83 protein-coding genes, 1 other RNA gene and 1 pseudogene (1 of these 85 only partly in view) are annotated in these 84,000 nt (G+C 35.2%); 58 read left to right on the plus strand and 27 right to left on the minus strand.

The annotated features are described in order from the left end of the window. Positions 1-346 carry the end of an aminotransferase class V-fold PLP-dependent enzyme gene (locus ACFO5T_RS13485; protein ID WP_380035349.1) on the plus strand. The gene continues 1,160 nt to the left of window position 1, outside the view, so the window shows 346 of its 1,506 coding nt (coding positions 1,161-1,506); its start codon lies off the left edge, out of view; it ends in the stop codon at positions 344-346. Positions 347-348: 2 nt separating this feature from the next. Here the strand turns inward: ACFO5T_RS13485 and ACFO5T_RS13490 are convergent, their stop codons facing one another. Then, complete coding sequence (locus tag ACFO5T_RS13490; protein ID WP_380035352.1) at positions 349-1,260, minus strand: lysophospholipid acyltransferase family protein; 912 nt, start codon at positions 1,258-1,260, stop codon at positions 349-351. A gap of 64 nt (positions 1,261-1,324) precedes the next feature. Between ACFO5T_RS13490 and ACFO5T_RS13495 the strand changes: the two genes are divergently transcribed. From ACFO5T_RS13495 to ACFO5T_RS13505, 3 genes are all read left to right on the plus strand, one after another. Beyond that, on the plus strand, positions 1,325-1,957 hold the full coding sequence (locus ACFO5T_RS13495; RefSeq protein ID WP_380035355.1) for a rhomboid family intramembrane serine protease: 633 nt from the start codon (positions 1,325-1,327) through the stop codon (positions 1,955-1,957). A 53-nt stretch (positions 1,958-2,010) separates the two neighbouring features. Beyond that, positions 2,011-2,697 carry an SIMPL domain-containing protein gene (locus ACFO5T_RS13500; RefSeq protein WP_380035358.1) on the plus strand — a complete coding sequence of 229 codons (687 nt, stop codon included), beginning with the start codon at positions 2,011-2,013 and terminating at the stop codon, positions 2,695-2,697. Between the two features lie 62 nt (positions 2,698-2,759). Then, the gene (locus ACFO5T_RS13505) at positions 2,760-2,936 is read left to right on the plus strand and encodes a hypothetical protein (RefSeq protein WP_380035361.1); all 177 of its coding nucleotides are present in this window, start codon (positions 2,760-2,762) and stop codon (positions 2,934-2,936) included. 79 nt (positions 2,937-3,015) lie between these two features. On the opposite strand, the gene rluF is transcribed toward ACFO5T_RS13505, so the two are convergent. Together rluF and ACFO5T_RS13515 are read right to left on the minus strand one after the other, a co-directional pair. After that, on the minus strand, positions 3,016-3,798 hold the full coding sequence (gene rluF, locus ACFO5T_RS13510; protein ID WP_380035364.1) for a 23S rRNA pseudouridine(2604) synthase RluF: 783 nt from the start codon (positions 3,796-3,798) through the stop codon (positions 3,016-3,018). Between the two features lie 93 nt (positions 3,799-3,891). Then, positions 3,892-4,086 carry a cold-shock protein gene (locus ACFO5T_RS13515; RefSeq protein WP_021779202.1) on the minus strand — a complete coding sequence of 65 codons (195 nt, stop codon included), beginning with the start codon at positions 4,084-4,086 and terminating at the stop codon, positions 3,892-3,894. 248 nt (positions 4,087-4,334) lie between these two features. Between ACFO5T_RS13515 and ACFO5T_RS13520 the strand changes: the two genes are divergently transcribed. Next, the gene (locus ACFO5T_RS13520) at positions 4,335-4,574 is read left to right on the plus strand and encodes a DUF1456 family protein (RefSeq protein WP_021779201.1); all 240 of its coding nucleotides are present in this window, start codon (positions 4,335-4,337) and stop codon (positions 4,572-4,574) included. A gap of 2 nt (positions 4,575-4,576) precedes the next feature. On the opposite strand, the gene ACFO5T_RS13525 is transcribed toward ACFO5T_RS13520, so the two are convergent. From ACFO5T_RS13525 to ACFO5T_RS13540, 4 genes are read right to left on the minus strand one after another with little or no spacing between them, the layout of a single operon-like run. Continuing rightward, a complete protein-coding gene (locus ACFO5T_RS13525) occupies positions 4,577-5,758 on the minus strand; it encodes a THUMP-like domain-containing protein (RefSeq protein ID WP_380035369.1) in 1,182 nt (393 codons plus the stop codon). After that, positions 5,758-6,855 (minus strand): AI-2E family transporter, encoded by a 1,098-nt coding sequence (locus ACFO5T_RS13530; protein WP_380035372.1) that lies wholly within the window; start codon positions 6,853-6,855, stop codon positions 5,758-5,760. The genes ACFO5T_RS13525 and ACFO5T_RS13530 overlap by 1 nt, the downstream gene beginning before the upstream one ends. A gap of 25 nt (positions 6,856-6,880) precedes the next feature. After that, positions 6,881-7,375 carry a TrmH family RNA methyltransferase gene (locus ACFO5T_RS13535; RefSeq protein ID WP_380035375.1) on the minus strand — a complete coding sequence of 165 codons (495 nt, stop codon included), beginning with the start codon at positions 7,373-7,375 and terminating at the stop codon, positions 6,881-6,883. A gap of 12 nt (positions 7,376-7,387) precedes the next feature. Further along, a complete protein-coding gene (locus tag ACFO5T_RS13540; RefSeq protein ID WP_380035378.1) occupies positions 7,388-8,035 on the minus strand; it encodes a DUF4159 domain-containing protein in 648 nt (215 codons plus the stop codon). A 227-nt stretch (positions 8,036-8,262) separates the two neighbouring features. On the opposite strand from ACFO5T_RS13540, the gene ACFO5T_RS13545 reads away from it, so the two are divergent. From ACFO5T_RS13545 to rnpB, 4 genes are all read left to right on the plus strand, one after another. Then, complete coding sequence (locus ACFO5T_RS13545; protein ID WP_380035381.1) at positions 8,263-9,582, plus strand: M16 family metallopeptidase; 1,320 nt, start codon at positions 8,263-8,265, stop codon at positions 9,580-9,582. Beyond that, a complete protein-coding gene (locus tag ACFO5T_RS13550; RefSeq protein ID WP_380035384.1) occupies positions 9,582-11,651 on the plus strand; it encodes a M16 family metallopeptidase in 2,070 nt (689 codons plus the stop codon). The genes ACFO5T_RS13545 and ACFO5T_RS13550 overlap by 1 nt, the downstream gene beginning before the upstream one ends. Positions 11,652-11,979: 328 nt before the next feature. Beyond that, on the plus strand, positions 11,980-14,559 hold the full coding sequence (locus ACFO5T_RS13555) for a phosphoenolpyruvate carboxylase (protein ID WP_021779194.1): 2,580 nt from the start codon (positions 11,980-11,982) through the stop codon (positions 14,557-14,559). A gap of 58 nt (positions 14,560-14,617) precedes the next feature. Next, positions 14,618-14,938: RNase P RNA component class A (gene rnpB / locus ACFO5T_RS13560), an RNA gene on the plus strand. Between the two features lie 93 nt (positions 14,939-15,031). Here rnpB and ACFO5T_RS13565 read toward each other — a convergent pair. Genes ACFO5T_RS13565 through ACFO5T_RS13575 form a run of 3 tightly spaced genes read right to left on the minus strand, consistent with a single transcriptional unit; the run spans position 15,032 to position 17,023 of the window. Further along, complete coding sequence (locus ACFO5T_RS13565; RefSeq protein WP_375252447.1) at positions 15,032-15,592, minus strand: RsmD family RNA methyltransferase; 561 nt, start codon at positions 15,590-15,592, stop codon at positions 15,032-15,034. Then, on the minus strand, positions 15,589-16,380 hold the full coding sequence (locus ACFO5T_RS13570) for a DUF3822 family protein (protein WP_375252448.1): 792 nt from the start codon (positions 16,378-16,380) through the stop codon (positions 15,589-15,591). Before ACFO5T_RS13570 ends, ACFO5T_RS13565 begins: the two co-directional genes overlap by 4 nt. Continuing rightward, on the minus strand, positions 16,373-17,023 hold the full coding sequence (locus ACFO5T_RS13575) for a hypothetical protein (protein ID WP_375252449.1): 651 nt from the start codon (positions 17,021-17,023) through the stop codon (positions 16,373-16,375). The genes ACFO5T_RS13570 and ACFO5T_RS13575 overlap by 8 nt, the downstream gene beginning before the upstream one ends. Positions 17,024-17,137: 114 nt before the next feature. Between ACFO5T_RS13575 and ACFO5T_RS13580 the strand changes: the two genes are divergently transcribed. From ACFO5T_RS13580 to ACFO5T_RS13595, 4 genes are all read left to right on the plus strand, one after another. Further along, positions 17,138-18,574, plus strand: a complete 1,437-nt coding sequence (locus tag ACFO5T_RS13580; RefSeq protein WP_380035389.1) for an ATP-dependent DNA helicase — start codon at positions 17,138-17,140, stop codon at positions 18,572-18,574. A 175-nt stretch (positions 18,575-18,749) separates the two neighbouring features. Next, entirely contained in the window at positions 18,750-19,310 is a 561-nt protein-coding gene (locus ACFO5T_RS13585; RefSeq protein WP_380035392.1) for a DUF4126 domain-containing protein, read from the plus strand. A gap of 130 nt (positions 19,311-19,440) precedes the next feature. Next, complete coding sequence (gene kdsB, locus ACFO5T_RS13590) at positions 19,441-20,160, plus strand: 3-deoxy-manno-octulosonate cytidylyltransferase (protein ID WP_380035573.1); 720 nt, start codon at positions 19,441-19,443, stop codon at positions 20,158-20,160. Positions 20,161-20,165: 5 nt separating this feature from the next. Beyond that, positions 20,166-20,720: a 1-acyl-sn-glycerol-3-phosphate acyltransferase gene (locus ACFO5T_RS13595; protein WP_380035395.1), complete on the plus strand. Its 555-nt coding sequence runs from the start codon at positions 20,166-20,168 to the stop codon at positions 20,718-20,720. An 82-nt stretch (positions 20,721-20,802) separates the two neighbouring features. Here ACFO5T_RS13595 and ACFO5T_RS13600 read toward each other — a convergent pair whose 3' ends face one another. After that, positions 20,803-21,294: a Dps family protein gene (locus ACFO5T_RS13600; protein ID WP_021779185.1), complete on the minus strand. Its 492-nt coding sequence runs from the start codon at positions 21,292-21,294 to the stop codon at positions 20,803-20,805. Between the two features lie 158 nt (positions 21,295-21,452). On the opposite strand from ACFO5T_RS13600, the gene ACFO5T_RS13605 reads away from it, so the two are divergent. The 27 genes from ACFO5T_RS13605 to ACFO5T_RS13735 all read left to right on the plus strand — a co-directional run bounded on the left by ACFO5T_RS13605 (position 21,453) and on the right by ACFO5T_RS13735 (position 50,924). Further along, positions 21,453-22,451, plus strand: a complete 999-nt coding sequence (locus ACFO5T_RS13605) for an SDR family oxidoreductase (RefSeq protein ID WP_380035400.1) — start codon at positions 21,453-21,455, stop codon at positions 22,449-22,451. A 38-nt stretch (positions 22,452-22,489) separates the two neighbouring features. Further along, entirely contained in the window at positions 22,490-23,770 is a 1,281-nt protein-coding gene (locus ACFO5T_RS13610) for a nucleotide sugar dehydrogenase (RefSeq protein ID WP_380035403.1), read from the plus strand. Next, positions 23,770-24,813 (plus strand): dTDP-glucose 4,6-dehydratase, encoded by a 1,044-nt coding sequence (gene rfbB, locus ACFO5T_RS13615; protein WP_380035406.1) that lies wholly within the window; start codon positions 23,770-23,772, stop codon positions 24,811-24,813. Before ACFO5T_RS13610 ends, rfbB begins: the two co-directional genes overlap by 1 nt. Beyond that, the gene (gene rfbA, locus ACFO5T_RS13620) at positions 24,813-25,667 is read left to right on the plus strand and encodes a glucose-1-phosphate thymidylyltransferase RfbA (protein WP_021779181.1); all 855 of its coding nucleotides are present in this window, start codon (positions 24,813-24,815) and stop codon (positions 25,665-25,667) included. The genes rfbB and rfbA overlap by 1 nt, the downstream gene beginning before the upstream one ends. Further along, positions 25,667-26,221 carry a dTDP-4-dehydrorhamnose 3,5-epimerase gene (gene rfbC / locus ACFO5T_RS13625; protein WP_380035410.1) on the plus strand — a complete coding sequence of 185 codons (555 nt, stop codon included), beginning with the start codon at positions 25,667-25,669 and terminating at the stop codon, positions 26,219-26,221. Before rfbA ends, rfbC begins: the two co-directional genes overlap by 1 nt. Continuing rightward, positions 26,222-27,097: a dTDP-4-dehydrorhamnose reductase gene (gene rfbD, locus ACFO5T_RS13630; RefSeq protein WP_380035413.1), complete on the plus strand. Its 876-nt coding sequence runs from the start codon at positions 26,222-26,224 to the stop codon at positions 27,095-27,097. It begins immediately after the preceding gene. After that, on the plus strand, positions 27,094-27,894 hold the full coding sequence (gene cysQ / locus ACFO5T_RS13635; protein ID WP_380035416.1) for a 3'(2'),5'-bisphosphate nucleotidase CysQ: 801 nt from the start codon (positions 27,094-27,096) through the stop codon (positions 27,892-27,894). The genes rfbD and cysQ overlap by 4 nt, the downstream gene beginning before the upstream one ends. An 8-nt stretch (positions 27,895-27,902) precedes the next feature. Further along, on the plus strand, positions 27,903-28,910 hold the full coding sequence (locus ACFO5T_RS13640) for an NAD-dependent epimerase/dehydratase family protein (RefSeq protein ID WP_380035419.1): 1,008 nt from the start codon (positions 27,903-27,905) through the stop codon (positions 28,908-28,910). Positions 28,911-28,992: 82 nt separating this feature from the next. Then, positions 28,993-30,387, plus strand: a complete 1,395-nt coding sequence (locus ACFO5T_RS13645; protein ID WP_380035422.1) for a UDP-glucose 6-dehydrogenase — start codon at positions 28,993-28,995, stop codon at positions 30,385-30,387. Between the two features lie 129 nt (positions 30,388-30,516). Next, the gene (locus tag ACFO5T_RS13650; RefSeq protein WP_380035425.1) at positions 30,517-31,098 is read left to right on the plus strand and encodes an acyltransferase; all 582 of its coding nucleotides are present in this window, start codon (positions 30,517-30,519) and stop codon (positions 31,096-31,098) included. A 5-nt stretch (positions 31,099-31,103) separates the two neighbouring features. Then, positions 31,104-32,075: a Gfo/Idh/MocA family oxidoreductase gene (locus ACFO5T_RS13655; protein ID WP_380035428.1), complete on the plus strand. Its 972-nt coding sequence runs from the start codon at positions 31,104-31,106 to the stop codon at positions 32,073-32,075. 3 nt (positions 32,076-32,078) lie between these two features. Then, positions 32,079-33,164: a non-hydrolyzing UDP-N-acetylglucosamine 2-epimerase gene (gene wecB / locus ACFO5T_RS13660; protein WP_380035431.1), complete on the plus strand. Its 1,086-nt coding sequence runs from the start codon at positions 32,079-32,081 to the stop codon at positions 33,162-33,164. Positions 33,165-33,327: 163 nt separating this feature from the next. Then, positions 33,328-35,628 (plus strand): SLBB domain-containing protein, encoded by a 2,301-nt coding sequence (locus ACFO5T_RS13665; protein WP_380035434.1) that lies wholly within the window; start codon positions 33,328-33,330, stop codon positions 35,626-35,628. 1 nt (position 35,629) lies between these two features. Then, the gene (locus ACFO5T_RS13670) at positions 35,630-36,727 is read left to right on the plus strand and encodes a hypothetical protein (RefSeq protein ID WP_380035437.1); all 1,098 of its coding nucleotides are present in this window, start codon (positions 35,630-35,632) and stop codon (positions 36,725-36,727) included. A gap of 65 nt (positions 36,728-36,792) precedes the next feature. Continuing rightward, entirely contained in the window at positions 36,793-38,115 is a 1,323-nt protein-coding gene (locus ACFO5T_RS13675) for an MATE family efflux transporter (protein ID WP_380035440.1), read from the plus strand. Next, on the plus strand, positions 38,112-38,696 hold the full coding sequence (locus tag ACFO5T_RS13680; protein WP_380035443.1) for an acyltransferase: 585 nt from the start codon (positions 38,112-38,114) through the stop codon (positions 38,694-38,696). Before ACFO5T_RS13675 ends, ACFO5T_RS13680 begins: the two co-directional genes overlap by 4 nt. Positions 38,697-38,810: 114 nt before the next feature. Beyond that, the gene (locus ACFO5T_RS13685; protein WP_380035446.1) at positions 38,811-39,980 is read left to right on the plus strand and encodes an EpsG family protein; all 1,170 of its coding nucleotides are present in this window, start codon (positions 38,811-38,813) and stop codon (positions 39,978-39,980) included. 59 nt (positions 39,981-40,039) lie between these two features. Further along, positions 40,040-41,347, plus strand: a complete 1,308-nt coding sequence (locus ACFO5T_RS13690; protein ID WP_380035449.1) for a glycosyltransferase — start codon at positions 40,040-40,042, stop codon at positions 41,345-41,347. A gap of 36 nt (positions 41,348-41,383) precedes the next feature. After that, positions 41,384-42,787, plus strand: coding sequence for a phenylacetate--CoA ligase family protein (locus tag ACFO5T_RS13695; RefSeq protein ID WP_380035452.1), 1,404 nt, complete (start codon positions 41,384-41,386; stop codon positions 42,785-42,787). Beyond that, the gene (locus ACFO5T_RS13700; protein ID WP_380035455.1) at positions 42,784-43,362 is read left to right on the plus strand and encodes an acyltransferase; all 579 of its coding nucleotides are present in this window, start codon (positions 42,784-42,786) and stop codon (positions 43,360-43,362) included. Before ACFO5T_RS13695 ends, ACFO5T_RS13700 begins: the two co-directional genes overlap by 4 nt. A 45-nt stretch (positions 43,363-43,407) precedes the next feature. Beyond that, complete coding sequence (locus ACFO5T_RS13705; protein WP_380035457.1) at positions 43,408-44,580, plus strand: glycosyltransferase family 4 protein; 1,173 nt, start codon at positions 43,408-43,410, stop codon at positions 44,578-44,580. Positions 44,581-44,583: 3 nt separating this feature from the next. Continuing rightward, positions 44,584-45,186, plus strand: a complete 603-nt coding sequence (locus ACFO5T_RS13710; protein ID WP_380035458.1) for a sugar transferase — start codon at positions 44,584-44,586, stop codon at positions 45,184-45,186. After that, the gene (locus ACFO5T_RS13715) at positions 45,186-45,779 is read left to right on the plus strand and encodes an acetyltransferase (protein WP_380035461.1); all 594 of its coding nucleotides are present in this window, start codon (positions 45,186-45,188) and stop codon (positions 45,777-45,779) included. Before ACFO5T_RS13710 ends, ACFO5T_RS13715 begins: the two co-directional genes overlap by 1 nt. Further along, positions 45,772-46,323 (plus strand): sugar transferase, encoded by a 552-nt coding sequence (locus ACFO5T_RS13720; RefSeq protein ID WP_380035464.1) that lies wholly within the window; start codon positions 45,772-45,774, stop codon positions 46,321-46,323. Before ACFO5T_RS13715 ends, ACFO5T_RS13720 begins: the two co-directional genes overlap by 8 nt. Before the next feature lie 3 nt (positions 46,324-46,326). Continuing rightward, positions 46,327-47,475 carry a DegT/DnrJ/EryC1/StrS family aminotransferase gene (locus tag ACFO5T_RS13725; protein WP_380035467.1) on the plus strand — a complete coding sequence of 383 codons (1,149 nt, stop codon included), beginning with the start codon at positions 46,327-46,329 and terminating at the stop codon, positions 47,473-47,475. Between the two features lie 3 nt (positions 47,476-47,478). Next, complete coding sequence (locus tag ACFO5T_RS13730; RefSeq protein WP_380035470.1) at positions 47,479-49,494, plus strand: polysaccharide biosynthesis protein; 2,016 nt, start codon at positions 47,479-47,481, stop codon at positions 49,492-49,494. Positions 49,495-49,589: 95 nt separating this feature from the next. Then, positions 49,590-50,924 carry a capsule assembly Wzi family protein gene (locus tag ACFO5T_RS13735; RefSeq protein WP_380035473.1) on the plus strand — a complete coding sequence of 445 codons (1,335 nt, stop codon included), beginning with the start codon at positions 49,590-49,592 and terminating at the stop codon, positions 50,922-50,924. Positions 50,925-50,966: 42 nt separating this feature from the next. Here the strand turns inward: ACFO5T_RS13735 and ACFO5T_RS13740 are convergent, their stop codons facing one another. The 8 genes from ACFO5T_RS13740 to ACFO5T_RS13775 all read right to left on the minus strand — a co-directional run bounded on the left by ACFO5T_RS13740 (position 50,967) and on the right by ACFO5T_RS13775 (position 58,530). Then, a complete protein-coding gene (locus ACFO5T_RS13740) occupies positions 50,967-52,493 on the minus strand; it encodes a carbon-nitrogen hydrolase family protein (protein ID WP_380035476.1) in 1,527 nt (508 codons plus the stop codon). Further along, complete coding sequence (locus tag ACFO5T_RS13745) at positions 52,493-52,813, minus strand: hypothetical protein (protein ID WP_021779157.1); 321 nt, start codon at positions 52,811-52,813, stop codon at positions 52,493-52,495. Before ACFO5T_RS13745 ends, ACFO5T_RS13740 begins: the two co-directional genes overlap by 1 nt. 2 nt (positions 52,814-52,815) lie before the next feature. Further along, entirely contained in the window at positions 52,816-53,790 is a 975-nt protein-coding gene (locus tag ACFO5T_RS13750) for a deoxyhypusine synthase family protein (protein WP_298350695.1), read from the minus strand. After that, positions 53,780-54,718 carry an agmatinase gene (gene speB / locus ACFO5T_RS13755; RefSeq protein WP_380035480.1) on the minus strand — a complete coding sequence of 313 codons (939 nt, stop codon included), beginning with the start codon at positions 54,716-54,718 and terminating at the stop codon, positions 53,780-53,782. The genes ACFO5T_RS13750 and speB overlap by 11 nt, the downstream gene beginning before the upstream one ends. 29 nt (positions 54,719-54,747) lie before the next feature. Next, on the minus strand, positions 54,748-56,211 hold the full coding sequence (locus ACFO5T_RS13760) for an arginine decarboxylase (RefSeq protein WP_380035483.1): 1,464 nt from the start codon (positions 56,209-56,211) through the stop codon (positions 54,748-54,750). Positions 56,212-56,745: 534 nt separating this feature from the next. Continuing rightward, entirely contained in the window at positions 56,746-57,117 is a 372-nt protein-coding gene (locus ACFO5T_RS13765; protein WP_380035486.1) for a DUF2200 domain-containing protein, read from the minus strand. 129 nt (positions 57,118-57,246) lie between these two features. Beyond that, a complete protein-coding gene (locus ACFO5T_RS13770) occupies positions 57,247-57,639 on the minus strand; it encodes a hypothetical protein (protein ID WP_380035489.1) in 393 nt (130 codons plus the stop codon). Positions 57,640-58,092: 453 nt separating this feature from the next. Then, entirely contained in the window at positions 58,093-58,530 is a 438-nt protein-coding gene (locus tag ACFO5T_RS13775) for a hypothetical protein (RefSeq protein ID WP_380035492.1), read from the minus strand. Between the two features lie 840 nt (positions 58,531-59,370). On the opposite strand from ACFO5T_RS13775, the gene ACFO5T_RS13780 reads away from it, so the two are divergent. The 10 genes from ACFO5T_RS13780 to ACFO5T_RS13825 all read left to right on the plus strand — a co-directional run bounded on the left by ACFO5T_RS13780 (position 59,371) and on the right by ACFO5T_RS13825 (position 69,908). Beyond that, the gene (locus tag ACFO5T_RS13780; protein ID WP_380035495.1) at positions 59,371-60,588 is read left to right on the plus strand and encodes a tyrosine-type recombinase/integrase; all 1,218 of its coding nucleotides are present in this window, start codon (positions 59,371-59,373) and stop codon (positions 60,586-60,588) included. 3 nt (positions 60,589-60,591) lie between these two features. Next, entirely contained in the window at positions 60,592-61,863 is a 1,272-nt protein-coding gene (locus ACFO5T_RS13785; protein WP_380035498.1) for a hypothetical protein, read from the plus strand. Positions 61,864-61,995: 132 nt separating this feature from the next. Beyond that, positions 61,996-62,280, plus strand: coding sequence for a helix-turn-helix domain-containing protein (locus tag ACFO5T_RS13790; protein WP_179346431.1), 285 nt, complete (start codon positions 61,996-61,998; stop codon positions 62,278-62,280). A 58-nt stretch (positions 62,281-62,338) separates the two neighbouring features. Next, complete coding sequence (locus tag ACFO5T_RS13795; protein ID WP_380035502.1) at positions 62,339-63,235, plus strand: hypothetical protein; 897 nt, start codon at positions 62,339-62,341, stop codon at positions 63,233-63,235. A 225-nt stretch (positions 63,236-63,460) separates the two neighbouring features. Beyond that, positions 63,461-63,652, plus strand: coding sequence for a helix-turn-helix domain-containing protein (locus ACFO5T_RS13800; RefSeq protein ID WP_380035505.1), 192 nt, complete (start codon positions 63,461-63,463; stop codon positions 63,650-63,652). A 10-nt stretch (positions 63,653-63,662) separates the two neighbouring features. Beyond that, the gene (locus tag ACFO5T_RS13805; protein WP_380035508.1) at positions 63,663-65,393 is read left to right on the plus strand and encodes a site-specific DNA-methyltransferase; all 1,731 of its coding nucleotides are present in this window, start codon (positions 63,663-63,665) and stop codon (positions 65,391-65,393) included. A gap of 2 nt (positions 65,394-65,395) precedes the next feature. Continuing rightward, a complete protein-coding gene (locus ACFO5T_RS13810; protein WP_380035511.1) occupies positions 65,396-68,041 on the plus strand; it encodes a DEAD/DEAH box helicase in 2,646 nt (881 codons plus the stop codon). 28 nt (positions 68,042-68,069) lie between these two features. Beyond that, positions 68,070-68,912, plus strand: coding sequence for a hypothetical protein (locus tag ACFO5T_RS13815; protein WP_380035514.1), 843 nt, complete (start codon positions 68,070-68,072; stop codon positions 68,910-68,912). Between the two features lie 48 nt (positions 68,913-68,960). Beyond that, positions 68,961-69,284 (plus strand): STAS-like domain-containing protein, encoded by a 324-nt coding sequence (locus ACFO5T_RS13820; RefSeq protein ID WP_380035517.1) that lies wholly within the window; start codon positions 68,961-68,963, stop codon positions 69,282-69,284. Between the two features lie 6 nt (positions 69,285-69,290). Beyond that, positions 69,291-69,908 carry a hypothetical protein gene (locus ACFO5T_RS13825; RefSeq protein WP_380035520.1) on the plus strand — a complete coding sequence of 206 codons (618 nt, stop codon included), beginning with the start codon at positions 69,291-69,293 and terminating at the stop codon, positions 69,906-69,908. Positions 69,909-70,598: 690 nt separating this feature from the next. Here ACFO5T_RS13825 and ACFO5T_RS13830 read toward each other — a convergent pair. Further along, positions 70,599-70,934 carry a helix-turn-helix domain-containing protein gene (locus tag ACFO5T_RS13830; protein WP_380035523.1) on the minus strand — a complete coding sequence of 112 codons (336 nt, stop codon included), beginning with the start codon at positions 70,932-70,934 and terminating at the stop codon, positions 70,599-70,601. Positions 70,935-71,351: 417 nt separating this feature from the next. On the opposite strand from ACFO5T_RS13830, the gene ACFO5T_RS13835 reads away from it, so the two are divergent. Beyond that, positions 71,352-71,993, plus strand: a complete 642-nt coding sequence (locus ACFO5T_RS13835; RefSeq protein ID WP_380035526.1) for a DUF6266 family protein — start codon at positions 71,352-71,354, stop codon at positions 71,991-71,993. A 491-nt stretch (positions 71,994-72,484) separates the two neighbouring features. Here ACFO5T_RS13835 and ACFO5T_RS13840 read toward each other — a convergent pair whose 3' ends face one another. The 3 genes from ACFO5T_RS13840 to ACFO5T_RS13850 all read right to left on the minus strand — a co-directional run bounded on the left by ACFO5T_RS13840 (position 72,485) and on the right by ACFO5T_RS13850 (position 74,868). After that, positions 72,485-72,973, minus strand: a complete 489-nt coding sequence (locus tag ACFO5T_RS13840) for a hypothetical protein (protein WP_380035529.1) — start codon at positions 72,971-72,973, stop codon at positions 72,485-72,487. 513 nt (positions 72,974-73,486) lie between these two features. After that, a complete protein-coding gene (locus ACFO5T_RS13845) occupies positions 73,487-74,242 on the minus strand; it encodes an acyl-CoA desaturase (protein ID WP_375253565.1) in 756 nt (251 codons plus the stop codon). Positions 74,243-74,295: 53 nt separating this feature from the next. Next, positions 74,296-74,868: a Crp/Fnr family transcriptional regulator gene (locus ACFO5T_RS13850; RefSeq protein ID WP_038600752.1), complete on the minus strand. Its 573-nt coding sequence runs from the start codon at positions 74,866-74,868 to the stop codon at positions 74,296-74,298. 133 nt (positions 74,869-75,001) lie between these two features. On the opposite strand from ACFO5T_RS13850, the gene ACFO5T_RS13855 reads away from it, so the two are divergent. Next, the gene (locus tag ACFO5T_RS13855) at positions 75,002-75,931 is read left to right on the plus strand and encodes an EamA family transporter (protein ID WP_380035533.1); all 930 of its coding nucleotides are present in this window, start codon (positions 75,002-75,004) and stop codon (positions 75,929-75,931) included. 72 nt (positions 75,932-76,003) lie between these two features. Here ACFO5T_RS13855 and ACFO5T_RS13860 read toward each other — a convergent pair whose 3' ends face one another. Then, positions 76,004-76,333 carry a hypothetical protein gene (locus tag ACFO5T_RS13860; RefSeq protein WP_375253564.1) on the minus strand — a complete coding sequence of 110 codons (330 nt, stop codon included), beginning with the start codon at positions 76,331-76,333 and terminating at the stop codon, positions 76,004-76,006. A 177-nt stretch (positions 76,334-76,510) separates the two neighbouring features. After that, a complete protein-coding gene (locus tag ACFO5T_RS13865) occupies positions 76,511-76,837 on the minus strand; it encodes a hypothetical protein (RefSeq protein WP_380035536.1) in 327 nt (108 codons plus the stop codon). Between the two features lie 259 nt (positions 76,838-77,096). Here ACFO5T_RS13865 and ACFO5T_RS13870 point away from each other — a divergent pair, with 259 nt between their 5' ends. Both ACFO5T_RS13870 and ACFO5T_RS13875 read left to right on the plus strand, forming a co-directional pair. Continuing rightward, positions 77,097-77,546 (plus strand): KTSC domain-containing protein, encoded by a 450-nt coding sequence (locus ACFO5T_RS13870; RefSeq protein WP_035324769.1) that lies wholly within the window; start codon positions 77,097-77,099, stop codon positions 77,544-77,546. Between the two features lie 43 nt (positions 77,547-77,589). Further along, a complete protein-coding gene (locus ACFO5T_RS13875; RefSeq protein ID WP_380035539.1) occupies positions 77,590-78,876 on the plus strand; it encodes a DEAD/DEAH box helicase in 1,287 nt (428 codons plus the stop codon). On the opposite strand, the gene ACFO5T_RS13880 is transcribed toward ACFO5T_RS13875, so the two are convergent. After that, on the minus strand, positions 78,873-79,439 hold the full coding sequence (locus ACFO5T_RS13880) for a YceI family protein (protein WP_380035542.1): 567 nt from the start codon (positions 79,437-79,439) through the stop codon (positions 78,873-78,875). The genes ACFO5T_RS13875 and ACFO5T_RS13880 overlap by 4 nt on opposite strands. Before the next feature lie 156 nt (positions 79,440-79,595). On the opposite strand from ACFO5T_RS13880, the gene ACFO5T_RS13885 reads away from it, so the two are divergent. The 4 genes from ACFO5T_RS13885 (at position 79,596) to ACFO5T_RS13900 (ending at position 83,494) form a co-directional block, all read left to right on the plus strand. Further along, positions 79,596-80,423 (plus strand): winged helix-turn-helix domain-containing protein, encoded by an 828-nt coding sequence (locus ACFO5T_RS13885; protein WP_380035545.1) that lies wholly within the window; start codon positions 79,596-79,598, stop codon positions 80,421-80,423. 79 nt (positions 80,424-80,502) lie between these two features. Further along, positions 80,503-81,072 (plus strand): hypothetical protein, encoded by a 570-nt coding sequence (locus tag ACFO5T_RS13890; protein ID WP_380035548.1) that lies wholly within the window; start codon positions 80,503-80,505, stop codon positions 81,070-81,072. A 33-nt stretch (positions 81,073-81,105) separates the two neighbouring features. Beyond that, positions 81,106-83,121, plus strand: a complete 2,016-nt coding sequence (locus ACFO5T_RS13895) for a M13 family metallopeptidase (protein WP_380035551.1) — start codon at positions 81,106-81,108, stop codon at positions 83,119-83,121. Positions 83,122-83,245: 124 nt separating this feature from the next. Continuing rightward, positions 83,246-83,494, plus strand: coding sequence for a cold-shock protein (locus tag ACFO5T_RS13900; RefSeq protein WP_021779133.1), 249 nt, complete (start codon positions 83,246-83,248; stop codon positions 83,492-83,494). Positions 83,495-83,656: 162 nt separating this feature from the next. On the opposite strand, the pseudogene ACFO5T_RS13905 reads toward ACFO5T_RS13900, so the two are convergent. Next, positions 83,657-83,884, minus strand: a pseudogene (locus tag ACFO5T_RS13905) (hypothetical protein); the annotation flags it as partial. Positions 83,885-84,000: the final 116 nt, after the last annotated feature.

Consider the following 84,000-nt stretch of genomic DNA (forward strand, 5'->3'; position numbering starts at 1 on the left):
CAATGACCGTTTTGGGATACAAACTAGGGGCGGTTGTAGCTGCGCAGGTACTTATGGGCATTATTTACTCAATGTAGATCAAAAAACATCAAACTCGCTCGCTTGTGAGATAGATGCGGGTAACTTAATACAAAAGCCAGGATGGATACGTATGTCTATTCACCCTACCATCACAAATGAGGAAATAGCTTATGTATGCGCGTGTATAAAAGAACTAGCTTTACACCATAAAGACTGGTCTCAAGATTATATATACCAACCTTACTCAAATGAGTACTTACATAAAGACGATAAGGCTACCTCTTTGAGTCGTAGTACGGCTATAGACTCTTGGTTTGAATTTTAATGCTATTTCTTAGATTTATTTATTTCAGAAAGGACTTCCTCCTTTTTGCCCAAGAGCTTAAAACGTTTATGAGTCCAGAGGTAATACTCTGGATTTTTACGTATTTGAGCTTCTAGAGCGGCGGCATAATTTGTCATAATCTCGCCATCTTCTGTTTGAGAACCATCTGGTGTAATGAGTTGGAAAGATCCTTTGTAGTAGCCACGTTTTATCTTTTCTGTACCGTAATAGAGTACAGGCAGCTTAAACTCTTTTGCAATACGTTCTACTCCAGTAAAGAAAGGTAACTCGTGACCTAAAAATTGTGTCCAATAGCGAGCGCGGTGAAATCTAGGCGATTGGTCTGCTACAAAGCCGTAACAGCCTGTTTTATTCTCACTCTCATTTTTTCTTATAAAGCGCATAGTATCCTTAGAATCTATAAGGTAGGTGTTCCATCTACTACGTATCTTGCGTATGAGATTATCAAACTGTTTGTGTTTTATCTTCTTATAAACTCCGTAACCCGGATTTTCCATAGATAGTTGTAGTGCAAATATCCACTCATAACTTGCGTAGTGTCCCATCATAAGGAGTGAGCTTTGTCCTTCCTTATCATATTTTGTGATGAGTTCCTTGTTAGAAAATTGGTAACGTTCAAGGAGGTCCTCCTTTTTTATATTCATAGATTTTATCATCTCTAGAAACATATCACAGAGATGGCTATAAAATTTACGTTCTATGGTATGGAGTTCTTCTTTAGATTTTTCTGGGAAGGTAGTCTTTAGGTTATATCTAACTACTTTCTTACGATAGCCTATAACTTTATAAATAACAAAATAACAGAAATCTGAAAGCAGGTAAAGCCCTTTAAAAGGGAGTATGGAGATGAGCCATAATAGCGGGTAAAACAACCAGAAAACAATAGCTTTCATTCAGATATAGTTAAGATATTAATCTCACAAATATAGCTATCTTTACAAGTAAAACTTAGTATTTATGGCGGATTTACATCCAGTTACAATTGCAATTATCTTAGCAAATGTCTTATTCTCTATGAGTGGTTTTAAAAACTACTCAATGTTTGAAAAATATAAATTTAACGTAGGAGCTATACGTAGAGGAGAGCAAGTACGTATGGTATCTTCTGCCTTTTTACACGCAAACACGCAGCACTTACTATTTAATATGCTCACGCTATATTTCTTTGCAAATGCTGTTATCTACACTATAGGCGTACCTAGATTTTTACTGGTGTATGTTTCTAGTTTACTATTAGGAAATTTACTTTCTTATTTTCTACATAAAGATGAGTATCACTACTCTGCAGTAGGAGCTAGTGGTGCAGTAATGGGTGTAGTGTATGCTGGGATACTTCTCAATCCAAGGTTAGAAATTTACTTTATGCCAGGTTGGGTATTTGGAGTAGGGTATATGATTTACTCTATTTATGGTATGGTGAAGCGTAACGATAATATAGGGCACGATGCCCATTTTGGAGGAGCTATTGCGGGGTATATAATTGCCATTGTGTCTGCTCCAATTCTTTTAGAAGAGCGTCCTTTAATAGTTATTGCCCTAGCTTTACCTATTATTGCTTTCTTTATTCTTTTTAAATTAGGAAAGATTTAAGGAAACCTCTTCTATTCTTTTTTATATTGAGGGAAACAAAAAAAACAGTAATTATGAAATATATAACCGCATTAATTCTATTAATCACAATGTCTATATCTGCTCAAAACAACACAATGCAACCCCTAGTAAATGTTACCGGAGAAGGTATTGTTAAGGTAGTGCCAGACGGTGTAAACATACGTGTGCGCGTAGAAAATCAAGGCAAGGAAGCAAAGCAAGTAAAAGCAGAAAATGATCAAGCTATAGATAATGTTATAAAGTTCTTACGTAGTCAAGGTATAGATAGTAAGTATGTACAGACAGAGTACATAAATCTTAATAAAAACTATGACTATAACAGCAAGACCTACAACTATAATGCAAACCAAACCCTTACCATAAAACTCAAGGATTTAAAGATGTATGAAGGTGTAATGGCAGGACTTCTCAATTCTGGTATAAATCGTATAGATAATGTACAGTTTACTTCTTCACAGATGGATGCTCTTAAGGCAGACGCGCGTGTGAAAGCCATTAAAGATGCCAAAGATAAGGCCACAGCATATGCTGGTGCATTAGGTCAAACTATAGGTAAAGCAGTACAAATAAGTGAGCAGGGTAGTGCTTCACCACAACCACCTATGTATAAGGCCAGAATGATGTCTATGGAGATGGATAACGCTGCAGGAGGAGAGACCATCGCTCCAGGAGAGCTTACGATTACTACAAAAATCTCTGTAAGTTTTGAATTAAAATAAGCTTAACTAAGATTAACGACTTGTTAACCATTCTTAAAGCTTTCTCAAAGTATCTTTAAGATATGAAAAGGAAAGAAGAAGAAAACAACAAGTCTGAGCGAGAAAAAGAGATAGATGCACGTATCATACGAGATGACCCACAACCTATATCTATAGGTAACGGTGTTCATAGAGAACGGTCAAAGCTCGCAAAGAAAGAATCAAAAGATAAAGCGCAGCAAAGAGCGAAAAAAAACTAGTTACTATTTGTGTGTAAAGAAAAAGGTCAAGGATATTTATCCTTGACCTTTTTACTTTTATGATGTCGCTTACCGCTTACTATCTATTCCTGTTTCTGCGTAGGTTGGGATGTTTAGGTTCTTTAGGAGTATCTGTATGGGTCTTTGCAGAGTCTTCTACAAGTCTATTAATCTCCTCCATCTCTGTATCACTAATGTAACGCCATTTACCTACCGGTACATCGAGTTCAATATTCATAATCCTATTTCGCTTTAAGCGAGTAACCTCATAATCTAGCGCCTCACACATTCTACGTATTTGCCTGTTGAGGCCCTGTGTGAGTATGATTTTAAAAGAAAACCTACTCAGTTGCTCTACGTGGCATTTACGTGTCACGGTATCTAGTATAGGTACACCATTACTCATTTGCTGTATAAACGAGGGTGTGATAGGCTTATCTACCCACACTTCATATTCCTTCTCGTGGTTATTACGAGCTCGTAATATCTTGTTTACAATATCACCATCATTAGTAAGGAAGATTAGACCTTCAGAAGGTTTATCAAGTCTACCTATTGGGAAGATACGAGAAGGATAGTTTATAAAATCTATGATATTATCCTTTTCAACCCGAGTATCTGTCGTACAGACGATACCTACAGGCTTATTAAGAGCGATATACACAGGCTTTTCTGTAGAGCTTGTTATAAGTTCACCATTTACACGCACTTCATCACCTTCTGTAATTTTTGTACCCATTTCTGGCACCTTACCGTTTATGGTAACGCGACCTTGGTCTATAAGCTTATCTGCAGCACGGCGTGAGCAATAGCCAGCCTCGCTGAGGTATTTATTGATGCGGGTTTGTTTTTTCTCTTCCATTAGGAGCAAAAGTACTATTTATAGAACAAAAAAATGCCAGTCGCGAGACTGGCATTACAAGTTCATAAAAGTGAACTAAAAAGTTATATGTGCTTAGTCAATTACTTTGACGTTTACTGCATTTAATCCTTTTTTACCTTCTTTTAATTCAAACTCAACAGCATCACCTTCTCTTACCTCATCGATAAGTCCTGTTACGTGTACGAAGTGCTCTTGGTTTGCTTCTTCTTCATTGATAAATCCAAAACCTTTAGTTTCATTGAAGAATTTTACTGTTCCTTTGTGCATTATAATAATTTAAATATGTTAAGCTGCAAACTTACTGCTATTTAATCCAGAAAATCACAATTGTGTGTTATTGTTTTAAAATACTTTTTTACGCTTTCGCGAAAGCGTAATCACCTCTCATCCCATTGTTTATAGTGCGTAACAATTTTAAAGCTTAGTCTTATGGGTATGTGTTGTGGTGTTTTTGCAAATAATAAGTAGGGATATTTTGTTTGTTAACCCGTAACTTGCGCCTAAAACCGAAATAAATGGCACTTACAAACAACGATATATTTAAGAAACTACGAGTAGCACTTCAACTACGTGATGACGAAATTATAGAAATTTGTAAGCTCGTAGATTTCCAAGTTTCTAAGAGTGAGCTAGGCGCAATTTTTCGTAAGCCAGATCATCCTAAATTTATGGAGTGTGGTGACCAGTTTTTACGTAATTTTTTAAATGGTCTAGTAATACACAAGCGAGGACCTATGCCTCCTAAAAAGAAGTAGGGCTATTGTGCCACTTTTTTAGTCGAGATAACTACTTTCTTACCATCTTCTAGCGTGGTAAAAAATAGGTATACGTCTCCACCATCTTTTATCTTTAACTTTTTACGTATCGCATCTACTTGCATAGGGAAGTTGCGAGTGGTGATATTTGCCTTTGTGATCCCTAATTCCTTTGCAATTCTTTTTGAGTAAGGAACAATCTGCTCTATCACAAAACGACGGCCTGCAAATGAGATGAGCTCTTCTGAGGTATATAAGTGTGAGTGCTCGTGTAGTTTTGAAACATTAAAATACGTACTCACCCAGTTAAAGGCGCCACTCTTCATAAGCGCACTGTTAGGCTCATAAAGATACTTTTGAGGTGTGTCTATTATGGCTTTCGCATTAAGAGCATCACTATGAGAGAAACTCACTACAGGATCTGATGATTGTAAGTTTACAACAGTAAACTTTATATTTTTACAACGCTGTGAAGTAAGTTTCCATAACAACTCTTTCACCTCATTTTTTACAGCTACAATGTGTATTTCGGTCACGCTGCGCAATTCTTCTATACCTGCTGCTATGTCTAGTATGGGAGATGTTTTTATCCAGAGGGTGTTACACTTTGACAATAACAGGTTTTTGTAAAGCGGTACATTAGGTAGACAATCTTTAAGCATAAAAACTTTGCCCTTACTATCTGTACGTCTCCCTGGGTCTAAGAAAATGGTATCAAAACGAGTATCGCAGGTTTCAAAATAATGCATTGAATCATCTACTATAAACTCAATGTTGTCTTGCTTGAGAACTTCTGCATTAGACTGTGCAAGTCTTGATAAACTGGCGTCCATCTCTATGTGCGTTACCTGCTTGTTAGTCTGTGCAAAGTGATAAGCATCTATACCAAAGCCACCTGTACCATCTGCTAGGGTAGTACCTTGCATAATACTGGCTTTGTAACTTGCCGTTGCCTCAGAAGAGGTTTGCTCCATATTGAGTTTAGGCGGGAATAAGATACCAGCGCCGTTATGCCAGCGTGGTAATTTTCCTTTGGCTTTACGTTTACCTTCAAGTTGTTGAGCAAGCTCCTGCACTGTAATATCTTTAAAAGGGCTTCCTTTTAAAATAAAAGAGTGCAGTGGTGTATGCTCGTGCTCTTGTAAATAAGCACGCACTTCGGGCTGTAAAAGCGCGGTGTTCATTATAAGTCTTGTGTAAGTTTTTGTACAATCTTATACTCGCTCAAAAATTCTTTTGAGATCACTTTAAGTGCGGTATAAACAGGAACGGCAAGTATCATCCCAAATACCCCAAATAACAATCCAGCAATAATGATAGCTAAGAATATCTCCAGCGGATGTGACTTCACACTGTTACCAAAAACAAAAGGTTGTATCACAAAATTATCAACCATTTGTGCTGCGCCATAGCATAAGGAGATCCAGAGTAACTTAGGTAAAATAATGGTTCTAAAATCCATCTCAATATTACTCGAGGTAACCAGTAATAGCATAACAGCGCCACCTACAAGAGGGCCTAAATATGGAACCAGGTTAAGTACTGCACAAAAGAGCGCTATGGCAAGCGCGTTTTCTATACCAAATGATAGGAGTATTATAGCGTATAAGACAAACATTGTAAATACTTGTATTATGAGCCCTATAAAGTAGCGAGAGAGAAGGTATTTTATTTTTTCAAACACGCGTAAGAATTTGCCCTCGTTGCCTTTTTTCGCGAAAGCGAGTAAACTATTTACAAGCAATCTATTATCCTTTAAAAAGAAGAAAGTAATAAATATAATAGCAAATGTACCAATGCCTGCGGCACCTAGATTACCTATAATTCCGTTTAAAAATGCAGGGATGATACTAAAATCAAAATTCTTTACGAGCTCTGCCTCTTGAACTCCTTGTATTATAGTCATCTTATCGAGGCCAAAATAAGTTGCAATCTCGCCAAAGAGCCTATTTATATTAATTTTTACCTCTTCAAAATCTATCTGACCCAGATGCTGGCTTTGGTCTATAACCACCGGTATAAAAAGCATAAAAACACCTAGTATTACCAGTAATAATATAAATATTGTGACTATCGCTGCCCAGGTAGGGCTAAACTTAAGCGTGTACCTTAAAAACTTTACAACAGGCCTACCCACTAGTGATAGTACAGCTGCAACGGCTAGATAAACAAGCACACTTTGTATGGTATAAAGAAGCCAGAGTAAGATTAAGATACCCACAACGACACCTACGGCGCGTAAGATTCCATAACTTATTTCTTTTGCTTTTAGTGGCTTCATATTAAGGTCAAAGATACTGGTTTTATTATCGTGTGAGCTCGTAAAGTGCGATGCCTGCGGCTTGTGCTACATTCATACTACTATTAATGCCGTGCATAGGTATATGTGCGATTACGGCACATTGTTCTAAAGCTTCTGGAGTGACGCCAGTACTTTCGGCTCCTATGACAAGTGAAATTTTTGACATATTAGCAATATGAACTTCGGCAATGGGAATACTTGTAGAATCTATCTCTAGTGCGATAGTGCTAAACCCTTGCTCTCTTAGATTAATAAGTGTAGTCGCTATATTCTCGCTTTCGCGAAAGCGGACCGTACGTTCTGTATTGCGAGCCGTCTTACGTAGTCTACTACTTGTAACATCTGGAGCGTTGCCGCAAAAAATGATCTCTTGTACTCCAAAAGCATCTGCCAGCCTAAAAATGCTACCCGCATTTGCCGGACCAGAAACGTGATCGCATACAATGATAATCTCTTTGTTATGAGAAGCTGGGGTGTGATGTGTATGAGTTAATTGCAAGGGGTTAGTGTTTTAATTTTCAAAAGCATACTTAACAATGTTTGCACCCATTTGGAGTGCTTTTTGTCTCACACTCTCTGGGTCGCCGTGTACTTCTGGATCTTCCCAGCCATCTCCTATGTCTGACTCTGTTGTAAATAATACGACGAGTCTGTCTTCATAAAAGAGCCCTAGTGCTTGTGGTCTCTTTCCATCGTGCTCGTGTATTTTGGGTAGTCCCTGCGGAAATTTATAAGCACTAGAAAAAATGGGGTGGCTAGCAGCGAGCTCCGTAAGCTCTTGGTCTGGAAAAATCTTTTTGAGTTCCTTAGGTAAATACTCCGCCATTCCATAATTATCATCTATGTGTAAAAAGCCTCCGCTAGTGAGGTAATACCTAAGGTTTTCTACATCATCGTCTGTAAAAAGTACATTACCGTGACCGGTCATATGCAGCAGTGGGTATTGAAACACGTCGATACTACCAGCATCTACAGATTCTGGTTTATCATTCATCTTTGTGTTTATATTCTTATTACAAAAACGTATAAGATTAGGCAGGGCTGTGGGATTACTGTACCAGTCTCCACCTCCTTTATATTTTAGTACTGCAAGATCTTGAGCAGTTATAAACCCGCTGGTTAACAATAGTATAATGACTGCTAGTAAGGTGCGATGCATAAATGAATTTATAAAAATTAAAAATACTGATAACTTAAATTATGAGTGTACTAAATTATATTAAAGTTAAACAGAAATCATAAAGTTCTAAAATCCAGCTCCCAGTGAGATGATAACTACTGCCTAGGCTTGCTGTTAGTACAATGAGTTCTTAAATTTACTCTAGTAAGTTGTAACAATTTACAACGATTGCGACTTACGTACTAACACTAATTTTAATTTTTAATATGAAAAAGAAAATGTATGCTTTGGCAGCTTTTATGTTGAGTGGCGTAGTCCTTACAGCACAAGAAGTTAGCTTTGAAGAGTATGATCTTGATAACGGTATGCACGTTATTTTACATCAAGATAACAGCGCACCTGTAGTAACAACATCTGTTATGTATCACGTAGGAGCAAAAGATGAAGATCCAAGTAAAACAGGATTTGCTCACTTTTTTGAACACCTTCTTTTTGAAGGGACAGAAAACATTGAGCGTGGTGAGTGGTTTAAAATAGTTACTTCTAACGGAGGTAAAAACAATGCAAATACAACACAAGATCGTACTTATTATTATGAAGTCTTTCCTTCTAATAACCTAGAGCTTGGTCTGTGGATGGAGTCTGAGCGTTTACTTCACCCTATTATTAATCAAATAGGTGTTGATACTCAAAAAGAAGTAGTTCAAGAAGAAAAGCGTCTTAGAGTAGATAACCAGCCTTACGGCCGTTTTCAAGAAGTAATAGGTAAGATGCTTTTTAAGAAGCACCCATACCGTTGGACTACCATAGGATCTCTTGATCATCTCGCTAGTGCAACACTAGAAGACTTTCAAAAATTTAGTGATACATATTATGTGCCTAATAATGCCGTGCTCGTTGTGGCTGGAGATATTGATGTTGCAGAGACAAAAAAGATGATTGACACGTATTTTGCACCTATACCTAGAGGTAAAGACATTGTACGTAATACATTTAAAGAAGATCCAGTCGTACCTGTAAGAGAGACATTTTATGATCCTAATATACAGATACCAGCAATTTTTCTAGCATATAGAACACCTGCTCAAACAGAGAAGGATGCTTATGTGCTCGATATGGTATCATCTGTTTTGAGTGATGGTAAGAGTTCTAGACTTTACAAAAAGTTAGTAGACACTAAGAAAAAGGCGCTACAAGTATTTGCTTTTAGTGGTGCTCAAGAAGATTATGGATCATATTTAATAGGTGCTTTACCATTAGGTGATAACTCTCTAGATGATTTAATTACAGAAATGGATGAGGAGATTGTAAAGCTTCAAACAACTTTAATTTCAGAAAGAGATTACCAGAAGCTTCAGAATAAATTTGAAAATCGCTTTGTAAACTCTAATAGCAGTGTAGAGGGTATTGCAAACTCACTGGCGCGCAATTATATGTTATATGATGATACTAATCTTATTAATACTGAGATTGATATTTATAGGTCAATAACTAGAGAAGATATTAAGGCAGCTGCTATTAAATATCTTAAAGCAAATGAGCGTGTCATATTAGAGTACTTACCAGAATCTCAAAAAGAAAAATAATGAAGAAGAATATAATAATAGGTGCAATGTTATTGCTAGCAACAGCTAGTTATGCACAAGTGGACAGAAGTAAACAACCTGAGCCGGGTCCAGCTCCTGAGATTAATCTTAAAGACCCAGCATCTTTTGAGCTTAAAAATGGTCTTAAAGTACTAGTTGTAGAAAATAAAAAGCTACCTAGAGTATCTATACAACTTACTATAGATAACCCTCTTATTGTAGAGGGAGAAAAGGCTGGAGTTGCTGCCCTTACATCATCTATGTTAGGTAAAGGGTCTAAGAGTATTGCAAAAGATGTGTTTGAAGAAGAGGTAGATTATCTTGGAGCAAACATAAGCTTTGGCTCTCAGAGCGCATTTGCAAGCGGTCTATCTAAGTATTTTGAACGTCTAGTTGAACTTACTGCAGATGCTGGTATAAATCCAAATTTTACACAAGTAGAGTTTGATAAAGAAAAGGAACGTCTCATAGAAGGATTAAAATCTAATGAGAAGAGTGTGACAGCTATCGCTGGACGTGTGCAAAGTGTACTAGCTTATGGTGCAGACCACCCTTATGGAGAGTTCACTACAGAAGAGACTGTAAATAATGTAACACTTGCAGATGTTGAGAAGTTTCATTCAGATTACTTTAGACCTAATAATGGATACTTAATCATTATAGGTGATGTAAATTTTGACACTGTAAAGAAGGTAGTAAAAGACAACTTCAAGAAGTGGAAAAAAGGAACTATACCAGAAACACCATTTTCTGAAAAGCAAAATGTTTCTACTACAGAAATCAACTTTGTTAATATGGACAATGCCGTTCAGTCAGAAATTGCAGTTCAAAATACTGTTGAGCTTAAAATGACAGACCAAGATTATTTTCCAGCTCTTATTGCAAATAACATCTTAGGAGGTGGAGGAGAAGCACGTCTTTTTAATAACCTACGTGAAGATAAAGGATATACTTATGGATCATACTCAAGAATAGGTTCTAATGAAAAGACAGTAACTCGTTTTAGCGCTACAGCAAGCGTGCGTAATGCAGTTACAGATAGCTCTGTGGTAGAGATCGTAAAAGAGATTAACCGTATAGGGTCTGAGCCAGTATCGCCAGAAGAGTTAGCAAATGCAAAAGCAAAGTACACTGGAAGTTTTGTACTCGCCCTAGAGCGACCACAAACTATTGCAAACTATGCATATAACATTGAGAGTAAAGGGCTCCCTAAAGATTTTTACAAGAACTACTTGTCTAATATAGATAAGGTATCTCAACAAGATGTACAAAATGCAGCTAGTAAACTATTTAAAGGTGATAACGCGAGAATCGTTGTAACTGGAAAGGGTAGTGAGGTAATAGATAATCTAAGTAAGGTGGTTATAGACGGTAAGACTATCCCTGTAAAGTACTTTGACGTATATGGTGAAGGAATAGAAAAACCAGAATTCAAAAAGGAACTACCTGCAGATCTTACGGTAAATAAGGTGCTAGAATCTTACATTGCTGCTATAGGTGGTAAAGATAAGCTTGCTGCGGTAAACTCGGTTTATATTAAAGCACAAGGAGCTATGCAAGGTATGACGCTTGATTTAGAACTTAAAAAAACTACAAAAGAGCAGTTTGTACAAAACATTATGATGGGAGGAAACTCAGTTTCAAAACAAGTACTTGATGGAGATAAGGGATATGTAGTTGTACAAGGGCAACGCAAAGATCTAGAAGGAGAAGATGTAGAGAAGGTAAAAGCTGAGTCATCTCCATTTCCAGAAGTAAACTGGTTAAACGGTGGAGCGAGCCTAGAAGGTATAGAAAAAGTAAATGGAGAAGATGCTTATGTGGTTAAAGTAGCAGATGGTAAAATGAACTACTACAGTACAAAAACGGGGCTTAAACTTCAGGAGGTAACTATACAAGAAATGCAAGGTCAGACTGTAAAAACGTCTATCACTTTGAGCAAATATCAAGATGTGGGAGGAATCAAATTTCCATTTGTGTTAAGTCAGTCATTTGGCCCACAATCTATAGATTTTAATGTGACAGAAATTAAGGTAAATGAAGGCATCACAAATGCAGATTTTGAGTAATTTCATTCTATAACCTACTATTAAAGGTCAGCTTTTGCTGGCCTTTTTTATGTCTCAATATTACACTGCTAGCTGCATTTTTAAAATGCAATACACTACAATGTAATAAAACCAAGCTGCTATGAAGGGGGAGTTTTACGCTTTCGCGAAAGCGTACTCATATCTAGTAAAAATTATAGTTAGATATAATGAAATAAAAATGCCCGAAAACGATTGCAAATAATATATTTTAAACCAAAGACAGTCTTTTTTTATGAGATCGCCAAAACTAGTATTGTAGAGCCTGCAATACTTGAGGTTTACGTATTTTTAGTAAAAATATTAACAGATGTCAAGAGAACCGAAAATAGAGAGATTTAACGCAAATGTAAAGTCAAAATACGAAGTCTATAATGGGATATTTATGACGCTTCCCTTTGATGGTATCTCAAACACGGGGGTCCTTTTACCGCTGTTTCATTCTATATGTAAGGAAGGGTATAAAGACAATAAAAACCCGACAGAAATTATTGAGTACTTCTTTGAGCGTTATATGCGTGATGCTACAGAAAAAGAACGCGAAGACATATTGTTTAAATTTATACAGTATATCGAGCGACAAGTAGTGCTATTTGACGCGATTGAAGACGCTTCATATCGTATCGTAAATAATATGGATGGTCGAGGCACCCTGCGTAATATAAAAGAAGAAGCAGAGGCAACGGGTAAAAAGGAAGAGCTCATCTCTTACTTAAACAGGTTTACTATACGTCCCGTACTTACAGCACACCCTACTCAATTTTATCCAGGCGTAGTACTAGGTATCATAAATGATCTAAGTGCTGCAATAAGAGATAATCGACTTGAAGATATAAAGACGCTGCTAGCACAGTTAGGTAAAACTCCATTCTTTAAAAAAGAAAAACCTACACCATATGATGAAGCTGTGAGTCTTATCTGGTATCTTGAGAATGTGTTTTATCACAGTGCAGGGGCTATATATGACTACCTGCATAGGCACTTAATACAAGATGAAAGCTTTAGTAATACGCTTGTAGATCTTGGTTTTTGGCCAGGTGGTGACCGTGATGGTAATCCATTTGTTACCACAGCTATAACACTTAAGGTTGCCAGAAAGTTGCGTAGTTCTGTACTGAGAAATTATTATAGAGAGATAAAGCAATTACGTAGGAGAATCACCTTTAGAGGTACTGAGGCACCACTTTCAGAACTAGAAGATCAAGTATATACAGCTATTTTTTCTGAAGAGAAACCAGCCATTTCACAAGCCTCTATTCTCAAAACACTTAAAGATATCCGTGATATTGTAAGAGATAAGCACCAGAGTTTATATTTAGATAAAATAGATAGTCTTATTCATAAGGTAGAACTTTTTGGACTTCACTTTGCATCGTTAGATATACGACAGGATAGTAGTATTCATAAAATAGTTTTTGAGCAAATTGTTGAAAATGCAACTATAAATGGATCAAAGATTTTTCCGGAGGGTTATCTCGCTTTAAGCGAAAACGAGCAAATAGACTTCTTAAACAACGTGCACGGAGCGCTAGATCCAGAAAGTTTTGAAGAGGAAGTAGTGACTAAGACTCTTGGCTCTATCTATGCGATGAAAACCATTCAAGATGAAAATGGTGAGCGTGGCTCAAACAGATACATAATAAGTAACTCACAAAGCGCACTGCACGTGATGCAAGCCTTTACATTTTTAAGACTATGTGACTGGGAATCTCCTACGGCAGATGTAGCACCACTATTTGAAACTGTACCAGATCTTATCGCTGCACCCGCTGTGATGGAAGCACTGTATACAAATCCTACATATAGTAAACACTTAAAGAGTCGCGGTATGCGACAGACTATAATGCTAGGCTTTTCTGACGGAACAAAAGACGGTGGTTATTTAATGGCAAACTGGAGTATCTTTAAGGCTAAGGAGGCAATGACAGCTATGTCTAGAAAGTATGGGGTAACCGTAATTTTCTTTGACGGTAGAGGAGGACCACCAGCACGTGGAGGTGGTAAAACACACCAATTTTATGCATCATTAGGACCTAATATAGAAGCACAAGAAATTCAAATCACGGTACAAGGACAAACTATAAGTTCTAATTTTGGAACGGTAGATTCTTGCCAGTACAATCTAGAGCAACTGCTTAGTAGCGGTGTTAATAACGAGGTCTTCAAGGGAGCACATAATGATATATCACCATCAGATAGAGAAACGCTAGAAGCCCTCGCACAAAAGAGCTATGAGGCTTATACCGCTTTTAAAGGACACGATAAGTTCTTGCCATATCTGGAGCGTATGTCTACACTTAAGTATTATGCAAAAACTAATATAGGTAGCCGCCCTAGCAAGCGATCTCAAAAAAGCACTTTAGATTTTGGAGATCTTAGAGCGATTCCATTTGTAGGTAGTTGGAGCCAGCTTAAACAAAATGTACCTGGTTTTTATGGAGTAGGAACAGCACTTGCCTCTTTTGAAGATGCTGGTAAGCTAGAGGATGTCAAGCAGCTATATAAAAATAGTTCATTCTTCCGAACGTTACTTGAGAATAGTATGATGAGTCTTACAAAATCATTTTTTGGACTTACAGCATATATGCAAGAAGATCAAGAATTTGGCGAGTTCTGGAAGTTACTCTTTGAAGAGTATAAGCGTAGCAAGCGATTAATGCTAGAAGTGGCGGGACTTACGGAGTTAATGGAAAATGAGAAGGCAGGTAAAGCGTCCATTCAAGAAAGAGAGAATATTGTACTACCACTATTGACTATACAGCAGTATGCGCTTAGAGCCATACAAGATATGCAACGTTCTGGAGAGCAAACAGATAAGGCAAAGGTATACGAGCGTATGGTTACAAGATCACTCTTTGGAAACATAAATGCGAGTAGAAATTCGGCATAAACTAGTAATGATAAGGGAGTAAGTATTGCTCCCTTGTTATACTTAGACTACCTTTGCGACAGCAGGCCGCCTTATTGATCCATCAATGGATAGGAAAGTCCGGACACCACAGGATAGCATAGCGGCTAACGGCCGTCATCCCAAACTCGTTTTGGGAGAGGACAAGTGCAACAGAAAGAATGTACAGGTAATGCTGTAGCGAACCCAGGTAAACTCTATGCGGTGCAATGTCAAGTATACTCACAGTTAAGTGCGATCCGCGCGTTGTGGGAGGGTAGACAGATAGAGATTATTAGTAATGATAATCCCAGATAAATAATAAGGAATTTCTAGAAGCATCTAGATTGAACAGAATCCGGCTTATAGGCCTGCTTATTTTATGATTACAAATAAATCTAAATAACAATAAATCCCGCAACTAGCGGGATTTATTAATTTTAGTGTATGTTGTTACGCTTTCGCGAAAGCGTTCTTATTCTTCTTCATCACTTTCTGGGAGTTCAAAAAAGCTAAAGGCATTACCACCATAATGACGGGTCTGCACGTAGTTTATAAAACCATCAAGTTTTGAATACTTACCGTGCTCGATGATGAGTACACCATCTTGCTCTAAGAGGTTATTCTTAAATACCAGTGTTGCAATCTTTTCAAAGTCCTTAATGTCTATATCGTATGGGGGGTCTGCAAATATGATGTCGTAACTTCCTGTAGCCCGTTCTAAATATTTAAAGACATCGCTTTTTATAGCGTGTATGGAAAAATCAAATTCTTGTGACGTTTTGTTTATAAACTGTACACAGCCATAATGACCATCTACTGCAGTGATTTGATCTGTACCCCTAGAGGCAAACTCATAGCTTATATTTCCAGTACCCGCAAAGAGGTCTAACACGCTAAGCTGGCTTATGTGATAGTTGCTTCTTATAATATTAAAAAGGGCTTCCTTTGCCATATCTGTAGTAGGGCGAACGGGTAGCTTTTTTGGTGCCGCGATTCTTCGGCCTTTGTATTTTCCAGATATGATACGTGTCATAATAAACTGCCAAGTATAGCTTGGTCTTGTGGTATTAGTTTATGTACTGCTTCTAGAACGCTAAGGTGTCGTACATAAGTGTGTGCTAGCTCATAATAAGGATCATCCTTTGTAATAGTACCTGTAAGCACTACTTCTATAGTTTCTGGACTCAATTCTAATTGCTCCATTGTAAAGAGCATATAATAGATGAAGTCTTCCTTAGTTCTAATTTCAAAACGGTTTACAAAGAGCAGTTTCTTATTTGCTACAACACCCATTTCGAAGTATGAGTCTTGAAAATTTATCAAGATTTTTGGTTCTGTGCTATTTACAAACTTGTTTAATAGAAATTTTGTAAAAACCGTTGTACTATGGTAATAATCAAAAGAGCCAAAGGTTTCAAAAAGAAAATTATTTACACTGGTGTATGGCACATATACGTTTACAAGGTCATAAAAGTCTATCACATCGTGCGAGATGTGATCTGTACTAAGAATTTTTGTATTGAACTTTAAATAATCTGCACCTTTTTCGACATCAAAGAGTGCCTTTGGAACCATTGTAAATAGCTCGTTAGAATAGACTACAATTACCTTTGCAAAATTTTGGGAGAGTATCTCATTTTTTTTAAAAGCCTTTTCTACCTCATTACTTAATGAAGTAGGATTTACATTATTTGTAAATTTTATAGTCTGTGTGGCTATTACTTCTTTGCTATGGCTGTTTTGGGTAAAAAAAGAAAGTCCATCCAAGTGTATTTGGATGGACAGACTATATAATGAGTTTGTGTTGTCTTGACTAGTCATTAGCCCCATAACTCTTAGGCCAGTTACCGTTTGTGTTGATGGTTTCCATAGATCCCACAGTAAGTGCGTCCCCATTTACCCCATCTACTGAGACTACTTGCTTTTCTTTTGCAACATAATCTTTAGGTTGATCTGCAAGTAAGACATCTTTATCAATAGAGATAAGAAACACAGGGTACATTGTGTTACTCTTTTCTATTTGACCAGCATCCATAGTATACTTTGCATCTATTCCCTCTATTGGGACATTGATCATAGTCTTATAACGCTCAGACCCTTTGAATAGTGAATCTTTAACTGGGCGAGTACCTAGTGTGTCAACTACTACTATTTCTTTAAATGTATCTACACGGAAACGTTTTGTTTTTTCTTCGTCTAGTATAGTTGTATCTCTACGTTGAGTAATTGTAAACTCTGCAGTATCAATAAAACGTACTAACTTATCAAAATCTTTCTGGTAAGTACCTGTAACTGTTTTATGAGCTAGTTGCGCCTGTCTTAGATCACGCATATTTTTTATGGCAGCACTGTAACGCGCTTCCTTAACTTCATTAAATTTTACCTCTCCCCAAATTGCGTTAAAAAGAAGGTAACCTAATGCGGCAATTACTACCCAAAGTACAAGCTGTAATACTAGTTTCATGTAATGATGTTTAAATTAGTTATGGTGAGCAACAAATCTACAATTTTTTTTTACACACAAAAATTTATTATCTCATTTTTCGTTTGCTTAATTTCGTTGCATTCTAAGCCTTCTATGATTAAAGACGCCCGAGCATTTTATAAGCTATTAGTAAAAGATTTTGAACATCAACCTACCATAAAACAAGATAGGCTACTAGAGCAGTTATCTCACTTTTTGTTTAGTAGTTCTAAGGATAAAGTATTCGTTCTTAAAGGGTTTGCAGGTACAGGTAAGACTACAGTGATAGGAACGGTTGTAAAAAATCTTTGGCACGTAAAGATGTCATCAGTTCTTATGGCACCTACGGGTCGAGCTGCAAAGGTTGCCAGTAATTATAGTAAAAAACAGGCGTATACTATACATCGCAAAATTTATTTCCCAAAAAAAGAACGTGGAGGAGGCGTTTCTTTTACGCTCCAGCCTAATAAACATAGAAACTGTCTCTTTATAGTAGATGAGGCATCTATGATATCTGATAAAGCAACTAACTCCAAGTTTTTTGACAATGGATCTCTGCTAGATGATATGATGCAATACGTGTATAGTGGTTACAAATGTAAACTCATATTAGTAGGAGACGAGGCGCAGTTACCCCCTGTAAAGCTTGAGATGTCCCCAGCTTTAGATATTGATATGTTGTCATTGCAGTTTAATAAAACCGTAGAGACTATACAGCTAGACGAAGTAATGCGTCAAGGAGAAGATAGTGGCATACTTATGAATGCAACCGCTCTAAGAGAACAGCTTTCTGAAGGGTTTTATGAAGATTTTAAATTTGAATTAGACAGGTATAACGATATTGTTAGACTAGTAGACGGTCACGAGATTATGGATGCCATAAATGATTGCTACAGCTCTGTAGGTACAGAAGAAACTGCAATCATTGTACGATCTAACAAGAGAGCAAACCTATATAACCAGCAAATAAGAAATCGAATTCTATTTCAAGAAGAAGAAATCTCTGCAGGAGATCACTTGATGGTGGTAAAAAATAATTACTTCTGGCTAGATGCAAAAAGCGATGCTGGATTTATTGCAAACGGTGATATTGTAAAAGTATTAGAAATACTAGCCATCAAGGAACTCTACGGCTTTCGCTTTGCAGAGGTAAAAGTGCAAATGGTAGATTACCCACAAATGCAACCATTTGAGACTGTAGTAATGCTGGATGTACTCACACTTGAGACACCAGCACTACCTTATGAAGATGGAGATCGTCTCTATAAAGAAGTCCAAAAAGACTATGTAGACGAGAAGTCTAATTACAAGCGATTCCAAAAAATCAAAAACAACAAATACTTTAATGCCTTACAGGTTAAATTCTCTTATGCTATTACCTGTCATAAATCACAAGGTGGGCAGTGGGAAAATGTATTTATAGAGCAACCCTACCTTCCAGACGGGATGAATAAAGATTATTTAAGATGGTTGTATACAGCGATAACTAGATCAAAAAGTAAGTTGTACTTAATAGGTTTTAAAGACGAAATGTTTGTAGAAGCAGAGTAGCGTTGTTATATAAAATTGCTTTAGGAGCTATTTCCCGCTTTACGCTACAATTCCTCATCGCGGCTACGCCAGCTCTTGCGGGATTTTCACTACAATCGGGGCTATGGATTAGATAGTTATATATTTATGGCTAGTTTTTTGATTATAACGTCTGTATATAAATAAGTAAACAATTATGAGTTTTGAATTAATAGTAAGTATCATATTAGGATTTTCACTTGCCGCCGCTGCTGGTTTTAGAGTATTTGTTCCTTTGTTAGTTTTAAGTTTATCTGCCCACTTTGGTTGGTTTCCAGTAAACGATACTTGGCAGTGGGTAGGTAGCGTTCCGGCGCTAGTTTTACTTGGTGTTGCTACATTATTTGAAGTAGGAGCCTATTTTATTCCTTGGATTGACAACCTGCTGGATACGATATCTGTACCACTAGCTGCAATCGCGGGTACATTACTTATGGTAGCGACTATGGGAGATATGGATCCTACTATTACTTGGGCACTGGCCATCATCGCTGGTGGCGGAGCAGCAGCAGCTGTTTCTGGTACTACGAGCGCCACTAGATTAGGGAGTACAGCAACTACAGGCGGTATTGCAAACCCACTCGTTGCAGGTACAGAAACCATTGCAGCGACTACAGTTTCAGTAGCGAGTATCTTTTCGCCTATACTTGCACTAGTGATTGTATTGTTACTTATAGGTCTTGGCTGGAAGATTATTTCAAGGCTAAGAAGGGCATAAGTTTTACATTTCTTTTTAAGTAACTTTGCAACTTGTTTTATGATGTTTTATGCTTTCGCGAAAGCGTAATTATAACCAGAAAAGACATCAAAACGTCAATATATTGAAAGAAAATCTGAAGATTATAGCAATGATACCCGCACGTTATGCGGCGTCTAGGTTTCCAGGTAAGATGATGAAAGATCTTGCAGGTAAGCCTGTTATTGTGCGCACCTATGAGAGTGTTGTAGCCACAAAGTTGTTTGACGAAGTTTATGTAGTTACAGATAGTGATGTTATTTATAACACCATAGAAGCCGAAGGTGGTAAGGCTATTATGAGTGTTAAAGAGCACGAGTGCGGTAGCGATAGAATTGCAGAGGCAGTGGCTTCTCTAGATGTAGATGTGGTTGTAAACGTACAAGGAGATGAACCTTTTACGAGTAGGGAGGACTTAGCACCCGTGCTAGACGTGTTTTATGGAGATGATGCTGCACAAATAGATCTTGCTAGTGTGATGATGCCTATGAAGGAGGAGCAAGAGATTGTAAACCCTAATAATGTAAAGGTTATTGTGGATAATTTTGACTTTGCATTATACTTCTCTAGGTCACCACTTCCATATGTGCGCGATAATGAAGCTGGTATAATTACTTATAAGCATAAAGGTATTTATGCCTTTAGAAAGCAGGCGATACTTGACTTTGCATCTATGCATATGACACCCCTTGAAAAGGCCGAAAAAATAGAGTGCATACGATTCTTAGAGTATGGTAAGAAAATTAAAATGGTACGTTCATCAAGACTTGCAATAGGTATTGATACTCCAGAAGATCTAGAAAAAGCAATTAAAATTTATTTGAATAATTAGCGCATATGGGACTTGCAAAGTTTATATATAAAAATATTTTAGGCTGGAAGGTAAAAGGTGACTTTTCTCAAGACACAGTAAAGAAGGCAGTAGTAATCGCTGTGCCCCATACCAGCTGGCACGATTTTTATATGGGTATTTTACTTCGTACAATGCTTGATGTTAAGATAGGCTTCATCGGTAAGAAAGAGCTTTTTAAATGGCCTATGGGACCTATTTTTAAAGCAATGGGAGGTGCGCCTATAGATCGTACACCAGGTCAAGATAAAGTACAATCTATCGCAAATGTCTTTAAGGATAAAGAGGAGTTTAGACTCACAATAGCCCCGGAGGGAACACGTAAAAAAGTTGATAAGCTCAAAACGGGGTTTTATTATATTGCTCTTGCAGCAGAGGTGCCTATTATAATGGTTGCTTTTGATTTTGGTAGAAAGGAGCAACGTATATCTAAGCCTTTATATCCGTCTGGTAATATAGATGAAGACCTTGCACTTATACACGAGTTCTTTAAGGGAGCTGTAGGTAAGGTGCCTGAGTATAGTTTTACTCCAGATGAGTAGAAATTTTATAAGTACTTATATAAAATGCCTCATTACTATTTAAAGTATTGAGGCATTTTTTATTTGTAAAAGTGATTAGGATTTATGCTTCTTTGTAAGTGCCTGCAGTTTTCTTTCTCCAGGCGTCTAGCATCCAGCTAGTTTTTTCTAATTCACGTATGTAAGCTCCTATAAGGTCTATTGTACCTTCGTCACCAGCGTCGTCTGCTTTCTTCACAACAGCGCTTAGTTGTTTGAGAATTTTTCCGTGATCTCCAAGTATAGTGTCTACCATATCTCTGTCAGACAGATCAGATTTTGATTCTTTAATGCTTGATGCTTCAAGATAATCTGAGAGATTACTTACTGGTGCAAAACGCAATGTTAGAATACGTTCTGCAATCTCATCGATTTTAATTTTTGCATCATCATAAAGTTGTTCAAACTGCTCGTGTAAGTCAAAAAAGTTCTCACCTGAAACATTCCAGTGAAAATTGCGAAGTTTTTGGTAGTATACGTGATAGTCAGATAAAAGTATGTTGAGCTCTGTAACTGTCTCTTTGGTTTTTTTTGTGTCTAAGTTTAAATAATTCATAGTTCTTTGGTTTTTATATAAAATTACAAAGGCTTAAAGGTCTGAGGATTATTTGCGGGTTAGTTTGGGATAAGTTTAACCCGATATGCTAAGATTGTTATAAAAAACAATGTTCTGACGGCATAGAAAATACTTTATATTTGCCAAAAATTAGACGAATGTTAGAGAGTATACAGTCTCAAGTAAAGGATAAGAAAATTTTAGTAACAGGAGGTGCTGGTTTTATAGGTTCTAATATATGTGAAGTTCTTATAAAGAATGGTGCAATTGTAACCTGTTTAGATAACCTTGCTACAGGGCATAAACATAATTTAGATGCTATCATAGATCATTCAAATTTCACTTTTATAGAAGGTGATATAAGAGATATTGAAACTTGTAAAAAAGCAGTGTCTCAGAGTGACTATGTATTGCATCAGGCTGCATTAGGATCTGTACCAAGATCAATAAAAGATCCTGCAACGAGTAATGAAGTCAATGTAGGTGGATTTTTGAATATGCTCATCGCATCTAAAGATAAAGGTGTAAAACGTTTTGTGTATGCGGCAAGTTCTTCGACTTACGGAGACTCTCAAGGATTACCAAAGCAAGAAGATATCATAGGGAAACCATTGTCTCCTTATGCAATAACAAAATATGTAAATGAGTTGTATGCAGATGTGTTTCATAAAACATATGGGATAGATTGTATAGGGCTTAGATATTTTAATGTTTTCGGTAGAAAACAAGACCCAAATGGCGCTTATGCGGCTGTTATCCCTAAGTTTACAAAACTATTAATGGATCACGATTCTCCTGTTATGAACGGAGATGGAAGCTATTCTAGAGATTTCACGTATATTGATAATGTTATCGAAATGAATATACGCGCAATGCTTACTGACAACAAAGACGCACTTAATACTGTTTATAATGTTGCATTCGGAGAGCGCACAGACCTCAATGAACTTGTAAATATTTTAAAAGAGGAATTAAGTCAATTTGATGAGAAAATTGCACAAGTAGAGGTGAAGTATGGACCGAAAAGAGCTGGCGATGTACCTCACAGTTTAGCAAGTATCGATAGAGCTAGAGAACGAGTAGGTTATAATCCAGAATTTAGTATTAAAGATGGTCTCAAAGAGGCAATGGCTTGGTACTGGAAGAATTTAAAATAATTTTTTTTGCTTTCGCGAAAGCGTAAATACAACAATATATGACAAAAATTAAAGTAGGAGTTATAGGGTTAGGCTATGTAGGTCTTCCATTAGCAAGGTTATTTGGAACAAAATACAATACGGTAGGTTTTGATATTAATCAAGAACGTATAGATGAGTTAAGGTCTGGTACTGATAGTACATTAGAAGTATCTGATGAAGTTCTTCAAAGCGTTTTGAAAACTGAAGTAAATGATGCCAATGGACTTTTTTGTAGCGCAGATAGTAAGGATATAGAAGATTGTAACTATTATGTAGTTACAGTACCTACGCCGGTAGATAAAAACAATAGACCAGTTCTCACGCCTCTTTATAAAAGTAGCGAGACTGTAGGTAAGGTGCTTAAAAAAGGTGACATTGTTATATATGAAAGCACAGTATATCCTGGAGTAACAGAGGATGAGTGTGTTCCTGTTTTAGAGCGCGTGAGCGGACTCAAATTTAATGAAGACTTTTATGTAGGCTACTCTCCAGAAAGAATCAATCCAGGAGATAAAGAGCATACTGTAGAAAAAATTCTTAAAGTTACTTCTGGAAGCACACCAGAAATAGGTAAGAAAGTAGATGATTTATATGCTTCTGTGATAACTGCAGGAACACATTTAGCACCTACGATAAAAGTGGCTGAGGCTGCAAAAGTTATTGAAAACTCACAACGTGATATAAACATTGCGTTTGTAAATGAGCTAGCTAAGATTTTTAATCTTATGGAAATCAATACACACGATGTACTTGAAGCTGCTGGAACAAAATGGAATTTCCTTCCATTTAAGCCAGGTTTAGTAGGGGGGCACTGTATAGGTGTAGATCCTTACTATCTCGCTCAGAAAGCGCAAGAGCTAGGATATCATCCAGAAATTATTCTTGCTGGTAGAAGGCTTAATGATAGTATGGGAGCTTATGTAGCTGCAGAGGTTGTGAAGCTTATGCTTAAAAATGATATAAAAGTAAAAGGTGCTTCTTTATTATTATTAGGTATAACTTTTAAAGAAAACTGCCCGGATGTTAGAAATACGAAGGTTGTTGATGTTGTAAAACATTTAGAAGATTTTGGTGTTAACGTTACTATTTATGACCCTTGGGTAAATGCAGATGAAGTTGAGCACGAGTATGGTCTTAAAGCACTAACAGAATTACCTAACCAAAAGTTTGATGCAATTGTACAGGCAGTTTCTCACAAAGAATTTGGTGAATTAAATTTAGGAGCTCTTAAAAATAATAAATCTGTAGTATATGATGTTAAAGGAGTTTTAGGGTCTAAAGCAGATGGTAAGCTGTAATGAACATTCTTATTACAGGAGGAGCAGGTTTTATAGGTTCTCACGTGGTGAGACTTTTTCTAGAAATTTTTCCAGAGAGTCATATTTACAATCTTGATGCGCTTACCTATGCAGGTAACTTAGAGAACCTAGCAGATGTAGAAGCGTCTAGTAATTATACATTTATAAAAGGGGACATCAATGATGCCCCTTTTTTGATGACCTTATTTTCCAAATATCAATTTGACAAGGTAATACACCTAGCGGCAGAGTCTCACGTAGATAGAAGTATTAAAAACCCTCTAGCTTTTGTGCAGACTAACATTATTGGTACATTAAACTTGCTCAATGCAGCTAAAGAAATATGGAAAAGGAATTTTGACAATAAGCTTTTCTACCATATAAGTACAGACGAGGTGTATGGTACACTTGGTGAGACGGGCTTGTTTACAGAGACTACCTCATACGCCCCAAACTCACCCTATGCTTCGTCTAAGGCAAGCTCAGATCATTTTGTTAGAGCTTATGGTGAGACCTATGGTTTGCCATATATTATTAGTAATTGCTCTAACAATTATGGACCTAATCAATTTCCAGAAAAACTCATTCCTCTATTTATAAATAATATTATTTTAAACAAGGCGCTTCCTGTTTACGGTGATGGAAATTATACAAGAGATTGGCTATTTGTAAAAGATCACGCAAGAGCTATAGCACGTATATTTAAAGAAGGAAAACTTGGCGAGACCTACAATATAGGCGGGGTCAATGAATGGAAAAATATTGATCTCGTAAAGTTATTATGCGACAAGATGGATGAGAAGCTTTCGCGAAAGCGTAATACCTCTCAATCTCTTATTACCTTTATAAAAGACAGACCAGGTCACGACAAGCGATATGCTATAGATGCCTCAAAAATTGAAAAAGAACTGGGGTGGAAACCATCTGTTACTTTTGAGGAAGGGCTAGAACTCACAATAGATTGGTATCTTGCCAATAGTTCTTGGCTAGAGAATGTCACTTCTGGAGCATATCAAGAATATTACAATAAAATGTATACTTAATGAAAGGTATTGTACTTGCTGGAGGATCTGGAACTAGACTGTCACCACTTACCATTGCTGTAAGTAAGCAGTTATTGCCGGTGTATGATAAGCCTATGATATATTACCCTATATCAGTGCTTATGCTTGCTGGTATACGTGAGATTCTTATTATCACAACGCCAGAAGACAGTCATTTATTTAAAAGGCTATTAGGTGATGGATCAGTACTTGGATGCTCTTTTTCTTATGAGGTGCAAGAACAACCAAATGGACTTGCAGAAGCATTTATTATAGGAGAATCCTTTATTGGGAAAGATAAAGTAGCTCTTGTACTAGGTGATAATATCTTTTATGGTAATGGTCTAAGTAAATTATTACAAAGCAAAGTAACAGTAGATGGAGGTGCCATATTTGCATATCCCGTGCGTGACCCTGAGCGTTTTGGAGTTGTCGCTTTTGATAAGGATATGAATGTCACGAGTATCGAAGAAAAACCAGAGAGTCCACAATCTAATTACGCTGTACCAGGTATTTATTTTTATGATAATGATGTAGTTGCTATTGCAAAAGAAATTAAGCCTTCTCATAGAGGAGAGCTTGAGATTACAGCAATAAATCAAGAATATTTACTTCGTAAAAAGCTTACTGTAGGAGTTATGAGTAGAGGGATGTCTTGGTTTGATACAGGCACGGTAGATGCGCTAGATGATGCGACAGAATTTATAAGAGTATTACAACGTAATCAAAGCACAATGATAGCTTGTCTTGAGGAGATTGCTTACAAGATGAATTGGATATCATACGAAGCTCTTAAGGCAAGTGCATCAAGATATGGTAAAGGTGCATATGCACAGTACATAAATACACTCTAGTGGAATTTCAAAAAACAGCATTCAAAGATTTAATTATATGCACTCCAAAGGTGTTTGAAGATGATCGAGGTTATTTTTATGAATCCTTTAATGCAAAATCATTTCAAAGCTTTGCAGGATTTGAGCCAGAGTTTGTTCAAGATAATCAGTCGCAGTCTACATATGGTGTCTTGCGTGGGCTTCATTTTCAAATAGGGGAGTTTGCACAATCTAAGCTCGTACGGGTTGTAGAAGGTGAGGTACTTGATGTAGTTGTTGATTTAAGAAAAAACGAACCTACCTATAAGAAAGCTTACAGCATACGTCTCAGTGCAGAAAATAAAAAACAACTTTTCGTTCCAAAAGGGATGGCGCACGGTTTTATAACACTAAGCGATACCGCAACGTTTATTTATAAATGCGATAACTACTATAACAAAGAGAGCGAGCGTGGTCTGGCATATAACGATCCATCATTGCAAATCGATTGGTTATTAGATAAGCAGGATATCATCCTTTCAGAAAAAGATAAGGAAAATACGATGCTTGCAGATTTACCTTCTAACCTATTTTAAATGAGTACGCTTTCGCGAAATATACGATTACTTATTACAGGTGGTGGTGGTCAGCTTGCTCAAGCCATAAAGGAGGAAGAAGCTACTTTTGAGAATGTTACGAGTTTACATTTGTCAAAATCTGAGTTAGACATCACATCAACATCTTCTATTAAAAAAGCGCTTGATTTACATCAACCAGATGTTATAATAAACACAGCCGCATACACCGCTGTAGATGCTGCCGAAGATAATAAAGAGAAAGCTTTCCTAGTAAATGAAATAGGAGTAAAGAATCTAGCTCAAGCTTGTAAGGATAATGGAATAAAACTCATTCACATCTCTACAGATTACGTCTTTGACGGAGTAAAACCAGAAGAATATGCAGAGGAAGATATTCCAAATCCTACAACGGTTTACGGCAAGTCTAAACTTGCTGGCGAGCAGGCCATAATTGCTTCAGGGCTTCTTGACTATGCTATTATAAGAACCTCCTGGGTGTACAGTGTTTACGGGCGTAATTTTGTGAAGACAATGTTACGATTAGGTAATGAGAAAGATGAGATTTCGGTTGTAAACGATCAATATGGGTCTCCTACCTTGGCAAATAATCTAGCTTCTATTATTTTACAGTTGTCAAACGTGCTTACTACACATAATGCAGGCGTATATCATTATACAAATGAGGGTGTCACTACGTGGTACGCTTTCGCGAAAGCGGTATTCAGCTATAAGAAAATGAGTGTAAACGTTTTGCCTGTGTCCAGTGACCGCTTTGTAACAAAGGCCACGCGCCCAAAAAATAGTAAATTAGAAAGTTCTAAAATCATCAACCTTTTAGGGATTGAAAATGTGCCTTGGGAAGAAAGTCTTGAGAAAATGCTCGTTAGATTATGATAAGTGATGAATTTAAAGGTATCGCTGTCAAAGCTGCGCTTCAAGCTGGTGACGTAATAAGAGAGGTGTATGCGACCGCATTTGATAGCGTTCTTAAAAGTGATGATTCACCCCTTACAGTTGCAGACACTCGTTCCCACGAGGTAATCTGTAAGGAGCTGAGCGCTACAAACATTCCTATTTTAAGTGAAGAAGCCGCCGAAATCCCTTATGAAGAAAGAAGTACTTGGGATATCTTTTGGCTCGTAGATCCACTAGACGGCACCAAAGAGTTTATAAATCGCAATGGAGAATTTACTGTAAACATTGCATTGATAGTAGGAGCTAGGCCAGTTTTTGGTATTATCTATATCCCTGTGTCTGATACACTATATCTAGGTGGAAGCTCACTAGGCAAAAGCTATAAAATTTCAAATCCTATAATAGAGATGGGGTGGAATCAAGTAGTGGATGATAAGCATATAATTTTTACAAATAAGCTAAAATCACAAAAAGAGATACGAGTCGTGACAAGTCGCTCTCACCTCAATGAGCAAACAGTAGCGTATATAGAGGATTTAAAAAAAAATACCACTTCGGTAAGCTTACTTCCTGCTGGTAGTGCGCTTAAATTCTGTCTACTTGCAGAAGGAAATGCAGATAGATACCCTAGATTTGCTCCTTGTATGGAGTGGGATACGGCTGCTGGTGATGCTATATGTGAGACCGCTGGAATTACTGTTTTTATTGCAGGAACAACGGAGAAATTAACATATAATAAGAAGTCCTTATTTAGCCCTAACTTTGAAGCTTATTAATACTGTTTATGAAAATTCTTGTTACAGGTGGCGCTGGTTTTATTGGGTATCATCTTTGTGAGCAATTGCTCAAGGAAGGACATACTGTAGTGGCTCTTGATAATATTAACGATTATTACGACCCTAATCTCAAGTATGATAGATTATCGCAATTAGGTATATCAAAAGCAGAAGCATCAGTCTGGAATTTGACAGTGGCAAGCCACAAGCATAAATCACTGCAATTTGTGCGTATGAATCTTGAGGATAGGGAAGCGTTGCCTGAGCTTTTTAAAAAAGAGTCTTTCGACCTCGTATGTAATCTTGCGGCTCAAGCGGGTGTGAGATATTCTATTGAAAATCCAGAGGTATATATAGATACAAATGTTGTAGGCTTTTTAAATATCTTAGAATGCTGTCGTAATAACGATATAAAAAAACTTGTTTATGCGAGTAGCTCTAGTGTATACGGCAATAGTCTAGATGTTCCATTTACAGAAAAACAGTATGTAGACGAGCCCATAAGTATCTATGCCGCTACAAAAAAATCTAATGAGTTGATGGCGCATACCTATGCACATCTATTCGGTATAAATGCTGTTGGTTTACGTTTTTTTACAGTGTACGGTCCTTGGGGAAGACCAGATATGGCAATGTTTTTATTTACAGATGCGATAATAAATAATAAACCTATTAAGGTTTTTAACGAGGGTGATCTCTCACGTGATTTTACATATATATCAGATATTATTGCCGGTGTTACGGCTGTAATTCAGAATGAAGTACAACCCGGAAACACAATTTTAAACATAGGTAATAGCAAGCCTGTAAAGCTATTAGACTTTATAGAAGCCTTAGAGCTGGAGCTTGGCAAAAAAGCAAAAAAAGAAATGCTTCCTATGCAAGATGGTGATGTAAACCAGACTTGGGCAAGTGTAGAGGCTATGCGTAAACATTATAACTATCAGCCATCTGTAAGTGTAGAAGATGGGATAGCGGCCTTTGTAAAATGGTATAAAAGCTATTATAAGGATTAGTACGCTTTCGCGAAAGCGTAAGATTCCCCTGTCATTAGTATGCAAACTGCTATATTTGCGATTTGCCAATAATTTGAAAAATATGAGCATAAAAAACATTTGTTGCATTGGAGCAGGCTATGTAGGAGGACCTACAATGTCTGTAATTGCGTTAAAATGTCCAGATATAAAAGTTTCCGTAGTTGACCTCAATGAGAAGCGCATCGCCGCTTGGAATGATGATGATGTAAGTAACCTACCCATTTATGAACCAGGCCTAGCTGAAGTTGTAAAAGAAGCTAGAGGGAGAAATCTATTTTTTTCTACAGAAGTAGATAAGGCGATAGATGAAGCAGAGCTTATTTTTATATCTGTAAACACGCCTACAAAAACGTATGGAGTAGGTAAAGGGATGGCAGCAGATCTAAAGTACATAGAATTATGTGCTCGCCAGATTGCACGAGTAGCGACTACAGATAAAATTGTAGTAGAAAAATCTACGTTACCTGTACGTACTGCCGAGGCGTTGCAGAATATACTTCACAATACGGGTAAAGGTGTACGCTTTGATATTTTATCAAACCCAGAGTTTCTAGCCGAGGGTACTGCTGTTCAAGATTTACTTAATGCAGATCGTGTACTTATAGGGGGAGAAAATACTCCTGATGGTCAAAAGGCCACCGAAGCTCTTGCAAACATTTATTCAAATTGGATTCCAGAAGAGCGCATCTTAAGAACGAGTGTTTGGTCTTCAGAGCTGTCTAAACTCACAGCAAACGCCTTTCTTGCGCAACGCGTTTCTTCTATTAACGCGATGTCTGAGCTTTGTGAAGTTACTGGAGCAGATGTTCAAGAAGTTGCCAGAGCAATTGGTACAGACTCAAGGATAGGCCCAAAGTTTTTAAAGGCTTCCGTTGGTTTTGGCGGATCTTGTTTTCAAAAAGATATCTTAAACCTTGTTTATATTGCAAAGTCATATGGACTTAATGAGGTGGCAGATTATTGGGAGCAGGTTATTATTATGAATGACCACCAAAAAAGACGATTTGCAGAAAAGATAGTAAAGACGCTTTTTAACACCGTTTCGGGTAAGAAGATTACATTATTAGGTTGGGCATTTAAAAAGGATACTAATGACACTCGCGAGTCTGCAGCGATATATGTGGCAGATTATTTACTCAATGAACAAGCAGAGGTAGTGATATATGACCCAAAGGTTTCTGAGGAACAGATTCTAGCAGATCTCGATTATTTAAACACGCGTTCTGAAGCTGAAAATAGAGCTTTGGTTACAGTAGTTAACGACCCTATGGAAGCCTGTTATAATGCGCACGCCATTGCTATTATGACAGAATGGGATGAGTTTGTTAATTATGACTGGAAAACTATCTATGATAATATGTATAAACCCGCTTTTATTTTTGATGGAAGGGGACTGCTCGACACTCAAAAAATTGTGAATATAGGTTTTGAATGTTACACAATAGGCAAAGGTTAGTTTTAAACTTTGAATGAAGTGTATAACAGTTAAATGCTTAGAATTTTAGCCAATCTTTTAATTAGTAGATGCGATACAGAAAAACTATATTTGCAACTTAAACAAAGCTTAGAAAAATAATTTTTATCGATGTCAAAAACAACTTATTTTGCCCACGAAACGGCAGTTATAGATGATAATTGTTCCATTGGTGATGGAAGTAAAATTTGGCATTTTTCACATATTATGACAAATTCTACACTAGGAGAGAATTGTAACGTAGGACAAAACGTTGTTATTTCGCCAGATGTAATATTAGGTAGTAACGTGAAAGTTCAAAATAATGTCTCAATATATACAGGGGTCATTTGTGAGGATAATGTTTTTTTAGGGCCATCGATGGTTTTTACAAATGTCATAAATCCTAGAAGTGCAGTAAACCGTAAATCTGAGTATGCACGAACCATTGTTAGGGAAGGAGCATCAATTGGGGCAAATGCAACAATTGTTTGTGGTAATGATATCGGTAAGTTTGCATTTATAGGAGCTGGAGCGGTAGTTACAAAAGAGATTCCTGACTATGCATTGGTAGTAGGTAATCCCGCAAAACAACTTGGCTGGGTAAGTGAATATGGTCATAGACTGACATTTGATAACAATAATATAGCTATCTGTCCTGAGACTAGTCAGCAGTATAGTCTAAATGATAATAAAGTTAAACGCATAGCATAAATTTTATGAAGAATTTCGCATTAATAGGGGCTGCAGGATACATTGCACCAAGGCATATGAAGGCCATTAAGGAAACTGGTAATGATTTAATTGCAGGCTTAGATAATTTTGATAGTGTAGGGGTTATAGATAGTTATTTTCCAAATGCCGATTTTTTTGTTGAGTTTGAGCGTTTTGATCGTCATATCTCTAAGCTTAAGTACGATAAAAATATAAACTTAGATTATGTAAGTATTTGTACACCGAATTATTTACACGATGCTCATATTCGTTTTGCGTTAAGACAGGGAGCAGATGCCATATGTGAGAAGCCTCTTGTTTTAAATCCTTGGAGTGTAGAATCATTAAAAAATATACAAAAAGAGACAGGTAAAAAAATATATAATATTCTTCAGCTTCGTGTACATCATAGTATAATAGATCTTAAGAAAAAAATAGATGACGGGCCCAAAGATAAAATTTATGATGTAGACCTTACTTATTTAACTTCAAGAGGTAACTGGTACTATACATCTTGGAAAGGTGATGAGTCAAAATCTGGCGGTATAGCAACAAATATCGGTGTACATTTCTTTGATATGTTATCTTGGATTTTTGGGGGTGTAAAACAAAATATCACGCATATCTATGAGCACGATAGAGCTTCTGGTTATCTAGAACTTGAGCGTGCAAGAGTAAGGTGGTTTTTGTCTATAAATGATGAAGTCTTACCAAAGGAGGTTGTAGAGAAAGGACAGAGAACATATAGATCTATTACCATCGAGGGGGAAGAATTAGAGTTTAGTGGAGGCTTTACAGATTTGCATACTACCAGTTACAAAGAGATATTAAATGGTAACGGTTATGGTATAGAAGATGCTGCGCAAGCCATAGATATTGTTTACGACATTCGTAATTCTGATGCAATAGGTCTCAAAGGAGAATATCACCCTTTTGCAAAAAAAGCACTGGCTATACACCCATTTAGAAAAAAATAAATAATGAAAGTCGTTACAATTATAGGAGCTAGACCTCAATTTATTAAATCTGGAGCGGTTAGTAGATCTTTTATAGAGTACAATCAAACCAATCCAAAAGAATCTATAAGTGAGGTTATAGTACATACCGGACAGCATTACGACAGCAATATGAGTGATGTCTTTTTTGAGCAAATGAATATTCCAAAGCCTGCATATCAGCTCGATATAAATGGACTTGGACACGGAGCTATGACGGGACAAATGCTAGAGGAAATAGAAAAAGTATTACTTATAGAAAAACCAGATTGGGTGATGGTGTATGGTGATACTAACTCAACACTTGCTGGAGCTCTAGCTGCATCAAAACTGCATATTAAATTAGCTCATATAGAAGCAGGGTTACGTTCTTTTAATATGCGTATGCCAGAAGAGGTTAATCGTATTCTGACAGATAGAGTAAGTAGTGTGCTTTTTTGCCCCACAGATTCGGCAATAAGTAATCTAGAAAAAGAAGGGTATAATGATCTTGATATCGCTATTGTAAAGAACGGTGATGTGATGATGGATGCAAGTCTTATGTTTTCCGCTTTCGCGAAAGCACCACAAGAAGAAATTCCATCTAACTTTATACTTACAACTGTTCATAGGGCAGAAAACACTGATGACCCTGAAAGATTAAAGAATATTTTTAAAGCACTAAACACCATATCTCAAGAGACTCCTGTAGTCTTACCATTGCACCCTAGAACTAAAAGTTTTATAGAAAAATATGATATACAATTAGGAAGTAATCTACACTGTATAGACCCTGTGGGTTATGTTGAAATGTTGTATTTACTAAAAAACTGCTCTCTTGTACTAACAGATAGTGGAGGTTTACAAAAAGAAGCATATTTTTTTAAGAAATACTGCCTAACCTTACGTGATGAAACCGAGTGGGTTGAATTGATAGATAATGGTTTTAACAAGCTTGTAGGAGCCGATTTTGAAACTATTATGGCTGCCTTTAAAAATGCTCATTCTCAATCACCAGATTTTTCGTTAGATCTATATGGTAATGGAGAGGCTAGTAAAAAAATTATAGAAGGTTTACTTAAGCATAAATGAATAATTAAATCAAAATGTAATTGATTTAGATTTATAAATTTTGACGAATAACATATTACGATATATGACAATAATTAAGAATTTACGTTCTCTTTGTGTTTTTTGTTTTATTATATTACTAACAACAAATTCTTACAGCCAGACCGTAGAAGATATAAACGCTATGCCGTCACAAGATGTGCAAAGCTTAGTTTCCAAAGCCAAGGCTAGCGGATATACTCCAGAGCAGCTTAGGGCGCTTGCAGCCTCAAAAGGGTTGTCACCAGAACAGGTAAACGCACTTGCAGGTAAAATGCAAGGTGCGCAAGATGTAAGTCAGAACGTTCAAGACAATCTAACTATCGATAATAGTTCATCTGTAGTAACAAATGAGACAAATTTAAGAGTACCGAAAAAGTCTACCTTATTTGGATACGATTTTTTTAATAACCCAAACATTAGCTTTCAACCTAATTTAAATCTTGCAACTCCTGTAAATTATCAGTTAGGGCCTGGTGATGGACTTGTAGTGAGTTTATGGGGTGCTGCCGAAAATACTTTTGATCTAGAGGTTAATAGAAATGGAAGTGTAAAAATTCCAAATATAGGTCAAGTATTAGTAAGTGGCCTAACTATGGATGAGGCAAGCTCTAAAATTAAAAGTAAGTTACTTAACGTATATAGAGGTATCTCTGCACCAGCTAGTAGTCCTTATAAAATTTTTACAGATATTTCTTTATCTAGTGTGAGAACAGTCCAGGTTAATATAATAGGAGAGGTGGCAGTACCTGGTACATATTCTTTAAGCGCATTGTCTACAGTTCTCAATGCATTATATGCAGCTGGAGGCCCTACAGATCAAGGTACTTTTAGAGAAATAAAGCTTGTGCGTAATGGTGTTGAACTTCCGTACTTTGATATTTATAATTATTTAGTAAATGGAAGTCAAACTGGAAATGCTACATTGAGGGATCAAGATGTTATTATTGTCAAACCATATATATCTAAAGTAAATGTTAGTGGGATGGTAAAACGTCCAGGAGTCTATGAGATGAAGACAAATGAAACTTTTGGAGACCTTCTTAAGTACGTAAGTGGTTTTACATCAAATGCTTTTAAGGATGTAATAAAATTAGAACGTATAGAAGGTGATAGAAGAGTTTTAAAAGAATTGAATATCGGAGATTTTAGAAATGCTAGCTTGCGTGATGGTGATGCAATTGTAGTCAATGAAATTATTGATAAGGTAGAAAATAGAGTCTCGATAAATGGAGCTGTTTATAGGCCTGGTGATTATGAGTTTACGCCTAATATGTCATTAAAGCAACTTATAGATAAAGCGAGTGGAGTTTTGGAAACGGCATATTTAGATAGGGTTGTGATAACAAGTAATCCAGAAGGAAAAAATAGTACTTCATCATCATACTCACTTGAAGACGTAATTGACGGTAGTGTAGATATAACATTAATGGTTAATGATGTCGTAAGTGTTTTTGATAAGTATAATTTAAAAGAGCAAGGCACACTCACTATAGGTGGAGCAGTAAAGAATCCACAAACTATGTCTTACATAGATGGAGTAGGACTAGAAGAACTAGTTCTTCTAGCTGGTGGTTATGAAAAAGATGCAGACCCTAGAGTAATAGATGTTACAAGAGAGATTATTGATGATGATTATAAAACAATTAATCAAACTTTTAAAATATCTGGCAATACGAATCTAGATATGAATACAAATACGCCTTTTGTATTTATGCCTAATGATAAGATTACTGTAAGATACCTTAAAGGTTCTGGAGATCAAATAAGTATTTCAGTAGTGGGTGAGGTGATGTTTCCTGGAGCGTATGATGTAACTTATAGAAACGAACGTATCCTTGATCTGATAGAGAAGGCAGGAGGTTTATCTCCTTATGCTTTTAAGCAAGGAGTAAGCCTTGTGAGAAGAAATCCATATTACAAGGAAGTTATACAACAATTAACATCAGATAGAATTAATGACAGTACGTCAACAAAAAACGTAAATATTGATTTAAATAATCTTGAGGAGTACCGTGTTGCTATAGATTTTAATAAATTACTTAAAGAAGGAGCAGAATCTCGACAAAATATGGTCTTAAAGGATGGTGATAGAATTATTATCCCTACCATAAAGGAGACTATTAAGATAGAAGGGGAGGTGTTGCTTCCATCACTAGTGAGATATGATAAAAGACTAAGATTTAAAGATTACATAAGCAAATCTGGAGGTTTTAATAATAAAGCTAAGAAAAGAAAATCTTATGTGATTTATCCTAATGGTGATATAGCAGCGACCAAGAGTTTTCTGTTTTTTAAGACATATCCAACGATTCAACCAGGTTCATTAGTGGTAGTACCATCAAAAGCTGAGCGTACAGGAGGTATTAGTACCGAAGAGGTGTTAGGTGTAACTACAGGATTTGCAACAGTAGCACTTTTAATAGAAAGATTATTTTCAAACTAATATGGAAGAAAGAATTGATCACTCAAATGAGAATGATTACAAAATCATCCTTGGCTTAGTTAAAGGTTTTCTGCAAACTAAGAAATTTATCTTTGTATCTATTTTAATATTTGTTCTATTAGGTATTGTGGTGGTATTGTTTACCCCAAAAACTTATAGCTCGAGGGTGTTATTTATTACCCAAGACTCTAGTAGTGCGCAATCTAGTGGCCTTGGGGGTATAGCTTCCCTAATTAGTGGAGGATCTATTAAGTCTTCAAGTTCTAGTGATATACCAACATTTTTGTATCCACAAATAATAAATAGTTGGGAATTTAGAAAACAACTTTTTGATATTCCAATTAAACTTAAAAATGAAGATTCTTTAATAACTTTCGAAGAATATGTTATAAATAAAGAGGGTTTATCCTTAAGTGAGTATATTGTAAAATATACGATAGGGTTACCTAAACTAATCTTTAGTGATGACTCTTCTCCAAAAAGAGTTGTTAATAAATTAGATTCACTAGAGTATATATCTAGTAATGATAAAAGAGTACTTAAATCACTAAAGAATAAGCTTTCTTTTAGTATAAGTGAAGAGGATGGTACGCTAGAAATAAAAACTATTTTTGAGGAAGAACCGGTTGCAGCTGCACAGCTTGCCCAACAAGTTCAAGTTCGTTTACAGAAAGAAATTATACGATATAGAATAGCCAAAGCTAGAGAGAAATATAATTTTATAGAAGTCCAATATGAAGATACTAAGCAAAAATATAAAGATGCTCAGATAAGACTAGCGAGCTACACAGACCGCAATAGATTTAATGCTACAGAGTCATCTCTTATAAGGAAAAGACAGCTCGAAAATGAGGCTACTTTACTCTACACTTTATATTCAGATCTTGAACAACAAAGAATTTCTCAAAGCCTAAAAATAAAAGAGGACACTCCCAATTTCACATTAATTAATCCGGCCGTAGTTCCTCTACAACCGGAAAATGGTAATATGTTAACTAAAATTATTCTATTTGCTATTATAGGATTTATGTTTGCAGTATTTAGGTATGTGTTTATTGTATCAAAAAAATATATAAGGAGTCTGTGGACTGAAGTTTAATTTTAATACCTTTTATAGAATAACCTTAATTTATTTTGAATTTGTACAAGAAAGTTATTTCAATATTGGAGAAATATAAGGGTGGAACAACAGTTAAATCATTTCACATTGCGATATCACAGAGTTTTGTAGCCTTCCTTTTTATTGCAATTGATTTTATTTTTTCGAAAAAACTCGAAGTGAGTGATTTTGGATTATGGAAAGAAGTTTTTTTTCTACTCAATTTAGGTATTCCATTAGTATCATTTGGTTTTGCAGAAAGTTATAAATTTTTCATTGCTAAAGACATAGTTAATGTCCAGTATTATCTAAATAATGTAGTACTTATTTTCTTCCGAATAGGTATTATTCTATTTGGGACACTGTGTGTTTTCAATCTCTTTCATTTTTTTAAATTAGTAAATCTTGGGAGTTATTATCTCTACTCTATTTTTTTTCCATTACCACTTCTAGCATATCTTTTTAATAAAATTCTTCGATATACTTATATAAATATTAATCAAGAGGAAAAGTTAACAATGTTATCTATTTTCGGAGCATTGAGTAGTTTGTGTATTATATTTTTGGGCTGGTATATCTTAGATTTAAAACCCGAATATTATATTGGAGTTGCTATACTCACTTATTTTTCTGTGTTTTTTTTTCCTAGTTTATTTTACTTCTATAATTCTGGTTTAACATTTAAGGTTTTATCAATTGATAAAGGTATTTTAAAAAAGTTATGGGTTTATGGTTTTCCACTGTACTTGGCTACATTTACAGGCCTCTTTAGTGCATATCTAGATAAGGGCATAGTTAATATTTTTGAAGATGATAGCACATTTGCAATTTTTGCTGTGGGTGCTTTTGAGATACCAATATTTGCAATGCTTAGTGCGGCATTTTCGCAGCAGATATTTCCAAAAATGGTTAGATTAATTGAGTCCAATAAAGAATCTGAGGCAAAACTCTTGTGGCTACTAACTACAAAAAAGGTTTCTTTTCTAACCTATCCTTTTATATTAATAGTAATGTTTTTTGCTGATGATATTATTTTCTTTGTTTATAGTAAAGACTACACTGCATCAGTAACATTATTTAAAACATATTTATTGGTTTTACTTTTTAGAAATAATAACTATGGTATTTTATTAACTGCAAAAGGTCAAACTAAATTGATTACAAAAATTAGTTTATTGGTCTTATTTTTAAATTTAATAGTTTCTATCGGCTTATATTACTTCTTAGGTATTAGGGGAGTTGTTTTTGGTACTCTATTTTCTACCACCATAATGTGGATCATCTATTTAGTTAAAGAAGATATGTTAATGCGATATTTGCAGATAGTCACTTTTAACAAAATTATATTTGTATTACAAATATTAATTATAATAGCTTATTTGAGATGATGAAACTTGTTAAGATGTTTGCGTTTATTCCATTCGTAAATAGACTAATTGAAAGAAAGTATTATGCAACAGGTATAGGAACTTATCTTCTAAATTCATTTGTTAAGGTTATTCTGCGTATTAATGCGCCTAGTCCATTTCTATTACATTTTACTTCTAGGGTCAATAATGCATCTAATATTGAATTAACGGGTAATAATCTTAAGAGTGTCTATTTAAGTCTCGCAACTTCAGGCGGGTGTTACTATCAGGCAATAAACGGTATTGAATTTGGCGAGGGAACCATATGGGCATATAATTGTAGTTTTATTAGCGCAAATCATTCAAGTGATGATTTAACTAAACATAGTTTAAGTAAGCCAATTATTATAGGTAAAAATGTGTGGTTCGGTAGTAATTGTGTAGTGCTTCCAGAAGTTAATATAGGAGATAATTCCATAATTGGTGCTGGTGCTATTGTTACTAAAAATATACCTAGTAATTCAATCGCAGTAGGAAACCCAGCTAAAGTTATAGCATATATTTGTTCTAAATGCGAAAAAAAGTATAAGGTAAATAGTAATTGTAGTTGTAGCTCTTAATTAATTTGAAATAATCTTGTTTGTTATTGTTAAATGAAAAATAAAAACTCATTATTAAACATCCCTATATTTTTCATTTATCCTTTTGTGTCTTTTTTGATTGCAATACGAAATTTGAAATCTAGAACAAATGGGGTAGTATTTATTGCATTCTGTACCTTATTTGGGTTTTCCTTTGCATTTTCAAATGACTCAGCAGATTCTTATCGAGTAGCACTAGTTTTTAATGAGTTTAATTATCAGTCTATTTATGATATATATCAGTTGTATTTATTAGGTGGAGCCCCAGATCTTTATAGATTTCTAACTTATGCATTTTTAAAGTCTTTTACTGACAATCCTAAGATACTTTTTGCGAGTTTTGGTTTAGTTTTTGGTTTTTTTTGGTATTTTTCTATTCGTGTTTTTAAAAAAGAACAAGCTAATTATTCTGGGTTCTACGCATCTTTATTATTCTTTTTATTTATAATAATCAATCCAATAACTAATATTAATGGTGCTCGTTTTAATACTGCTATTTGGGTATTCTTTTATGGAGTTATTAATGTCGTGCTTTATAATAAGAATAGATATTTATTATTAGTTCTGTGCGCACCTTTGGTCCATTTTTCTTTCTTATTTGGTGTTATAGTTATTCTATTATACGTAGTGATTAAAAAATTCACCTACAGTAATACTGGTGTAAATAACATATTATATTATTCTTTTATTGTCAGTTTCATCGCTTCTTGGGTATTGGAATCTAATATTATAAGTTTAGACTTTATAGGGTCTTTTGTGCCTTCAGATAGTATATCAAATAAAATAGGCACATATAATAGCTCCGAAGTAGCTGATATTTATAAAGAGAGAGCTTCAAGTTCTCCGTTTTTAATGGTTTCTAATTTCTTTCAGAATCTTATAAAAATAGCCTTTTTTACCATACTTGTTTATTTGAAGCGTCAATTACAAAAGAATAGTGTTAAAGACTTAGTGATAAATAAGATGTTGGCTTTTGTATTCTTTTATTTCATTTTTTCATTCATTATTGCAACTATGCCCTCTGGTGGAAGATTTCTTATGGTAGGTTATTTATTTGCTTTGATTGTAATTTTAATGATTCTGAGAGAATATGAAAATTATTTAAATAGTAGATTTGTATTGTTATTAATCCCTGCCTATTCATTCACGTTCTTTTTTAATGTTATTTTTCTAAGCATTTCGATAACAAGTCATACTATATGGTATGGTAACTTCTTTTGGTTACTCTATGAAGGCTGGGACTATAAGTTTATATATTTATAAGTTTTTGATTTAATATAATTACTGAAACTGCTTTTAGGCTCTAATTACACTTTTTAATAATGAAAAACATACTCATCATAAGTTACATATACCCACCATATAATGCCCCAGCAGCTAGAAGACCTTATAGCTGGGCAAAATATCTGGATAAGAGTAAGTATAAGGTAACTGTATTAACGTGTAGTAACCCAGATAGTTCACTTGGTATGGATAGGTCTATGAATGTAGATCTTCCTAATGTAACATTGGTGAAAGTTAAAAGTTCTCTAAAAAGTAATATAAGCAAGGATTTACGTGATTCTAATACAATACATAATAGTAGTGGATTAAAGACAAAGGTTAAGGGTTACGTAGTAAAAGTAGGATCGTATTTCTTGATACCAGATAAGGCAATATTTTGGTATTCTAATGTTAAGAAATATTTAAGTGCAAATGCTGGATTATTAGAAAATATGGATGTGGTAATAACTACATCTCCTGCTATGACTAATCATCTTATAGGTATGTTTGTAAAAGAAAATTTTCCTAAAATAAAATTAATTGGTGATTTACGTGATTACCATTATATCGGTGGACATCAATTACACTCACCTTGGCCACTTTCTTTATTGCATAAAAGATTTGAAAATAAAATTCTTAATAAAGCCGATAAGGTTACTTTTATTTCAAATGCAATGCGTGATATTTATGCAAAACATTATCAAAAGAATGCCGAAAAATTTTCTGTGATTTACAATGGGTTTGATGCTGATGACTTTAACGTTGAGACAAATGCAGTAACGAGTAACTCAGAGAAAATAAGGATATTTTATGCGGGTAGCTTTTATGGTGGTATTAGGTCACCGAAGGGGCTTTTACAATTATTAGATTGGGCAATAGAGGAGGGACTGATGTCTCTAGATGATGTTGAAGTTGTGATTGCTGGTAATTTTGAAAAATCATTACAAGATGAAATGGCAAGTTTTAAATCGTATGCAGTAGTAGATTATATAGGTAAAATACCGCGCAATGAAGTCTTAAAACAATACCAACAGTCTACCATACTGTGGTTAATAGTAGGGGAGAAGCTCTCACATTATACTGGGGTTCCTTTAAAGTTTTATGAGTACCTAGCAGCAAATAAATACATTATTAATTTTGCGCCAAATGCTTCAGAGCCATCAGCACTTATTAATCAATTTAACTTAGGAGCTAATTTTGATATAAATAATGACTCTAAAAAAGCTCAAATGAAAAAATGGGAGGCAATTTTAACTGAATGGAAGAAGAATCAATTAGAGATTTCTTCACAAGAAGATGTTTTAACTATATTTAATAGAAAGAATCAAACTAAAAAGTTAGAATCAATATTAGAGTCTTTAGATTAATTGTGATACAATTTTTACTAATTATAAATCATTATAATGATTGACAAAATATATAAGCTTAGTCCTTATTTTATAAAGGTTATTTTACTCAATTTAAAAGCCTTTTTAAATACGCGTACAAGATATACCAATGACTATTACAGTTATTTAGATGAGTATAATAAGCTATGGAATTCTGATGTTGATGTAGTAAAAAGATACCAGAAGGAAAGATTAACGCAGCTTTTATTAGAAGTTATTGAATATGTACCATTATACAGAGATAGATTTCAAAAAATCAACATTACTACAGAAGATATTTTAAAAGACCCATACACTGTATTAAAACGTCTACCACTACTTTCAAAAAAAGATAGAAAGATTAAAGTTGAGGAACTTATAAATAGTAATCCAAAACGAAAATTAATTGAAGTGGGCTATACGAGTGGTACGTCAGGGTCGCCTACAGTAAATTATTTAGATAGTGAATCTGTTGAAAGAGCTTTTGCTTTATGGACAAGATTTCAAAATAGTATAGGTATAAAAAAAGAAGATAAAAGTATTAGATTTTCAGGAAGGATTATTGTTAAACCATCCAGTATTAAACCACCATTTTGGGTTACTAATTATGTTCAAAATCAGTTGTTTATGTCTACTTATCATTTGACTGAAGATAACATAGTTCACTATGTTAAAAAAATGAATAAGTTTAAGCCTGCCTATATGGATGGTTATCCATCAGCTTTTTATATCATAGCTAAATTTATTGATGATAATGATCTAAATGTAAATTTTGAGTTAAAGGGAATTACAACAACAGCAGAAACGCTTCACGACTATCAAAGAATTTTGATTGAAAAAGTTTTTAAATGTAAAGTATTTAATCAATATGCCTCTAGCGAAGGCAGTCCGTTTATTACTGAATGTATAAATGGAAATCTACACGTAAATCAAGATTCAGGTGTATTTGAATTTTTAAATAAGAATAATGAACCTGCTGGTCCCAACGAGATAGGTAGAATGGTAGTAACTAGTTTTAGAAACTACAAAACTCCATTAATTCGTTATGACATTCTAGATACAGTCTTAATGCCGTCAGAAAATTATTTTTGTGATTGTGGATGCAGTATGCCGGTTATAGAGAAAATAATAGGTAGAGAAGATGACTTACTATGGACAAGTGAGAAGGGTTACATTGGTAGAATGGACACCGCTTATAAAGGACTAGTAGGAATTAATAAAAGCCAAATTATACAAGTGGATCATAATGAATTTCTTGTAAAAAATGTTGTTAATGATGATTATACAGATGCCGTTGAGAGAAAATTTATTCTAAATCTAGAAGAACGCCTTGGAAAAAAAGCCAATGTTAAAATGGAATATTTAGATGATATCCCTCTTGGAAAAAATGGTAAATTCAACGCGGTTATAAGAAAGTGCAAATTACCAATTGAAATATGATGATTAAATTATATTATGGATTAACTACTCTTTTATCCAGATTTAAGTGTATTGTTAAAGGTGTTAAATTGGGGAATGGCGTCCTTTTTAAAGGGTTGCCATCAATTATTAAAAAGACGTCTGCAATAATTGAGGTTGGAAATAATACTTTATTAAACTCTAGTAATTACGGATACCATATAAATATGCATTCATCTTGTAAGTTACTTGCTGATAGGAATGATGCTAAAATTAGCATTGGTTCAAATTGTAGAATTCACGGCACTTGTATACACGCTTATAATTCAATTACAATTGGCAATAATGTATTAATTGCTGCAAACACTCAAATTATCGATGGTAATGGACATCAATTATCATTTAATAATACAGCGGATAGGATTCACACAACAGATATGGGTAAACCTATAATTATTGAGAACAATGTCTGGATTGGTGCAAACTGTTTTATTCTAGGAGGAGTTACTATTGGAGAAGGTGCAGTTATTTCGGCAAATAGTGTCGTACATAAAGATATTAAAAGAAATACCATTGTAGGAGGTAATCCAGCTAAGCTTATTAAAGATGCAAATTAATTATTATGGATTTATTGTCAAAAATTAATATATTCAAGAGATAAGATGTCCATAACAAAACTTATTAGAATTACCACCGTTCCCATTTCTTTAGATAAGCTTCTAGAGGGGCAACTTGCTTTTATGAAGGAGCACTACGAGGTTACAGCTGTTTCATCACAAGAGGAAGAGCTTAAAAGAGTAGCAAGCAAGCAAGGTGTACCTTATTTTTTTCTTCCTTTAACCAGAAAGATCACGCCTATACAAGATCTCAAAGCGGTATATAGGCTTTATAAATTTTTAAAAAAGGAAAAACCAGAGATAGTACATACACATACACCTAAGGCTGGTATTGTAGGTATGCTTGCAGCAAGGCTTGCCGGCGTGCCCTTGCGATTACATACAGTAGCGGGTCTCCCTTTACTTGAGGCAACCGGTGCAAAGAGAAAAATACTAGACGTAGTTGAAAAGCTTACTTACCGTTGTGCCACAAAAGTGTACCCTAATGCACAAGGTTTAAAAACCATTATTGAAGCGTTAAATTTTACAAAGAATACTAAGCTCAAAGTGATAGGGAAAGGCTCTTCAAATGGTATTGATACTACGTACTTCTCCCCAGATTATGAATCAAGTGATATGGTAGATGTAGCAAAGAAGCTTCACATATCGCAGAGTGATTTTACATTTATACTGGTAGGTAGACTTGTAGGAGATAAGGGGGTAAATGAATTGGTAAAAGCATTTGTTACCGTTCAAGAGAAACACCCAGAGACCTCACTTCTCCTTGTTGGCCCTTTAGAAGAAGAGCTAGACCCGCTTATGCCTTCTACACAACAAACAATTAAAACGCATAGTAAGATTTATACAACTGGCTATGTGGATGATGTGAGGCCTTATTTTGCTTTCGCGAAAGCGTTAACTTTTCCATCATATAGAGAAGGTTTTCCTAATGTCGTATTACAAGCAGGAGCAATGGGGTTACCGTCTATAGTGTCTGATATAAATGGGTGTAATGAGATTATAGTAAACAATCATAATGGATTAATTGTTCCAGTAAAGAGTAGTAGCGCTCTAGAAGTAGCAATGTGTAAACTTATAGAAGATAAGGTACTTTATGATCGTACTAAGGCAAATGCAAGAAGCGTCATTACAGATAGTTATGAGAGAAAGGAAATATGGCAAGCATTGCTAGAAGAGTACAGAGAACTATTAAACAGCTTAAAGACCAAAAAAAAATAATATATGTGGTATAAAAATTTTCTCAAACCACTTATTGACATAAGTTGTGCTTTTATAGGTTTGATAGTCATTGCCCCCGTTTTTTTATTAATCACGTTGCTATTAACAATAGCAAATGGCGGAAAACCCTTTTACACACAATTAAGAACGGGTAAGAACGATATGATTTTTAGAATCATAAAGTTTAGATCTATGAATAATAAACGTGATACATCTGGTAATTTATTACCAGATGCTGTAAGGCTTACCCCAGTGGGTAAGTTTATAAGAAAAACATCACTAGATGAACTCCCACAACTTTTAAATGTACTTAAAGGTGATATGAGTTTTATAGGGCCGCGCCCTTTACTGCCAGAGTATGTTGAGCTTTATTCTCCAGAACAACGTAAGCGAGGGCTTGTTAAACCAGGCATATCTGGGTGGGCTCAAGTAAATGGGCGTAATGCAATAAGCTGGGAAAGAAAATTTGAGCTAGACGTCTGGTATGTAAATAATCAAAATTTTTTACTTGATATAAAAATTTTATTAATGACTATTAAAAAGGTCTTTATTTCTGAAGGGATATCGCAAGAGGGAGAAGCTACAACGACTAGATTTAAAGGATAATGAAAATTTTTGGAGCAAGTGGTCACGGTAAAGTAGTAAATGCCATCGCAACTGATAATGGTATTGTTGTAGAGGGATTTATAGACGATAATTATCAAAAAGATACTTATTTAGGGTTACCTATATGTAAGATTCAAGATTTTGATGAAATTATCATTGGTATAGGAGATAATAGTATTCGAAAGAAACTTGCAGATAAATATAAAAATCAGTGGCACAAAGCTATAATACATAGCAGGGCGATTGTCTCTTTACAAGATGAGATTGGGTTTGGAACTGTTATAATGCCTAATGCTGTGGTTAATGAATCCATTTCAATAGGTAATCATTGCATTATTAATACGAGTGCTGTTGTGGAGCACGATTGTATTATCAAAGACTTCGTACATATCTCTCCTAACGCTACTTTAAGTGGCGGCGTAAGCGTAGATGTAGGAACACATATAGGTGCTGGAGCAGTAGTTATACCCGGTATAAAAATAGGTAGATGGTGTACTATTGGAGCTGGCGCAGTTATTATAAAAGATGTTCCAGATTATGCTGTTGTGGTGGGCAATCCTGGTCGCATAATAAAATTTAAAGAAATTGATTAAATCTATTTTTGATTTTTTATTTGCTACTGTGATAATTTTTGGTCTTATACCATTTTGGATTATTATGATTATTGCCCCAACTTTTACAATTTTTAAACAAACTAGAATTGGTCAATTTGGCAACCCATTCACCATCTACAAGGTAAGAACAATGCATAATGGTAAAGTTACCAGAATAGGAAAATTTCTTAGAAGATTTAAAATAGATGAGCTTCCGCAGCTTATCAATATCATAAAGGGTGATATGTCTTTTGTAGGCCCTAGACCAGATATACCTGGGTATTATGATAAACTTAAAGGTACAGATAGGGAAGTTCTTAAACTTAAACCTGGGTTAACTAGTCTAGCGGCTATTAAATATGTAAATGAAGAATCTTTACTTAAAAGACAAAAAGATGCTCAGCACTACAACGACACTATAATCTTTCCAGATAAAGTACAAATGAATCTCGATTATTGTAATAAAAAGAGTCTATGGTATGATCTTTATATCATAGGTCTCACCCTAAAGGGTATATTTGTAAAAAATAAATTATCTATATAAATAATGTCAAGTTCAAATAAAATCTGGCTTTCATCTCCTCATATGGGAGGTACTGAGCGCAACTTTGTAGCAGAAGCTTTTGATACAAACTGGGTCGCTCCACTTGGACCTAATGTTAATGGTTTTGAAAGTGACCTTGAATTATATCAAGGGCAGGATACTCACGTTGCTGCCTTAAGCTCTGGAACTGCGGCTATTCACCTTGCATTAATACAGTGTGGTGTTGAGGCAGGAGACGAGGTGGTCTGCCAGTCATTTACCTTTTGTGGTAGTATTAACCCTATAAAATATTTAGGTGCAAAGCCTGTACTGGTCGACAGTGAGTCTACTACCTGGAATATGTGCCCTATTCATCTAGAAGAAGCCATACAAGATAGAATCAAGCAAGGTAAAAAACCTAAGGTAATTATTGCTGTACATCTATATGGTATGCCTTATCAGGTTGATTTAATAAATGAAGTTGCTAGCAAATATGATATCCCTGTAGTTGAAGATAGTGCAGAGGCTTTGGGGTCTACCTACAAAGGCCAAAAGTGTGGTACATTTGGTCGTTTTGGGATATTATCATTTAACGGCAACAAGATTATCACAACAAGTGGTGGTGGGGCAATGGTTTGTCATTCCCAAGAAGATAAGAAACAAACCGTTTTTCTTGCAACGCAAGCACGTGATGACGCTCCCCATTATGAACATACAACCATAGGATACAATTACAGACTAAGTAATATTTCAGCCGGAGTAGGAAGAGGTCAAATGGAAGTGCTCGATAAGCATATAGGTCTACGTAGAGCTATGAATTCTTTTTACGTTAATGCATTTCGGGATATTGATGGTGTTACTGTTTTTCAAGAACCATCAGAAGATTATTATAGCAATCACTGGCTAAGTGCTATATTAATTGATACAAATAAAACAAACGGGATAAGTAGAGAGGACTTACGTCACGCTTTCGCGAAAGCAAATATAGAGTCAAGACCGCTATGGAAACCTATGCACTTGCAGCCTATTTTTAAAGATGCTCCTTATTATGGTACGGGTGTTGCAGAAGAACTATTTGAGACGGGATTATGTCTTCCTTCTGGATCAAATTTGACAAATGACGATAGAGAACGAATTCAAAAAGTTATATTTGAATTATTCAACAACAAATAACGAATGTTAAGTAGATTAAAAGCCGCTATAAATAGGTTGTTTTCTGACGAAAACAAGTTAGATATTCGTAATGTACGCTATTTACCTAGATGGACAGTCCTGTTTATTGATACTTCGTTGATTTTAGTATCAACACTTATTACGTATTTTTTATTATCAGATCTGCATATAAAGCCATTAAGCGTTATAAGCAGTGGACAACAGTTAAGTTTAGTAATAGGAGTCAATTTTGTTTTTTTACTTGTTTTTAAAACATATGCTGGTCTCATAAGACATTCTTCTTTTATGGATGCTATGAAGCTTTTGTTTGCAACTGTTGCAACTTTTGCTACATTGATGGTCTTCAATTTGACTTGGCAATATATATATGACCTGAAAGTTTTTATTACAACGGGTCTTATTCTTTTTTCATTTATATCGTTTACAGCATTATTTACTTTTAGGCTTGCAGTAAAACAATTGTATGAACGTTTTAAAATCGCTCAAAACAATGCAGAGATAATTAACGCAGTTATTGTAGGTGTAGATGATGGGGCAATATCTGTTGCAGCTGCCCTAGATATTGAGCATCCACAGCGTTTTATAATCAAAGGGTTTATTTCAAAAAGGCAGAATAAGAGTTTAAGAATTCTTGACAAACCTGTACTGGAGCTTGATAAAAGCATTCAGCATTTAGTACAAAAACTCAAAGCAGAAGCAATTGTCTTTGCAGGTAATTCTATGACTGCCGAAGAACGATTCTCTATCGTTAAAGAGTGCTTAGAGCACGATATTAAGGTATTTAATTCGCCTCTGGTTATAAACTGGAGCGAGACGACGACTGTTACAGATCAATTAAGAAGTCTTCAAATTGAAGATTTGTTAAATAGGGACCCTATAGAATTGAACGATAACGTAAAATCCAGTAAGATTAAAGGTAAGACTATTCTTGTAACGGGAGGAGCTGGCTCTATAGGTAGCGAAATAGCAAGGCAAGTTGCTTCTTATAATCCAAATAAATTAATTGTATTAGACCAAGCAGAAACACCTTTGCATTCTCTTAGTTTAGAATTACAAGGAGCTTTTCCAGATATAGATTTTGAGTTTGTAATATGTGATGTCGCAAACAGAAATAGGTTGAGAATTCTCTTTGATGCTTTTAAAATTGATATAATTTATCACGCAGCGGCTTACAAGCACGTACCTTTAATGGAGAATAACCCTTCTGAAGCTATACTCACAAATATTTATGGTACAAAAAACCTTGCAGACATCGCAGCTAAGCATAAAGTGAGTCATTTTGTAATGGTGAGTACAGATAAGGCTGTAAACCCAACAAATGTGATGGGAGCAACAAAAAGAGCTGCCGAAATGTATGTGCAGTCTAAGTATTTTAACTTACAAGCCAAAGGAAAAAAGAAGAACACCAGATTTATTACAACTAGGTTTGGTAATGTACTTGGGTCTAATGGGTCTGTGGTTCCATTATTTAAGAAGCAAATAGAGAGTGGGGGGCCAGTTACGATAACACATCCAGATATCATACGCTATTTTATGACCATACCTGAAGCTTGTCAACTAGTTTTGGAAGCTGGAACAATGGGTAAAGGAGGTGAGATTTTTATATTTGATATGGGAGAGCCTGTACGTATTATGGATCTTGCAGAAAAGATGATTAAACTAGCGGGGCACACTCTTAATGAGGACATAGAAATAAAAATTACAGGACTGCGACCTGGAGAAAAGCTCTATGAGGAATTGTTAAGTAATGAAAGTAAAACCTTGCCTACTCATCATAATAAAATAATGATAAGTGAGGACCTAGAGAATGACTATGAGCAGGTAAATACGGTCATAAATTCTATTATCAAAGCCGCAATAAAAAATAATAACACAATAAGTGTAGCAAAGCTTAAATCTTTAGTTCCTGAGTTTAAAAGTAATAATTCTGAATATGAGATTCTTGATGTAGAAGTTACAGAAGATATTTCAAAGAATTTAGGGCTAGGAGAAGACTTGCCTCAAGATCTTTTTAAGTAGGCAATATGAGTAATGGAAATTATTGTAAATCCAGAGAATATCTTTAGCTAAATATTTCAAAGGCTATAGCTTTAATTATACACAAAAGTAGTTTTATGAAGTTTGGGAAATTATTGTTTTTATTAGTATTAATTTCAACCCAACTTGAGGCTCAAGAAAATATAGAAATTAATGGAGCTATAAACGTAAACACTTATTTAAGTGAAAGTGAATTGCCTTTCTGGTTTTACAGAAATACTGAAGGTCTTGTTAAATCTAACTCAAACGCTGCATTGAGTGCATTCTCTAGCTATAAATACAAATTAACCCCATTATATAAGTTAGAAGGAGGCATATCATTGTTTTACAGGGATGGCAGTCTAGAACGTTTACAACGTGGAGACTTATATGTACGTTTTAAGGCTAAACATTATCAAATTACACTAGGTTCTAAAAGTGCAGATATTGTAAATAGTCTCTCAAGTACCAATAATAATATTTTAAACAGCGGAAATACACGTCCTTTTCCAGGTTTAGTTATTGAGTCACCAAAATTTATTCCTCTTCTAAAGAATATTTATATAGATTATGGACTAGGGCATTACGTACTAAATGATATGCGCTATGTAAAAAATACTCGAGTACACTATAAGCGTATTAATGTAAAATATACAACGGAATCTTATGGCATATTTACCGCTGGAGTGCAACATTATGCTCAGTGGGGAGGTAAAAGCCCAATTGATGGAGATTTACCCAATAGTGCAAGTGATTTTTTTAAAATATTCTTAGCTCAATCAGGTGGGGATAATTCTGATGAAGGCGAACAAGTAAATGCCTTAGGGAACCACTTGGGGAGTTTTGATTTTTCATACCAAAGAAACTTTGAGAATGGAACTTTGAAAATGTATCATTTACACCTTTTTGATGATGGTTCTGGAACGGCATTCAAAAATTTTCCAGATGGTGTTTGGGGAATTAACTATGCATTTAAAAATAATAAGTTTTTTAAAAACCTTTTATACGAGTACGTAGATACTCGAAGTCAAAGCGGAAGTTCAGGGAGAAGCGGTCGTGATAATTACTTTAGTAATAAAGGATATAGAAGCGGCTGGACGTATGAGAGCGATATAATAGGTTTGCCTTTTTTTGAACTTAATCCAGAGACAGGACTAGGTATTACAAATAATAGGGTTATCGCTCACCATTTTGGCGCAGGTGCAGCCACAGATAACTTTTATTTTCAAGCAAAACTAACATATCTTGAGAGGTTAGGTACATACGCAGCTCCCTTTGAACCAAAGCAGAAAAGCTTTTTAGGCTATTTATCCACGAAATATAATACCGACAAATTTGGAATCTTTAATATAGATTTAGGCTTAGATGTAAAAAACTATGAAAAACCTATTTTTGGTCTTAGTCTAGGGTATTATTATACAATTAATAACTAGCAGAGTTAAGGTTGCCTAAGTGTTGCATATCATAACAGATACTTACTTTCTAACTACTTCAAAAAGATCTGTACGTCTGTCACGTAGATTTTTTACTGCGCCAAATTGATTGAGTTCTTTTAGTAAATCTAAGTCAACATCGGCTATTAATATCATCTCTGTATTTGGTGTTGCTTCTGCTTTTATGCCATTAGTAGGGAAGGAGAAGTCACAAGGAGTAAAGACCATAGATTGTGCAAACTGTATATCCATATTTTCTACATTAGGTAAGTTACCTACACTACCAGCAATTGCTACATAACATTCATTTTCTATAGCTCTTGCTTGTGAACAGTGGCGCACTCTTGAGTATCCATTTTGTGTGTCTGTAAGAAAGGGAACAAATAGTATATCCATTCCTTCATTTGCAAGTAGTCTACTTAACTCTGGAAACTCAGAATCATAGCATATTAATATTCCTATTTTTCCACAATCTGTATCATATGTTTTAAGCTCAGTACCACCCTGCATACCCCATACTTTAGCCTCGTCTGGAGTAACGTGTAGTTTTTCATAACGCTCTGTACTGCCATCACGTCTACATAGATAACCTACATTGTATAAGCGTCCATCGCGTATCTCAGGCATACTACCGGCTATAATATTGATATTATAGGTTATAGCAAATTCTGAAAATTGCTGAACTATAGCTTCCGTATGCCTTGCAAGTTTTCTTATTGCATCTGATGTTTTAAGATGATTATCTTTTGCCATAAGGGGTGCATTAAAAAACTCAGGAAATAACACAAAGTCAGATCTGTAACCAGCAACAGCATCTATAAAATATTCTGCTTGATTAAGTAACTCCTCTAAGCTATTATAAGGTCGCATTTGCCACTGTATAAGCCCTAGACGAACATTTGATTTTTTTGTAGCTGCTTTTCTAGATGGTTTTTTATAGTAAATGTTATCCCATTCCATCAGTATAGCAAACTCTCCAGATGCTTTATCTCCTTCTAGATATCCCCTCATAACTTTTGCTGGGTGAAAGTCATTAGAGATTTGAAAATTTAGTACTGGGTCATTTATTTCTTTGCGCTTTACTTTTTCAATATATTCTTTAGGTTTCAGGTCTTCTGCATAAAGATTGTAATTGGGCATTCTACCGCCAAAGGTGATACCTTTTAAGTTAAGTTCTTCACATAGCTCTTTGCGATAATCGTAGAGCCTTCTGCCTAAGCGCAGACCCCTATATGCTGGTTTGATAAATACATCTATACCATAAAGAACATCACCATCATTTGAGTGGGTAGAAAATGTATAGTTGCCAGTAATATCTCTATACGTGTGGTCATCTTCAAAATCATCATAGTTGACAATGATAGATAGTGCACAGCCGGCAATTTCCCCATTAATTTTTATGACGGCTTGTCCCTTTGGAAACTTTTTAATCAAAGTTGATATATGTTTCTCCTCCCAGTATGAATCTGGCATATTTGTATATGCAGATATCATAGCCGTTTTAAGTTCTTGATAGTCATTGAGCTCAAGATACTTGAGCTCAATGTGTTGTATATCTCCAGTTTTCATTATTCTTTTATATCCTCGTCTGTGTCAAAAGGATCTTGTACAGCTGTGGGGTCATTATCTTGGTATGACTCGTAATCATCTTCATCATATTGTTCCATCACACGCTCTAGTTTTGCACTTATTTTTACTAGGTACTTTGTGTCTTCTGTTATAATTTCAATACACTTTACGAGTTCATCTTTTACGTTTCTAAAACGTATGATATCACTATCATCATAACCGTACGGATACTTCTCGACCACTAAGGCAAGTATCTCAGGAGTTAACTTCTTAAAGTCTACGATTACTCTATTGAGGTTTGGATTATTTGAGCTTTTCATAATTACATATCTAGAAGGTAAGCAAATATGAGTGGTGCTACGATAGTTGCATCACTTTCTATAATAAACTTAGGCGTGTTCATATCTAGTTTACCCCAGGTTATTTTTTCATTAGGCACAGCGCCACTATAAGAGCCATAGCTAGTTGTGGAGTCACTTATCTGGCAGAAATAACTCCAGAATGGTGTGTCTGTGCGCTCCATATCTTGATAAAGCATAGGCACAACACAAATAGGAAAATCGCCAGCAATACCACCACCTATCTGAAAGAAACCTATACCGTTATCTGAGTTTGCCGTATACCAGTCTGCTAGATAGGTCATATACTCAATACCAGATTTTACGGTACTTGCTTTAAGTTCACCCTTCATCACGTAGCTAGCAAAAATGTTACCCATTGTACTATCTTCCCAACCTGGCACTATGATAGGTAGGTTTGCCTGTGCGGCAGCATACATCCACGAGTCTTTTATGTCTATCTCATAGTATTCTTCAAGCACGCCAGAGAGTAATAATTTATACATAAACTCGTGTGGGAAGTAGCGCTCACCGGCAGCCTCTGCATCTTTCCAGATTTTTACAATATGTTCTTGTATTCTCCTAAAGGCTTCCTCTTCTGGAATACACGTATCTGTAACTCTGTTTAAACCACGTTCTAATAGGTCCCACTCATCTTGTGGGGTTAAATCACGATAGTTAGGCACGCGCTCGTAGTGGCTGTGCGCTACAAGATTCATTACATCCTCTTCTAGGTTTGCACCAGTACAAGAGATGATTTGTACTTTATCTTTACGTATCATCTCTGCAAATATTTTACCTAGCTCTGCCGTACTCATAGCACCTGCAAGAGATACAAGCATTTTTGAGCCCTTATTAAGTTGCTCTTCGTAGGCCTTTGCTGCATCTACTACAGAGGCTGCGTTAAAGTGTAGGTAGTACTTCTCTATAAATTGAGAGATTGCTCCTTTAGTCTTCATCTTGATCGTATTTTAACTTTGTGATTGTGTTTTGATTTTTTGCATAGAGATTATCATTATCCTCATCTGCACTTTGCTCCATAAATTTGTAGCTCAACATTTTGTAATAAAGCTTAGCCGCTAGAAAGTCTGAAGATTTTTCTGAGGGATTAGGACATAGCTCTACAATGTCAAAGCCTACCACATTCTTTTCTTCAAAAACCTTTCTTAAAAACTCAAGTGTCTCATACCATAAAAGTCCACCTGGTTCTGGAGTACCTGTAGATGGCATAATAGAAGGGTCTAAGGCATCAAGATCTAGTGTGATGTATACATTATCTGTCATAAGCTCTATGGCATTATCCATCCAGTAGTCATCTGTACTCATATCGTGTGCATAAAACACGTTTTCTTCATTGAGAACTGTTTTTTCTGAGGCGTCCATACTGCGTATACCTACTTGCACAAGGTTTGTAGTCTCATTTGCTTCATACATCGCACAAGCGTGATTATATACAGATCCTTCATACTCCCTGCGCAGGTCTGTGTGCGCATCTAGTTGTAGTACAGTTAAGTCATCATAACACTCATTAAAAGCGCGTATAGACCCTATAGATACAGAGTGCTCTCCACCCATCATAGTGACAAACTTATTGCGTAAAATAGCAGCTTTTACCTCTTTGTGTACTTCATCTACCATTTCTTCTGGCGTGTCATGACCCGTAAGAGCTTCTGCAAGAAATACACCTTGTTTATAAACCTCTGTATCTGTCTCTATATCGTACAGCTCCATATTTTCAGATGCGTGTAAAAAGGCTTCAGGACCCTTATCTGCACCTTTTCCCCAGGTACTAGTACCGTCATAAGGGACAGGGATTAATACGATTTTTGAAGATTCGGCGCTGGCATATTTTTCATCTATACCGGCATACGTTTTTTGAGATTTCATTGTAATTTGTTTAAGTTTTGTTACTTGTGTTAGTTTATTGTTTCTTTGGTTTGTGAGGTAGTTTTTGATTCCGCTTTCGCGAAAGCGTCATTAACCCCATAGTCATATCCCAAAATGGATAGCAATTGCTCAGAGGTTTGCTGCTCTGCAAAAACGCTAGTTACCAGCTTACCATCTTCATCACGATCTATTAAAACGTGTTTTGGGGTAGGGATGAGGCAGTGTTGCAACCCGCCAAAACCACCTATACTTTCTTGATAAGCACCCGTATTAAAAAAGCCTATATACAGCGGTTTATCCTTATTGTACTTAGGTAGATAAATCCCGTTCATATGCTGCTCACTGTTATAATAATCATCGCTATCACAGGTAAGACCACCTAGTAAAACGCGCTCATACTCCTTTTGCCAGCCGTTTATAGCAAGCATTACAAAACGTTTATTAATCGCCCAGGTATCTGGTATGGTGGTGATAAATGATGAGTTAATCATATTCCACTTCTCGCGATCATTCTGTTGTTTTTGATATAGCACTTGGTAAATCGCACCGCCACTTTCTCCTACGGTAAAACTGCCGAACTCTGTAAAAATGTGAGGCACCGCCACGCCAGCCTCATCACAAGTTTGCTTAATCTGGCCTATAATCTCGCTCACCATATATGCATAATCATAGTCAAAGGCGAGTGAGTTTTTTATAGGAAAACCACCACCTATGTTAAGGCTATCTAGTGATGGGCACACCTTTTTAAGAGAGACATACACCTTCATACATTTAAGAAGCTCGTTCCAGTAGTATGCGGTGTCACGTATGCCCGTGTTTATAAAAAAGTGCAGCATCTTAAGGGTGACCTTAGGGTTATCCTTTATCTCTTTATTAAAAAAGGGCACAATATTTTTATAACCCAGACCTAAACGAGAGGTGTAAAACTCAAACTTAGGTTCCTCTTCTGAGGCGATACGTATACCTATGTTATAATTACCATCTATAGCATCACTCAGCAGGGTGATCTCTTCATAATTATCTATAACCGTGATACAGTTTTTATGACCATTGTTTATGAGACGCGCAATGTTTTGAACATACTGGTCACGTTTAAAACCGTTGCTTATCACAAAGGTGTCGTCATTGATCTTGCCCTGTGCCTTGAGATTTTCTACAATATCTATATCAAAAGCAGAGGATGTCTCGATATGGATATCATTTTTTAAAGCCTCGTCTAGCACGTGCTTAAAATGCGAACTCTTAGTACAATAGCAGTAATTATAACTACCGGCGTAGTTATGTTCTTTTATAGCAGCTGCAAACCAGGTTTTTGCCCTGTTTATATTATCAGAGATTTTAGGTAGGTATGTAAACTTAAGTGGTGCACCGTGTTCTTTTATAAGTGCCATTAAATCAATCCCGTGGAACTGGAGCTCATTTGTTTTTAGGGTGAACTCTTCCTGCGGAAAATCAAAAGTTTGATCAATAAGATCAAAGTATTTTGTCTTCATTATAAAGTTGTAAAATATGTAAATAGAGATGTGGGCCCAGTGATAATAGGGCAGTGGAGTGATCTTCTAGTACATTCAGATGCGGAAAATGAATACCGTATAAGGATCAAAGCTTAGAAGCTTTAATGAAGTAAGGGTAGTAATGATTTCAGAAGTCAGCCTAAAAATTCGGGTCTCTATCCCTAGAGCAGCTTTCGAAGTAGACTTCCTTATCCTTCTAAGCCCGAATATGAAAAAAGATTTCATCGTTATGACAATTCGATTTAACTATGCTCGAATTATGCGGTAAACATAGTGAAAAAAACAAATCAAAAAACTTTTTTGTAAAAATTTTAAAATTATTTTTAACTAACTGAATAACAATAGATTGGTTTGTATTTTAAGGAGATAATTGTTACTCAGGTATGCTATATTCTAGACTTAAAAGATCTTAATGTAATGTGATTACGCTTTCGCGAAAGCGTACTTAATACCATTATACCGCTGGAGTACATAATAAGTAGTAAAAATGTGTTTAGGGATGCGATGTACCTATTAAGACGTTCTTAATATCTTGTCCATCTTGCGACCTTTTGCCAGCTCGTCTATAAGCTTTTCCATCTGCCTGCACTGCCTGTAGAGTTCAAACTCATCCTCTATCTCCTCAATGCGGTAACCGCACACAACACCCTTTATGAGATGGGCGTTAGGGTGAATGGTTGCTTCTTTAAAAAAGGTTTGAAATGTCACCTTCTGGTCTATAAGTGACTGTAGCTGTGCCTCATTATAGCCGGTAAACCATTCTATAACTTGATGAAACTCCTCCCTGGTACGTCCATTTTTTTCTAGTCTATTCCAGTAGTGTGGGTATATGGATGCAAATATCATTTGTGCAACCTTATCTTCTTTGGCGGCAGTAACTTTCATAGTGTTGTGTATATTAATGAACCTAAATATACAATTATTTACAGATAGCGATGAAGATGTGATGATATGCTGAGTGTAATTGAGGTAGAGTTATTTTTAACTCAGTTCTTTGTAGTACATAGTGCTTTTTTAGTTTTCAAATTTCACATATTTGGTTTCAACGTCAAAGTCAGCCCATTTAATTTTTAGCGTGTCATTTTCTGTTGAAGTTATTGTTCCTTTTTGAACAAAGTCATTATAAAATATCGTGATTTTATTTCCGTCCAAAATGTATGGCATATGTCCATCGCCATCGTAGTCCGCAACAAGGAAATCCTTTGCGGTTAACCAAAAATCAGCGTGAGGTCCGTTTGGGTCTTGAGTCCAAATTCCGAAAGCTTGGGTCGTGTCAATTGCTAAATTCCGTATGATTGTTTTTTCAGGTCGTTTTATGTTTTCAATTTCTGGATTGTCGGTATTATATTCCGAAATCGTAAACGTTTCTTTTTTGTCGGTATTAGCTAATTCGTTGTAAACGTTCATAGAATCAGTTTTTAATTCCGGTTCCGTGCTTGAGTTTAGTCCGTCATTTTTCTTTTCGTTTTTACACGAAATACTGATTAAAATCAGAAAGAAAATCGATATGTAATTCAGTTTTTTCAGCATTATGTACAACAGGCCACTACATAAAGCGAGTGTGGCTCCCGATAGCTATCGGGATTGCTGGTTTGCCTGTTTTTGTTTTTTAATTGATTGTCTAAATATACGCTTATCTGTGGATTTAAGCGCCTCGCACAGCGGTCTATAAATTAATTGTGAGAAATACGCTTTCACGAAAGAATAACACGAGTTAAGTTATAAATAATTAGCCATCATCGGAGTGGTAAATAAGCTCTTAAAACAAGCCTACATCATCATAAAATCAGGAAGACCCTACGATGAAAATTATAGATCAAAATTAGCTTAAAAAGGCTTGTTTTTTAACTCAGTTCTTTGTTACCCAACGTTTTTTTCTTTCCGTTCAATATGGTGAAATTCTTGAGTTTGTTCCTTTTCCGATTTATATTCTTTTTCGTCTGTTAAAATCCAAGAGTTTAAATTCAGATATAATTCAGTAATTCCTTTCGTTCGAGACTTCTTTTTTCCAGTAGTAAATTCAACTTTAAATTCCGCCTTTACTTTGGCTTCTTTAATTAATTCTGTTTCGATATTGTGCTTTTTTAAATCATCAGCGAACCATTCCGAAATTTCGTGAAATATATTAAAGTCAGTTTTCGATTCCGCATTGTTGAGTTTTTGAGTTCTATTTAGAAAATCAAATTCAATAATTCCATTTTTCAATTCAACCAAAGATTTCATATCATTCACTATTTTCCAACCAGCGAACATATCACAAAAAATATCAGCATTATGTTGTAGTCTTTTCCTTCTCATTGTTGTTTGGTCAAATGTTGGGTAACAGGCCACTACATAAAGCGAGTGCGGCTCCCGATAGCTATCGTGATTGCTGGTGTGCCTGTATTTATTTGTTTTTTAATTGATTGTTTAAATATACACTTATTTGTGAATCTGTCGCCGCGCATAGAGCTTTCAAAACTGTCTCCGACGAGCGTAGCGAGAGGAAGGCATAAATTCGCGTTATGTAATAGTTCTTGCATCCGACGAGAGGAACGACCGAGAGGAATGCACAAAGTAGCGGCTGATTGAGTAGTGTGGGAGCTTTAAAATCCTAGCAGATTTGCTCTATAATCTATCTGTACCAGATCCTTGATTATTGCTCTTACAATCGCTCTTAAACCTATTTTGAAGCGTAACCATACGATTGCGGTAATAACCAAGTATGCAACTGCCTTTTGTGCAGCTTATTTTATCGTGAACTGCGAGCCCTTGGGCAATCAGCCGTCACGGTCTTGTGTATGAAAAGTAGCGTATAAAAAGACGCTTATTTTTCGGATAAACACAGAGCCGAATTTTTATGTTTTGTTTTTAATTTTTCTATTCTAAAAGCCAAATTTAAAAATTTGGCGGTCTTTGTAAATAAGCACAAATCTTTCGAATAAGCACTTACTAGCTATGTTTTATATACGTTGTTGTCTAATTGTTGTACCTATCTTCACTCTTATACTCTCAATAGCCTATAAATAGGCGTTTTACATCAAATATTAGTGCAACAAAGTGCAAATAAAAACACGTAAATGCAGTGTTTGTTGTACCAATTGTTGTACCTTAGTACTCTATTGCACTTGCTTGCACAGTCTTATACCAGAGTACATTATGGCTTCAGTAAAACTTATTTTAAAGAAACAAAAGGTAGATGCTTCAGGAGAAGCACCTATTTATCTTAGGCTCATCAAAAACCGTAAAACTAAATTTATATCCTTGGGTATAAAGGTAGCGTTAAATGAATGGGATGAAACCAAACAGCGTGTAAAAAAGAATCATAAAGGCTCTACAAGGCTTAACGCATATCTCGCAACTAAAGTTGCAGATGCACAAGGAGAGATAGCAGATATAGAACGCAGAAACATAAGTGTTTCAGCTCGCAAGTTAAAAGAAGTTGTAAAGGGTAAACCTGTTACAAATTTCTTTGAATACTCTTATGGCAGATGTGAGAAACAGAAAAACACCTTGTCATATTCCACATATCGTAATTACATTACTTATCTCAAAAAGTTTGAAACTTTTATTGGCCATACAGATGTAGCTTTTGAGGATATTACGGTAACGATGATAAAAGATTATGCAGGCTATTGCGGTACTACTTTAGGCAATAACAATACAACTATAAATTTTTCTTTGCGCATACTTAACTTAATGTTCCGTAACGCACAGAAAGAGGATTTAATACCACGAAGTCTATTTCCATTTGATAAGTATAAGGTTAAGAAAGAAAAGACCAATAGGCGTTATCTAAATGAAGAACAGCTACAAGCCTTAATCAATTTAGAAGTATCTGAAAGAGCGCAAGCACCTTTAGTAAAAGATATGTTTATCTTTTCAGTCTTTGCAGGTGGTTTAAGGTTTAGTGACGTATTAGAATTAAAATGGAAGCACTACAATAAAAAAGAGCAACGCATATCTAAAACCATTTGTAAAACTAACAATCCGCACAGCTTCAAAATAGGTAGTACTGCTATTGATATTTTAGAAAAGTATCATACAGCAGATGCAAGTCCAGAAGATACTGTATTTCCTTTTGGAGAGATTACAGAAAGATATTTTAAGGATAGAGAATATAGAGCAGACCAGATACGCAGAAAAACAGCTCTTGTAGGTCAGTATCTCAAGGCAATGGGTAATAAGATAGACTTACCATTTAATTTAACTTTTCATTTAAGCAGACACACATTTGCTACCAGGGCATTAAATAAAGGGATGCGCATTGAGCACGTTTCAAAATTAATGGACCATAGTGATATTGGTATCACACAGATTTACGCAAAAATTATTAACTCAGAACTGGATAAAGCAGTAGACCAATATCTTAATTAAGCTATGGGAAAATTTACAAAAGAAGAAGCATTAATACTTGATAAGAGTATAGAGCAAATAGAATCACAAATCTTATCGGGTTACGAGGAAAACGCAGACAAAGATAGAATGCTCTATGCATCCTGTCTAAATGATGAAGAAAAAGAGGAGCTTACCAAAAGACAAATCAAAAAGCAACAAAAGAAACTTGCAAAATGTCCGTCTAATATAGCGGGTTATATTACTGCATTTATAAATCCGAATAGCTATGACACCAAAGATGAAAATTTAGACCAATATAGAAAGCGTATTATTAGGAATTATGTGGCTTCTACCTTCGTTGAAGTTTGCGAAAACCTATTAGAAAATAAGTTCAATACAATTGCAGAAATAGAAGCGGAAGAAGAATCATTTTGGGAATTACTTATTGACTCTCAGTATTACGGAGTTGACGATGATAGCATAAGAGATTTTATTAAGTATATGATTGTAGCAGATAGGCTAAAAGGTTACAAATCTATCTTTGAATCTATTGATGCAGAACGTGCTTTAGAGGAATATAATAAGCTTATTGAAGATGATGATAATGAAATCTATAAACTGCTTGATAATGTTAGAGCAAAAGACCATACAGGACTACAATTATTCAATATCGTAAAAGAACAAACCAATTTAGAACCAGCATCACTTAAGTATTTCTTTAAAGATGTAGAAATCTATTTATTTTCAGAAAAGGACGATTATGAATCTAACTTTAGTCCAGAAGAAGTGGATGAAGCTATACAGGAACTAAAAGACAAAGGATATTCTGAAGAAGATTTATTGCGTTTAGGTTATATCACTAAGCGTAAATCATTAGGCATTTTGAATGAAAAAGAAGGAGATATAATCACTTCTATTAATAAAGAAAGATTACTCTTTCCGTTTGAGTTTTATTCTATCTACGAAATGCAGAGAATAATAAAAACAGAATTAGCTAAACACGAAAAGCAACCAACAAATGAAGAAAGCAACAACCTAAGCAATGAACGACTAAAAGTAAATCTTTCAGTACCGCAACTTGCGTTACTATTCAAAATGATTAATGATTTAAAACCTTCGGTTTTAAACGTCTCTACAGAGGCTGAATTATTACGATTTATCTCTGCCAATTTCCAAACAAAAAATTCAAGTGTTGAGAATGGTATAAGTGAGAACAAACTCAGAATATTATTTAATCAACCAGATGATAAAGCAATTGATTTTTGGGAGAAACACCTAAGAACAATGTTAGCCGAAATTAAAAAAATGAAATAATTTATTTTCCATAAACCCAATGATAGCAAGGGTTTTAGGTGGGGTTATATAACCCTATGTAACTGTTTTAGCGTTACTCTTTAACGCAGATTTGCACCATAATAATTTGTTTAACACTTAAAAACAGCAGTTATGGAAGCAATCATTTTATCCAAAGACCAATACCAAGAACTTATAGGGCGTATTGACGAAATCAAATCCACTATTACAGATACATCTAAAAAACCAGAAGATGTATTTTTAGACAATGCAGACTTCTTACAGCTTATGAATATAAGCAAGCGTACCGCTCAAACGTGGCGTGATGAAGGTAAAATATCATTCTCTCAAATAGGGAATAAAATATATTACCGTATGTCAGACGTACAAACGCTTTTGAATAAGAACTATAATAAGGCATTCAAAAAGGCACGCTAATAACTTCGGTTTTTAGCGTTTTTCTTTTTGAGGTTCTTATGCTTATGCATAGCCTACTTTGTACGATACCATTAAATCAAAAACGGTTATAGATAACCTACCTAAAGTCTTTTTTGCAAACAAGTTGCAAAATGTAGATTGGGCAGGTTTCTTATGGCGTCCTATTCAGAACAAAAAGGCAAATGTTATAGGCTTCCAAAGTGAGTTGCAAAATATTCATCTAAAATTATACGGTAGCGAATTACAAATTGAGAACTCATTACAAAAGTTCTTTATGGGCAACAACTATCAAGATTTCACTTTTACACAGGTTTTGACTGCGCTTGACACGCTCAATAATCATCTTCCTGTAGATATTTATAAAACCTCACTTTCAAGGGCAGATGTTGGTGTAGTTATTAATCACGATACCATACAAGAAACAGATAGGTGGATAGATTATAAAAGCACTTTGCCTATTCCTATGATAAAAGGGAATGTTATTTATGGTAAAGAAATAAGAAAAACCAATTACAAATTTAAAGCCTATAACAAGACGTTTGAAGCTAAAAAGACCGCAGATGTAAAACTGGAAGAACAGTTGATGCGTGTAGAATTAAAAGGCAATAACCGATACTTTAATAATCGTGCTAATCCTTTAGGAATCCATACGGTACAAGATTTAATAGACCCTATTAAATACAATCTACTTGCAAATGAATTGCTCAATTTTTATGCAAGCATAAATAAAAAAACCAATCTTGATTTTTCTAATTGGTCAGCTAAAGAAACACGTCTATACGGTTATATGAATTATGCCGATTCTGCACAAGCAATGAAATTACATCACAAAGACACTCATAAAAAAGAACGTGGTCAGTATTTAAAATTGCTATCTAAATATAAAGATGCTGAACAAGAAAAAAAAGTATTCAATAAGCTAAAAGCGAAAGTAGATTTCTCGATAAGAAATTGAGCCTGTTTTAAGACGTGTAGTATAGTCTAAAACAGGGGTAAAAAGTATAAGTGTATTTATATAAAACTTTCGCAAAAGCGTAACAACCAATCTTACAAACCTCTACAACCCTTATCAATCTTACAATTCAATAGTATAATAGCATATTTTGTATATAAATATAACGCAATACGGTGTGTTTATAAGCAGATAGGTGTATATTTAGAGTGTCTAAAAGATAAGATTATGAACAGAATAAAAGAAGTTCTGGAAGATAAAGGGATTAAGCAAGTGTGGCTTGCAGAGCGATTAGGCAAGAGTTTTAATACAGTGAATGGTTATGTGCAAAATCGCACACAACCAAGCTTAGAAACCTTATATGAGATTGCTTCAATCTTAAATATAGATGCAAAAGAATTATTAGTTACTAAAAAATAAATTTGAACAAATGCCAACTTTAAATTGGATTGGAAAAGAAAAGGTAGTAAGCCATCATCAAGATGTGCCTTTTCGTGTTTTTCAACATAAATATAACTTTTCATCGTTGAAAGGCCAAGGATCGAAAGAGAATGGTCTAAATAAAATAATACACGGAGATAACCTTGAAGCTTTAAAGAGTCTATTACCAGAATTTGAAGGTAAAATTAAATGTATTTATATAGATCCACCTTACAACACAGGTAATGAAAAATGGGTCTATAATGATAATGTAAATCATCCTAAAATTAAGAAATGGATAGGAGAAGTTGTCGGTAAAGATAATGATGATTTTACACGTCACGACAAGTGGTTGTGTATGATGTATCCAAGATTAAAATTATTACAAAAATTATTATCAGAAGATGGCGGTATTTTCATAAGCATAGGTAAAGATGAATTTGCTTATTTGAAGGTGCTTTGCGATACAATTTTTGGAAGAAAGAATTTTAGAGAATGTTTTATATGGTATAATGAAGGAAATACTGAAAATCAAGAGGACATTACCCTAATTCACGAATATGTGCTTTTTTATGCTAAAGATATTAATAGTCTAAGTTTTCAAAAAGTTGTCGATCCAAACATTCCTGAAGAATCCAAAATTCGTAGAAATTTTGTTGAAAACTCTTTAGTTAAAAATGGTTATAAAAATCCACCTTCTGAAATTTTGTTACCAAAAGGATTTCCTTGTGAAGTCGAAAATATAAAATTTGATAAAACTGATAATTACAAGGAACTTTTGTCGGAAATAGAAACAATAGGATTTATTGATAGGTCATTCTCTAAAAAGCACAAGGCAAAGTATCCTTTGAAAAAGGATAATTTAATTATAGAGGAATATAGATTAAAAAATGAAGCAGTTGTTTATACTGGCTGGTCAGCAGCTAATAAGCTAAAAAAATTCATAGATAATAATTGTGAGCCATACTCTGAAGATGAAGCAATGTTATCATTTTATTTATCAAAGAATGGTGTTATTTACTATAGGAAAGAAGGTAGAGCAAGCCATTTTGTTCCTTCTGTTTTAAGAAATATGGGGACTACTGAAAGAAATAAGTATATGCTTGAAGATATGGATATTAAATTTGATTTTCCCAAACCAGTTGAACTGGTTAGTTTTTTAATTAGTTCAATTACAGGAAAAGATGATTACGTTTTAGATTCTTTTGCGGGTTCAGGCACTACATCTCACGCAGTTTTGAATTTAAATAATGATGATGGTGGTAATAGAAAATTTATTTTAATCGAACTTGAGGAATATGCTGAAAAGTTAACTGCAAAGAGGACTAAAGCGGTTATTAGTGGTTATTCTGGAAAAAAAGGAATTATAGAAGGTGTTAAATCAGATTTTGACTTCTACGAATTAGGTCAACCAATCTTTAAGGACAACGAAAATCTAAATGAAGAAGTAGGAGAAGATAAGATTAGAAACTACATCTATTACACTGAGACAAAGCAACCTTTAATAAGGCCACAATCTAAAGATGCAAAATACCTATTAGATAATTATCAAGATACGGGCTACTATTTCTATTATGAAAAGGACAGCTTAACAACCTTAGATAATAATAGTTTAGGCATCATTTCAGAGTTACAAGAGCAGTACATTATTTATGCAGACATCTGTTTATTAGATGAACAATATATGCTCAATAAAAACATCATATTCAAAAAGATACCAAGAGATATAAAACGTTTCTAAGAATGGAATTAAAAAAATACCAACAAGAGGTAATTAATGACCTCACACAATTTATAGAACAGCTGGATGATACCAGGCATCTTAGTAATGCGTTTTCTGCCTTTTGGGAAAGTAAAGGAATATCATTACAAACTTTAGAGGATAATTTTCTAAGACCTTATGATAATTCTATAAAAGGAGTGCCAAGAGTTACAGTAAAAGTACCAACAGCAGGTGGTAAAACATTTATAGCTTGTAATGCGTTGAAACCTATCTTCGATAGCTTTCCTTTAGATAAACCGCAAGTAGTAGTTTGGTTTGTACCTTCAGATACAATTCTAAAACAGACCTATAAAAACCTAAATGATACTTCGCATCCTTATAGGCAAAAGATTGATGCACATTTTAATGGCAACGTAAAAGTCTATGATAAGGAGGCATTATTATTTGGTCAAGGGTTTAATCCTGTAGAGGTAAAAGAGCAATTAAGCATATTAGTATTAAGTGTTCAATCCTTTGTAGAAACAGTTAGAAAAGGCTTACCAAGAGCGTATAGAGAGAATGAAAACTTAGCAGAATTTTCATCTCATTTCAGAGACTTAAAAGCAAACCTCGATAATGTAGATGATACTGCATTAATTCAAGTAATCGCATATCTTAATCCTGTTATTGTAATAGATGAAAGCCACAATTTTGAAGCAGATTTAAGGGTAGATATGTTAAACAATATCAATCCAAGTTTCATTTTTGATTTAACCGCTACACCAAGAAACAAGAGTAACATCATAAGTTTTGTAGATGCTATTAAGTTGAAGAAAAACAATATGGTAAAACTACCTGTTATTGTCTATAATCATCAAGACACTACAGAGGTATTAAGTAGTGCTATACAAATGCAAAAGACTTTAGAAGCTAAAGCAAAAGTACAAGAAGCTAATGGTGGTAAGTATATTAGACCTATTGTATTATTCCAAGCACAACCAAAAACAAGTGATGATAACGTCACTTTTGACAAGATTAAGGATAGTTTAATTGAGATAGGTATTCCAGAAAATCAAATCAAGATTAAGACGGCCAATAAAGACGAGATTAAGAAAATAGACTTAATGAGTCGTGATTGTGAAGTACGTTACATTATTACAGTAAATGCTTTAAAAGAAGGTTGGGATTGTCCTTTCGCTTATGTTTTAGCATCCTTAGCAAACAAATCTTCTTCAGTTGATGTAGAGCAGATTTTAGGTAGAGTATTACGCTTACCTTATGTAACTAAACATCAAGAGGATTTATTGAATTACTCGTATGTATTTACATCTTCCAATAACTTCTTAAACACCTTAGATAAGATAATCTTAGGACTAAATAAATCAGGTTTTAGTGCTAAGGATTACAGAGTAAAAGAACAGCAAATTGAATCTAAAATCGATACCACAACTGGTAAAGGTAGTTTTGAAGATTTATTCGGAAAACAGAAAGAACAACCAACACCTACAACTACTGCTAATGATGAAGATGAAGTAGAAATAAAAGTAGACGATGTAAAAGAGCTTACCGGTTCAGAAAAAGGAACAAGCCAATTAGAAGACATTTTAAAACTCGCAGGAGATACCAATGCAGAGTTTGAGAAGAAAATGCAAGAATTGGATAAAGATGATAATTTAATACCAACCGAATTGAAAGAAAAGATAAAATCATTCCCAATTAAAGAGGTTTTTAAAGAAGATGCAGAAAAAGAAATGATACCAACATTTCATATTAAAACAGCACCTTCACTTATTGAGCCTGATAATTTGATACCACTTACTAAAAATCTATTGTTAGAAGGCTTTGAATTAGATAAGCAGGATAGTAATATAGATTTAACTCGTACAGCTTCAAAAATGGCAAGTATAGACCTTGCAGAAGGCAGAAAGGATGAATATGTACCAGAGTATAAGTACGTAGATAATCACGTAAAAGAAGCTTTTTCAGAATACCTAACAACTCTTACACCAGAGCAAAAAATAAATCAAATTGCAGGTCGTATTACTAAAATCATAAAGAAGATAGACCAAATACCAGAACCTCAAATTGTAGCTTATGTCAAAAAGATAATTGGCGATTTAAACAGTGATAAGATTGCTGAAATCACTAATAATGAACCTTTCTATGCTAAGCTGATAAAAAATAGAATTACAGAATTGTCTAATCAACATATGGAAAAACAATTTGATATTCTATTAGATAAAGGAACAGTAGTATGTCAACCATCATTTACGTTTTCTAAAAAGATTAGTCCAAAAAACACACTAAAAGGAATTACTAAAAACCTTTACATCGAGGAGGGCGAAATGAATGATTTTGAAAAGCAAGTCATTAATGAGGTGGCAAACCTTGATAGTGTAGTGTATTGGCATAGAAATTTAGAACGTGGTAAAGGCTTGTTGATAAACGGTTTTGTTAATCATTATCCAGATTTCATTGTAAAAATGAAGAATGGTAAGACTATATTGATTGAAACTAAAGGAGAACACCTTGATGGCTCAGATAGTCAACAGAAATTACGCTTAGGCGAAAAATGGGCAAGTAAAGCTGGAGATAATTATCGCTACTTTATGGTATTCAAAAGTGATAGGTTAGACGGAGCAAGAACTGTAGCAGAGTTGATAGACATTTTAAAGGATATGAAATAAGGCTATAACTTAGCTTTTAGATTACATTATGGATAGCAAAATAGTATTACACCTTTCAGATAATATTTACACTAATTTTTCTGGTATTAAACGGTTATTTGATTTTTATAAAACAGCTTCAGATTATTATAATGAAACTATATACATAGATTTTTATCATCTCAATTGGTTTGATGCCAATTTAAGTGCGTTATTTGGAAGCATTTTAGCAAAGCTTACTAAAGAAAATAACTTAAAATTCTCTACTGATTTAAAGTACTTAGAAGAGCATTTTGATGTGTTATATAGAAACGGTTTTCTTCGGTCAGATTCAGTAGTAAGTGATGAACAACAATCTACAGTGTCTTTTAAAAGTTTTTCTATTGACGATAAAGATGGTTTTATAAACTATGTAGAAAATGATTTACTCACTCATAGAGGTATGCCAAATTTGACGGAGGACGAAAAGGACAACATTATAGATTCCTTAATTGAGGTATTTTGTAACATCCAAATTCATTCTAAAACTGATGAGCCTTTTTACGTTTGTGGTCAATATTATCCAAAGCAAGGTGTTTTAACATTTTCTATGGTGGATTTAGGTGTTGGTTTTCTTCCTGCGATTAAAAACAAAACAAAGGGCGTTGTTAATAATGACTACGATGCTATTAAATGGGCACTTGAAAAGAAAAACACTACTAAAGTAGGTAGACCAGGAGGTTTAGGTTTATTCGATTTAAATACATACTTTGGTAAAACCAATGGAGACTTGCAAATTATTACAGGAGATACATTTTGGAGTTTAGAATTAGAGAACGCAGTAATGAAAAAGTTCCATTTTCCCAACCCATATGTAGGTTCAATATTAAATTTGTTTTTCAAATACAAATAAAGTATATTTGCAGTCACGTTATACGTGTTCTAAAATTTATCATTATATATGAATATCAATGTTTTAGATATTATTAAGTCAGAATTTGCTACCAATCTTACAGACGGTAGTGTTCTTTTTGAAGCTATCAAATCATATAAACCTTCTGAGATTACCATATCTTTTAATGGTATTCGACGCATTTCTACTTTGTTTTTAAATGAGTGTATTGGTCAGTATGCAATGAATAATCCTGAGACAATTAACGACCTTAAATTTGAATACCCTGCTGATAAAGAAAATTTTAGTCTCAAGGTAGAAGATGTAATTGAAAATGCATTATTGGGAGATGAGTACGACACCTTTGTTGATAACGCTCTTCTTTCAATGTAGTACTCTATGTCTTATTCTTATTCTAAGGCATCAAGTCATTCTATAAAAAATCAAGAAAAGTATTTTTTAGACGCAAATATCTGGTTAAAGGTGTTAGCGCCTAAAAATAAGTTGACATACAAGGACAAAGGTTATCTCTCATTTTTCGAAAAGTTGGTTAACAATACCAAAGTGCGCATTATCGTTCCGGCTTTAGTGATTTCGGAGGTTATTAATAGAATAATAAGAGAAGTTCACTACAAAAAACATCTTATAGCGGAGGCAAAAAAGACACCTGGTTTTACTGAGCCAGATGGGTATTACAAGAATGTTTTCAGAAATACAGAAGACTACAGGATAGCATACAATTTAATTTGTGATGATATTAAGAGTTATAGTACTTCAATAGATTTAGTTAACGATGAGTTTGGTACTACTTTTAAATTTAAGCACGTAATGTCTAACCCACCAACAAGTCTTGATTTTAACGATTACTACTATTATAACCTATGTAAAAAGAAAGGTTATATTTTAGTTACCGATGATAAAGATTTTTGGGTTAAAGATGTTCAAGTAGTGACTATGAGTGAAACTCTTCTCAACAAGCATATTGCCACATTGATTCCAAAAAGCCCCACACAATAAAATCCAGTTTATTGCTAAGGCAATAAGCCTCTGTATTTTATTGTGTTCCGCTCGCCACCGCCTTGTTGTTTTTATGTCACGGTAATTGTACCACAGCTATAATAGCACATTACTTTTTCTTCGTACCTCAAAAAAGTAAAGAGCTATTGCCAACGCTCAAACAATTACAGCGCCACAAAAACAACCCTAAGCTATATTTACATAATAGAAGTTATAGTAGCAAACGGCGCTTTAATAGGTTTGCTACGCAGTGATAATGCATTTTGTAGCTATAACTGCTATTATGTAAAATATCCGCTCAGCCAACGCGCACATCCGTACTCATCAATTAAAGCACTTAACTCATTCGAACTGCACAAAACCATCACTAAGTCCAAGTATTCCTTAGCTCAAGTCTTTGTTTGTCTCATTTCGTTAAGCACATTAATTGTCCACTTTTCCCCACCACCCAAGAAATAGGATATAAAAAAATAGGTCTATAAAGTGTAGTCATACGCCATAGCACATTACTTTTTATCGTACCTCAAAAAAGCAATACGCTATCGTCTATAAGTCCTGTAAGAGTAGCTTATTTAAATGCTGTTTTATCAAACAACTATTTAAAACGCTACACTTACAAACGCACCACCCAATGCTCAATTCGGAATAGACCTATTTTTTTAAGTGTTAATTCCCCAGAAAAGCGGAACATCAAGGAAACTTAACAGGATTTTTGAGAATATACTCAGTAGCCATTCTTTCAATATCACTTGTAGTATTTACTTTGTTTTCCAATACCCACGCATCAATATCTTTTTTATCGAAATAAAGCCTTTTACCACGTTTTGCGTGCGGTATCTCTTTAGTACTTGTCATTTTGTATAAAGCCGATACAGATAGGTCTAAATAAGCTGAAACTTGCTTTATGTTCATAATTGGTGTCGTGGCAATTCCTGTTTCATTGATATTACTTGCTCTGTAAATATTGTCAAGTAATGCTTCAATACGTTTTAATCTTTCATTGATAATTTCAAAAGGGTTTTCCATAGTCTTCGATTTAAATTCAAGCTTCAAAAAATAATAAAAAAGAAATCAAAGATATTTGGCTTCCTTCGCCCACCGCACAATGCCGAAAAGGTCAAGCCCTACGGGTTTTGGATAAAACTTTTTCTAATATACTATTGAGTATAATTTGATACATTTTGCTAAGAAAAACTTTTACCCAAAAACCTTGTCGCCATTACCCACGCCACAATTCTATTTTGCTTTCTTTTTTTTCATTTTTTCTTTTAAAAATATATAGGGGCAAAGTAATAGAGGGCAACCAAAGGCAATCGCAACGAGAAGATGTAAAAGCCTTGCAGAAGATTTTATATTTGCTTAAAGGTCAAAACCAAAATATTGTTATGTCCGAATTAAGTCCGTACCAGGTTCGAATAAGTAATTTTTAAATCTACATATGTTATGGGCAAAATCTCTCAAGGAATTTTAGGAGGACTATCTGGTAAAGTTGGAAACATTATCGGTGGTAATTGGAAAGGTATTGATTACATCAGAATCAAGCCTTCAAGTGTTGCGAATCCAAGAACGGAAGGGCAAGTAAATCAAAGAACCAAATTTTCAAGCGTGTTGGAATTTCTTCAACCGAATAAAGCTTTTTTAAAGGTCGGTTACAAGAATTTCGCTAATAAGAGGACGGAATTTAACTCTGCGATGTCTTATTTGCTAAATAATGCCATTACCGGTACAGCACCCAATTTTACGGTTGACTATACTAACGCTCTTTTAAGTAGAGGAAGTCTCTCAGGCGTTTTAAATGGCGTTACAGACCTATCAAATGCGGGGCAAGTTGATTTTAGTTGGGGAGATAACTCAGCGGAAGGAAATGCAAATGCAACAGATAAAGCAATGGTGTTGGTTTACAACCCATCAAAAAAGGAATCCATCTATCTACTTGATGGGGCAGTTAGAACAGCTGGAGCACAGACAGTAACAATACCAAACACATACGCAGGAGACACAGTAGAGCTATTTATGGCTTTTGTTTCGGCAGATGGTAGTCAAGTATCAAATAGTATCTATTTAGGCTCTGGTACGGCAAGTTAAAAACTACTAAATAGACATAAGAAAACCACTCTCAATAGGAGTGGTTTTTTGTTTTAGCACAGTATTTTACAAGGGTATGATATAAGGTTTAAAAAGTTGTACCTATGTTGTACCTTTTTTGTTATACCATTTGTAAAGTCAATAATAACAAGATGTACGGAGTGTTATTTGCATAATACGTTGTTGTAACACGTTTTTATTCCTTTATGATACTACAATTAAATCGATTATAAGCCCAATAACAAATAATCCAATTAATAAAAAATATCCATTTTTAATTTTACTTTTCTTTAAAAATACTGACAAGCCAATCAAAGTTCCTATTAAACCCATTAAAATAAAAAGAACGAGTGTCCAATTTGGATACATAAAGTAAAACAAAATATTTGTGTAATGATATAGATATAATAATTCTCCAAAATGCCATACCCAAAATAGAGAAGCTATTATTTGGATTATTCCGTTTATAGTCGAGTTGTTTAGGAACTTAATCATATTAGCTTTCCAATTCTCTGAATTTCGGCTCTCATATTTGATTCAGAGTTTTTGACAATCGAGTAGCTTTCTGCTACAATTTCAAAGCAAGTATCGTGAAAGAAAAAAATGAAATGCTCATATTTCTCAAATTGTTCATCTTTATGATATGGATGAACTGAATTCATTTTAGTCAATTCCTTAATCCATTGAGAATCGATTACTTTTTGAATTGAATAAGGTTCAAGTCCTAAATCATACAGTGGATGTCCTTCCATTGCTTCGTCATTCGGACTTCCAAATTTGAATTGAGCAAATCGGTCGAATTTTACAGTTACTATTCCGTCATCATTTTCAGTTCGCATATGAACAGTTGTTCCGTCCCAATTTGGGTCAACATTGCTTATATAAAAAATTAGATAAAGGTTATGTTCATTCGATAATATTGTTGGCATTGGTGCACCAACATCTATATCAAATTTTTCTTTTATCTGTTCAATTTTCATTAGTATCTTAAATGTGTTACAACAGGCCACTACATAAAGCGAGTGCGGTATACTTCGACAAGCTCAGCACAAGCTTTGCTGGTTAGCTTTACTTTGTGTTCTTGATTTGTTTGGACTAAATATACAATGAATTTTGGATTTTTGCGCCGCGCATAGAGCTTTCAAACCTGCTTCCGACGAGAGAGGAACGACCGAGAGGAAGGCACAAAGTAGCGGCTGATTGAGTAGGGTGGGAGCTTTAAAATCCTAGCAGATTTGCTTTACAATACATCTCTGCCATTTATGCGTGTAATGTGGAGCAATACCCTTTCGCGAAAGCGGAATTAAATAAGTTACACTTCAAAGTGAAGAAAAAATCATCCCAGGGTGCTAGACTTTTGTGCATTTAAATCATCTTGTGATGAAATAACAAATGATGACAAAACAGATCCAAACCGCCCGTTTTGTAAATGCTATATCTCTCCAAAATTTGAAAAGCTCAGAAAGAAATATCAATCTGAGCTTTCTAAAAAATTAGCGATGTCTTTGCACATCTATTTTAATGGGTTTCATCTGGATAAGGTTAATGCGATGTAAAAAACGCATTATAAGATAGGTTACATCTATCTCATACCAACGCACCCCTCCAAAGTTAGGTCTAGACCCAAACTTGTGATGATTGTTATGATATCCTTCTCCCATCATCAAGAAGTCAAAGCGAAAGAGGTTCTTAGAAGTATCCTTAGTTTTAAAGTTTCGGTAACCTGAAATATGACCAAACCAGTTAATAATCACACCGTGTATAGGGGCCATAGCTAGTACTACTGGTAAAAATAGCCATTGCCACCAGGCGGTTGCAAATACAGCAAAGAAAGTAATATACAACACTCCCCAAAGCACTCTAGAGAAACGAGAGCTGGCAAATGCATCAAAACGTTTCCATTGTGGGACGTTCTTTTTAAACTTTGCATCTACTTCAACTCGGTCGTTATTAATGTCTTGATAAATGTTTTTTGTTTTCCACATCATAGCAAATGGGTTTTCATCATAGCTAGGGGAGTGTGGGTCCTTATCTGTATCTGTATAGGCGTGATGCATTCTATGCATAATACCATAGCCATAGGCACTCAGGTAGCTGGGGCCTTGAAAAATCCAAGTTAGTACGAAAGTTATTTTTTCGGCTGTTTTTGACATTGTAAATGTCTGGTGTGCCGCATATCTATGTAGAAAAAATGACTGAAAAAACAGGCCACTATACCACATTACGATTACAAAGAGGAGAATAAGCATTTCTTTTTTATGCAAAGGTACTCTCGTGAGCAAACTCGCACAATGAACCTACATTAACTAATGCGCTTGCGTATACGGCTAAGTGCTTGAGGCGTTACACCTATGTAAGAGCTTATGTACTTGAGAGATATCTCCTTGAGAAGTTGTGGGCGCTCTTTAAAAATACTGAGGTAACGCTCTTCTGCCGTTTGATCAAGAAGCGATTGTAGCCTTTTTGACTTAGTAATAAATAGATTTTCGGCAGTGAGTCTACCTATAAGGTTGCCTATGGCTGTTTTATTGTAAATTTCTTGAAGATCGTTATAAGAGATACTAAGCATACTTGTATTAGAGAGTGCTTGTACGGCGTGCTCAGAAGGTTTTTGAAGCAAGAATGAGTCATAAGCACTTACAAACTGATTTTCAAAACAAAAGCCAAAGGTGATTTCCTTTTCTGTCTTTGGTTTAGGTATAAACAGTCTAACTGTACCAGAGGTGATAAATGAAATATAATTTTCTACCACACCAGCTTTGTGTATGATGTCCTTTTTCTTAAAAGTACGCTCTTTTAGCTTTGAACTAAAGAGCTCCCAATCACTGTCTGAAACGGGTGAAAATTTATTTATATAATTACGTATCTCTGTCAATGCTTTACAAATTTGCTTTACAAAGATACTACTCAGCAACCTCTTTAAAATCGTTATCTAAAGATGTTTTACTATTGTTTTATTATAGCTAAGTTCGTACGGCCTTTAAAAACGGGTAATAATTGCAATCATTATGAAAAAAGAAATCTACTTAATTATACTGGCTTTTTTCTCTATTTACGTCTTTTGGGGCTCTACTTATCTATGGAACAAAATTGTGGTAAGTGAGGCTCCTGCCTTTATGCTTGCTGGTTTACGCTTTACCACGGCAGGCCTTCTTATCTTTTTTATAGCAAAAATCACAGGCAAGTCACTTAAGATTACTCCTAAGCAATTACGCAATTCTGTACTGGCAGGATTCTTTTTTTTAGTCTATGGTAATGGTGTATTTGTATGGGCACTTAACTATGTAGATAGCGGTTTTGCCGCATTGCTTGCTGCACTACAACCGTTATCCATACTTCTATTGATGAGAATTACTCAGAAAAAGGGTCTAAAACCTAAATCTATTGTAGGTGTTGTACTCGGTCTCATAGGGATGTATTTACTAGTATCACAACGTGAGATTGCAATGCAAGAAGGAGCTGCTCTCGGTATAGGGATGATTTTTACCTGTATTTTGAGCTGGAGCATAGGGAGCCTCTTTGTGGCTAAAGCAGATCTTCCTAAAAACTTTTTTATAACAACGGGTTACCAAATGGTAAGCGCCGGTATACTTTTATGGACAGCAAGCTTTGTGATTAATGAACCTTGGAGCTTTCCAAACTCCTGGAGTACACGTGCACAAATCTCTATGGTGTGTCTCGTAATTTTTGGAGGGATTGCCGCCTTTACATCTTTTAATTATCTTCTTAAAAAGGTATCTACAGAGAAGGTTGCTACCTCTGCTTATGTAAATCCAGTGGTTGCATTATTTTTAGGGTGGTATTTTCTTGATGAGCAGGTCACCTTACAATCTATGATTGCTGCCGTAGTACTTCTAAGCGGTGTTTATTTTATAAACAGTGTGAAGAAAAATGACAAAACAACCCTAAGAAAGCCCTGGCGTAGAGGTAGAGGCTAGCGTTTAAGGTACTTGTAAGGCATAAAAAAAGTCCCGAGTTATATCGGGACTTTTTTATGTCGCTATGTTTAATTATACAAAGGTGGTCTCACCTTTATCTAGTGCTTCTTTTGCGTCTACAATAGTAGCATCTTCTATATCATCTGTATGAGTGGCTCTGCGGTTTGTAGTTTGATCAGCCTTTGAGAGTTCTTTGTCAAGGGCATTTTTTAAACTCGTGAGCTTTTCAGACACTTGCTCTTCTACATCATTATATGTTTCCTTAAGCGTGTCTCCAGCTCTTTTTGCCTTGTCTTTAAGCGCGGCTTTCTCTTCTGGTGATAATTTATTGTACTTATATAAACCTAGGGCACCCGCAGCTACTGCAAGTAATCCTAGTATTCCTTTTGTGTTATTGTTCATAGTATAGCTTGTTTTTAGGTTGCTTACTAAATATAAGTTATCTGTATTGAAATACCTCCGGCTACCACGATATTAGTATTTTATTAATACACTTTTAGTAAAATCACTCACTGTTTTAAGATATACTGTTTATGGTGGATATGAGTACGCTTTCGCGAAAGCGTATCAAAAAAACTACTAGGCAACAGCCTCTGTCATTGCATAATAATGCAAGATGTTTTTATAAAACGAAATGTTTTCTTCTGTCTCACGTATACAAGACTTTAAAAACTTCTCAAGGCTGTTATACGTAATTTCTACCTCGGCACCTCGTTCTAGCATATCTATACCTAGTAAAACTGTTCCTTTTTCTATATCAAGCACCACCGATGAAGCGTTAAAGTGATTCTTTATAATGGCCGTGTGCAACTGCTTAAAGTTTGCTCTGCGCTTAAAGCGAAAATCTGTAGAGTACTCTATAAGATTATTGAGACTTCTTACAATGTTGTTGTTTGATTGGATCATAGCGTTTGGTTTTTTTCTTTGAACATCATAAAAATAAAATCTAAAGTGTTAATAAAAATCTAATAGTCAGCATTTTATAAATTGTTTAACTTTTGCACTACTACGCTATAGGGTATACTATGCTGGTATAAGTAATACGTAAGAGATTTATGGTTTGGATCTCAAGAGCAAGCCTTTTTTTAAGAAGTTTTCTTTTACATAAGGTTCTAATTAAACCATTAATTAGGCGTACTTTCGCGCACTGATAAAAGCCCTGATTATGAAGCGTATAAATGAATACAAAAAACTCTTTGGAGTTGAGAAAGAAATAGATCTTAAAATGCTCAAAAAGAGCTATAGAAATCTTGTAAAAGAGTGGCATCCAGATAAGTTTCAAGCTGGAGACCCAAAACAAGAGGAGGCAGAGATACAAAGCCGTCGCATCATAGATGGTTACCACTTTCTAGTAAGTATGGCGCCAGAGACTAAGGAGGCAAATCTTGAAGCATATACAGAAACCATTACAAATGCGGCCATTGCAGATTACCAGCATAAAGGTTTACTACTTGAGGTAACTTTTACAGATGGTACTACTTACGAGTACTTTGGGGTGACAAAAAAGACGTATATTAAAATGATTAATGCAGGTAATCTTAACCGTTTTGCAAAACGTAGTATTTACCCTAAGCATAATTACCGTAAGTCAAAAAGACACTTACAAGAAGCATAATTAAGGCAATATCAAGTTTACAGATTACAAAGCGCCAGCATATATGACAAGTACATTTACCGCTCTAGGAGTAACAAACGGAATACAAGAAGCTCTAGCTACGCTAGATATTGTACAACCTACAGATATACAACAGCAGGCCATCCCGGCGTTGCTCACATCAAAAAAGGATGTAGTTGCACTAGCGCAAACAGGTACTGGTAAAACGCTAGCCTTTGGGGTTCCTTTATTGCAACTTATAGATCGTACTAATCCTACGGTGCAGGCTGTTATACTGGTCCCTACACGAGAACTAGGACAACAGATATACTCAAACATTGTAGCCTATGCGGCACAATTACCAGAAGTATCGGCAGCGGTGTTTTATGGAGGGATACCTGTAAAAGAAAATATAGAACGTCTTAAAGAACCTGCTCAGATTGTAATTGCAACGCCTGGACGTCTTATAGACTTAATGGAGCGTAAGGCAATAAACATCTCTCAAGCCAATTATCTTGTGCTAGATGAGGCAGATGAGATGGTAAGCGCTCTTAAAGATAGTATAGATGTCATTGTAGAGACAATGCCTAATAATAGGCGTACCTTCTTATTTTCGGCAACGATGCCTGGTACGGTTAAACAACTTGTGCAAAATTATCTGTCTAAAAATCCGCTAGAGATTACTGCAGAGCGAGCAAACCTTGCTAGTCACAAAATCACACACGATTATGTAGTGGTGGAGCCTATTGAGAAGCTAGATGTATTAATGCATTTCTTAAACTCAAAAATAGGGGAGCGTGGTATTATCTTCTGTAAGACCAAGGCAGCTGTAAATAAACTTGCAAAAAACCTGGCTATTAATAAATTTTCTTCTGGGGCATTACACGGTAGCTTGAGCCAGGCGATACGTGATCGTATGATGGGACAGTTTAGAGAAGGTCATATAGACATACTCGTAGCGACAGATCTTGCCGCACGTGGTATAGATGTAAAAGAAATCTCTTATGTGGTTAACTACCACTTACCAGAGTTTTACGATATGTATGTACATAGAACGGGACGTACTGCCAGAGCAGGAAAAACAGGCTATGCGCTTACTGTTTTACAACAAGAAGAGGTTGCAGAAATACCAGAATTTGAAGAAGAGCTGGGAATCACTTTTTCCGCTTTCGCGAAAGCGTCACCTCAAGAAATCGCAGATAATAATCTCATACTCTGGGCTCGTAAAATCTTTAAAACAAAGCCTAATCGTGAGCTCTCACCAGAGCTAAGAGACAAAGTACACAAGGTTTTTCACCACCTTACTAAGGAAGAACTTATAGATAAACTACTCGCAAGGCAGACCTCTTAAAACTGTAAGTCTGCCTTAAATTCTATTGCTTCAGAGATGGCTCTGTTCTTTACTTCATTATTATAAGTAATACCCCAGCGCGTACGATCTATTTTAAAATGAGCTTTAAAGGATCTTGCTTGACCATCTATGATTGCATAAAACTTTATATTTTTTGTAACCTCTTTAATAGTAAGGTCTGCAAAGACTTCGTGTGTATTAGTATCTTCAAAATATCTAATAGAAGTAATGGTTAGACTCGCCTCTGGGTATTTTTCTATATAGAAGAAGTCTTCATCTTTGAGATGCGTCACAGGACCTCTGTTATGTAAATGGTCTTCATTAGTAATAGACGTCATATCTATCGTAAAAGAACCACCTATCACATTATCATTTATACTGTTGAGATAACCATCTTTAAAGTATACCTCGCCATTGTGTTCACTTACGTTAAAAACGTATGACCCCTTCCAGTGCAAGATGCTTTTACCCGTGTCGAGATTGTGAGTTTCTGGTGCGACAACTTGGGAGTGTATTTGAGAAGTTACTACTAAAATAATGAGTGTGCTTATGAGCTTATACATAGGTTTAATATTTTGGAAGTAAAACTAGAAGCACACCGCTACAAAAGTGTCAAAAGAATGTAAAAGAACTGTCAACGGTTGTAAAATCTCGATTTTTTGGCGGTTCTTTGTGATAAGATGAATAAAACGCGACTCTTATTAGTATGTCTTTTTGTAATGTGTGCAAGCATATCTTGGTTATTACCTCAAGCCGATATGCCGGCTACTATGCGTGAAGAACGCAGTAAGATTGTTATACGCGAAGTGGGTAACCAGCTATTACTTGCACAACGAGACACTATATCTCGCATACTACCTGTGCGTCAACTTGAGAGCGACATTTACGTACTTGCTTTCTCTAGTGATTTATCCTTCTTACCAGAACAGCTTGTAGCCATCGCTAGTGAGCAATTTATTAGAGCTCAGTTTCCTAAAAATTATATTATCGAAGTTTATCAGTGCTATGATAATGAGGTAGCTTATAGTTTTGAAATCAATAAAACCATTGAAAATACGATTGTTCCCTGCTCTGGCCGCAAGTTGCCATTAGATTGTTATACAATCAAAATTCAATTTATAGAAGAAAATATTGCCCCTTCTCAAACATCTTATTCAAAGATGGGACTACTATTTATAGCAGGTGGTGCCTTATTATTTTTAGGATTCCGCTTTCGCGAAAGCAAAAAAGAAACCATTTCAATTTCTAAAAAAGGAGTGAGCCTAGGTAGTTTTAATTTCTACCCAGAAGAGCATAAGCTTATGAGAGATAACGATGAACTTGTTTTATCAAAAAAAGAATGTGAATTACTAACCCTATTTGCTCAAAAACCTAATGAGATAATTAAACGGGAAGAGTTATCAAAAAAGGTCTGGGAAGATAATGGAGTGATTGTGGGTAGAAGTCTAGACACTTATGTATCAAAACTTAGAAAAAAACTGCAAACAGACCCTTCTATAAGGCTAACAAACATACACGGAGTTGGGTATAAACTAGAGATAAGGTAGTATATAAAAGCAATTTTTCATTTTCAAATTTACTGCAGATAAATAATTATAGCCTTGTTATTATTACTTAGCTTTGGCTATGACATTAAAACAAAGCCTTTTACTAGTAAGTCTTATCTTAACTAGTAACCTATTTGCTCAAGAAAAGCAACCTTCAGATATATTTTGGGAAACACTCACAAGTCATTGCGGTAAAGCTTACAAGGGTCATCTTGCTTTACCAGAAAATGATGAAGCCTTTGGCGGTAAAGAGCTCGTAATGCACGTGCGCTCTTGCTCAGATAACGAGATAAAGGTTCCTTTCTTTGTAGGAGAAGATAGATCGCGTACTTGGGTCTTTACAAAGAAGGATGGTATTATCACTTTAAAACACGATCATCGCCACGAGGACGGTAGTGAAGATGCCGTAACTCAATATGGAGGTACAGCAAGTAATATGGGGAAGGGAGATATTCAATTCTTTCCTGCAGATCCACATACACAACAACTTATACCTGCCGCAGCAACAAACGTCTGGTGGGTAACTCTAGATGACACCACCTTTACATATAACTTAAGAAGACTAGGCCGTGATAGTGTCTTTAAAGTAGTGATGGACATCACAAAGCCTATTGCCACACCAGAAGCGCCTTGGGGCTGGAAAGATTAAATAATAACGAGATTACAACAAACACAACCAACTATGAAAAAACTATGGTATCTCTCAATGATTGCTGCTAGCTTTATAGCCTGTGAGCAGTCTGAGCAAAAAAACGAAACACACCCTGAGGTAGTCTTTGACGGAATATCTGAACAAATTGCTCCAGGTGATGATTTTTATAATCACGTAAATAAAACTTGGTATGATAATGCTATCATTGCAGATGATCAAGTAGGAGTAGGGGCATATCGCTTTCTCAACATACCACAACAAGAGCTTCTTAAAAATATACTCGAAGAGGTTTCTGAGCAATCACACGACAAGGGTAGTGTTGAGCAACTAGTGGGAGATTTTTATGCTTCCGGTATGGATACACTCAGTATTGATAAGCGTGGTATCACGCCTATACAAGCACTGCTAGAAAAGATAGATGGTACTTCTACTACAGAGGAGCTGATGGATGTGGTAGCAAATCAAATCAAAAAAGGTGATTATTCCTTTCTAGCACCTTACATCTCACCAGATCAAAAAAACAGCAAGCTTAACATCTTGCATTTAGCTCAAACGGGATTAGGTCTACCAGATCGTGATTACTACTTTAATGAAGATCCTTCATCTGTAGCCATACAAGATGCGTATAAAACGTATTTAACTACACTTTTTGAATTAGTAGGTGACACAGAGGCAACTAAAAACGCTGCAATAGTCTACGCCATAGAAAAAGAACTTGCAGATTCTCATAAAACAAGAATACAGCGTCGCGTTATAAAAGATAATTACAACAAAGTCTCGGTAGTAGATCTAGATAATGGACATAATCAAATAGACTGGAAACATATTTTTACAACGCTAGGTACAGATATAGACTCATTAAATGTGAGACAGCCGGCATACTATGATAAAGTAAATGACGTACTTGCGAGTACTTCTCTCAAAGATTTAAAGCTTTATGTAAAAGCAAAGTCTTTAAGTAACCACGATAATATATTAAGTACTCCTTTTCAAGATGCCTCTTTTGCATATACTAAGGTGATCTCTGGACAAAGCGAGCAACAGTCACGTACTAAACGTATGGTGCGCAATGTAGATAGACAAATAGGATTTGCCTTAGGCCAGCTGTATGTAAAGCGATATTTTAATGAAGAAGCAAAGGAAAGAGCACTTGACCTGGTGAACAATTTTCAGAAATCACTCGAGCAACGTATAGAGAACCTTGAGTGGATGAGTGATAGTACAAAGGTAAAAGCCAAGGAGAAACTCTTTGCTATCAATAAAAAAATTGGCTATCCAGATGTATGGAGAACTTACGACGTAGAGATAAACAGAGATCAGTTTTTTGAGAATGTAGTTGCCTTACTTAATGACAGTTACCAGCACGAACTTAAACAACTTAATAAAGCACCTAACCGTGATGAATGGGGTACTACACCGTCTACAGTTACCGCTTATTACAACCCATCACTTAACGAGATAGTTTTTCCTGCAGGAATATTACAGGCGCCATACTTTGACCTATATGCAGACGATGCTGTAAACTATGGTGGTATAGGGATGGTAATAGGTCACGAGTTTACACACGCTTTTGATGACCAAGGAGCCCAATATGACAAAGAAGGAAATGTCAAAAACTGGTGGACAGAAGAAGATTACACCAAGTTTAAAGCAAAAACACAGCAAATTATAGAGCAGTACGACAGCTTTACTGTTCTTGACAGCGTGCACCTTAAAGGAGCACTTACTGTAGGAGAAAACACGGCAGATAATGGCGGAATCTCTATCGCTTATGATGCATTTAAAAGAACAAAACAAGGTCAAGACACTACAAAAATAGGAGGTTTTACTCCAGACCAGCGCTTCTTTTTATCTGTAGCACGTATCTGGCGTGTCAAGACAAGAGATGAGTATTTAAGAAATTATGTAGCTACAGATCCACACTCACCACCTATCTGGCGTGTAAATGGACCACTTATGAACTTCACTCCATTTTATGAAGCTTTTGATGTAAAAGAGGGGCAAAAAAACTTTAAAACACCAGAAGAAAGAATTAAAATCTGGTAATACGATTTACAAGAGATTTGTATTTACGATATTTGCCACGTAAAAAATTAAAAATAGTGATGAGGAAGAAGAGATTACAATCACTAGGACTTAATTAAAACAACCAAAATAAAATTAAGATATAATGATTAAAGCATTTTTTAATAGACTCTTCGGGTCTACTAAAGCATCGATACGAAAAGAAGGAAAGGTAAAATTTTTCAATACAAAAAAAGGATTTGGATTTATTGCCATAGACAATTCTGACGAGGAGGTTTTTGTACATACTACAAACGTAACTGGAAGATTGAGAGAGAATGACAAAGTTACATTTGAAGTAGAAGACGGAGAAAAAGGACCTAGCGCTGTAAATGTAAAGCGAGTAAAAAAGTAATATTCGTTTTATAAGATCTGTATAATTAACTCCATAAGCACAATAGTGTTTATGGAGTTTTTTTTTACGCTTTCGCGAAAGCGTACTTATACGTTTTAATAGTAAATAGAAAAAGGCGGTCTACTTGATGTAAACCGCCTTTATCTAAGTTATATACATCTTTTATTCTTCTTCGCCAGTAAGGGAGTCTGCCATTGCCAGCTCTTCGTTTTCACTGTTATCTGCAGGAACAGAATCTTTTACTCTTGTAAACTCTTCCAGACGCTCTAGATCTCCTTCTTCACCAGAAAAGTATGGAAAGACATCTTCTATAGGCGACTCAGCAATGGCCGGTATGGTGTATTCACCCATAGTATCCTTCATAGTAGAAACGGTGTTATTGTAGGCTTCCCCTTTTTAGGACACCTTAAAATTCGATAAATAATTATTATTTAGATCAGGTTTGATGAAGAATTTAAATTCTTCATCAAACCTGGGCATATATTCTTTAGGAGATATGTTACCTA

The sequence above is a fragment of the Dokdonia genika genome, assembly GCF_042652845.1.
Lineage (GTDB): Bacteria > Bacteroidota > Bacteroidia > Flavobacteriales > Flavobacteriaceae > Dokdonia > Dokdonia donghaensis.

Bases quoted from the DNA above. Each gene is read 5' to 3' on its own strand.
- ACFO5T_RS13645 (WP_380035422.1), top strand. From the start codon at position 28,993: ATGAGCATAAAAAACATTTGTTGCATTGGAGCAGGCTATGTAGGAGGA.
- kdsB (WP_380035573.1), top strand. From the start codon at position 19,441: ATGATACCCGCACGTTATGCGGCGTCTAGGTTTCCAGGTAAGATGATG.
- ACFO5T_RS13580 (WP_380035389.1), top strand. From the start codon at position 17,138: ATGATTAAAGACGCCCGAGCATTTTATAAGCTATTAGTAAAAGATTTT.
- ACFO5T_RS13820 (WP_380035517.1), top strand. From the start codon at position 68,961: ATGAATATCAATGTTTTAGATATTATTAAGTCAGAATTTGCTACCAAT.
- ACFO5T_RS13740 (WP_380035476.1), bottom strand. From the start codon at position 52,493: ATGAAAACTGGAGATATACAACACATTGAGCTCAAGTATCTTGAGCTC.
- ACFO5T_RS13735 (WP_380035473.1), top strand. From the start codon at position 49,590: ATGAAGTTTGGGAAATTATTGTTTTTATTAGTATTAATTTCAACCCAA.
- ACFO5T_RS13845 (WP_375253565.1), bottom strand. From the start codon at position 74,242: ATGCTTATTCTCCTCTTTGTAATCGTAATGTGGTATAGTGGCCTGTTT.
- ACFO5T_RS13890 (WP_380035548.1), top strand. From the start codon at position 80,503: ATGACATTAAAACAAAGCCTTTTACTAGTAAGTCTTATCTTAACTAGT.
- ACFO5T_RS13490 (WP_380035352.1), bottom strand. From the start codon at position 1,260: ATGAAAGCTATTGTTTTCTGGTTGTTTTACCCGCTATTATGGCTCATC.
- ACFO5T_RS13810 (WP_380035511.1), top strand. From the start codon at position 65,396: ATGGAATTAAAAAAATACCAACAAGAGGTAATTAATGACCTCACACAA.
- ACFO5T_RS13525 (WP_380035369.1), bottom strand. From the start codon at position 5,758: ATGAACACCGCGCTTTTACAGCCCGAAGTGCGTGCTTATTTACAAGAG.
- ACFO5T_RS13585 (WP_380035392.1), top strand. From the start codon at position 18,750: ATGAGTTTTGAATTAATAGTAAGTATCATATTAGGATTTTCACTTGCC.
- ACFO5T_RS13500 (WP_380035358.1), top strand. From the start codon at position 2,011: ATGAAATATATAACCGCATTAATTCTATTAATCACAATGTCTATATCT.
- ACFO5T_RS13530 (WP_380035372.1), bottom strand. From the start codon at position 6,855: ATGAAGCCACTAAAAGCAAAAGAAATAAGTTATGGAATCTTACGCGCC.
- rfbB (WP_380035406.1), top strand. From the start codon at position 23,770: ATGAACATTCTTATTACAGGAGGAGCAGGTTTTATAGGTTCTCACGTG.
- ACFO5T_RS13610 (WP_380035403.1), top strand. From the start codon at position 22,490: ATGACAAAAATTAAAGTAGGAGTTATAGGGTTAGGCTATGTAGGTCTT.
- ACFO5T_RS13880 (WP_380035542.1), bottom strand. From the start codon at position 79,439: ATGTATAAGCTCATAAGCACACTCATTATTTTAGTAGTAACTTCTCAA.
- ACFO5T_RS13640 (WP_380035419.1), top strand. From the start codon at position 27,903: ATGAAAATTCTTGTTACAGGTGGCGCTGGTTTTATTGGGTATCATCTT.
- ACFO5T_RS13695 (WP_380035452.1), top strand. From the start codon at position 41,384: ATGATTGACAAAATATATAAGCTTAGTCCTTATTTTATAAAGGTTATT.
- ACFO5T_RS13780 (WP_380035495.1), top strand. From the start codon at position 59,371: ATGGCTTCAGTAAAACTTATTTTAAAGAAACAAAAGGTAGATGCTTCA.
- ACFO5T_RS13650 (WP_380035425.1), top strand. From the start codon at position 30,517: ATGTCAAAAACAACTTATTTTGCCCACGAAACGGCAGTTATAGATGAT.
- ACFO5T_RS13840 (WP_380035529.1), bottom strand. From the start codon at position 72,973: ATGAAAATTGAACAGATAAAAGAAAAATTTGATATAGATGTTGGTGCA.
- ACFO5T_RS13515 (WP_021779202.1), bottom strand. From the start codon at position 4,086: ATGCACAAAGGAACAGTAAAATTCTTCAATGAAACTAAAGGTTTTGGA.
- ACFO5T_RS13730 (WP_380035470.1), top strand. From the start codon at position 47,479: ATGTTAAGTAGATTAAAAGCCGCTATAAATAGGTTGTTTTCTGACGAA.
- cysQ (WP_380035416.1), top strand. From the start codon at position 27,094: ATGATAAGTGATGAATTTAAAGGTATCGCTGTCAAAGCTGCGCTTCAA.
- ACFO5T_RS13555 (WP_021779194.1), top strand. From the start codon at position 11,980: ATGTCAAGAGAACCGAAAATAGAGAGATTTAACGCAAATGTAAAGTCA.
- ACFO5T_RS13690 (WP_380035449.1), top strand. From the start codon at position 40,040: ATGAAAAACATACTCATCATAAGTTACATATACCCACCATATAATGCC.
- rluF (WP_380035364.1), bottom strand. From the start codon at position 3,798: ATGGAAGAGAAAAAACAAACCCGCATCAATAAATACCTCAGCGAGGCT.
- ACFO5T_RS13775 (WP_380035492.1), bottom strand. From the start codon at position 58,530: ATGAGAAGGAAAAGACTACAACATAATGCTGATATTTTTTGTGATATG.
- ACFO5T_RS13520 (WP_021779201.1), top strand. From the start codon at position 4,335: ATGGCACTTACAAACAACGATATATTTAAGAAACTACGAGTAGCACTT.
- ACFO5T_RS13680 (WP_380035443.1), top strand. From the start codon at position 38,112: ATGATGAAACTTGTTAAGATGTTTGCGTTTATTCCATTCGTAAATAGA.
- ACFO5T_RS13855 (WP_380035533.1), top strand. From the start codon at position 75,002: ATGAAAAAAGAAATCTACTTAATTATACTGGCTTTTTTCTCTATTTAC.
- ACFO5T_RS13565 (WP_375252447.1), bottom strand. From the start codon at position 15,592: ATGACACGTATCATATCTGGAAAATACAAAGGCCGAAGAATCGCGGCA.
- ACFO5T_RS13545 (WP_380035381.1), top strand. From the start codon at position 8,263: ATGAAAAAGAAAATGTATGCTTTGGCAGCTTTTATGTTGAGTGGCGTA.
- ACFO5T_RS13505 (WP_380035361.1), top strand. From the start codon at position 2,760: ATGAAAAGGAAAGAAGAAGAAAACAACAAGTCTGAGCGAGAAAAAGAG.
- ACFO5T_RS13815 (WP_380035514.1), top strand. From the start codon at position 68,070: ATGGATAGCAAAATAGTATTACACCTTTCAGATAATATTTACACTAAT.
- ACFO5T_RS13550 (WP_380035384.1), top strand. From the start codon at position 9,582: ATGAAGAAGAATATAATAATAGGTGCAATGTTATTGCTAGCAACAGCT.
- ACFO5T_RS13605 (WP_380035400.1), top strand. From the start codon at position 21,453: ATGTTAGAGAGTATACAGTCTCAAGTAAAGGATAAGAAAATTTTAGTA.
- ACFO5T_RS13790 (WP_179346431.1), top strand. From the start codon at position 61,996: ATGGAAGCAATCATTTTATCCAAAGACCAATACCAAGAACTTATAGGG.
- ACFO5T_RS13705 (WP_380035457.1), top strand. From the start codon at position 43,408: ATGTCCATAACAAAACTTATTAGAATTACCACCGTTCCCATTTCTTTA.
- ACFO5T_RS13710 (WP_380035458.1), top strand. From the start codon at position 44,584: ATGTGGTATAAAAATTTTCTCAAACCACTTATTGACATAAGTTGTGCT.
- speB (WP_380035480.1), bottom strand. From the start codon at position 54,718: ATGAAATCTCAAAAAACGTATGCCGGTATAGATGAAAAATATGCCAGC.
- ACFO5T_RS13655 (WP_380035428.1), top strand. From the start codon at position 31,104: ATGAAGAATTTCGCATTAATAGGGGCTGCAGGATACATTGCACCAAGG.
- ACFO5T_RS13770 (WP_380035489.1), bottom strand. From the start codon at position 57,639: ATGAACGTTTACAACGAATTAGCTAATACCGACAAAAAAGAAACGTTT.
- ACFO5T_RS13825 (WP_380035520.1), top strand. From the start codon at position 69,291: ATGTCTTATTCTTATTCTAAGGCATCAAGTCATTCTATAAAAAATCAA.
- ACFO5T_RS13765 (WP_380035486.1), bottom strand. From the start codon at position 57,117: ATGAAAGTTACTGCCGCCAAAGAAGATAAGGTTGCACAAATGATATTT.
- ACFO5T_RS13830 (WP_380035523.1), bottom strand. From the start codon at position 70,934: ATGGAAAACCCTTTTGAAATTATCAATGAAAGATTAAAACGTATTGAA.
- ACFO5T_RS13495 (WP_380035355.1), top strand. From the start codon at position 1,325: ATGGCGGATTTACATCCAGTTACAATTGCAATTATCTTAGCAAATGTC.
- ACFO5T_RS13875 (WP_380035539.1), top strand. From the start codon at position 77,590: ATGACAAGTACATTTACCGCTCTAGGAGTAACAAACGGAATACAAGAA.
- ACFO5T_RS13570 (WP_375252448.1), bottom strand. From the start codon at position 16,380: ATGACTAGTCAAGACAACACAAACTCATTATATAGTCTGTCCATCCAA.
- rfbA (WP_021779181.1), top strand. From the start codon at position 24,813: ATGAAAGGTATTGTACTTGCTGGAGGATCTGGAACTAGACTGTCACCA.
- ACFO5T_RS13760 (WP_380035483.1), bottom strand. From the start codon at position 56,211: ATGAAGACAAAATACTTTGATCTTATTGATCAAACTTTTGATTTTCCG.
- ACFO5T_RS13900 (WP_021779133.1), top strand. From the start codon at position 83,246: ATGATTAAAGCATTTTTTAATAGACTCTTCGGGTCTACTAAAGCATCG.
- ACFO5T_RS13750 (WP_298350695.1), bottom strand. From the start codon at position 53,790: ATGAAGACTAAAGGAGCAATCTCTCAATTTATAGAGAAGTACTACCTA.
- ACFO5T_RS13700 (WP_380035455.1), top strand. From the start codon at position 42,784: ATGATGATTAAATTATATTATGGATTAACTACTCTTTTATCCAGATTT.
- ACFO5T_RS13575 (WP_375252449.1), bottom strand. From the start codon at position 17,023: ATGAAACTAGTATTACAGCTTGTACTTTGGGTAGTAATTGCCGCATTA.
- ACFO5T_RS13870 (WP_035324769.1), top strand. From the start codon at position 77,097: ATGAAGCGTATAAATGAATACAAAAAACTCTTTGGAGTTGAGAAAGAA.
- ACFO5T_RS13860 (WP_375253564.1), bottom strand. From the start codon at position 76,333: ATGAACAATAACACAAAAGGAATACTAGGATTACTTGCAGTAGCTGCG.
- ACFO5T_RS13540 (WP_380035378.1), bottom strand. From the start codon at position 8,035: ATGCATCGCACCTTACTAGCAGTCATTATACTATTGTTAACCAGCGGG.
- ACFO5T_RS13805 (WP_380035508.1), top strand. From the start codon at position 63,663: ATGCCAACTTTAAATTGGATTGGAAAAGAAAAGGTAGTAAGCCATCAT.
- ACFO5T_RS13865 (WP_380035536.1), bottom strand. From the start codon at position 76,837: ATGATCCAATCAAACAACAACATTGTAAGAAGTCTCAATAATCTTATA.
- ACFO5T_RS13670 (WP_380035437.1), top strand. From the start codon at position 35,630: ATGGAAGAAAGAATTGATCACTCAAATGAGAATGATTACAAAATCATC.
- rfbD (WP_380035413.1), top strand. From the start codon at position 26,222: ATGAGTACGCTTTCGCGAAATATACGATTACTTATTACAGGTGGTGGT.
- ACFO5T_RS13800 (WP_380035505.1), top strand. From the start codon at position 63,461: ATGAACAGAATAAAAGAAGTTCTGGAAGATAAAGGGATTAAGCAAGTG.
- ACFO5T_RS13835 (WP_380035526.1), top strand. From the start codon at position 71,352: ATGGGCAAAATCTCTCAAGGAATTTTAGGAGGACTATCTGGTAAAGTT.
- ACFO5T_RS13785 (WP_380035498.1), top strand. From the start codon at position 60,592: ATGGGAAAATTTACAAAAGAAGAAGCATTAATACTTGATAAGAGTATA.
- ACFO5T_RS13895 (WP_380035551.1), top strand. From the start codon at position 81,106: ATGAAAAAACTATGGTATCTCTCAATGATTGCTGCTAGCTTTATAGCC.
- ACFO5T_RS13745 (WP_021779157.1), bottom strand. From the start codon at position 52,813: ATGAAAAGCTCAAATAATCCAAACCTCAATAGAGTAATCGTAGACTTT.
- ACFO5T_RS13595 (WP_380035395.1), top strand. From the start codon at position 20,166: ATGGGACTTGCAAAGTTTATATATAAAAATATTTTAGGCTGGAAGGTA.
- ACFO5T_RS13600 (WP_021779185.1), bottom strand. From the start codon at position 21,294: ATGAATTATTTAAACTTAGACACAAAAAAAACCAAAGAGACAGTTACA.
- ACFO5T_RS13715 (WP_380035461.1), top strand. From the start codon at position 45,186: ATGAAAATTTTTGGAGCAAGTGGTCACGGTAAAGTAGTAAATGCCATC.
- wecB (WP_380035431.1), top strand. From the start codon at position 32,079: ATGAAAGTCGTTACAATTATAGGAGCTAGACCTCAATTTATTAAATCT.
- ACFO5T_RS13725 (WP_380035467.1), top strand. From the start codon at position 46,327: ATGTCAAGTTCAAATAAAATCTGGCTTTCATCTCCTCATATGGGAGGT.
- ACFO5T_RS13665 (WP_380035434.1), top strand. From the start codon at position 33,328: ATGCCGTCACAAGATGTGCAAAGCTTAGTTTCCAAAGCCAAGGCTAGC.
- ACFO5T_RS13885 (WP_380035545.1), top strand. From the start codon at position 79,596: ATGTGTGCAAGCATATCTTGGTTATTACCTCAAGCCGATATGCCGGCT.